Annotated in this window: 101 protein-coding genes, 2 tRNA genes and 1 pseudogene (2 of these 104 only partly in view); 59 read left to right on the top strand and 45 right to left on the bottom strand. The window is 31.8% G+C overall.

Annotation, left to right across the window (positions count from 1 at the left end):
• From AC3VJB_RS11415 to AC3VJB_RS11375, 9 genes are all read right to left on the bottom strand, one after another.
• Nucleotides 1-1528 carry the 5' portion of a S46 family peptidase gene (locus tag AC3VJB_RS11415; RefSeq protein ID WP_497667161.1) on the bottom strand. 566 nt of this gene lie to the left of the window's left edge, so 1528 of the gene's 2094 nt are visible here — the first part of the coding sequence; its start codon is at nt 1526-1528; the stop codon falls past the left edge of the window.
• A 91-nt stretch (nt 1529-1619) separates the two neighbouring features.
• A complete protein-coding gene (locus AC3VJB_RS11410; protein ID WP_497667160.1) occupies nt 1620-2504 on the bottom strand; it encodes a sterol desaturase family protein in 885 nt (294 codons plus the stop codon).
• Between the two features lie 34 nt (nt 2505-2538).
• Nucleotides 2539-3375, bottom strand: coding sequence for a metallophosphoesterase family protein (locus AC3VJB_RS11405; RefSeq protein WP_497667159.1), 837 nt, complete (start codon nt 3373-3375; stop codon nt 2539-2541).
• Nucleotides 3351-4700 (bottom strand): sodium:solute symporter, encoded by a 1350-nt coding sequence (locus AC3VJB_RS11400; protein ID WP_497667158.1) that lies wholly within the window; start codon nt 4698-4700, stop codon nt 3351-3353. Before AC3VJB_RS11400 ends, AC3VJB_RS11405 begins: the two co-directional genes overlap by 25 nt.
• Nucleotides 4701-4738: 38 nt before the next feature.
• Nucleotides 4739-6163, bottom strand: coding sequence for a SusD/RagB family nutrient-binding outer membrane lipoprotein (locus AC3VJB_RS11395; RefSeq protein WP_437823484.1), 1425 nt, complete (start codon nt 6161-6163; stop codon nt 4739-4741).
• Between the two features lie 11 nt (nt 6164-6174).
• Nucleotides 6175-9390: a SusC/RagA family TonB-linked outer membrane protein gene (locus tag AC3VJB_RS11390; RefSeq protein WP_497667157.1), complete on the bottom strand. Its 3216-nt coding sequence runs from the start codon at nt 9388-9390 to the stop codon at nt 6175-6177.
• A gap of 100 nt (nt 9391-9490) precedes the next feature.
• Complete coding sequence (locus tag AC3VJB_RS11385; protein WP_437823482.1) at nt 9491-10192, bottom strand: TIGR04282 family arsenosugar biosynthesis glycosyltransferase; 702 nt, start codon at nt 10190-10192, stop codon at nt 9491-9493.
• 111 nt (nt 10193-10303) lie between these two features.
• A complete protein-coding gene (locus AC3VJB_RS11380; RefSeq protein WP_047787881.1) occupies nt 10304-11050 on the bottom strand; it encodes a uroporphyrinogen-III synthase in 747 nt (248 codons plus the stop codon).
• Between the two features lie 14 nt (nt 11051-11064).
• Nucleotides 11065-11703, bottom strand: coding sequence for a DUF4271 domain-containing protein (locus tag AC3VJB_RS11375; RefSeq protein WP_349264703.1), 639 nt, complete (start codon nt 11701-11703; stop codon nt 11065-11067).
• Nucleotides 11704-11748: 45 nt separating this feature from the next.
• Between AC3VJB_RS11375 and AC3VJB_RS11370 the strand changes: the two genes are divergently transcribed.
• The 4 genes from AC3VJB_RS11370 to AC3VJB_RS11355 are packed head-to-tail and all read left to right on the top strand — an operon-like array spanning nt 11749 to nt 14791.
• Nucleotides 11749-12504 (top strand): polyprenol monophosphomannose synthase, encoded by a 756-nt coding sequence (locus tag AC3VJB_RS11370; RefSeq protein ID WP_231128370.1) that lies wholly within the window; start codon nt 11749-11751, stop codon nt 12502-12504.
• A 4-nt stretch (nt 12505-12508) separates the two neighbouring features.
• On the top strand, nt 12509-12970 hold the full coding sequence (locus AC3VJB_RS11365) for a GNAT family N-acetyltransferase (RefSeq protein ID WP_437823481.1): 462 nt from the start codon (nt 12509-12511) through the stop codon (nt 12968-12970).
• 6 nt (nt 12971-12976) lie between these two features.
• Nucleotides 12977-14317, top strand: coding sequence for a dihydroorotase (locus AC3VJB_RS11360; protein ID WP_437823480.1), 1341 nt, complete (start codon nt 12977-12979; stop codon nt 14315-14317).
• The gene (locus AC3VJB_RS11355; RefSeq protein ID WP_173358939.1) at nt 14318-14791 is read left to right on the top strand and encodes a DUF4296 domain-containing protein; all 474 of its coding nucleotides are present in this window, start codon (nt 14318-14320) and stop codon (nt 14789-14791) included.
• Here AC3VJB_RS11355 and AC3VJB_RS11350 read toward each other — a convergent pair.
• The gene (locus AC3VJB_RS11350; protein WP_437823479.1) at nt 14774-15793 is read right to left on the bottom strand and encodes an SDR family oxidoreductase; all 1020 of its coding nucleotides are present in this window, start codon (nt 15791-15793) and stop codon (nt 14774-14776) included. The two genes, AC3VJB_RS11355 and AC3VJB_RS11350, sit on opposite strands and share 18 nt — an antisense overlap.
• Nucleotides 15794-15855: 62 nt before the next feature.
• On the opposite strand from AC3VJB_RS11350, the gene tyrS reads away from it, so the two are divergent.
• The 6 genes from tyrS (at nt 15856) to AC3VJB_RS11320 (ending at nt 21662) form a co-directional block, all read left to right on the top strand.
• The gene (gene tyrS, locus AC3VJB_RS11345) at nt 15856-17160 is read left to right on the top strand and encodes a tyrosine--tRNA ligase (RefSeq protein ID WP_437823478.1); all 1305 of its coding nucleotides are present in this window, start codon (nt 15856-15858) and stop codon (nt 17158-17160) included.
• 431 nt (nt 17161-17591) lie between these two features.
• Nucleotides 17592-17960: a hypothetical protein gene (locus AC3VJB_RS11340; protein WP_239178205.1), complete on the top strand. Its 369-nt coding sequence runs from the start codon at nt 17592-17594 to the stop codon at nt 17958-17960.
• Between the two features lie 163 nt (nt 17961-18123).
• Complete coding sequence (locus tag AC3VJB_RS11335; protein WP_073182234.1) at nt 18124-18918, top strand: MbnP family protein; 795 nt, start codon at nt 18124-18126, stop codon at nt 18916-18918.
• A 98-nt stretch (nt 18919-19016) separates the two neighbouring features.
• Entirely contained in the window at nt 19017-20048 is a 1032-nt protein-coding gene (locus AC3VJB_RS11330) for a cytochrome-c peroxidase (RefSeq protein WP_167712799.1), read from the top strand.
• Nucleotides 20011-20997: a transporter family protein gene (locus AC3VJB_RS11325; protein WP_083574777.1), complete on the top strand. Its 987-nt coding sequence runs from the start codon at nt 20011-20013 to the stop codon at nt 20995-20997. Before AC3VJB_RS11330 ends, AC3VJB_RS11325 begins: the two co-directional genes overlap by 38 nt.
• A 122-nt stretch (nt 20998-21119) precedes the next feature.
• Nucleotides 21120-21662, top strand: a complete 543-nt coding sequence (locus tag AC3VJB_RS11320) for a DUF2911 domain-containing protein (RefSeq protein ID WP_159488601.1) — start codon at nt 21120-21122, stop codon at nt 21660-21662.
• 77 nt (nt 21663-21739) lie between these two features.
• Here the strand turns inward: AC3VJB_RS11320 and AC3VJB_RS11315 are convergent, their stop codons facing one another.
• Nucleotides 21740-22738 carry an SAM-dependent methyltransferase gene (locus AC3VJB_RS11315; protein ID WP_159488599.1) on the bottom strand — a complete coding sequence of 333 codons (999 nt, stop codon included), beginning with the start codon at nt 22736-22738 and terminating at the stop codon, nt 21740-21742.
• 205 nt (nt 22739-22943) lie between these two features.
• Here AC3VJB_RS11315 and AC3VJB_RS11310 point away from each other — a divergent pair, with 205 nt between their 5' ends.
• The 7 genes from AC3VJB_RS11310 (at nt 22944) to AC3VJB_RS11280 (ending at nt 30904) form a co-directional block, all read left to right on the top strand.
• Entirely contained in the window at nt 22944-23594 is a 651-nt protein-coding gene (locus AC3VJB_RS11310) for a hypothetical protein (RefSeq protein ID WP_159488597.1), read from the top strand.
• Nucleotides 23595-23757: 163 nt separating this feature from the next.
• A complete protein-coding gene (gene leuS, locus AC3VJB_RS11305) occupies nt 23758-26577 on the top strand; it encodes a leucine--tRNA ligase (protein WP_497667156.1) in 2820 nt (939 codons plus the stop codon).
• A gap of 107 nt (nt 26578-26684) precedes the next feature.
• Complete coding sequence (locus AC3VJB_RS11300; RefSeq protein WP_125064420.1) at nt 26685-27137, top strand: hypothetical protein; 453 nt, start codon at nt 26685-26687, stop codon at nt 27135-27137.
• An 82-nt stretch (nt 27138-27219) separates the two neighbouring features.
• Nucleotides 27220-27687, top strand: coding sequence for a hypothetical protein (locus AC3VJB_RS11295; RefSeq protein WP_047787864.1), 468 nt, complete (start codon nt 27220-27222; stop codon nt 27685-27687).
• A 106-nt stretch (nt 27688-27793) separates the two neighbouring features.
• Nucleotides 27794-28750 carry a hypothetical protein gene (locus tag AC3VJB_RS11290; protein WP_159488589.1) on the top strand — a complete coding sequence of 319 codons (957 nt, stop codon included), beginning with the start codon at nt 27794-27796 and terminating at the stop codon, nt 28748-28750.
• A gap of 284 nt (nt 28751-29034) precedes the next feature.
• The gene (locus tag AC3VJB_RS11285) at nt 29035-30003 is read left to right on the top strand and encodes a GNAT family N-acetyltransferase (protein ID WP_497667155.1); all 969 of its coding nucleotides are present in this window, start codon (nt 29035-29037) and stop codon (nt 30001-30003) included.
• A gap of 28 nt (nt 30004-30031) precedes the next feature.
• Nucleotides 30032-30904: an acyl-CoA thioesterase gene (locus AC3VJB_RS11280; protein WP_159610976.1), complete on the top strand. Its 873-nt coding sequence runs from the start codon at nt 30032-30034 to the stop codon at nt 30902-30904.
• 60 nt (nt 30905-30964) lie between these two features.
• On the opposite strand, the gene AC3VJB_RS11275 is transcribed toward AC3VJB_RS11280, so the two are convergent.
• From AC3VJB_RS11275 to AC3VJB_RS11265, 3 genes are all read right to left on the bottom strand, one after another.
• Entirely contained in the window at nt 30965-33226 is a 2262-nt protein-coding gene (locus AC3VJB_RS11275; protein WP_047787860.1) for an inorganic phosphate transporter, read from the bottom strand.
• Between the two features lie 72 nt (nt 33227-33298).
• The gene (locus AC3VJB_RS11270; protein WP_497667154.1) at nt 33299-34501 is read right to left on the bottom strand and encodes a porin; all 1203 of its coding nucleotides are present in this window, start codon (nt 34499-34501) and stop codon (nt 33299-33301) included.
• 268 nt (nt 34502-34769) lie between these two features.
• Entirely contained in the window at nt 34770-35654 is an 885-nt protein-coding gene (locus AC3VJB_RS11265; protein ID WP_253679421.1) for a metallophosphoesterase, read from the bottom strand.
• 194 nt (nt 35655-35848) lie between these two features.
• Here AC3VJB_RS11265 and AC3VJB_RS11260 point away from each other — a divergent pair, with 194 nt between their 5' ends.
• Nucleotides 35849-37930, top strand: coding sequence for a M20/M25/M40 family metallo-hydrolase (locus AC3VJB_RS11260; RefSeq protein WP_497667153.1), 2082 nt, complete (start codon nt 35849-35851; stop codon nt 37928-37930).
• A gap of 62 nt (nt 37931-37992) precedes the next feature.
• On the opposite strand, the gene AC3VJB_RS11255 is transcribed toward AC3VJB_RS11260, so the two are convergent.
• The gene (locus AC3VJB_RS11255; RefSeq protein WP_497667152.1) at nt 37993-39960 is read right to left on the bottom strand and encodes a DUF5689 domain-containing protein; all 1968 of its coding nucleotides are present in this window, start codon (nt 39958-39960) and stop codon (nt 37993-37995) included.
• A 12-nt stretch (nt 39961-39972) separates the two neighbouring features.
• A complete protein-coding gene (locus AC3VJB_RS11250) occupies nt 39973-42732 on the bottom strand; it encodes a carboxypeptidase-like regulatory domain-containing protein (protein WP_253679424.1) in 2760 nt (919 codons plus the stop codon).
• A 188-nt stretch (nt 42733-42920) separates the two neighbouring features.
• Between AC3VJB_RS11250 and AC3VJB_RS11245 the strand changes: the two genes are divergently transcribed.
• Nucleotides 42921-43973: an endonuclease/exonuclease/phosphatase family protein gene (locus AC3VJB_RS11245; RefSeq protein WP_437823469.1), complete on the top strand. Its 1053-nt coding sequence runs from the start codon at nt 42921-42923 to the stop codon at nt 43971-43973.
• 32 nt (nt 43974-44005) lie between these two features.
• Here the strand turns inward: AC3VJB_RS11245 and AC3VJB_RS11240 are convergent, their stop codons facing one another.
• The 3 genes from AC3VJB_RS11240 to AC3VJB_RS11230 all read right to left on the bottom strand — a co-directional run bounded on the left by AC3VJB_RS11240 (nt 44006) and on the right by AC3VJB_RS11230 (nt 46549).
• Nucleotides 44006-44350, bottom strand: coding sequence for a hypothetical protein (locus tag AC3VJB_RS11240; RefSeq protein ID WP_047790766.1), 345 nt, complete (start codon nt 44348-44350; stop codon nt 44006-44008).
• Nucleotides 44351-44416: 66 nt separating this feature from the next.
• The gene (gene recJ / locus AC3VJB_RS11235; protein ID WP_437823468.1) at nt 44417-46102 is read right to left on the bottom strand and encodes a single-stranded-DNA-specific exonuclease RecJ; all 1686 of its coding nucleotides are present in this window, start codon (nt 46100-46102) and stop codon (nt 44417-44419) included.
• Nucleotides 46103-46123: 21 nt separating this feature from the next.
• A complete protein-coding gene (locus tag AC3VJB_RS11230; protein ID WP_073182218.1) occupies nt 46124-46549 on the bottom strand; it encodes an OsmC family protein in 426 nt (141 codons plus the stop codon).
• A gap of 118 nt (nt 46550-46667) precedes the next feature.
• On the opposite strand from AC3VJB_RS11230, the gene AC3VJB_RS11225 reads away from it, so the two are divergent.
• The gene (locus AC3VJB_RS11225) at nt 46668-47258 is read left to right on the top strand and encodes a carboxymuconolactone decarboxylase family protein (protein WP_437823467.1); all 591 of its coding nucleotides are present in this window, start codon (nt 46668-46670) and stop codon (nt 47256-47258) included.
• Between the two features lie 69 nt (nt 47259-47327).
• Here the strand turns inward: AC3VJB_RS11225 and mscL are convergent, their stop codons facing one another.
• From mscL to AC3VJB_RS11210, 3 genes are read right to left on the bottom strand one after another with little or no spacing between them, the layout of a single operon-like run.
• On the bottom strand, nt 47328-47729 hold the full coding sequence (mscL, locus tag AC3VJB_RS11220; protein WP_196781614.1) for a large-conductance mechanosensitive channel protein MscL: 402 nt from the start codon (nt 47727-47729) through the stop codon (nt 47328-47330).
• Nucleotides 47730-47780: 51 nt separating this feature from the next.
• Nucleotides 47781-48884 carry an alanine racemase gene (gene alr, locus AC3VJB_RS11215; protein ID WP_437823466.1) on the bottom strand — a complete coding sequence of 368 codons (1104 nt, stop codon included), beginning with the start codon at nt 48882-48884 and terminating at the stop codon, nt 47781-47783.
• Nucleotides 48877-49491, bottom strand: coding sequence for a thymidine kinase (locus AC3VJB_RS11210; RefSeq protein ID WP_437823465.1), 615 nt, complete (start codon nt 49489-49491; stop codon nt 48877-48879). The genes alr and AC3VJB_RS11210 overlap by 8 nt, the downstream gene beginning before the upstream one ends.
• A gap of 101 nt (nt 49492-49592) precedes the next feature.
• Here AC3VJB_RS11210 and AC3VJB_RS11205 point away from each other — a divergent pair, with 101 nt between their 5' ends.
• Both AC3VJB_RS11205 and AC3VJB_RS11200 read left to right on the top strand, forming a co-directional pair.
• Complete coding sequence (locus tag AC3VJB_RS11205) at nt 49593-50531, top strand: DUF8457 domain-containing protein (protein WP_497667151.1); 939 nt, start codon at nt 49593-49595, stop codon at nt 50529-50531.
• Nucleotides 50532-50558: 27 nt separating this feature from the next.
• Nucleotides 50559-51287, top strand: a complete 729-nt coding sequence (locus tag AC3VJB_RS11200) for a glycosyltransferase family protein (protein WP_167712824.1) — start codon at nt 50559-50561, stop codon at nt 51285-51287.
• A 30-nt stretch (nt 51288-51317) separates the two neighbouring features.
• Here AC3VJB_RS11200 and AC3VJB_RS11195 read toward each other — a convergent pair whose 3' ends face one another.
• Complete coding sequence (locus tag AC3VJB_RS11195) at nt 51318-52145, bottom strand: universal stress protein (RefSeq protein WP_073182213.1); 828 nt, start codon at nt 52143-52145, stop codon at nt 51318-51320.
• 164 nt (nt 52146-52309) lie between these two features.
• Between AC3VJB_RS11195 and rimP the strand changes: the two genes are divergently transcribed.
• From rimP to AC3VJB_RS11175, 4 genes are all read left to right on the top strand, one after another.
• On the top strand, nt 52310-52771 hold the full coding sequence (gene rimP / locus AC3VJB_RS11190) for a ribosome assembly cofactor RimP (RefSeq protein WP_047790702.1): 462 nt from the start codon (nt 52310-52312) through the stop codon (nt 52769-52771).
• A 12-nt stretch (nt 52772-52783) separates the two neighbouring features.
• Nucleotides 52784-54040, top strand: coding sequence for a transcription termination factor NusA (nusA, locus tag AC3VJB_RS11185; RefSeq protein WP_047790701.1), 1257 nt, complete (start codon nt 52784-52786; stop codon nt 54038-54040).
• Between the two features lie 137 nt (nt 54041-54177).
• A complete protein-coding gene (gene infB, locus AC3VJB_RS11180) occupies nt 54178-57033 on the top strand; it encodes a translation initiation factor IF-2 (RefSeq protein ID WP_437823460.1) in 2856 nt (951 codons plus the stop codon).
• A 365-nt stretch (nt 57034-57398) separates the two neighbouring features.
• On the top strand, nt 57399-57824 hold the full coding sequence (locus AC3VJB_RS11175) for a hypothetical protein (protein WP_497667150.1): 426 nt from the start codon (nt 57399-57401) through the stop codon (nt 57822-57824).
• Nucleotides 57825-57858: 34 nt separating this feature from the next.
• Here the strand turns inward: AC3VJB_RS11175 and AC3VJB_RS11170 are convergent, their stop codons facing one another.
• From AC3VJB_RS11170 to panB, 5 genes are read right to left on the bottom strand one after another with little or no spacing between them, the layout of a single operon-like run.
• Nucleotides 57859-58140: a TM2 domain-containing protein gene (locus AC3VJB_RS11170; protein WP_159488561.1), complete on the bottom strand. Its 282-nt coding sequence runs from the start codon at nt 58138-58140 to the stop codon at nt 57859-57861.
• A gap of 35 nt (nt 58141-58175) precedes the next feature.
• Complete coding sequence (locus AC3VJB_RS11165) at nt 58176-58568, bottom strand: VOC family protein (RefSeq protein ID WP_073182209.1); 393 nt, start codon at nt 58566-58568, stop codon at nt 58176-58178.
• Nucleotide 58569: 1 nt separating this feature from the next.
• Nucleotides 58570-59028 (bottom strand): DUF1801 domain-containing protein, encoded by a 459-nt coding sequence (locus tag AC3VJB_RS11160; protein ID WP_159488559.1) that lies wholly within the window; start codon nt 59026-59028, stop codon nt 58570-58572.
• A 24-nt stretch (nt 59029-59052) separates the two neighbouring features.
• Nucleotides 59053-59991, bottom strand: coding sequence for a 2-hydroxyacid dehydrogenase (locus tag AC3VJB_RS11155; protein ID WP_497667149.1), 939 nt, complete (start codon nt 59989-59991; stop codon nt 59053-59055).
• 52 nt (nt 59992-60043) lie between these two features.
• On the bottom strand, nt 60044-60862 hold the full coding sequence (gene panB, locus AC3VJB_RS11150; RefSeq protein ID WP_159488605.1) for a 3-methyl-2-oxobutanoate hydroxymethyltransferase: 819 nt from the start codon (nt 60860-60862) through the stop codon (nt 60044-60046).
• 168 nt (nt 60863-61030) lie between these two features.
• Here panB and AC3VJB_RS11145 point away from each other — a divergent pair, with 168 nt between their 5' ends.
• The 5 genes from AC3VJB_RS11145 (at nt 61031) to AC3VJB_RS11125 (ending at nt 64035) form a co-directional block, all read left to right on the top strand.
• Nucleotides 61031-61504: a nuclear transport factor 2 family protein gene (locus AC3VJB_RS11145; protein WP_497667148.1), complete on the top strand. Its 474-nt coding sequence runs from the start codon at nt 61031-61033 to the stop codon at nt 61502-61504.
• Between the two features lie 4 nt (nt 61505-61508).
• Nucleotides 61509-62429 carry a TolB family protein gene (locus AC3VJB_RS11140; RefSeq protein WP_394420506.1) on the top strand — a complete coding sequence of 307 codons (921 nt, stop codon included), beginning with the start codon at nt 61509-61511 and terminating at the stop codon, nt 62427-62429.
• Between the two features lie 15 nt (nt 62430-62444).
• Entirely contained in the window at nt 62445-63017 is a 573-nt protein-coding gene (locus AC3VJB_RS11135; RefSeq protein ID WP_047790691.1) for a sigma-70 family RNA polymerase sigma factor, read from the top strand.
• A 4-nt stretch (nt 63018-63021) separates the two neighbouring features.
• A complete protein-coding gene (locus tag AC3VJB_RS11130; protein ID WP_047790690.1) occupies nt 63022-63282 on the top strand; it encodes a hypothetical protein in 261 nt (86 codons plus the stop codon).
• A 111-nt stretch (nt 63283-63393) separates the two neighbouring features.
• Nucleotides 63394-64035, top strand: a complete 642-nt coding sequence (locus AC3VJB_RS11125; RefSeq protein WP_497667147.1) for an O-methyltransferase — start codon at nt 63394-63396, stop codon at nt 64033-64035.
• 160 nt (nt 64036-64195) lie between these two features.
• Here the strand turns inward: AC3VJB_RS11125 and AC3VJB_RS11120 are convergent, their stop codons facing one another.
• The 4 genes from AC3VJB_RS11120 to AC3VJB_RS11105 form a co-directional block, all read right to left on the bottom strand.
• Nucleotides 64196-65311: a thrombospondin type 3 repeat-containing protein gene (locus AC3VJB_RS11120; protein WP_497667146.1), complete on the bottom strand. Its 1116-nt coding sequence runs from the start codon at nt 65309-65311 to the stop codon at nt 64196-64198.
• Nucleotides 65312-65460: 149 nt separating this feature from the next.
• Nucleotides 65461-67413: a beta-helix domain-containing protein gene (locus tag AC3VJB_RS11115; RefSeq protein ID WP_497667145.1), complete on the bottom strand. Its 1953-nt coding sequence runs from the start codon at nt 67411-67413 to the stop codon at nt 65461-65463.
• A gap of 121 nt (nt 67414-67534) precedes the next feature.
• Complete coding sequence (locus AC3VJB_RS11110) at nt 67535-70282, bottom strand: TonB-dependent receptor (protein ID WP_167712838.1); 2748 nt, start codon at nt 70280-70282, stop codon at nt 67535-67537.
• A 135-nt stretch (nt 70283-70417) separates the two neighbouring features.
• A complete protein-coding gene (locus AC3VJB_RS11105) occupies nt 70418-72748 on the bottom strand; it encodes a TonB-dependent receptor (RefSeq protein ID WP_167712840.1) in 2331 nt (776 codons plus the stop codon).
• Between the two features lie 133 nt (nt 72749-72881).
• Between AC3VJB_RS11105 and AC3VJB_RS11100 the strand changes: the two genes are divergently transcribed.
• The 8 genes from AC3VJB_RS11100 to AC3VJB_RS11065 all read left to right on the top strand — a co-directional run bounded on the left by AC3VJB_RS11100 (nt 72882) and on the right by AC3VJB_RS11065 (nt 82740).
• Nucleotides 72882-73541, top strand: coding sequence for a metal-dependent transcriptional regulator (locus AC3VJB_RS11100; protein ID WP_047790684.1), 660 nt, complete (start codon nt 72882-72884; stop codon nt 73539-73541).
• A 26-nt stretch (nt 73542-73567) separates the two neighbouring features.
• Entirely contained in the window at nt 73568-74404 is an 837-nt protein-coding gene (locus AC3VJB_RS11095; protein ID WP_073182202.1) for a ZIP family metal transporter, read from the top strand.
• Between the two features lie 89 nt (nt 74405-74493).
• A complete protein-coding gene (locus tag AC3VJB_RS11090) occupies nt 74494-77622 on the top strand; it encodes a UvrD-helicase domain-containing protein (RefSeq protein WP_497667144.1) in 3129 nt (1042 codons plus the stop codon).
• A gap of 46 nt (nt 77623-77668) precedes the next feature.
• Entirely contained in the window at nt 77669-78862 is a 1194-nt protein-coding gene (kbl, locus tag AC3VJB_RS11085; protein ID WP_047790681.1) for a glycine C-acetyltransferase, read from the top strand.
• Nucleotides 78863-78981: 119 nt separating this feature from the next.
• Nucleotides 78982-80337 (top strand): OmpA family protein, encoded by a 1356-nt coding sequence (locus tag AC3VJB_RS11080; protein WP_159488540.1) that lies wholly within the window; start codon nt 78982-78984, stop codon nt 80335-80337.
• A gap of 170 nt (nt 80338-80507) precedes the next feature.
• The gene (gene atpD / locus AC3VJB_RS11075; RefSeq protein WP_047790679.1) at nt 80508-82019 is read left to right on the top strand and encodes a F0F1 ATP synthase subunit beta; all 1512 of its coding nucleotides are present in this window, start codon (nt 80508-80510) and stop codon (nt 82017-82019) included.
• A 43-nt stretch (nt 82020-82062) separates the two neighbouring features.
• Nucleotides 82063-82356: a F0F1 ATP synthase subunit delta/epsilon gene (locus AC3VJB_RS11070; protein ID WP_047790678.1), complete on the top strand. Its 294-nt coding sequence runs from the start codon at nt 82063-82065 to the stop codon at nt 82354-82356.
• A gap of 102 nt (nt 82357-82458) precedes the next feature.
• Nucleotides 82459-82740 carry a Sec-independent protein translocase subunit TatA/TatB gene (locus AC3VJB_RS11065; RefSeq protein WP_047790677.1) on the top strand — a complete coding sequence of 94 codons (282 nt, stop codon included), beginning with the start codon at nt 82459-82461 and terminating at the stop codon, nt 82738-82740.
• 502 nt (nt 82741-83242) lie between these two features.
• Here the strand turns inward: AC3VJB_RS11065 and AC3VJB_RS11060 are convergent.
• From AC3VJB_RS11060 to AC3VJB_RS11045, 4 genes are all read right to left on the bottom strand, one after another.
• The gene (locus AC3VJB_RS11060) at nt 83243-84112 is read right to left on the bottom strand and encodes a cupin-like domain-containing protein (protein ID WP_073182200.1); all 870 of its coding nucleotides are present in this window, start codon (nt 84110-84112) and stop codon (nt 83243-83245) included.
• 96 nt (nt 84113-84208) lie between these two features.
• Nucleotides 84209-86737 (bottom strand): TonB-dependent receptor, encoded by a 2529-nt coding sequence (locus AC3VJB_RS11055; RefSeq protein ID WP_437823441.1) that lies wholly within the window; start codon nt 86735-86737, stop codon nt 84209-84211.
• Nucleotides 86727-87638 carry a FecR family protein gene (locus AC3VJB_RS11050; RefSeq protein WP_437823439.1) on the bottom strand — a complete coding sequence of 304 codons (912 nt, stop codon included), beginning with the start codon at nt 87636-87638 and terminating at the stop codon, nt 86727-86729. The genes AC3VJB_RS11055 and AC3VJB_RS11050 overlap by 11 nt, the downstream gene beginning before the upstream one ends.
• A gap of 49 nt (nt 87639-87687) precedes the next feature.
• Complete coding sequence (locus tag AC3VJB_RS11045) at nt 87688-88197, bottom strand: RNA polymerase sigma factor (protein WP_167712850.1); 510 nt, start codon at nt 88195-88197, stop codon at nt 87688-87690.
• Between the two features lie 128 nt (nt 88198-88325).
• Between AC3VJB_RS11045 and AC3VJB_RS11040 the strand changes: the two genes are divergently transcribed.
• The 4 genes from AC3VJB_RS11040 (at nt 88326) to AC3VJB_RS11025 (ending at nt 91573) form a co-directional block, all read left to right on the top strand.
• Nucleotides 88326-89378: a hypothetical protein gene (locus tag AC3VJB_RS11040; RefSeq protein WP_159610950.1), complete on the top strand. Its 1053-nt coding sequence runs from the start codon at nt 88326-88328 to the stop codon at nt 89376-89378.
• 115 nt (nt 89379-89493) lie between these two features.
• Nucleotides 89494-90267, top strand: coding sequence for a membrane metalloprotease (locus tag AC3VJB_RS11035; protein ID WP_073182197.1), 774 nt, complete (start codon nt 89494-89496; stop codon nt 90265-90267).
• A 24-nt stretch (nt 90268-90291) separates the two neighbouring features.
• Nucleotides 90292-90879 (top strand): porin family protein, encoded by a 588-nt coding sequence (locus AC3VJB_RS11030; RefSeq protein WP_497667143.1) that lies wholly within the window; start codon nt 90292-90294, stop codon nt 90877-90879.
• Between the two features lie 112 nt (nt 90880-90991).
• Nucleotides 90992-91573 carry a class I SAM-dependent methyltransferase gene (locus tag AC3VJB_RS11025; protein WP_125064421.1) on the top strand — a complete coding sequence of 194 codons (582 nt, stop codon included), beginning with the start codon at nt 90992-90994 and terminating at the stop codon, nt 91571-91573.
• Between the two features lie 38 nt (nt 91574-91611).
• Here AC3VJB_RS11025 and bioB read toward each other — a convergent pair whose 3' ends face one another.
• Together bioB and AC3VJB_RS11015 are read right to left on the bottom strand one after the other, a co-directional pair.
• Nucleotides 91612-92709 carry a biotin synthase BioB gene (gene bioB / locus AC3VJB_RS11020; RefSeq protein ID WP_497667142.1) on the bottom strand — a complete coding sequence of 366 codons (1098 nt, stop codon included), beginning with the start codon at nt 92707-92709 and terminating at the stop codon, nt 91612-91614.
• A gap of 106 nt (nt 92710-92815) precedes the next feature.
• A complete protein-coding gene (locus tag AC3VJB_RS11015; protein ID WP_073182194.1) occupies nt 92816-93979 on the bottom strand; it encodes a beta-ketoacyl synthase N-terminal-like domain-containing protein in 1164 nt (387 codons plus the stop codon).
• 88 nt (nt 93980-94067) lie between these two features.
• Here AC3VJB_RS11015 and AC3VJB_RS11010 point away from each other — a divergent pair, with 88 nt between their 5' ends.
• Entirely contained in the window at nt 94068-94505 is a 438-nt protein-coding gene (locus tag AC3VJB_RS11010) for a cytochrome c oxidase assembly factor Coa1 family protein (RefSeq protein WP_497667141.1), read from the top strand.
• Here AC3VJB_RS11010 and bioA read toward each other — a convergent pair.
• From bioA to AC3VJB_RS10985, 5 genes are read right to left on the bottom strand one after another with little or no spacing between them, the layout of a single operon-like run.
• Nucleotides 94491-95756, bottom strand: coding sequence for an adenosylmethionine--8-amino-7-oxononanoate transaminase (gene bioA, locus AC3VJB_RS11005; protein WP_497667140.1), 1266 nt, complete (start codon nt 95754-95756; stop codon nt 94491-94493). The genes AC3VJB_RS11010 and bioA overlap by 15 nt on opposite strands.
• Nucleotides 95734-96882, bottom strand: a complete 1149-nt coding sequence (locus tag AC3VJB_RS11000; protein ID WP_437823424.1) for a hypothetical protein — start codon at nt 96880-96882, stop codon at nt 95734-95736. The genes bioA and AC3VJB_RS11000 overlap by 23 nt, the downstream gene beginning before the upstream one ends.
• Nucleotides 96883-97491 carry a dethiobiotin synthase gene (gene bioD / locus AC3VJB_RS10995; RefSeq protein WP_437823422.1) on the bottom strand — a complete coding sequence of 203 codons (609 nt, stop codon included), beginning with the start codon at nt 97489-97491 and terminating at the stop codon, nt 96883-96885.
• A complete protein-coding gene (locus AC3VJB_RS10990) occupies nt 97488-97868 on the bottom strand; it encodes a putative signal transducing protein (RefSeq protein WP_047790664.1) in 381 nt (126 codons plus the stop codon). Before AC3VJB_RS10990 ends, bioD begins: the two co-directional genes overlap by 4 nt.
• Nucleotides 97869-97876: 8 nt before the next feature.
• Nucleotides 97877-99004 (bottom strand): aminotransferase class I/II-fold pyridoxal phosphate-dependent enzyme, encoded by a 1128-nt coding sequence (locus tag AC3VJB_RS10985; protein WP_173358904.1) that lies wholly within the window; start codon nt 99002-99004, stop codon nt 97877-97879.
• A gap of 280 nt (nt 99005-99284) precedes the next feature.
• Here AC3VJB_RS10985 and tssD point away from each other — a divergent pair, with 280 nt between their 5' ends.
• From tssD to AC3VJB_RS10915, 14 genes and pseudogenes are all read left to right on the top strand, one after another.
• Nucleotides 99285-99683, top strand: coding sequence for a type VI secretion system tube protein TssD (gene tssD / locus AC3VJB_RS10980; protein ID WP_073182189.1), 399 nt, complete (start codon nt 99285-99287; stop codon nt 99681-99683).
• 58 nt (nt 99684-99741) lie between these two features.
• Nucleotides 99742-100239, top strand: a complete 498-nt coding sequence (locus tag AC3VJB_RS10975; protein ID WP_047790808.1) for a hypothetical protein — start codon at nt 99742-99744, stop codon at nt 100237-100239.
• Nucleotides 100240-100242: 3 nt separating this feature from the next.
• A complete protein-coding gene (locus AC3VJB_RS10970; RefSeq protein ID WP_125064422.1) occupies nt 100243-100845 on the top strand; it encodes a hypothetical protein in 603 nt (200 codons plus the stop codon).
• A gap of 12 nt (nt 100846-100857) precedes the next feature.
• Nucleotides 100858-102618, top strand: coding sequence for a type VI secretion system Vgr family protein (locus tag AC3VJB_RS10965; RefSeq protein WP_053056793.1), 1761 nt, complete (start codon nt 100858-100860; stop codon nt 102616-102618).
• 11 nt (nt 102619-102629) lie between these two features.
• On the top strand, nt 102630-103958 hold the full coding sequence (locus tag AC3VJB_RS10960; RefSeq protein ID WP_497667139.1) for a tetratricopeptide repeat protein: 1329 nt from the start codon (nt 102630-102632) through the stop codon (nt 103956-103958).
• Nucleotides 103959-103964: 6 nt separating this feature from the next.
• A complete protein-coding gene (locus AC3VJB_RS10955; RefSeq protein WP_047790812.1) occupies nt 103965-104552 on the top strand; it encodes a hypothetical protein in 588 nt (195 codons plus the stop codon).
• 21 nt (nt 104553-104573) lie between these two features.
• Nucleotides 104574-107903, top strand: coding sequence for an RHS repeat-associated core domain-containing protein (locus tag AC3VJB_RS10950; RefSeq protein WP_497667138.1), 3330 nt, complete (start codon nt 104574-104576; stop codon nt 107901-107903).
• Nucleotides 107904-107910: 7 nt separating this feature from the next.
• Nucleotides 107911-108855, top strand: coding sequence for a hypothetical protein (locus AC3VJB_RS10945; RefSeq protein WP_464848498.1), 945 nt, complete (start codon nt 107911-107913; stop codon nt 108853-108855).
• A 319-nt stretch (nt 108856-109174) separates the two neighbouring features.
• Nucleotides 109175-109312 (top strand): annotated as a pseudogene (locus AC3VJB_RS10940) (RHS repeat-associated core domain-containing protein); the annotation flags it as partial.
• A gap of 156 nt (nt 109313-109468) precedes the next feature.
• Nucleotides 109469-109717, top strand: coding sequence for an HNH/ENDO VII family nuclease (locus tag AC3VJB_RS10935; protein ID WP_462099337.1), 249 nt, complete (start codon nt 109469-109471; stop codon nt 109715-109717).
• A gap of 14 nt (nt 109718-109731) precedes the next feature.
• Nucleotides 109732-110187, top strand: coding sequence for an SMI1/KNR4 family protein (locus tag AC3VJB_RS10930; RefSeq protein ID WP_047790867.1), 456 nt, complete (start codon nt 109732-109734; stop codon nt 110185-110187).
• 8 nt (nt 110188-110195) lie between these two features.
• Nucleotides 110196-110750: an imm11 family protein gene (locus AC3VJB_RS10925; protein ID WP_497651646.1), complete on the top strand. Its 555-nt coding sequence runs from the start codon at nt 110196-110198 to the stop codon at nt 110748-110750.
• Between the two features lie 409 nt (nt 110751-111159).
• On the top strand, nt 111160-111795 hold the full coding sequence (locus AC3VJB_RS10920; protein ID WP_497667137.1) for an RHS repeat-associated core domain-containing protein: 636 nt from the start codon (nt 111160-111162) through the stop codon (nt 111793-111795).
• A gap of 85 nt (nt 111796-111880) precedes the next feature.
• A complete protein-coding gene (locus AC3VJB_RS10915) occupies nt 111881-112309 on the top strand; it encodes an SMI1/KNR4 family protein (protein WP_281980053.1) in 429 nt (142 codons plus the stop codon).
• A gap of 703 nt (nt 112310-113012) precedes the next feature.
• On the opposite strand, the gene AC3VJB_RS10910 is transcribed toward AC3VJB_RS10915, so the two are convergent.
• Nucleotides 113013-113086 (bottom strand) — tRNA-Asn (locus AC3VJB_RS10910).
• Between the two features lie 60 nt (nt 113087-113146).
• Nucleotides 113147-113220: transfer RNA gene (locus AC3VJB_RS10905), tRNA-Asn, on the bottom strand.
• A 272-nt stretch (nt 113221-113492) separates the two neighbouring features.
• Here AC3VJB_RS10905 and AC3VJB_RS10900 point away from each other — a divergent pair.
• Nucleotides 113493-115343: the 5' portion of a 2-oxoglutarate dehydrogenase E1 component gene (locus AC3VJB_RS10900; protein WP_047789900.1), read on the top strand. It continues 876 nt past the right edge of the window; only the first 1851 of its 2727 coding nucleotides appear in the window; its start codon is at nt 113493-113495; its stop codon lies off the right edge, out of view.

The raw sequence follows: 115343 nt of genomic DNA, 5'->3' as shown, positions 1-115343 counted from the left end.
TTGTGTAAAACTCTTCAATCATAGGCTTAGCATATTGGTAAGCAGCATCTTTGTTTAAGTTTTTTACCACCTTTTTAGCGTCTCCTTCTAATAATTGTAAAGCTTTATTTAAATCAGTAAAATTTGTTTTGTCATAAATAGAAGCATCTACATTAGTAGGATTGTATAAAGGCATTACATTTTTAAACACTCCTTTATCAACATTTACATCAAAGTTTTTATGAATTCCTTTAATTCGATTTACCAAAGAAGTTCTAGCTTCTTCAAACTTTTCAGGTTTATTTAAAGCTACTTGTTCTAACTGATACGCTCTAAAAGTCATTTGCATCAACTCGTTGGTAACTAAGAAAACTTCAATAAAGTTTCTTCTTTTAATATTAATATCAGCAAAGTCTGCATATAATTTTTCAAACTCAGGAAGAATATTTCCGTAGATTTTTTCTAATCTTTTTTCTTTTAATGCTTTTTTGAAGGTAGCTTCAAAAGCTTGACGCTCTGCGATAGCATTACTCTTTTTAATTCCTAGATTTTCACCAATCCATTTTTTCCAAGCATTTGCAATACGTGCTTGTTTTGAAGCATATTTAATACGAACAGCATCACTAGCTTTCATTTGTGCATCAATTTCTTTTAATGCAGCTTCTCTAATAGCAATGTTACTCGGGTTAAACTCTTGTGTAATGTGTTTTATGGCAACTGCAGGTAAGTATTCGTTTGTACGACCAGGGAATCCAAAAACCATAGTAAAATCACCTTCTTCAATTCCATCTAAAGAAACTGGTAAAAAGTGCTTTGGTTTGTAAGGAACGTTGTTTTTGCTGTATTTAGCAGGACGATTGTTTTTATCAGCATAAATTCTGAATAATGAAAAATCTCCCGTATGACGTGGGAAAACCCAGTTATCGGTATCACTACCAAATTTACCAATACTACTTGGTGGTGCACCTACTAAACGAACGTCTTCAAATTTTTCTGTAACAAATAAGAAATATTGATTGCCTTTGTAAAATGGCTTTACTTTAACACCTTGCCATGTTTCTTTTTGTACTGTTTTTTGAATTTCGTTGATGTTTTTATCAATAGTCGATTGTTTTTCACGTTCAGTCATAGTATCAGTAACCCCATTCAATGCTTTGGTAGTTACATCATCAATACGAACAATAAATTCAACATATAGCCCTTTATTAGGTAATTCTTCTTTTTTATTCATCGCCCAAAAACCATCTTTTAGGTAATCATTTTCTAAAGATGAGTGAGATTGAATTTGTCCAAAACCACAGTGGTGATTGGTTAAAATTAATCCTTCAGGAGAAATCACTTCGCTAGTACAACCTCCGTTAAAATGCCCAATAGCATCTTTTAAACTTGAGTTATTTACATCATAAATGTCTTTAGCGGTAAGTTTACTTCCTAAAGAGGTCATTTCTTGTTCATTCATTCCTTCTAAAAGAGAAGGAATCCACATACCTCCTTGCTGTGCAGTAACTTGAACGACAATAAATAAGAATAGAATTTTTATATACTTCATCTGTGTTATTTTTAAAAAGCTAAAGATACAAATTGGCAGCAAAACAGCTAATTGAAAGTATTAAGTAATAGGTTAAAAAAGACTTAAAATGTTATTTTTTTCCTATTGGATATATTTCTTGGTGAATAAAGTCTTTAGGGAATTTTTCATCCCCGTCAAAACCTAATTCAATATCACGCCCATTGTAAGGAATGTAGTCAGTTTTAAAAATGTAATCCCATATGCTTAGCGTAATTCCAAAGTTTACTCCCATTTTTCTGCCTTCAGGAAGCTCTTTTGCATGATGCCAAATATGCATTCTTGGATTGTTCAGAATATATTTTAACCAACCGTAATCCCAGTTAATATTGGCATGATTAAGATGACCAATAGTAATGTTGAAAAAATGAACAATAGCAACGTCTTGTGCTGTAAATCCGCCCATAATAGCAAGCGGAATATACTTCATAGAGTTATATACTACGGGTTCCATCCAATGGTAACGTAAGTGGGCAGCAAACCCCATTTGTTTTACGGAATGGTGCACTTTATGAAAGTTCCATAAAAATTCATATCGATGTAATAATGTATGAGTGAACCACTGTACAAAATCAATACTAATAAAAAATACTAAGAGTCTCGCCCAATAAGGAAATGTGTTGATGTCTAATAATTGAAAATTAGCAACCGATAATCCAACCAAACCTAAAATATCATTAAAAAACTGCTCTGCTGTATTTGATAAGGCAATAAGAACGATGAGGTTTAGTAAAAAGAAATTGAAAAACATGTAAAAAGTATCCAGCCAAAAATCTTTACGAAATAAAGGTTGGTTTTTGCGCCAAGGAAAGATAATTTCTAATCCCCAAACAATAAGAGAAATTATAATTAAACCATAAAAATAATTTTCCCATTGAATTTCAAACAAAACAGATTGTTTTAAGTAGTTCCAATAACCAGTGTAGGAGTTTTTTACGATTTCTAGGTATCTTTCCATAGGAGCTATAAATTTCAGCAATAAAAATAATGAATTAATGATTTATAATTTTAAATAAATCTCGTCCTTTCCATAGTCGTTCTTCTTGGGGCAAAATTTCCATATTGTCCCAAAAACCTGTAAGTAATGTTTGTGCATAAGCAGGAGGTAGCTGTTGTTCAGTCATTAATGTATTTGCTTTTTTATAATTATAAGAAAGAGTATGAAAAGAGTATGAAAAACCATTAGTGTCATTTAAAATGGCATACCAAACATGTGGTTTTGCATTGTTAGCAGGCATGCCAATAACTCCCGGGTTTAACCAAAGAAGCGAGTCTTTTTCATCTGTAAAAGGAAGTCCGGAATGTCCAGCAACAATTACATCGCAATTAGTTTCATTGAATGATGAAATTTTATTTTTCCATGGAGTAGATTTAAAAATAAATTCAGAAATATAATGGTATGAACCATGTACCATGAAAATCTTTTTATTTGCATAAGTAAAAGAGATATAATTGGGTAGGGTTTGCATCCAATTAATTGAAGCTTCCGAAAGTTGGTTTTGAGCAAAAGGATACCACGCTTTTGAAAAAACATCACAACGAGAACCTTCTGTAAAATCACAACCACAATTAACCTCTCTATTTCGTAACTGTTGTTCTACATTTCCAATAATACTATGTGCTCCCCAGTTTATAAAGGTTTGTACTGTTTCTTCTGGTTGTGCACAATAGCCAACAATATCACCTGTGCAAAAACAGTTTTCAGGTGCTATATTTTCCTTTTCAACGACTTTAATTAAAGCTTCTAAAGCTTGTAGATTACTGTAAACACCCCCAAACAAAAGTACTTTTCCTTTAACGGTATTTATGTATGTTGTTTTTGTATCCATAACGGAATTAAATAAAGAGTAAAACAAAGAATACTTCCCCAAACATTGCTCCAGAGTAAATTGGCATACTTGCCAGAAGTAAAAATAAACAAAGAAGGAAAGGCATCAAAAACTAATAAAAATCCAATGATAATACCAGTGCCTACAGATAAGTAGTAACTAATTTTAGGAGGTTTTAACTTCCATAATATAAAAACTGGAGCTAGTCCAATAACCATAGTACCGCTAATAGTGGTTGCTGATAAAATTGAAGCGTTTAAGAACACAGGAAGAGTTCCTATAATAGCAATGAGTAGCATTATTATTCTACCAAATGAAACAGAGGGGTTAATGTTTAAATCAATAGCAAAAAGCTTAGCTGTTGATGAAAATGTAGAATCTAAGGTAGATGCAGCTGAGGTAATCATAATAAAATTAACAACTAATAACATTCCAACACCTAAGGTTTTACTAAAAGCAACAGCTGCTTGACCGTTAAGGCCATTGATTTTTCCAAAGATACCTACAAAACTAAATAAAAGAATACATAAAAACCCAATAACAGTAGCCCAAAGAAAGCTTTTTAGGGTTGTTTTCGGATTACTTATAAAACCACGATCGGTTAACACTGGGTCGTGAAAAGGATAGCTAAACGATTGTAAAAAAGCAGCGATAGCTAAGTTTCCTCCTAAAGCCATCGTCCACTCACCAGAATTTGAAACGGTTTCGTAATTTATACCTTTAGTAGAATAAATATTCCAAAGAATAATAGCCAAAAGTACAGAGAAAAATAACATTTGAATTGCATCAGTAAAAATACTACTACTCAAACCTCCTTTTAAAGCGTAAGTCAAGGTTAAAAGTGTAAAAACCACAATAGAAGAGTAGTATGAAGAGCTACCTACAGCTCCAAAATAATAACCAATAACCATGGTGTTTGACCAAACTTCGTTAAATAGTCTAATGAGAATTAAAATTGAAAATACAAGAATAGCGGTATTACCAAATCGAATACCTAAAAAGTCATGAATGCTTTTAAAACCTCCTTTGGTACGTAGTTGATATATAATTATTCCAGCAACGGCAAACGAAAGGTAATACAGTGCATAAGCAACCCCTCCTACAAGTCCAAATTGTAAGCCTAAATTAGCGGCATTGGTAATACTTTTAGCAAAAATCCAAGAGATGACTAAGCTACCTGTGAGTAATAATGTATTAGGTGCTTTTTTATTGTGTGTAGCTTTAAAGAAAGTTTGATTGGTTTGGGCAAAAGGTGCTAATATTAAAAAAGCTAAGCTGGTACTAAGTAGCAAACCCCATTGCCAAATGTATATTATTTCTTTCATTGGTTGTACATGTTCTGAGAAAATTTTAATTTCTTACTTTAGTTATTCCACCAAACACCAAAATTAATACTATTACCATTAGTAGCTTGAGCAGCTAATTCGTAATTTATCTTATTTAAAGAGGCTTCTTCTGCAGGATAGGGCATTCTTACAGGAATTAAATTGTTATTTAAACTTGCTGAAATAGGGTTCAGATTAGGAAACCCAGTTCTACGATATTCTATCCACCCTTCATAGCCGTTAATAATATTAGCAATCCATTTTTGTGTAATAATTTGCTCAAGGGCTTTTGTGTCGTCAAAACTAGCAGTTGTTGTAAGGTAATCATTAGGTATGTTGGTGTTCCAATAACTAAAGGCTTGTTTGGTAGCTAATTCGTATAGTGATTTGGCATCGTGGGTAATAAGACCTTTATGAGCTGCTTCTGCTAATAAAAAATTAGTTTCCCAAGCGGTTATATAATTGGCTTGCAAATTTCCGGAATGTTCTCTAAAAATAAAACCAGCTAATGAATAATCTCCCAATGAAATAGTGGTTTTTGAAGCGTCTATTCCGTTAATTAACCCGTTATAATTACTGGGAATATTACTAGAAGGCCTAAAAAAAGTTTGAATTCTAGGGTCATTTAGCTCTTTTAAAATTTCTTCAATAGTTTTAGACATTACAAAGTTGTTAAAATCTCCTACTCGTAAACGCGCCATTCTAAAGTTATTGGGCTCTCCGTCTGTAAAATTAAAAACAGCATTTTGAGCATTGTTGGCAATGTAGTTGCCATCGGTTACAATTTCTTGAAGTTCTTTTCTTGTATCTTGTTTTGATGAAATACGGATGAGTGCTTTTATTCGTAATGAGTTGGCAAATAAAATCCAGCTATCTAGATTTCCGTTGTATAAAACATCGCCCGTTAGCGGTAAACTACCCGTGTAATTTTCAATTGCTATTATTCCCTTTTTTAAATTATCTAAAATACCTCCATCTGCTAAGTAAATAGCTTCTTGTGTGTCGTATTTGGGAGTAACAGTTTTGTTATCTCCATTAAAAGCATCACTATAGGGAACATCTCCAAAAAGATCTGTCAAAGCCATAGCCATATATGCCTTAAAAATTAAAGCAGGGCCTTCATACACTTTAAGTGTTGGATTATTTTTGGCTTTGTTTAGGATAATTTCATTGTCCCTTAAATTAGTGTAAAATACAGGCCATGGATTCCCTCCTAATTGTGGTGATTTTAAAGCATGACGATCAAATAAATTAAAATCTAAAGCAGTAAGTTGCTGACTTAATAAATTACCAGAAACAAAACCTTCATACGACATTGCCTCTCCATAATTGTAAATAACTTTACGAAATAATAAACTGGGTTCTACATCAACAGGAAAGTTAGGGTTTGTATTTATTTTTTCAAAATCACTAGTACAACTTGTTATAAGTGCTAATAGGAAGAGAGATATGTAATTTTTCATGATATTGTTTTTTAGAAGTTTACACCTAGTTTAAATCCGAAGCTTTTGGTGGTAGCATACGACATATCTTCGACACCACTAACAATTCTATTTCCTTGCACTGCTAGTTGCTCTGGATCAAAATGAGGAATGTTACTAATTGCAAATACATTTTTACCTATAAAAGAAAGAGTTACATCAGCTCCATTTTTAACGAAACCAAAGGCATTGTTTTTTAAATTGAAGGTATAACTGAAGGCAAATTGTCGTAACTTTAAATAAGAGGCGTCATAGACATTGTTTTCTTCATGATTTCTGTCGTAGAATTGTCTGTAATAACTTTCGGGAGTTATTGCAGTTGTATTTGGGGTGTATATTGGGTTTTCTGGAGTACCAGTATTTACAACCCCTTGTGCAATAATACCCGATGTTGGTCGGTAAGTTGTTTCTTTTAACTGACCAGCAACTCCTGCTAAAGCTAAGGTTCTTGAAACTAATTCTCCCCCTAGTCGCCAATCAAAAAGGAAGTTTAAATTCCAGTTTTTGTACGAAAAACTATTGTTGAGTCCCATTGTAAAGTCAGGATTGTAATTTCCTAGTTTTTTAAGTGTAGGGTCTGCAATAAAATTTCCTTCTGATGTTAAGACAAAATCACTTTTTTCATTTTTTAAGTAACCAGTTCCGTAAAAATCACCGATGCGTCCGCCTTCTTCTACTTGAAACCAAACTGTTTGATCTGGATTGTTGTATACTCTTGAATACGCCAATGTAATTCGTCCACTGTTTTGAGGTAACGATTCAATGGTGGCAACATTTTTACTAAAGTTCACAGTAGTATTCCATTTGAAGTTATTGGTTTTAAAAGGAGTGGCATTTATAACAAGCTCTACCCCTTCAGAACGTACTTTTCCGCCATTAACTACTTGTTGTTTAAAACCTGATGAAATAGGAATTGGAAGTGATAAAATTTGATCTTTGGTAAGTGCGTTGTAATAAGTAATATCAAAAGTTAAGCGATCATTAAAAAAACGAAGATCAGCCCCTATTTCAAAAGAAGTTGTTTTTTCTGGGCGTAAGTTAGGATTGGCAATAAAATCTTGACTTGTAAATGCGGGTTGTGCATGTACATTTGTTGTGGGGATAAAGGTTCTTGAGGTTTGATATGGATTGGTGTCGTTACCAACCTGAGCAATGCTTGCACGAACTTTTGCAAATGAAACCGTTGTAGGAAGGGGAAATAATTTGCTTAAAATGACGCTGGTAGAAACCGAAGGATAAAAGAAAGAAGTATTAGTGGTGGTAATTGGAGTAGCAAGCGCGCTAGACCAATCATTTCTACCTGTAATGTCTAAAAAGAAAATATTTTTATACCCTAATTTTATTAAGCCATATAAACTGTTGATTCTTTTTTCTGATAAAAAATTAAAAGTTTCAATGGGAGAAGCAGCGTTGTTAAAGCTAAAAATACCGGGTTGTGCTAATTGTGTAGTTTGTGTTTGTTGTGTACTAGCTTTTTGATCAAGACGATTTCCTCCTAAGGAAATATCAAGAGTAATATTATTAACTTTAGGGGTATAATTAATTAAAAAATCGGTGTTAATTTCTCTATAGGTTACTTTGTGTTCAGCATATGCGCCATTCCTAAACCGATTGGAACTAAAGTTTCTTAAAAAACGCCTGTTTTCACTAGAGTAATCCATTCCTGTTCTTAGTGTTAGGTTTAGGTTGTTGGTAATTTGTTGTTTTGCTGAAATATTACCAAAAACACGGTCTCTGTTAAATTCATTTCTATTTTCGTGTAATATGAAATATGGGTTGTCAAAAAAAGTATAGTTGAACGAATATTGTTGTTTACCCTCCAATCCTGGTTGCCAATAATTTTTTAAACTGTTAATGTTTAACGATCGAGGCCCCCAAGCTACTAATGAATAATTCACGTTTTCAGATCCGTATCCATTAGAAGGTCTGTTATCACTATTGCTATTTACATAATTAACATGCGAAGTAATGGTAGTGTTTTTTGAAGGGATGAATTGCAAATTAGTAGCAATTGTTTTACGATGTAAATTAACACCTGGTATAATTGATTCACTGTTAACATCGGTCAATGACAAACGATAATTCCCTTTGTTAAATCCCGATGCTATGGCAATATTATTAATCGTTGTAATACCTGTTTTATAAAAATTTATTAAGTTGTTAGGGTGTGCTATAAATGGAGTGGGGGTGATAGGAAGTCCATTGTACAAAGCAGTATCACCTCCTCTAACGGTAGTGCCATCGGGTAGAGATACTGGACTGTCAAATTGAGGAATTAAAGTACCTTGGTTTAATCTTGGTCCCCAACTGTAGGAAATATTGTCGTTAGTTCCTCCACCTAACCCATTAACAAATTCAAAACGTCCAGAATTTCCTTGTCCGTATTCGTTTTGAAACTGAGGAAGTTGGAAAGCTGTGTCAATAAATAAAGAAGAATTAACACTCATTTGAAAAGCATTGCTTCCTTTTTTTGTGTTGATGATAATAACTCCATTAGAAGCTCTAGTACCATATAAAGCAGCAGCACTAGCTCCTTTTAATACAGAAACAGAGGCAATATCATCGGTGTTCACTTCCATAGCACCGTTACCAAAATCAGCTTCTTGAAAACCTGCAGCTGCCTCATTAGTATTATTAAAAATAGTATTATTGTTTATGGGGGTACCGTCTACAATAAAAAGTGGATTGTTATTGGTGAAAGATTGTTCGCCTCGTATAACGATTTTTGAAGATGAGCCAACGCCAGTAGCCCCACCACTGGTAATATTAACACCCGCTAATTTTCCTGATAAATTATCTAAAAAATTTACCGATTTAACTTCTGAAATATCTTTATGTTGGATGCTTTGAATAGCATATCCTAGCTCTTTAGACTCTCTTTTTTTATTTAAAGCAGTAATAATTATTTCGTCTAACCCTGTATTTTCTTCTTGCAAATAAATAGATATACTCTTTTGATTCCCAACTTTAATTTCTGCTGTTTTATAGCCTATAGAAGAAAAAATTAGTATATCGTTTTTGCTCTTTATTTTTAAAGAGTAATTGCCACTATTATCTGTAACCGTTCCTTTCGTGGTGTTTTTGATAGTTACGTTAACAAAAGGAATGGGAGTTCCATTGTTTTTTGAGGTTACTTTTCCTCTAATTGTATATTGAGCATTCGCAAAGGTGGTTAGGCATAATAACAACCCCAGTAAGATTTGTTTCATGTATTTTATAAATTTTGTTTCATATTGAGAATCATCAAAGAGTAAATAAAAAGCGAAGCATTTTACTACTAAATGAATGATTGTTATGATATTGTTGTACTTAAGAAAAAATGGAAGTTCTTTGTGAAGTTGTAGGAGAACCTTTGTTGTAAAGTACTGAGGTGTATTGATATCTGTATGTGTATGAGGTATTGTAAAAACTTTTTCTCAATAAGAGAAGTATCTTATTAATTAGATATTTTAGGAAACTGTTCGTTGAATAACGATTTAAAAAATAGATTAAATCGTTTTTTGAATCAATATCTTTTAAGTATGCGAGTTGTGATACAGAATGTTCGTTTTTTTTAAGTATTTTTTTTAGCGTACTAAATAAATCGGGAGTTTTCCAAGGAAGTGTTGCAAAACTTTTCTTGTTAAAATGTTTTTGATTAATGGCGAGTAAATAAATACCTCCATCTATTGAAGGACCTAAAACAGGAAAGTCGTTTTGAAGATGGTCAATAGCCTTTTGTAGGTGGGAAGCGTTTAAATTTGGACTGTCATTTCCTACAACAATTATGTTATGAAACCCTTTGGCAAAAGTGTTTTCTATAGCGTTTGTAAAACGCTGACCAAAAGTAGCTCCTATTTGGTGAGTTTCATTACAAATACATATTTGAGCGTTTGTTTTTGAAGCTTCAAAAACAATCTTTTTATTTAAATAGTCAAATAACTGTTCCCCTTTTTCTAAAAACTTATTTTCAGCCTCTCTTTTAGAAGAGTTTGCAAAAATAAGAATAGCTATACTGGGTTGTTTTGACATTTATGGACTTTCCATTAATTAGAATAAAATGGAAAAGTCGAAAGAAATATATTTGCATTACAAAAAAAAGCCGCTAATTTAATTAGCGGCTTTTTAAAGCAAGTAGGCTATTTATTTTTTATTAGCTTCTTTAATATATTTTTCTAAAGCCATAGTCATTGAAGGTGTTTCTGGTGTCGGAGCAGCAATATCTACACGTAAACCTCTATCTTCAACAGCTTTAATAGTAGTGTTTCCAAAAACAGCTATTCGAGTATTGTTTTGTTTGAAATCAGGAAAGTTTTCAAATAAACTATCAATCCCTGATGGACTAAAGAATACCAAAATATCATAAAAAACATTTTCTAAATCAGATAAGTCACTGACTACAGTTCTATATAAATCCGCACGTTTCCAGTTAACTCCCAATTTATCTAATTCTTCAGGAATTAAAGATTTTAATTTATCAGAAGAAGGAAGTAAAAACTTCTCGTCTTTATGTTTCTTGATTAATTTAGTTAACTCAGGAAATGTTCTATTACCAACATAAATTTTACGTTTACGGTACACAACGTATTTCTGTAAATAATAGGCTACAGCTTCAGATTGACAGAAGTACTTCATATCATCAGGGACAGTAAAACGCATTTCTTCAGCGATTCTAAAAAAATGATCAACAGCATTTCTACTGGTAAGTATAATGGCTGTGTAATTGTTTAAATCAACTTTTTGAGCTCTTACTTCCTTTACAGGTATTCCCTCGACATGAATAAACGATCGAAAGTCAACCTTAACCTTTTGCTTTTCTGCCAAGTCAAAATATGGCGATGTTTCTGTTTTTGGTTTTGGTTGAGAGACTAAAATAGTTTTAACTTTCATAAACTTTCTCTTTATTACGTAGTTGTTGTTTTATAAAGAATTAATAGCGGTGCTATTTCAAGGGTGCAAAAGTACAAAATAAAATAAAACAACTTACTAATTACAAGTTTTTTATTATTTGTTAAAATTAAAAAGACCCTAAAAACAAGCAAGATACAGAAAGAATAAATTAAGAAAAGTTTATTTGTAAAAGTGTATTGATACAGTATGATAATGGGAAATAACCAAATGCTAAGAACATATAAATAACCCGATTTTGTATATAAAAAATAGCTTACGGTTTTAGATAAACCAAGAATATTTGCCAATGCATAATCTAAAAAAAAACGAACAGAAAAATATACAGAAACAAACAAGAAGAGTCCTAAAAAAGCTAGAAAACTATGAGAATATATTTCTGATACTAAAGTGAAAAATAAAAATAAAGAAATAACAATTATAGAAAAAGAAAACAGTAACAATTTAAAAGGTGTGAAAAAAGAAACACCTTCTTCCATTCTTTTATGAAAAAAACCAGGAGTTACAAAAGCAATAGTATATCCATATAACTTAGTAGGTTTTAGTAGCTTCATCATAGCCAATAATACAATAGCTAGTATGATAACTAAAGTAATCCAATTATCATTATATACAACTCTTTCTATTGCTTTCAATTGTTTTTATACTTTTTTAATTAACACAAAATTAGTAATAAATAAATGTATCTTTGCCCAGATTTATATGAAAATTACATGAAGTCAGACGCTTTAATCATAATTCCTACGTATAATGAAAAAGAAAACATTGAAGCTATTATTCGAGCAGCCTTTAGTCAAGAAAAGGTGTTTCATGTGTTGGTTGTAGATGATAGTTCCCCTGATGGAACTGCAATAATTGTAGAAAAGTTACAAAAAGAATTTCCTAATCAGCTTTTTATTGAAAAAAGAAAAGGGAAAAGTGGATTGGGAACTGCGTATATTCATGGTTTTAAATGGGCAATTTCTAAAAAATACAATTATATTATAGAAATGGATGCTGATTTTTCACATAATCCAAAAGATCTTATCAAATTATACAATGAATGTGTTAATAATGGAGCAGATGTAGCTATTGGTTCAAGATATTCAGTAGGGGTAAATGTTGTTAATTGGCCAATGAGCAGAGTGTTATTGTCTTATTTTGCATCAAAATACGTACGGTTAATAACCAGAATGCCTATTCATGATACGACAGCTGGTTTTGTATGCTATAAAAGAAAAGTTTTAGAGACAATTAAGTTAGATAAAGTTAAATTTGTAGGATATGCTTTTCAAATTGAAATGAAATACAAGGCGTGGAAGCACAAATTCAATATCAAAGAAGTCTCAGTTATTTTTACTGATAGAGTCTTAGGAAAGTCTAAATTAAGTAAAGGCATAATCAAAGAAGCTGTTTTTGGAGTGATAAAAATGAGAATTAACGGATTACCGAAATAGGAGAATGACCACAATTACGACAAGAGAAGCAAAAAAAGAAGATTTAGAAATCTTGTTAGGGTTTGAACAGGGTGTAATAGAAGCTGAAAGACCTTTTGATTCATCACTGAAGGAAGGAAAAATTAGTTACTATAATCTGAAAGAAATGATTTTTGCTGACAATGTACATTTAATTGTGGCAGTATTTGGAGATGAAATTGTGGGGTCAGGTTATCTCAGAATAGAAAAATCTAGAAGTTATCGTAAAAATGAACATAATGGATATATTGGTTTTATATATGTAAAACCTAATTTTAGAGGTAAAAAAATAAGTGCTTTAATTTTGAATTCGTTAAAAAATTGGGCAAAAACCAAAGAAATACGAGAGTTAAGACTTGATGTTTACAACGACAATTTATCAGCAATAAAGGCGTACGAACGCTTTGGTTTTAACAAAAGTTTGATTAACATGAAAATGGAAATTTAGTAGAAAATGAAACAATCATATTTAATTAAAAACGCACAAATCGTTAACGAAAACAAGGTTTTTAAAGGCGATGTTTTAATAGAAGGAGAATTTATTAAGGAAATAGGAGAAAATATAATTCCTATAGATGATGTATTAATGGTTGATGCAGAAGGAAAGTTTTTAATTCCTGGTATGATTGATGACCAAGTGCATTTTCGTGAGCCAGGTTTAACACACAAAGCAAATATAGCTACAGAAAGTAAGGCTGCAATTGCAGGAGGAATTACTTCTTTTATTGAAATGCCAAATACAGTACCTCAAGCAACAACTCAAGAATTATTAGCAGACAAGTTTGATATTGCAAGTAAAACATCGTATGCTAACTATTCTTTTATGTTTGGAGGAACTAATGACAATTTAGAAGAGTTGTTAAAAACGAATCCAAAAGACGTTGCGGGAATCAAACTATTCTTAGGTTCTTCAACAGGAAATATGTTAGTTGATAATGAAGAAGTATTAGAGAAAATATTTTCGTCAACTAAAATGTTAATCTCTGTGCATTGTGAAGATGAAGCTACCATTAGAAAAAATACAGAAGAATACAAAGCAAAATACGGTGATGATATTCCTGTAAAATACCATCCGTTAATTCGTAGTGAAGAAGCTTGTTATTTATCATCTTCAAAAGCAATTGAATTAGCAAAAAAAACAGGAGCACGTTTACATATTTTCCACTTATCTACAGAAAAAGAAACGCACTTATTCCGAAATGATATTCCGCTAGAGGAAAAACAAATTACGGCAGAGGTTTGTGTACATCACTTATGGTTTACCGATGCTGATTATGATAAAAAAGGAACACATATTAAGTGGAATCCTGCAGTAAAAACTCAAAAAGACAAAGATGGTTTATGGAAAGCTTTGTTAGATGATAGGATTGATATTATTGCAACCGACCATGCACCGCATACCTTAGAAGAAAAGGATAATGTTTATACAAAGGCACCTAGTGGAGGTCCATTAGTACAGCATGCAGTTCCAGCTATTTTAGAAAAGGTGAAAGAAGGAGTGTTGCCAATAGAAAAAGCAGTAGAAAAGATGAGCCACAATCCAGCGAAAATCTTCAAAGTTGAAAAAAGAGGATTTATAAAAGAAGGTTTTTATGCTGACTTGGTTTTAGTTGATGCAGATAAGAAATGGACGGTTGATAAAGAAAACGTATTGTATAAATGCGGATGGTCTCCGTTTGAAGGAGTTGAGTTTTCAAATCAAATAACACATACTTTTGTAAACGGAAACTTAATGTATAACGAGGGAATTTTTAACGAAGAAATTAAAGGGAAACGATTATTATTTAACAGATAAATGAAGTCTTTTTTTTACATATGTATTGGTTTGTTTTTGGTGTCGTGTACCAGTAATACGATATACAAAAAGCCTGACAACTTAATTCCGAAAGATTCTATGATTTCGTTATTAACCGATATGTATATTGCTTCTTCTGCCAAAAATCAAAAAAATAAGTTTTTAAAGAGAGAAAAAAACTATATGTTTTTGGTATACGAAAAGTATAGAATTGACAGTACTCGCTTTGATGCTAGTAATACATATTACACTTCTATGGTTGATGAGTATACTGAAATTTTAAATAAAGTAAAAAAGAACATTGATACACTAGACAGTTTATATAGAAAAAAGCAGGAAGTTCAAGACTCTATAAAGGGTATCAAAAAGGATACAATTTTAGATAAGGGACTATTATTAGACGATTCCCGTAAAGAATTAATAAAAAGAGAAGATAGAGAGTTTGAAAAAAAGGACTTAAAGAAGATTAAGTAACTTACTTTTAAACTCTTTAGAAACTCTAGTAATTACATTATTAATAGACTCAAATTCAAAATCAAGTTGTTCTATAATTTTTTTAGAAGTATAGAACGATTTGTTGTGAGCAGATTTTGCAGAGTTCTTAGTTAGTAAAGGCTCCTTACCAGTAAGCTTTGTTAAAAACCAGTCGATTTTCCAAAATATTGAGGTAACAAACTGTCCTACTTTTTTTGAAGGTCTTTTTTTATTTAGATTATCAGCAATACTAAATAAAACATCTTTAAACGATTTGTTTTCTGAAACAAGAATAAAACGTTCATTTTTTATGTTAGAATTCATTAGATCTATCATAGCCTTCACCACATCATTTACTCCAACAAAGCCAGTAACACCTTCAGTGTAAAAGTTAAATCCATTACTTATTTGAGTAAACATTTTACCAGAGCCTTCATTCCAAAAACCTCCTCCTAAAATTACACCAGGATTCACAATTACTACACTTAAATCTTCTTGGCTACCTCTCCAAACTTCCATTTCAGCACCATACTTGGTAATTGCATATCCATGATTTTCATCACTATCAAGCCATTCGTTTTCTTCGTTAATCGGTTTTCCATTAATAGCGTTACCAACCGCAGCGATGGAACTTACAAAACAGAATTTATCTACGTTAGCATCAATAGCAAAGTTGATTAAGTTGGCAGTTCCTTCAATGTTTACCTGACGCATTTTTCTATAATCTTTTGGGTTAAAAGAAACCAATGCAGCACAATGATAAACCTGTGTGATGTTATCAAATACAGGTTCTAGGGAAGGAATATCAGTAATGTCAGCTTGTATCCACTCAATTTTAGAAAAATACTGTTGCACATTATCTGTATAAAAAGAAAAGATTTTCTTAACATATTCACGCTTTTCTTCAGTTCTAAAAATAGCTCGAATCTTGTCGTTTTTTTGGCTTAAATGATATAATAAATGTGAGCCTACTAAACCTGTTCCTCCTGTAACTAAAATCATAAAGCGAATTTAGTTTATTTTGGTTGATAAACTTATCTTTGCCTCTTTAAAAATAGAATAAAATGACCAAGAATTTAGTAGAAGAATTACAATGGCGTGGAATGATTCACGACATTATGCCAGGAACCGAAGAACAACTTCAAAAAGAAATGACTTCGGTTTATATTGGCTTTGATCCAACTGCAGATTCGTTACACATTGGTAGTTTAGTTCCAATTATTTTACTAGTTCACATTGAAAAAGCAGGGCATCAGCCAGTAGCTTTAGTAGGAGGTGCAACAGGTATGATCGGTGATCCAACAGGAAAATCAGATGAGCGTAATTTGTTAAATGAAGAAGCTTTAGCTAAAAACGTAGCAGGTTTAAAAAGAACATTGGGGCGCTTTTTAGACTTTGATAACGGAGCTAAAAATTCTCCTTTATTAGTAAACAATTACGATTGGATGAAGGACTTTTCATTTATCGAATTTGTACGTGATGTTGGTAAGAGAATCACTGTAAACTACATGATGGCAAAAGATTCTGTAAAAAAACGTATTACAGGAGAAGCGGGTAACGGGATGAGTTTTACAGAGTTTACGTATCAATTAATTCAAGGGTATGATTTCTATCACTTATATAAAACCTTAAACTGTAAATTACAAATGGGAGGTTCTGACCAATGGGGTAATATTACCACAGGTACCGAACTAGTTCGTAGAATGACACCAGGTGAAGATGCAAAAGCATTTGCAGCTACTTGCCCATTAATTACAAAAGCTGACGGTTCTAAATTTGGAAAGTCTGAAGGAGGAAATGTTTGGTTAGATGCAGATAAAACGTCAGTTTACAAGTTTTACCAATTTTGGCTAAATACTTCGGATGAAGATGCTGAAAAGTATATTAAAATATTTACGTTTTTAGATAAAGAAACTATTGATGCTTTAATTGCTGAACATAAAGAAGCACCACACCAAAGAGCATTACAAAAGAAGTTAGCTGAAGAAGTAACAATTTTTGTACACTCTAAAGAAGAGTTAGATAAAGCGATTGCTGCTTCAAATATTTTATTTGGAAAGTCAACAGCTGACGGCTTAAAGAATTTAGATGAACAAACCTTTTTAGATGTGTTTGATGGTGTAACGCAAGCTGAGGTAACATCGGAAGACATAGCTGAAGGCTTAGATATGATTGCAGCCTTAGCCGCTAAAACTGGATTCTTAAAATCAAACGGTGATGCAAGAAGAGCTTTAAAAGAGAATTCAATATCAGTAAATAAAGAAAAAGTAAGTGAAGACTTTGTTATCACTTCAAAAGACCTTATTGCTGATAAATACGTGTTATTACAAAGAGGTAAGAAAAATTACTTTTTATTAAAGGTAGTATAAAGAAAATCGTAGGCAAAAACTAAAAAAGCCCTTAAAAGAAATTTCTTTTAAGGGCTTTTGTTTATAATATATAAACAAACGTGAGAAAATAGTTGTTAATTACGAAACTGCTTTTAAATCAAATGTTAAAGGGCACCTTTTACAATTAACACCTTTCTTTTGATATTTGTTACAGCATTTACTTTTAGGCTTAATACAATTACTTGTACATGCGGAGCTGCAAAAAGTAACTTTTTCTAGTCTCTTAATAGAAGCTTTAGAGGTAACTTTCTTGGTTTCAGTATAAAAAACAATCATTATTCTTCAATAAAATCTTCGCAAAGATAAGTTTTTTATTTAGAACAAATTAAAATAAAACAAAAAACATGTATTTTTATTATTGATTATAAGTAGGGATAATCGTATCTTTGCGTGAGAAAAAAGTCCTTTTTTTGATAAAAAAACTAAGCATATATTTTTTTGTTGCACTCTACATGATAGCCATGTTGCGCCCAATAGCTCCTTTTGTTGAGTATGCAATAAATTATGATTATATATCAAAAGTTTTATGTATTAATAAAGATAAGCCAGAATTAAACTGTAACGGTAAGTGTCAGTTAATGATGGAGCTTGAAAAACAACAAGACGACGACTTTAAATCGCTACGAATCTCGATGGAAGAATATCCTATTGGGTTTGTTTCTATTCTTAATATAAATTTAGAAGAAAAACAGTTTGTAAAAGAGAAAGGAACATTTTCTTATAAAAAAAACTATCACTACTTATTTAATAAAGAAGTATTTCATCCTCCTATTATTTAATCTTCATAATTGGCTAAAATTACTACTAATTGGTTACAAATAACGTAATCAAAAGAGTAGACTATTGTAAAATAAAAACAAGATTAAAACACAATTTACAGGTAAAAAGTTTAATGATGCTCAGCATTGTTAAAGAAGTACTGTAGTATATAAAAATTAAAAGATGAAAAAAATATTAGCTATCATAGCTTTTGCTATGGTGTTCACTTCATGTAGTGACGATGAAATAATTAATGATAAATTAGAAGGAAAAAACGAAGTAGTAATAGAATTCGATAACGGTTTTGCTGAAGACAAGCTTTTATTAGGGACTTCAACATACACGAATGGAAATGGAGAAGTATTAACTGTAAATTCTTTCGATTATATCGTAAGTAACTTTGTGCTTGTAACAGAAGAAGGAGAAGAATTTGTATACCCTAAAGAAGAAAGTTACTTTATAATTAGTGAAGGAGGAGGAGACAAACCTAAGAAAATTCAAATATCACTTAAAGACGTACCAGCAGGAAAGTATACAAAAGTTAAATTCGGAATTGGTGTAGATCAAGAACGATTTAAAGAAGGACAAGCTGTTCAGCAAGACTTTTGGACTTTAGCAGAAAAATACAATTTAACTTGGAGTTGGCAAGCGGGTTATAAGTTTGTGGTTTTAGAAGGAAATTACAAAGAAAACACTACTAGTGATGAAAAACAATATATGCTTCATATTGCAAGTAGAGGAACAACAGTAGATTTATATAAGGAAGTAGAATTACCTATGGATGCTGCTATTGTGAGTAAAGAACAATCACCACAGTTGCATATTAAAGTAGATGCCAATACAATGTTAGATGGTAAATCTAAAATTAAACTTTCAGAAGGTGCAACTATTATGGGGGGAGATAAAGCAGCTACCATAGCAGAAAACTATACTGAGATGTTCATGGTTCACCATGTACATCATACAAACCATCATTAATTAACACATCTAATCAAAAAGAATAGGGTGAAAGTTCACTCTATTCTTTTAAGTGTAATAGGCTAATTGAAAAAAATTAGCTATTAATACCGTATGTAATGAAAAAAATAATGATTGTCTTGCTAGTATGTTCTTTTTTTAGTTGTAAGCAGGAAGATGTGTATACTAATGTTGAATTAGCTTTTGAACAACCGAGCAACTTTCCTGAACCTCATTATAATTTAAGCTCAAACCCAATTACAGAAAAGGGATTTGAGTTAGGGAAAAAGCTTTTTTATGAAGGAAAACTATCATCAGACGGAGTAGTTTCTTGTGCTTTTTGTCATCAGCAAAAGTTTGCGTTTACACACCATGGACATCAATTAAGTCACGGTGTAGAAGATAGAGTAGGGACTAGAAATACGCCTCCAATTCAAAATATGGCTTTCCAAAAACAGTTTTCATGGGATGGAGCTGCTTTTCACTTAGATATATTTCCAATAATACCAATTACCAATCCCGTTGAAATGGACGAAACAGTAACCAATATTTTGGAAAAACTACAACAAGATACAGCTTACCGAAAGTTGTTTAGTCAAGCTTTTGAAGATGGAGAAATCAATGCTGACAACACGTTTAAGGCGATGTCTCAATTTATGTTAATGATGGTTTCAGCCAATTCAAAGTACGATAAATATGTTCGAGTGGAAAAAGGAGGAGAGTTTTCTGAGCAAGAAAAAAAAGGATTAGAGCTTTTTAAATCAAAATGTGCTTCTTGTCATACATCTGACTTGTTTACAGATGATGCTTTTAGAAATAATGGTTTACCAATAAACCCAGAAATTAACGATTTAGGAAGAATGACGGTTACCTTATTAGAAGAAGATAAATACAAGTTTAAAGTGCCTAGTCTAAGAAATATTGAACTTACTGCTCCGTATATGCATGACGGTCGATTTGGGTCTTTAAAATCAGTATTGAATTTTTATGCAACAGGAGTTCAAGAAACCCAAAACCTAGATCCAATTCTTAAAAATGAGAATGGAACAATCGGAATAGCATTAAACGAGCAAGAAAAAGAAAACATTATAGCCTTTTTAAAAACATTAACAGATGAAGAATTTATCACAGATAAAAGATTTGCCGAATAAAGTACTACTCATATTAGTATTATTAATTTCAGGACAAATACAAGCGGACACATTCCCTAAGCGATATGAGCTATTTTTAGACTGCGATGCTTGTGGTTGTAGTAACAGCGGAGGTAGTTTAGGAATGGGAGGAATAATAGATAATAATTTTGTTGGTGTACGTTATTTACACCAAAAATACCAATCAAAAGATGGGATTTTTAACAACTCTCCAATTATAAATGAGTATTTTAATACAGTACAAGTTTGGTCTCGAATTCCAATTATTAAAGAGTATTTAGAAGCCCAAATTTTTGTTCCTTTTCATTTTCATTCAAGAGACTATGTTGATAAAACAACAGCTATTGAAGGTTTAGGAGATATATCTTTTTTAATTAATTATACCGTTTTAAATAAAAATACAGGAAGTTATAAAGAAGAAAAAGATAAGGTTATATCTTCTAATCATTTATTAAAAGTTGGTGGAGGGTTAAAGTTACCAACAGGAACTTACAACGAAGCAATTAATAATTCAATAAACCCTAGTTTTCAATTAGGAACAGGAAGTGTTGATGTAATAACGAACCTTCAGTACGTATTTAAGAGAAATAATTTTGGAGTTACAAATTATCTTAATTATTACATAAAAACTACAAATAAAGAAGAATATCGATTTGGAAATCAATTTAATTTCAATAGTACTTTCTTTTATGCTTTTAAAGATAGTAAGCAAAATAGTTTTGTGCCTTCAATAGGAGTTTCAGGAGAATTCTATGAAAGTAATAAAATGATTGGATTAAAAGTTAAAAATACTGAAGGTCATGCATTGTTTTCTAGCTTAGGTGCCGAGTATAATGCAAAAAAATTAACAGTAGGAGCCTTAGCAATGTATCCAATACAGCAAAATTTAGCACAAGGAACTATAGAAGTAGAATATAGAACATCTATTTACTTGAATTACAATTTTTAAGAAAATTATTCTTTGCTTGTTTAGAGTCAAAAAATAGGATTGTTTTAAAAAAAGAGTGAATTTTACGTAAGGATTCTTAAATTTGATGACAAAACCCTCAATTAATAATTAAAAATAAGAACATGAAAAAATCAATTTTATCAATTATCGTGCTCGCTGTAGCTCTAGTTTTTTCAAACGAAGTAACAGCTCAAAAATTTGCGAATTTAGATAAAAGTCCAATGGATGCAGCTGCTTTTCCTAGTAGTTATAGAATTTCAGATAAAAAAGTAAAAGTTGTTTATAGCCGTCCACAATTAAAAGGAAGATCGTTAGCAAAACTAGCTCCTATGGGAAAAGTATGGAGAACAGGAGCGAATGAAGCAGCTGAAATTACATTTTATAAAGATATAACTTTTGGAGGTAAAAAAGTAAAAGCAGGAACCTATACCTTATTTACAATTCCAGGGGAAAAAGAATGGACTCTTATTTTAAATACAGCTAAAAATGTTTGGGGGTCTTACTTTTATAACGAAAGTGAAGATGTAGCTAGAGTTACTGCTCCTACTTCTAAGTCGGACGAAACAATTGAAGCTTTTTCAATTGTTTTTGAAGGAGAAGATGATACATTTAACATGTACATTGGTTGGGACAACGTTATTGTTACTGTTCCTATAAAAGGATAAGCAAAAGAAATTTCAGAAATAAGAAAAGCATAACTAATTTGGTTATGCTTTTTTTGTTTAAAATAATCTAAGAAATATTATTGCTCTAGTTTGTATTTTAGCTCAATATCTGGATGCATTTGGTAAGTGTAAACAATTGAATTAAATAGGAAAGGATGTTCAATTCCCATTTCAAGAGGAATTGTTAAAGAAGACTCGTTTCTTGTTAGCCAGATATTATCATAAATATGCACCAATGTGTCTAATAGTAAGTAATTGTACTGTTCTATATTTAATGATTTTACAGCTACTTTTTTATCGGGTAGTTGAGTAGAAATAATATCAGATTTGTTTAATGAAATAACCTCTCTAACATTTATAATGGTGTCAATTTCTTCAGTTATATGTTTAGAATCTGTAATTGAATTAACCGATAAGCTCATTTTTATCAAAACATTTTCTGGAATTACAGCAATATCTTCTGATAGTTGAGGTAGTAGATTAAATAAAATAGGAACATAACACTCTCTGTACAACAAAGCATCCAATGTTTCACTAAAGAGTATATGAAACTTTTCAGGTTCAGGTATTTTAAAAGTAACAGCGTCTGCAGTATAATAGTTCGTTACATAATTGGTAAGTTTTAATTTTTGAATAAGGATTTTCGCATATTTTAAAGACTTATCATTAATTTCTAGTAAAGAAAACTGTATTTCTTCAGGACTAAAAAGCGGAGCAATTAGAGTAACAAACGGAGCATAAGGTCCACAACCAGCATAAAAAATATGAATTGTTTCATTAGGATGGTCTTGTTGCTTTTTTTTAATTGCCATTACCATAGCCTTTAAAAACTTCACAGTTCGTTTATAATCTAACAAACACTGTGCAGCATGGTTTAATCCTAAAGCTTTTCCTTTTGAAGTTGTTATGGCTGCTAAGTGCTCTATATGATTTTCAAATCCAGTGAGCTGAGTTAATTCTTTAAAGTAAGTATGTATTTCGTTTATTAAATTTTCAATTTCAGATTGTTCAATAGAGTCTTTAAGTAAAGTAGATACTTTTTCTTTAATATCTAAAGCCGTTATATTTTCGTTCATAGTAGGTTAGTTGTTAAGTTTCCTAAATTATAAAAATATAGCCAAGTAAGGCTAGCTACACCAAGCTTTTTTGAAACTTAAATTAAATCGCTCATTACTCAAAAACAATCAGTAAAGACATTTTAAAACGTTTATAAACATACAATTAATATCTTCCAGAAAGTATTTTACCAATACGTTTACAATTAACTTTAAACTTTAAAAAATGTCTACAAATTACACAACGCTATCCGTTACAAATCAAACCTCAAAACCAGTAGAGGTTTACGTAACTTTTGCAGCATCAAATGCTGCTAATAAATGCTGTCCATCTCCTGTTGGAGTGTCAGATTTTAGTTTTTTAACCAAAGTGAATAAACTCATGGGAAAATTTGAATTAGGAGCTAAGGATACTAAAGAGTTTGATCCGAAAGGAGAATGTTTTAGTGGAAATATTTGTTTTTATATAGAACCACAGTGTCCTGTAAAAGGAGCAGACTTTAACCACGGAGCACAAGGAACGAGTATTGCAGAGTTTACATTAAACCCAAATACCTCATGTGCTGAAGCTTTTGATATAAGCTGTGTTAATGGAATAAATAGCTTTATTGCCATGGAGGTAGACAAGGATGGGGGGTGGAATTACGGACCAAATAAAACACCTATTAGTAGAATTTATAATAAAAAGTTACGGAAAAACTCAGGTAATCCAGGAGTGTTTCCTGTAAACTGCACCGATTGTATTCAATTAAAAGGCGATAAACCATGCCCTACATTACCTTATGGACCACCTCAAAAAGAAAGGATATGTAACATTCAGCGATCGGAACGTGGGGGAACATTAAAAGTAATTTTAACAGATACATCATTAGGATAATATAATAAACTCTCTCTTATTTCAATTTTAAACCTTGCAAAGCTTATAAGGCTTGTGAGGTTTTTTGTATTTATTTAAGTTTTCATGCTGTATTAAAAGAACTAAACTTTTTACTTATCAACAATAACTGTAAATTTGCATCCTTTAAAACAAGCGATTACAAATGCAATACAATCACCAAGAGATAGAAAAAAAGTGGCAAAAGTACTGGGCAAATCAAGGTACATTTAAAGCTGAAAATAATTCTGATAAACCAAAATATTATGTGTTAGATATGTTTCCTTATCCATCAGGAGCAGGATTACACGTTGGGCATCCGTTAGGATATATCGCATCTGATATTTATGCACGTTACAAGCGTCATAAAGGGTTTAATGTATTGCATCCACAAGGATATGACTCTTTCGGGTTGCCAGCTGAACAATATGCGATTCAAACAGGACAACATCCAGCAATTACTACCGAAACGAATATTAAAACTTACCGTCGTCAGTTAGATAACATTGGGTTTTCATTTGATTGGTCTCGCGAAGTTCGTACTTCAAATCCTAAGTACTACAAATGGACACAGTGGATTTTTATTCAACTATTTAACTCTTGGTATAATAAAGACACTGATAAAGCAGAAGATATTGCAACCTTAGTAGCTAAGTTTGAAGCAGAAGGAAACGCGAATGTAAATGCCGTTTCTGATGAGGATGTACAGCAATTTTCTGCGGAAGAGTGGAAAAGCTTCTCAGATACAAAACAACAAGAAATACTATTACAATACCGTTTAACATTCTTATCTGATACCGAAGTAAACTGGTGTCCAGCTTTAGGAACAGTACTAGCTAATGATGAAATCGTAAACGGAGTTTCAGAACGTGGTGGACATCCAGTAGTTCGTAAAAAAATGACCCAGTGGTCTATGCGAATTTCTGCCTATGCACAACGTTTGTTAGACGGATTACAAAATATTGATTGGCCACAACCATTAAAAGATTCTCAAACCAACTGGATTGGTCGTTCGCAAGGAGCGATGGTTTCTTTCGATGTGGATGGTCACGATGCTAAAATAGATGTATTTACAACACGTCCTGATACTATTTTCGGAGTGTCTTTTATGACCTTAGCTCCAGAGCACGATTTAGTAGCGAAAATTACCACTGCAGAACAAAAAGAGGCTGTAGAAGCTTACGTAGAAGCTACAGCAAAACGTTCAGAGCGTGATCGTATGGCAGATGTAAAAACTATTTCAGGAGTGTTTACTGGGGCGTATGCGTTACACCCATTTACAGGAAAACAAGTACCGATTTGGATTGGTGATTATGTATTAGCAAGTTACGGAACAGGAGCAGTTATGGCGGTACCATGCGGTGATCAACGTGATTACGATTTTGCAAAACATTTCGGATTAGAGATTCCAAATATTTTTGCAGATGTTGATATTTCTGAAAAAGCAAACGATGTTAAAGATGGAGTCAAATTAACCAATTCTGATTTTTTAGACGGTTTAAACTATAAGAAAGGAATGAAAACTGTAATCTACGAATTAGAAAAACGTGGATTTGGTTACGGAAAAATAAACTATCGTTTACGCGATGCAGTATTCAGTCGTCAACGTTATTGGGGAGAACCATTCCCAGTATATTACAAAGACGGAATGCCGCAAATGATTGAAGCGAAGCATTTACCAATCGTATTACCGGAAGTAGAGAAATATTTACCTACTGAAGACGGAAAACCACCGTTAGGAAATGCTGAGGTTTGGGCGTGGAATAGTATTGAGAATAGAGTAGTGAGTAATGAGTTGATAGACAACGAAACTGTTTTCCCATTAGAGTTAAACACAATGCCAGGGTGGGCAGGAAGTTCTTGGTATTTTAACCGTTATATGGACTCGAATAATGAAGGAGAATTTGTTAGTAAAGAAGCGGTTGACTATTGGAAGCAAATAGATTTATATATTGGAGGTTCTGAACATGCTACAGGGCATTTATTATATGCACGTTTTTGGCAAAAATTCTTATTTGATAGAGGATTGTTACCTGTGGATGAGTTTGCTAAAAAACTGATTAACCAAGGTATGATTTTAGGAACTTCTGCTTTTGTATATAGAGTAGAAGGAACAAATACATTTGTTTCTAAAGGGTTAATAGGAGATAAAAAAGTACAACCTATTCATGCTGATGTTTCATTGGTAAATTCTTCTGATGAGTTAGATGTTGAAGCATTTAAGAAACATCCATTAAATGTTGATTTTAAAGATGCTGAATTCATTTTAGAAGAAGGTAAATATATTGTAGGTCGTGAGGTAGAAAAAATGTCGAAATCGAAATACAATGTGGTAAATCCAGATTTGATTTGTGAAGAATACGGTGCGGATAGTTTACGTTTATTTGAAATGTTCTTAGGGCCGTTAGAGCAAACCAAACCCTGGAAAACATCTGGTATTTCAGGAGTGTATTCTTTCCTAAAGAAATTATGGAAATTATTTACTGATGAAAACGGTATCAACGTTTCTGATGCAGAACCAACTAAAGACGAGTTAAAAACCTTACATAAAACCATTAAAAAAGTAGAAGAAGATATTGAGAACTTCTCGTTCAATACGTCAGTTTCTACCTTTATGATTGCGGTAAACGAGTTGACTGCTCAAAAGTGTAATAAGAGACAAATTTTAGAACCTTTATTAGTGCTAATTTCTCCGTATGCTCCGCATATTGCAGAAGAATTATGGAGTCAGTTAGGGCACAATGAGTCTATTGCAACTGTAGTTTTTCCGAAATTTGAAGAAAAACATTTAGTTGAAAGCTCAAAGAACTATCCAGTTTCTTTCAATGGAAAAATGCGTTTTACTTTAGAATTACCGTTAGACATGAGCAAAGATGAAATTGAGAAAACAGTCATGGCACATGAAAAAACACAACAACAATTACAAGGAAGAGAGCCTAAAAAAGTAATTATTGTTCCAGGAAAAATTATAAACATTGTAGGGTAAGTTAACCTTAAATAAATATAGAAAGCCCACAAGCAATTAATTTGTTTGTGGGTTTTTATTTTTAAGCTAAATTCGCAACCTATAAAAACAAATTAAAATTTAAACAAATGAAAAAGATTTTTAAAATTAGCTATGCGGTTTTGATGTGTCTTACTTTAGTAATGAGTAGTTGTTCTGATAGCGATAATGATCCAGAAGGAATCGCAAACACAAAATTATCAGGAAAAGTATTAGGAACAAGTTTTACGGCCAAAGGAGGTAAAGCATTTATGTCTGGAAATAATGAACTTTCAGTAAATGTAACCAATATTCAAGCAGATTGCACTTCTGATGTTCTCAACTACGAATTAAAAATTACAACTTATGTGAAAGCAGAGTTAGGAACTTATAATAATGTGAATGTAGTTTTTAATAAGAAAGGAGCGAATCCTTTAAATTACCTTCAAGGAGCTGTTGAGGTTGTAAGGTTAACAAGTAATGAAGTTACCTTAAAAATAAAAGCAAATTCAAGTTCAGATAATTCAATAGAAGGCTTTTTTACGGTTCCTTTTTGTGAGTAACAATAACAATAAACTATTTATTTAGTGCTTTTTTATTTTAGGTTATATTAGCGCTTATTAAAAAATAATAAATATTCAATAAATGAAAAATTTTTTCAAAATTAGTTATGTAACTTTAGTATGTTTAACATTGGTAATGACTGGTTGTTCAGATGATGATAATACGGACAACATAGGTACTCCAATACCCAGTACTATTTTAAAAGGAAAGGTATATGGAAAAGATTTTACTGCTAAAGGAGGGAAGTCATTTGCATCAGGAAAAGATGGAGAAGTTTCAATTAATATTACAAACGAAGAGGTAGGTTGTGATTCAGATATTTTTGATTATAAGTTAGAAGTTTCTTTATTAGTAGAAGGTAAAGTTGGAACGTATAATGATGTAAATGTTGTTTTCAAAGATGGAGAAGGAAACTTAGTTAATGTTTTGGGATCAAATGTTGAAGTTGTAAGTATTTCAGATTCTAAAATTAATTTAAAAATAGAAGCTAAATCAATCGATAAACAAAATAAAGTATCTGGTTCATTTGAAGTAGAATACTGCAAATAGAGTTTTTAAAATATAATTTAGAAAGACTTTTACATTTATGTAAAGGTCTTTTTTTATACGACAAAACCAAAAACTTTTCTCAAATTTGCTTTCCAAAAAATAAAACATGAAAAAAGTATCTCTCACCAGCTCTTGGGTTTTTGCAATAATTCCAATCGGAATTTTCTTTTTTGTAGTATTTCCTCAGTTACAAAACATGTATGAATCATTTCATAAGAGAGAAATTGAAGTACAACAAAGTGCACGAAAACTGGACTCATTACAACAACTTACTAAACCTACAAGAGAAGATTTAAACAATATAAAACGTCTAGAAATTACAGTTCCAATTCATCAGTTGAGTATAGATAAACAACGGTACACCTATTATAAAACAGGCGGAATGCTGGCAGTATTAGCTTTTATGTTTATTGGTATGTTTGGTTCTAGTTACTGGGCAAAAAGAAAGAAAAACTCGTCAAATAATAAACAAATAGAATTTTCTTTTGAAGATTTTACAACAGATGCTATAGGGCAATACATTTCTTGGGATCCAGTTAAAGGGTCAGGGAGTAATTTTTTAAGCGAACGTTTACGAAAAACGAGTTCTGGATATAAAATTACTTCGAGCACTTATATGAAATTTATGGCTTGGAGTTTCTTTTTGATGGGATTAAATTATGTGGCTTGGTCTTATATAGAGTTTTTTGAGTTTTCAAAAGAGCCATTAACCTTTATGCAAGGAGGAAAAATGTTTTTCATCTCAGGAGGTCCCTTTGTATTAATAGGAGTTTTTTTATTGTTTTCATTTGGAGCTAAAGCTTTTTTAAACTCACAAAAAAGAAAGGTATTAGTAGATGGTGAAATTATATCTTTTCAGCAAGTATATGCTTTACAAGTTTTATCAAAATTTATTCAAGGAAACAAGTCTGGAGGTTACCATTGTTACGAGGTGAATTTAGTTACTCAAAGTGGAGAACGTTATAACTTGTTAAATCATGGAGATAAAGAATACTTGTTGAGCGATATGGTAAAAATAAGTAGATTTTTAAAAGTGCCTGTTTGGAATAATGGTGTCATTTAAAATAATTTATAGAGTAATTAACAAACTTTTACTAATTTACACGAATACAAATCGCAAAAAACACTATTATTTTATCCTGTAAAAAAAAATCATCCAATATACGCTACTTTTCTTCAGTAAGGGAGATACCTGAAAATGTTTGGAAAGAGCTTGACTGTGTAGATAATTTATATTTTCAACCAGCGTATTTAGAAGCTTTAGAAAAGAACAATCAACAAATACAGTTTTCTTATATTTTATTATTTGATGAAAACAAAGAAGCAATAGCCTTTGCTACTATTCAATTGGTAGATTTTTATTTAGAAAGTGTTCAAAATAATTTACAATCGGTTGTAGAATGGATACGATGTATAGGGAGGAAACTACATTTGTTGTCTCCTCAAAAACCATTTAAAATACTTACATGCGGTAATACTTTTGTAAGTGGAGAGCACGGAATATTTATTAAACCAAATAAAGATAAAAAGCGAATTGTAAAACAGCTAGCTAAAGCTATTGTAGCCTTTGAAAAAGACATTTCAAAAGAAACAATTGATGCTTTTATGTTGAAAGATTTTGTAAACGAATCGCTTTTTATTACCGATGCATTACATAGTGTAGGATATAATTCGTTTAATGTAGATCCAAATATGATGTTAACGTTAGATGATAATTGGAATACTTTTGATGATTATTTAGCAGCATTAAAAACAAAGTATAGAGTAAAAGCAAAAAAAGCGTTACAGAAGAGTAAAGACTTACGAACGGAAGAAGTAAGTATTGATGTTTTGAAACAATTATTGCCAAGTGTGACGTCATTGTATAAAAATGTATCAAACAAGGCAAGCTTTAATTTAGGGTATTTTAATATAGAAACGTATATATCTTTAAAAGAAAATTTAAAAGATAACTATGTTATTAAAGTATATTGGTTAGGAACCAAGTTAGTTGGGTTTTTGTCAGGAATAAAAAATAAAAACTCATTAGATGCCCATTTTGTAGGAATTGATTATACCGTAAATAAAACCTATGCTATTTACCAACGAATGCTATATGATTATATATTATTGGGTATAGGCTATAATATAAAAACGATAAATTTTGGAAGAACAGCTAGCGAAATAAAAAGTTCAGTAGGAGCAACACCACAGGACTTAACAATTTATTTACGACATAGAAAAAGCATTCCAAATCGTATTTTAAGCTTATTTTTGAACAGAATTCAACCAACAGAATTTAGGTTAATAAAGCCTTTTAAAACAAAACAAGTATAAAGAATTAACCCTTTTACTGTATTAACAAATGAAAAACACACAAGAATTATTAAATATACTTACCCTTGACGATTTAGGTGAAGGGAATTTTAATGGAGTAAGTAGAGATATAGGAAGTCCAAATGTTTTTGGAGGCCAAGTATTAGCACAAGCACTAAATGCAGCGTATAGAACGACACCTAAAGAACGTATATTACATTCGCTACACTCGTATTTTTTAGAGGCAGGAAATTTAGAGTTGCCTATAACTTACAACGTGCAAACTATTCGTGATGGAGGTAGTTTCTCTACACGTAGAGTTACAGCACATCAAAAAGATAAAACGATTTTTATACTGTCTTGTTCTTTTCATAAAGAAGAAGAAGGATATGAGCATCAAATGCCTATAAAAAAAGACTTAAAACAACCTGAAGAGTTGTTGAGTTGGACAGATATGTTAGATCAATTTGGAGCTTTTTTACCAAAGAAAATGAAAGATTTTTTAAGTATTGAGCGACCTATTGATTTTAAACCAGTGCAGATCGTAAATCCGTTAGACCGAAAAGATTTACCTCCAGTAGTAGATGTTTGGTTTAAATTAAAAGGAGAAGCTTCTGATTTATCGTTAGGAATTAAACAACAAATATTAACGTATATATCAGACTATAATATTTTAACGGCTTGCTTAAACCCAAATGCAAGTGTAGCTAATTTCGGAAACACACAAATGGCAAGTTTAGATCATTCGATGTGGTTTTACCGCGATTTTGATTTTAACGATTGGATGTTGTTCTCGGTAGAAAGCCCAAACACTAATGGTGCAAGAGGTTTTGCTTGTGGAAATATTTATACAAGGGAAGGTAAACTGATTGCTTCGGTAGCACAAGAAGGTTTAATGCGCCCCATGAAGAAGAAGGAATAATTATAGTTTATAAAAATAGAGAAATAAAAAAGCCGAGGTAATCCCTCGGCTTTTGTTTGATTAAGCTTCTATTTCTGCTGATTTTGTACTAATATGAAACTCTTCGTAGGTTTCTAGTAAACTCATTAATCCAGAAACTAAATCTTGTGTCTCTATTAAAATACTAAAGTATAATGTAGTATTTTTTGGACTTGTTTCGTCTGTTCTAATACGATCTACTTGTTTTTCAATAGATTTAGATACATCCTTTAATAATTCTTTCTTTTCATTAATAATATGCTCTAAATTATCAAAGCTTCTATTTTCAAAAGTATCTCCAATATCAGTTAATAACTTAGAAAGTGTATTATCAATACTCTTAAGATCTTTAATTTGCCCTTTTTTAAGGTGTTTGTGATTGTTGTTAACGTGCTTATAAGTAGCTCTAGATATATAACTAATAGACTGAGCAACGTCTTGCAAATACCCTAAAATTAAAATATAAAACCTACTTGCTTGTACTGAAGTATCGTCTAACGACTTAATAAAATAGAAAACTCCGTCTTTTAAGTTATCGATTTCATCGTTTAACTTAGTAACGTGCTTATCAGTTTTACGTAATTTTATTAAATCGTGAGTAGCAAGATCTTTTACAACGCTTGAGTATAATTTGTTAATACGATGAGCAACACCAGCAATATGATCTGAGCTTTCTTCAATCACTCCGTTAATAGTGATTAATTCTGCTCTTTCCATATGTACTTGTTTCTTTTCTTCTTTAGATTTTTTTCTGTGTTGTAATGTGTTTCTTGCAATTAAAAGAGCAACCACCAATAACAATACAGGAATCATTACCATATCCCAGCTAATTAAATAAGCTACTAAAGCTGCAGTTAAGAAAGCTGTAATGGCTGTTAAGAACCATCCTCCAATAACATTAATTACCCCAGCAACTCTATAAACAGCACTTTCACGCCCCCAAGCTCTATCAGCTAAAGAAGTACCCATTGCTACCATAAACGTAACATAAGTAGTTGATAAAGGTAACTTCATAGAGGTTGCAATAGAAATTAAAATACCAGCAACAATTAAGTTTACAGATGCTCTTACTAAATCGAAAGCAGGCATTTCATAGGTTTTGTCTTTAGGTAATTCAATTACAGGTTTTTGAAATTTTGAGTCTATAAAGTTTAAAGTTTTTTTAGGTACAATAAAACTAACAACTGCATTAATCCCCATAGCACTTCGTACTACAATTCTTGATAATGGATTTGGTTGAAACTTTTCATGCCCATCTCCTTGACGAGATAAATCGATACCAGTTTTAATAACATTTCTCGCTTTACTAGAAGTCCACAAAGTAACCACCATAATAGCTCCAGCTAACAATAATAACCATACGTTAGAAGGTACTTTTTTAGCTAAAATCCCCATAGAAAAAGCATCAGGAGCAACACCAGATACTTCCCAAGCTTGGTATGAGTTCCAAGCAGCAATTGGTACGCCAATAAAGTTTACTAAATCGTTACCAGAGAAAGCCATAGCTAAAGAGAAAGTACCAATACCAATAATTAATTTTAAAATATTAACTTTTAAAAACTGTATTAATATATGAGATACTACACTCCAAAAAATAAAGCTTCCAGTAATAATGAGCAATGTATTTCCTTCAATTAAATGTTTAACATCACTATAAAAAGGTGTTCCTTTCATCCCTTTTATAATTATGAAATAAGTAATTGCAGTAATAGCAAAACCACCAAATAAAGAGTTGATATAGGTAGGTCTTTTCTCAAAGTTAAATGAATAAATTAAACGAGAAAAAAACTGTACTATAGCACCAACAGAAAATGCTACTACAACAGAGAGTAGTATACCATTTATAATTTGAACTGCTTTTTTATGATTTATATAATTCCATATATCAGAAATTGAGTGTGAATCATTAGCAGATATTTTAATTAACGAAATGCAAACTGCGGCTCCTAATAATTCAAATACAATAGAAACAGTAGTTGATGTAGGCATACCTAATGAATTAAAGATATCTAATAGTAAAATATCAGTAATCATAACTGCCATAAAAATAAACATGATGTCTTGAAACATAAACATGTTAGGATTAAATATCCCCTTACGCGCAACTTCCATCATTCCGCTTGAAGTAACTGCTCCAAAAAATACTCCAACACTCGCAATTATCATAATATTTCTTACTTTAATTGCTTTAGAACCGATTGCTGAATTTAAAAAGTTTACAGCATCGTTACTAACTCCAACAACCAAGTCTACAATAGCTAAAACAGCCAAAGCGACTAGCATCAAAATATATGGATCTCCCATTTTTTAGTTTTTAATTAAGTTTTGCAAATTTAGTTACACAAGAATGCTCTCATGTTATGTTTATGTTATCATTTAAAGGTGTATGTCTACCTGTAATCTATACATTAATTGATTAGTAGCTGTCGCTATATCTAAGTAACTAATGTCGGTTTGTACTTTTAATTTATGACCAACAATATACTTTGATAATCCTATTGTATATTGATTTTCAGTTCCTTTTCCTGTGATTTTTTTATCTAAAGAAATATTAGTAAAACGACCAGATATTTCCCAGTTTTTAGAAAACAAATATCCTGATTGAAGGTTTAAACCACTTCCTACTTGTACAATTTCTCCAGTAAGTGTGCCGTCTGAGTTTTTTGCGAAAGGATCTTCGGCGTCTCGGTATGAATATTCTCCCATAAAAGAGAATCCTTTATACTTGAACATAGCATCCATAAAAAAGGTTGATATGTTTGTTTGATAGTATCCTTCATCATTAACCATATAAGTACCTTGGTTACTTCTAGTTTTTACGGCATTGTTATTAAAGTCGTAACTCATACCAATAGCAAGTTTAGGTGTTTGTTCTCTTTTTAAGTCACCACCTACATAATCTCCTTTACCTTCAAACTTTCCAAAAGGTAAAAGTTCTAGATGAGCGGTATATTGATGTCCACCTAAGTTTCCTACAGTAACATTTCTTCCTTCACCTTGAGAAAAGGCTAGTGCTTCTTTTACAATAAACTTGTCAGATAAATTAAAATGGTGTTTTAATTGTACTCCCATATCTCTATCAATATTAAAACGGCTGTTTAATAGAGAGCGATCTACTAATTGCATATCACCTGAAGAAATAATACGCTCGCGGTTGCCAGGTAGTTTGGTTTGCCCAAACCATAATTCAAAATTTTGAAAGAAATTCCACTTTATAACAGCATCTAATATATATCTTGGTGCATTTCCTGTGTGTTTAGAAGCGCCACTAATATCTCTATTAGATAACCCAAGCTCCATTTTATATTTTAATTTAGGGGAAAAAGCAAATCCTTTAAATTTTAAACGAGCTCTTCTTACTAACATTGAAGATGTTGGGTTATATAAACCATCTTTGTTAGAATCCCATTCGGCAGTTGCTAAGAATTGCATTCTGGCACTCATTTTCATAGACCAAGTACTATCTTTCCCTATGATATTAAATAAGCCATTACCAAATTTTGAGTCTTTTCCTTGTTGTGCATATATATGCGTCAACATAAATATACTTACAGCTGTAAGTATTTTTTTGTAATACATTAAGGATAATTTATTAGTTTTTGTCGAGACAAATTACTAACCCTAATGTTAACTTAAGGTTAAGCAAATATTAAAAAACTGCCTTGTTTTCAAGGCAGTATATGGTAAGTCAAATAAATAGTCGACAAAAACTAATAAATTTATATTGACCATACACCTCAAGTTAGAGGTAATTCAAAAGTATTTCTCTTTTTTAATGTAAATATTAAGTGTAATTTAATAAATTGTTATATGATGTAACACCTGAAGTTAAGAAAGAGTTAAGGTTTTAAATGTAGTTAGTTATTTTTTTAGGTCCTTCAAGAACTGTTCTTGTTATCTGCATGGTACCATCTTTATTAGTAATTACATGCCATTTAATAAGAGTTATTTCATTGTTTTCAATTTCTAAACCAGTAATGCATCTTGGGTGTACACAACTACCATCGTTAAAATGTGGAAGCTCGTTTTCTGATGGAAATCGAGGACGGTGTGTGTGTCCTGTAACAATCATTTGGTTATTATTGTTTTTAATCCATTTTTCCAAACGTTTCTCTACCTTTATGAGCTCTTTAAAGTTTTGAGCGGGACTTGTAGGGTCTTTAATTCCATGTATTTGTAGTGGTCGCCATAGTAAACGAACTAAAAACCTACTTAATTTCCAAAAAGTATAGTTAAACCAATCTGCTTGATGACCGTGAAGTAAAAAAATAGATTTCCCATTTTCTTGTATCAATTTAATTGCTTCTGAAAAGGAAGCATTGGGCATTAATTCTTTCTTTTTTCCGTCAATGGTATCGTAATAAGAGTTAAAGTTTTTAGCAACGTTTTTAGGTTTTCTGTAATTCATATCATGATTTCCCCAAATAAAATGTAGCCTGTCTTGTTGATGAAACTTTTGAAGTAATAAGTAGATGTTTTTATTTGCATTGAAAATATTTGCAAATTTATTTTCCCAAAGCTCATCACCATCTCCTAATTCTATATAAGTAAATTCTTTTTGTAAATATTGAGATAATGCATAGTGATATATTTTTCGATTGTGAGCAAAATCATCAGCAAAACTGTTATCACCTCTATGGCAATCAGAAAATAAAATGTATTTAGAATCCTTGTTTAAAGGTAGTTCTTTTGCTTTCTTAAAAGCTTTGGTTATCCTATGTTTTGAAAACATTTGTAGCAAAAATTTGTGTGTATATAAAGATGCAAAAAAAGGAATATACTGCAAAACTGGTTGAGCGATAGAATGAATAAATTTTAGAATTAAGTTTATAACTAAAAGATAATTAAAAAAACAATTATTATTCTATAATGTTAATTTTTAATAACTTACGTAAAATTTTAAATTAATATTAATACCCTTCAAAAATGAAAAAAAAGTATTTTCTACTTTCGCTACTATTGCTGTGCCTTAGTTTTTCTACTATTTACAGCCAAAAAAAGATGTTTTATGGTACCATTGAAACTAAAGACGCCTTAAAACTGCAAGAAGTTGCTCCTTCTGATATTAAAATTATTTCCTCTGCTAATGGCTTCAGTGCTGTTAAGTTAAGTGATTATGCGGCAGAAAAGTTACACCATATGATTTTAACTCATGGTCCTGGGTTTATTTATGAGTCTTCTGAAAAAGATGCTTTACAAACAATTCAGAAGCTACAAAGTAAAAAATCGCATTATAAAAGAGCTTCTTACACTATTAGTGAAGACCAACTTGTAAATCAAAGTTTGGGTTTGGTGAATAATACAAATATTGCGAATCAAATAGTAGAGCTTGAAAACTATGGTACTAGATATCATACTACACAAAAGGCAAAAGATGCTGTTCTGGATTTAAAACAGAAATGGGAAACCATGGCTAGTGGCAGGTCTGATGTTAGTGTGAGAATAGTTAATCACAATAGTACCACAATGCCTTCGGTTGTTATGACTATTCAAGGAGGTGATCTTCCAAATGAATACGTAATAATAGGTGGTCATATTGATTCTGTTAGTCCAGAAAGAGAAACGAATGCTCCTGGTGCTGATGATAATGCTTCTGGTATTGCTACGATTACTGAAATGGCAAGAGTACTTTTTGAAATGAATTTTGAACCAAAAAGAACTATAGAGTTTATGGCATTTGCTGCTGAAGAAGTTGGCTTAAGAGGTTCAAAAGAAATTGCTCAGGATTATAAAAATAGAAATGTTAATGTGTTGTCGTATGTGCAGTTTGATATGACGAATTACAAAGGGTCACCAAAGGATGTTTATATTTCTGATGATAGTTATAATAGCAGTACCCTTAATGCTTTTTTAGCTAGCCTTATGGATCATTACAATGCTTCAGGAAGTCATCAATTTACTTACGATTATACACGATGTAATTATGGTTGTTCAGATCATTATAGTTGGGCACAACAAGGGTATGATGCAGCTTTTCCTTTTGAAGCTTCATTTAATGGTTCGAGTCCATATATTCATACAGTGAACGATACGTCTGACCGATTTCCAACTGCAAATGCTACGCATGCGGCAAAATTTGCGAAACTTGGTTTAGAGTACTTAATTGAAGTAGCTAAAAGTAAAGGAAGCGTTAGTGTACCAACGTATTGTGAATCAAAAGGAAATAATGTAAATGATGAATATATTCAGAATGTAACACTTGGGTCAATTAATAATAATTCAGGAGCTACAAATGGATATCAAGATTTTACTAGTATTTCTACTGATTTAGAACGAGGTAGCTCTAATACAATTACTATTACTCCTAAATGGACAGGTACAGTTTATAAAGAAGGATATACTGTTTGGATTGATTATAATCAGGATTCTGATTTTGAAGATAACGGAGAGCAAGTGTGGGTTAAAAGTGCTTCTACTGATAATTCAGTTAATGGAAGCTTTACTGTACCTACTACTGCAAAATTAGGTGTCACAAGAATGAGAGTGTCAATGCGATACAATAATACTCCTGCTTCTTGTGGTTCATTTGATTATGGTGAGGTTGAAGATTATACTATAAATATTGTAGAAGGAGATGGAGGAACAAGTACAAATATTTGTGATGGTGTGCCTCAATATGATTCTTCCCAAAACTATCAGGTTGGTGATAAGGTTGTTTATTTTAATGTTTTGTATGAGAGAACTTCAAATGGATGGAATAATATAGGAAATTGTGGTAGTGCTAAAACCGATAATTTAAATGTAAGGCAAGTTTTAGTAAATGATAAAGATGTAATTGTCTTTTCACCTAACCCTATCGAAGGAAATTCTATAGTTTTACAAGTAAATAATGAGTTGTGGAAAAATAGAGAAGTTGCTATTTATAATGCTAACGGAAGGTTGCTTACAAAAGTAAAAATGAGTTCTAGAAATAGTAATATAGATGTTTCAAAACTATCAGCAGGAATTTATTTTGTGTCTTTAAATGATACAGGGAAAAGGTATACTAGACAATTGGTTAAAAAGTAGGTGTTATAAGGAATGAAAAAACCCAAGGCTTAAACCTTGGGTTTTTTATATCAAAAAAGAGATTATCTCACTCCAGGTGTAAAAGCACCAGGGGCATCTTGAGGTGCATTTGTAGTACCTGCATCTCCTGTGTCATTCCAAATATCCCATTCTGCAAATGTATATGTTGGGTTTCCTTGTGTTACTGAAGCTTTGCGGTAAGCTCTACCATCTTCAAATTCGTGATTTGTACCAGATCCATCTTCCCCAATAACTCCAAAGATATCGATTACAGTTCCGCTTGGATCTACTAGCTCTAATTGGTCGTCTCCGTTAGAATCTGCTGCTGCAGAAGTTGACTCCATATCAGCAGTAACACCATATATACTTGAGAGTTCTGCAGCATTTTTGGCAATTACAAAAGTACTAGTTCCAGCTATGGTTTTACCAGATAAGTCAATTGAAGATGTTGATGAAGTAGCATCATTTGTATATCTTCTAATTGTCCAACCTGTTAAGTCTATTGGATCTGTTCCAGAATTATATAACTCTATAAATCTAGCATTAGCATTATTGTTAGGGTCTGCTAATTCTGAAAAGAAAATAGCATTAGTAGTAGTACCTCCACATGTAACATAGTCTTCTGTAAAATTAAGATCAGTTTCGTTTCTTAAATAGATTTGAGGAGTACCTTCAAAAACAGTCATAATACCTGTTATAGCCCCTTTTTTATCATTTACATTATTGTTAGCAAAAGTTGCCTCTTTTCTAACATAAGTGGTTAAAGGAGTACCATCACATTCAGTGATTAACTCGTTATTTCCATTATAAATTTTGGTATTGTCTTTAAACTGTACTCCATTAATTTGTACTAATTTACTTTCGTAATCACCAGTTAAAGCCTGAGCGAAAGTGATAGTTTCAGGGGTTGGTAAAGTGCCTGCTGTAGATTTAATAATACTAGAAGGAGTAATGTTTAATTGTAATAAATCGTTATATTCACTTAGTTTAGTTCCTCCAACAGCGATTTCTACTTCGTCTCCTAAGTTTAAGTTATGATCTCCACTAAAACGTAAAGCAATACCAGCAGTAGCATCTTGAGCAAATGCACTTAAGGGGTGTAAGTTACCAGCAGCTAAATCAGAAGTAATAACTACTTTTATTTTTAAGTTTTTTGTAATTGTTGCTTCTCCACTACCTTTATAAAAGGCTTTAACTTCATTTAAAGTAGCGTCAATAGGAGGTGCGTTACAACCATATTCATCAGTAAAGTTAATATCATTAGTGTTTCTAAGAATTAATTGATAGTTACCAGCAAATTCATCTAAAATAGCAGTAATGCTACCTTTGTTATCAGGGATATAGTATTCTTTGAAGCTAACAAATTTACTTGTTGAAATATCAATTTTTTCAAAAGTTTCACAAGAAGTCATGGTTCTTGTAATATAACTATTGTCTTCAGGGTAAGCATATTGTAATCCTTTTGTTTCAGATTGAAGGTTTTCAATTTTAACTAAGGTATTGATTTGATTTTCAGTTAACTCACCAATTGTTAAAGTAGTTGGTATAATATCAACGATTTCAGAAGATCTATCTATTTTACTTATATAATCGTTAGCACTTATTCTATCAGTACGATTACCAGTACCTTTGATACCTATTTCAAAAGCTGAATATGGTTTGCTTAAGGCTAAACCTTTTAGTTTTACATATATTTTTCTTCCTATATTATATCTAGCACCTAAGTTAGCATCATCAATTTTAATTACAACTCCTACTGTGGGATTTTCAGGCTTGTCTTGAATAACTAATTCTTTATAGAAATTTCCTTCTCTGTCGTCAGAAACAACATAACCAAAGATAGTGGTGTCGTCATTAAATTCAACTATATTACCGTTATATTGTGCTATGACTTCGTCTAAAGACTTTAAGTTCTCGTATTGTTTATCTGGTCCAATAGTTGGTAATTCAAAATCATTATTGTCAACACATGAAGCAGAAATTGCAATAAAAAGTATTGCAAAAATCTTGTATAAATTTATTTTTTTCATTTTGAGTGTTTTTTAGAATCTATAATTTAAGTTTAAGAAATAAGTAGTACCCCTACCGTACCAGTATTTATTTCCAAAGGTTGGTGTCCCGTTAGCGTTATCGTCGCGTAATTGGTGATAATTTGCATTTCTTCCTTGCTCGAAACCACCTGTTTTATATTCTTCGTTGAATAAGTTACTAACACTAGCAAATAAACCAATGTATTTACCATCGCCTACTTTCCATGATTTTCCCCCGATGGCATTTACAACTATATAATCATCAAATTGCTCTTGAGTTAATAATTGTCTAGCTAACACTGGGTCGTAATCTGCAAAAGCAGCTCCGTCTGCATCACTTATAAAATTAGCAGTTCTTCTAATAGGAGAAACATCTACATAAGCTTCATCCATATAGTTTGCTGTAACACTAACAAACCAATAATCTGGGTCTCTATATTCAAAACCAAAAGAGTAAGCCTTATGAGGTCCAGCAGCAAGTTTATAATCTTTAAGAGAAGCAAGCCCCATATCTCTTTTACCATCAATGAAACCTTCTGTATTAGCGTTTTCGGTAGTAATTACAAGATTTGGGTTATTATTATAGGTGTACTGACCAATGTTTGCAGCCCCTTTTAATTTAATTGTAGGAGTAACTTGCGCTTCAATCCCAAACTCAACACCAAAATGTCTTTTATCTATACCAGTTAAGATTTCTTGAATAAATGCCGAAGTATCTCCTCCAATACCATCAGCAAAGAAGAATGAAATTTCAGTAGCATCTTTAATATCTGTATAGTAACCTGTAACTCTTGAAGTAATTAAAGGGCTTCTAAAAACATAGCTAACATCTCCAGATAATATTTTTTCACTATTTAATTCAGCAACATCAGCAACTGTAACATTGTTAGCTCTTGAGTTGGCAAAAGAGTTACGCAGAGAAGGTGCTTTTGTAATATAACCTCCGTTTACATCAATTAAGTGACGACCAGAAATTTTATAGGTTAATCCTCCTTTAGCACCGTAGTTAAAGAAATCTAACTTATCTGATTTTCCGTAAGAGTTAGTTGGAAAGTATCCGTTTTGGAATAAACCTTCTCTTTGATGTGTAGTATTGTTCGCTTGTCCTGCTACATAAAAATCAACTTTGTTGTATTTGAATTGTAATTGAGCAAAACCACCATATACTTCAGAATTGAAGATATAGTTGTATTTAAAGCGGTCTCCTAATCTAATTGTTCTATTAGGAGTTAAAAGGTTACTTTGTTGTTGGTCAAAATTATCACCAAAAGTATTCACATCCAAATAACCTGTAGCTCCAAGCATATCTATTGGAGAAGCAAAGTTTTCAGACTTTAACTTTCTATACTCGCCACTTGCTGTTAGTGTAATATTTTCATTTAACTCTGAAGATAAAATCATATTAGCTGTTAATTGCTGATCATCATTTCTATCTTCATATAAAATTACACGAGCATTTTCTGGGCTTCCTTCGTTTCCAATATATAAGTCATCCCAATCAATTTGTCCATCATTTTGGAAACCAGTTAATGATTTGTATGCGTTTTCATAATCTGGTCCATTAGGATCTGATAAATACCAGCTTGGTAACTTTCTGTAATACGTAGGGTCAGGATTGTTAGCACCGTTATAATCTAAACGACTGTTACCTATTTCTCCAAACTGAAAACCAATATTAGTGTTTAATGTAGTGTTTTCAGAAAGGTTCCAATAGTGGTTCAACATAACAATTGGTTCGTATAATCTCTTAACTCTTGAGTTTCTGTTTTTGTCTCCTTGTTTTCCCCAATATGAGTTATAACGAATTCCTTTAATATCAAAAACCTCTTGAGTATTTGGTGAAGATTTTCCTCTTTCGTTCTCTGCAGCAATCACAGTTAAGTTTAAGCTATGAGCATCGTTAATTTGCTTTTCAAGTGACAAAAAGATGGAGTTGGCATCGTAAAAAGTACCATCAACATACCCTTCGTTACCAGCTCTTCTACTACCAGAAACAGTTATTGCCCATCCATTAGCTAATAAACCTGAAGAATATGTTGCCATTAGACGGTGGTTGTAACTTCTATTAGAAGAAGCATAAGAAATACGTCCACCTTCACTATATTCAGAAGCTCTTGTGTTAATATTTGTAGAACCTAAAACACCACCAAAAGCATAGTTTGAAGGAGTTAGTCCATTACTAAACTCTTGGTTACGCAATACATCGTTTAAACCTCCCCAGTTACTCCATTGAGGTCTTCCGTTGTATAGTTTGTTCATTTCAATTCCATTAATCAAAACTTTACCATTTTCAGAATCTAAACCACGTACTCTGTAAAAAGAGCCACTCCATTCAAAAGCGGCAGTACGTAAATATACATCTCTAGAGGCTTGTAGTAAACCAGAAATGTTATCAGCAGCACTAGTATCATCATTTAACTCATCATCTGTAATAGTGATGGTGCTTAAATCTTGATCTTCAGATAAATCTTCATACATAAAGATTGTGCCTAAATCTACTGTTTTTCCAGATAGTTCAACTGGAAAGTTTTGGGTTTCATACCCATTTACTGATACCGTTACAATTTGTCTTCCGTTTGGTAACCCATTTAGTGTAAAAGCCCCGCTGGCGTCTGTAGTACTTGAGACGCTTACTTCTTTTATACTTACAGAAACACCTTGCATAGGATTTTCAGAATCGCCGTTTATTACAATTCCCTTTACAATGTTCTGTGCATTCAAGCCAAATAAACCTGAGAAAAGCAATAACATTGTTATCGTAAAATTTTTCATAAATGATTGTTTGTAAAATATTTAAATACATTTGTTTCCCATAGCTAAAAAATAAAGCGAAAGGGAGGCAAAACTACGAAAATTCTAATTGTGTTAATATTAAGTTAAAGTTACTAAAAATGGTTTTATGTAAATTATAGATTTTGGCTTGAAAATTGTTTTTACTTTTGTTGCGTAAAATTTATTAAATGAGAAATATAGCTTTATTTTTAGTCTTAACTCTTGTTGTTTTTTCTTCATATGCGCAACAAGGAGCAAAAAAATATAAAATAAGAACTGTTGGTTTTTATAATTTAGAAAACCTTTTTGATACCGAAAATGATCCTGAAAAGAATGATGAAGCAAGTCCCATCATGGAAATAAAAGGAGATAAAGAAGAGGTATATATAGATAAAATAGATAAACTTGGAGAAGTTATCTCACAGTTAGGAGCTGAAAAGACAAAAACGAGTCCAGTAATTTTAGGCGTTGCTGAGGTTGAAAACAAGAAAGTTTTAGAAGATTTAGTAGCATCGGAAAGGTTAAAAAAGAAGCGTTATAGTATTATTCATTTTGACTCTCCTGATAAAAGAGGGATTGATGTTGGGTTGTTGTATCAACCACGTTATTTTAAGCCAATTCATTTTGAGGTTTTTAATCCTAATATTTACAGTCAAAACAGAAAGGTATATACACGCGATATTTTATTAGTATCGGGTTATTTAGATGACGAGTTAATACATGTTATTGTAAATCACTGGCCATCTCGAAGAGGAGGGGAAGCGAAGAGTAGACCATTGCGTGAAAAAGCCGCTTATAAAGTGAAGCAAATTATAGAAAAAATTAAGCTGAACGACCCAAATCCAAAAGTGTTAATTATGGGTGATTTTAACGATGATCCTATTAACTCTAGCTTTAAATCTGTTTTGCAAACTAAAAGTAAGAAGAAAAACGTTAAAGAGGGAGATATTTATAATCCTTATGAAGATATGTTCCGTCGTGGATTTAATACATTAGGGTATAGAGATAATATTAATTTATTTGATCAAATTATGTTTACTTCTCCACTATTAGATAAGGGAGAAAAAGATTTTTTAACCTATAAAATGTTTAAATCAGGAATCTTTAATAAACGTTTTTTAACACAAAAAAGTGGTCGTTATAAAGGGTATCCTTTCAGAAGTTTCTCTTATGGAAAGTATACAGGAGGATATAGTGATCACTATCCGGTATATATGTACTTAATTAAAGAAGATAAATAATTATAGAAGGCTTGCTAATTTTGCAAGCCTTCTTAATTTCTACATAGCTCATTTAGATAATTATTCATTCTTAGTTGAAATAGTGTGCCTTTTAAAAGGTCGTCTATCTGCCACAGTTCGACTGAAGAAACTGCCATGCTAACTTTATTAGAAGGTGTTTGTAGTAGAATGGATCTACAGTCTTTACCTTTACTACAAGTAGCGCAGTTTTTTTGAAGTTTTGAATCAGTAACTTTTTCTAAAAATAATTCAATTTCTTCTTCAGTTAAATGAAACCCTGTATCTCTAAATATTAATTGAACTAGCTTAGAGTTGTTATCTTTCCAGTGAAATGAAATACCTATGTTGTTGTCGTATATTTTAGTAATTCCGTCCATAACTATATTTTATTACCGTAACAAATATATAAGATTATTTGGAATTATTCTAAATAAAAGTAATAGCTATTTTAAGTCTTTTAAAATCAATTGTATAGTTGTGTGTCCGTTCCATGTGTTTTCATCTAAAGTATATACAATGTCAAAATCGTTTTGAGCGATGGCTATTTTATTTCCTAGACCAAAACCTATGGCATTATATGTTTTTTGGTCTGAACCATAAATAAGGTTTAGTTTTAAATGACTTTTGTCTGCGCCAACTTGTTTACCATACCCATTATCTCTTACTGCTGAAGTAGTAAAAATTGGTTTCATGTTTAGCGGACCAAAAGGTGCCATTTGTTGGACTATACGGAAAAACTTAGGTGTGATTTCTGATAGGTCAAGCTCAGCATCAATAGTGATTTCTGGAGTTAACAAGTCTTTATCAATAGTGGCTTTCACTACTTCTTCAAACTTATTTTTAAAATTTTGATATTGCTCGGGTAATAAAGTTAAACCCGCTGCATATTTATGTCCACCAAACTGTTCAATAAATTCTGAGCATTCTTCTAAAGCATTATATACATCAAATCCTTTTACTGAACGAGCTGAGGCAGCCAATTTTTCACCACTTTTAGTAAAAACCAAGGTAGGTCTGTAGTAAGTTTCTGTTAAACGAGAAGCTACAATACCAATGACTCCTTTGTGCCAATTTTCATCAAAAACAACTGTGGTGTAATTTTCTTGTTCGTTGTTATTTTTAATTTGAAGTAAGGCTTCTTGTGTAATTGCTTTGTCCAGCTCCTTTCTATCAGAATTGAACTTTTCAATTGCAGCAGCAAACTCAACTGCTGAATCAAAATCCATTTCGGTTAACAGTTCAACAGCATAGTTTCCGTGTTTCATTCTCCCAGCAGCATTTATTCGAGGAGCAATGATAAAAACTACGTCTGTAATGGTAAGTTCTTTTTTTTGCAACTGATGAATGATAGCTTTAATACCATTTCTAGGTTGTGAATTAATGACTTTTAATCCATGATAAGCTAGAACTCTATTTTCCCCAGTCATCGGAACAATATCAGCTGCAATTGCAGTAGCTACTAAATCTAAATATGGAATTAAATCGTCAATTGTTTGATTTCTTTTTGAAGCTAATGCTTGAATTAATTTAAAACCAACACCACAGCCACACAGTTCATCATATGGATAGTTACAATCTATTTGCTTAGGATTTAAAACAGCAACTGCTTTAGGAATTTCATTTCCAGGTTTGTGGTGGTCACAAATAATAAAATCAATATTTTTTTCAGTAGCATAGGCAACTTTATCAATAGCTTTAATTCCGCAGTCTAAAGCTACGATAAGTGAAAAACCATTATCTTCAGCGAAATCAATTCCTTGAAAAGAAATACCATATCCTTCTTCATATCGATCAGGAATATAGGTTGCAATATTAGGATGAATTGTTTTTAGGTAAGAAGATAGTAAAGAAACAGCGGTAGTTCCGTCAACATCGTAATCGCCAAAAACTAAAATATTTTCGTTATTAGTAATAGCAGTTTCTATGCGTTGTACTGCAAGCTCCATATCCTTCATTAAAAAAGGATCATGTAAATCACTCAACGAAGGGCGAAAGAAATGTTTAGCTTCATCAAAGGTTTCTATTCCACGTTGTACTAAGATTTTAGCCAAGGTTGTATCGATAGATAATTCTTTGGCTAACTGTTTTACTTTAAAGGTGTCTGGTTGCGGTTTTAATGTCCAGCGCATAGCAATTTTATCGAAAATAGATTAGTTATTATGTAAGTGAATAGCAGTAGTTACATCAGCAAATTTTCTAAACATTTCCATAACACCACAGTATTTTTCTATCGATAAATCTACTGCTTTGTTAATTTTTTTTTCGTCTAAATCACTACCGTAAAAATGATAATCCACTAAAACTTTATGGTAATATTTTGGGTGCTCTTCAGTTAATTCACCAGTAACAACAATTTTAAAATCATCAATTTTTACACGCATTTTTTCTAGCATAGGTACGATATCTAAACCAGAACAGCCTGCTAACGATGAAAGCATCATAGCTTTAGGTCGTAATCCAGAATTATTGCCACCATGCTCTTCAGAAGTATCAATAACTATTGAGTGTCCACTAGGGTTGTCACTTTCAAATTGCATGTTTTCTTTCCAAACGGTTGTAACTGTGTTTGTTGCCATATCTTGATAATTTTTTGTTTATTGCGTAAGTAAGTCAATTTGTGTTTCGACTTAAGCGTTTAAATAGTAACACAAACTTACAGCAAAAAGTTAGTATTAAAAACTTAAAAATAAAACTATGCCTTTAGTAACTCCTTTAGATCCGAATCATGATGCGGAAACGAAACAATTATCTGATTTTTATAATGAAACCTTAGGTTTTTGTCCGAATTCAGTGTTAACCATGCAACGACGACCAGAAATTTCCAAAGCATTTATCAATTTAAACAAAGCAGTAATGGCTAATCACGGTCGTGTAACTTCTGCTTTAAAACGGATGATTGCTTGGGTAAGTAGCAATGCTACAGGTTGTCGTTATTGTCAAGCACATGCAATTCGTGCTGCTGAGCGTTATGGTGCAGAACAAGAACAATTAGATAATATATGGGAATATAAAACACACTCTGCCTTTTCTGATGCTGAACGTGCTGCGTTAGATTTTTCATTGGCAGCTTCAATGATTCCAAATATGGTGGATGAAAAGATAAAAGAAGAATTGTATAAATATTGGGATGAAGGTGAAATAGTTGAAATGTTAGGTGTGATTTCTCTTTTCGGGTATTTAAATCGTTGGAATGATTCTATGGGAACAAGTATTGAAGATGGTGCGGTTGAAAGTGGTGAACAGTATTTAGGAAAACATGGTTGGGAGAAAGGAAAGCATGTGTAAATTAGATAGAACTATTAGAAAATAGAAAAGCTCGCAATTGCGAGCTTTTCTATTTAATATTTAATCGGATTACTTTTTTAGTAAATCTCTAATTTCTGCTAATAGTTCTTCTTGACTAGGTCCCTTTGGAGCTTCTGGAGCAGGTTCTTCTTTTTTCTTCATAGCATTTACTGCTTTTACCACCATAAACATAACAAAAGCTACAATAATAAAATCAATAACATTTGTTAAAAACTCACCATACATTATAGCAACTTCGCCTGTTACTTTACCAGCTTCATCAGTTACTCCTTCTTTAATTACATACTTTATGTCCTTAAAATCAGCTTTAAAAATAAGTCCAATTAAAGGAGAAACAATTCCTCCAGTGAAAGAAGTTACCACTTGCTTGAAAGCAGCACCCATTACAAAACCTACTGCAATGTCCACTAAATTTCCTTTCATTGCAAAGTCTTTAAACTCTTTGAGCATTCCCATATTTTTGATTTTTAATAGTTAATTGAACTGAAAAATATAAAAAAATTAGCTTTTAACCAATCTTTTTATACGTTGAGATAAGGCAGTAAGTATTTCATACGAAATAGTTTCACACTTATGAGCCATATATTCTACGTGTTGTTGATGGTTGAAAATAATGACCTCGTCACCTTCATTACAATCAATTTTAGTAACATCAACCATTATCATATCCATACAAACATTTCCAATGATAGGAGCTGGTTGATTATTAATGAACACAAATCCATTTTTATTTCCTAGTTTTCTTGATATACCATCTGCATGTCCTATAGGAATGGTAGCGCTTCTTGTAGGTTGACTAGCAACAAAAGCTCTATTGTATCCAACAGTTTCACCTGGTTGAACTATATTAATTTGAGAAATTATAGATTTAAGCGTATGTGTGTTTTTAAGTTGAGCTGTTTCTTGTTCATCATTTCCGAAACCATATAAGCCTATGCCTAGGCGAACCATGTCAAATTGAGCTTGTGGATAATTGATAATACCAGATGTATTTAAGATATGTATCATAGGTTGGTATCCTAAGTGCTCATAAACTTGTTTTACTATGTAAGCAAAGTTATTTATTTGACCTATGGTGAATTCTTGTTCGTTTAAATCTTCACTAGCTGCTAAATGAGAAAATATAGATTCAACTTTTACATTGTTTGATTTTTTTAGCTCTGCTACAATAGTTGGAACGTCAGTATGCCAAAAGCCTACTCTATTTAATCCTGTGTTAAATTTTAAATGAATAGGGTAATTCATTAAAGGCTCTTCATCCGCAAGTTTTAAAAAAGCATCGAAGATTTTAAAATTATATAGATTAGGCTCTAAGCGATATTTAACAATATCTTTTAAGTTTTGAATTTGAGGGTTTAAAACCAAGATAGGCTTTGTAATTCCAGCCTCACGTAATGCCATTCCCTCATTAGAATAAGCAACAGCAAAATAATCAACATGGTCTTGTACAATTTTAGCAATTTCAGTAGACTCACTTCCGTAACCAAAAGCCTTGACAACAACTAAAATTTTTGTAGTAGGTTGTAGCTTCTGTTTAAAATAAGCTAAATTGTGTAGTACAGCTTTAGTATTAATTTCTAATACGGTAACATGATTGTTATTCATTAGTGCTTTCTTTTTTATTTTGTGTTTCGTGTTCCTTCATGGCTTTGTAATAAGCAGCTCTGCTTAGTGGTTCATACTCTTGAGTTTCGCCCAAAAAAACTAGATCTTCACTTTGTGCTTTTCTATAACTATAATGGGCTAAGTTTCCTGTACGAGTGCATACGGCATGTACTTTAGTAACATATTCTGCAGTAGCCATTAACGCAGGCATTGGTCCAAAAGGTTTACCCTTAAAATCCATGTCCAAACCTGCAACGATAACACGAACTCCTCTATTTGCTAAGTCGTTACAAACAGCTACAATTTCATCGTCAAAAAACTGTGCTTCATCTATTCCAATAACATCAACATCATTAGCTAATAATCTAATATTAGAAGATGCAGGAACAGGTGTAGAACGAATTCTATTTTCATTGTGTGATACAACTTCCTCGTCATCGTATCTTGTATCAACTGCAGGTTTGAAAATTTCAACACGTTGTTTGGCAAATTGTGCGCGTTTAAGTCTACGAATTAATTCTTCGGTTTTTCCCGAAAACATTGAGCCACAAATTACCTCAATCCAACCAAATTGTTCTGTATGATTTACTGTATTTTCAAGAAACATTTTGTAATTTTAAGCTCTAATTATTGATTTTTGTATTACTTTCGAATGAGGAACAAATTTATTAAAATTTAACAGCAAAAATTAATATCAAACAACAACTTATGCACAAAAAACTAGCATCAGATTTAACCAGTTTAGCACACAGTATTTTACAGATAAAAAATAGAGAAGATGTGTTTGAGTTAAAGCAAAAGGCATATGAGGTTTACGAAAAACTTTCGGTTTTAGCGTATGTAGAAGAATACATAAATAATACTCCTAATCCTACAAAAACTAAAGAGAAACTGTTAAAAGATGTTTTACTTGCCGAAGAAAAAAAGCAAGCTGAAGCTGTTGAAGAAATTTTACCTAAGATAGAAGAGGTAAGTGTAGAGACAAAGAAAGAAGTTGTAGATGATTTGGATGCTAAGGTTGAAAAAAAGAAAGAACCAATTCAAGAAGAGGTAAAAGTAGAGAAGTCTACAGAAGAAAAGATACAAAAGGAGGAACAAGAGTCTATAGAAAGTAGGGAAGTACATCACTTAGAAGAAGACTTAAAAGAAGGTTTTGAGCAAGAAGCAGATGAAATAGCTGAAAAAGTAATAGAAGGAATTAATGAAGAAATAATTACTAATGAAATTATTGAACAACCTTTTGATGAATTAGAAGAACTGCTACATGGTGATGGAGAAGATTTGAAAAATGATGTGAAAGATGTTGGAGATAGGAAAACTCCTACTTTAGAAGATGAGTTGCAAGATACTATATCAGTTGATGTAATTACAGATTTATTTACTAAGGCAGCACCTAAGAAAACAATTAATGATCACTTTCTAAATACAATTCAAATTGATTTAAATGATAGAATTGCTTTTGTAAAACACCTTTTTGAAGGAAATCAAAATGATTTTAATAGGGTTATTTCTCAATTAAATACTTTTAAAACAGAAAAAGAAGCAAAAAAATTTATTAATAAAATGATTAAACCAGATTATGATTGGTCTGATAAAGAAGAATATGAAAATAGATTATTTCAAATCATAGAAAGAAGATTTGCTTAAAACATAATTAAGATTAATAACAGAAATATGGAGCAGAAGTATATTTTTTGCATGAAGTGGGGTACACTGTATGGAGCAGAATATGTAAACCGATTATACTCGATGGTGAAACGAAATTTAAGCTATGATTTTAAAATGGTTTGTTTTACTGATGATAAAAAAGGAATTGTTGGAGAGATTGAATGTTATGAAATACCTGAAATGAATATTCGTACGGATATTCCAGAAAGAATGTGGAAGAAACTAACAACTTTAAAAGAAGATCTTTATGGTTTAAAAGGAACGGCTCTTTTTTTAGATTTAGATATAGTTATTGTTGATAATATCGATTGTTTTTTTGAAGTAGATGGAACTTTTAGAATAATTAAAGATCATAGTTGGAGAAGTTGGAGAATTACAGGAAATTCATCGGTATATAGATTTCAAATTGGGAAACATGGGTATGTATTTAATGATTTTTTGGAGAAGTTTGAAGAAATAAGAAAAATACATAGGAATGAGCAAGAATATTTAACTCATAGTATTAATGATAGAGGGTATTTAGAATATTGGCCAAAAGAATGGTGCCCCAGTTTTAAATATGATTGTGTATCTAGATTTCCTTTAGCTTTTTGGAAAACACCAGCTATACCTAAGGGAGCAAAAATTATTATTTTTCATGGGGAAATTAACCCACATAAAGCAATAAAAGGTGGTAGAGGAAAATGGTATAGATATGTAAAAGCTGCTCCTTGGGTTGAGAAATATTGGAAATAAAAAGAAAAGTGCACTTAATAGTGCACTTTTTTATACTTTAAATGTTAGCATTGGTCGCATAGCACTTTTAGAGAGGCTTTTAGTAATGCTGCCATTAAAAATATGAGATAAGCCACTTCTTCCATGCGTAGCTAAAGCAATTATATCTGCGTTAATTTTATTAGCAAAATGAAGAATTCCTTTCTCAACAGAAGAGTCATTGTAAATATTAATAGTGTAATTTTCTAAACCATATGTGTCTGTAATTTTTTTAATTCTTTCGTTAGTGTCTTGAGAGTTTTCAAATTTCTGGGGAGTGTTTATTTTTAGTAAATGTATTGTACAATCAAAATTATTACTAAAATCAAGAAATCGTTCAAAAGCCTTATTTTTTTTAGGTTTAAAGCTAGATGCAAAGACGATATCTTTTGGTGTAAAACTGTCGTTATTCTTTTTTGTAACAATGACAGGTATTTCAGAGTTTCGTACAACTTTTTCAGTGTTAGACCCAATTAAGATTTCTTCAAGGTTTGTATGCCCTTTAGATCCCATAATGATTAAATCTGTACTGTTTTTTTTAGAATAATCTCTAATACCTTCAAATGGACTTTGAAATCTGATAGCATGTTTAACATTTTTAATTTTAGGAAAAAAATCCTTTTTGTAATCCAGGAGTCTGTCACGAACCTTTCTAATATATAACATGCTTTCTGGAATACTAAAGTTAGTTCCAGCCCCCATGTCAACGATTCCTGTAGGAAGTTCAACCATATGAAGTAAGTGTACTTCACTGTTGGCTTTGCTAGCTATTTTAGAAGCTAGTTTCGAAGCATATTCAGAAGACTTCGAAAAATCAGTAGGTACTAATATTTTTTTCATAATAAGAAAGTTTTAAGAGAGATAGTTTCTTAAAGATACAAAAAACAATGTTATAAAGAAAGAGGGTTGATATTTGTGTGTTAATGAATAACTTACTATATTTGCACCAAATTTATTAATCAGATAGATGAAGGGGACGTTAGTCCCCTCTTTTTATACCTAAGATGAATCAAGAACGAGTTAGAGAATTATTACAAGAAGCCTTAGAAGAAAACAAATCTTTATATTTAATAGATTTACAATTCTTGTCGGATAACAAAATAAAGGTAATAGTAGATGGAGATTCAGGTGTGCCACTAAGTGAATGTATTCGTATTAGTAGGAATATAGAGCATAATTTAGATAGAGAAGAAGAAGATTTTTCGTTAGAAGTGACAACACCAGATATTGCACATCCAATAGCTGTAAAACGTCAGTATAAAAAGAATATCAACCGAATTCTAAAAGTTAAAACAGCAACAGAAGAATTTGAAGGAACGTTAACTGAGGTAACAGAAGATACCATTACCCTATTTTGGAAAGCAAGAGAGCCTAAGCCAATAGGTAAAGGAAAGCATACGGTAGAAAAAACAAAAATACTAGCGTATCAGGATATTAAAGAAGCAAAAGTGAAGATCATATTTTAATTAGAGAATGAAATGGAAAATATTGCGTTAATAGAATCATTTTCGGAGTTTAAAGATAATAAAAGTATAGACAGAGTAACATTAATGTCTATCTTAGAAGAAGTATTTCGTGCAGCCTTAAAGCGTAGGTTTGGGTCAGATGAGAATTTTGATATCATTATAAACCCTGATAAAGGAGATTTAGAGATTTGGAGAAATCGAGTGGTGGTGGCAGATGGAATGTCTGAAGATGATAATGAGGAAATAGAACTTGCAGAAGCAAGGAAAATTGAACCAGATTTTGAAATTGGAGAAGATGTTTCTGAAGAAGTAAAGCTAGTAGATTTAGGTAGACGTGCTATTTTAGCATTACGCCAAAACTTAATTTCTAAAATTCACGAGCACGATAGTACAAACGTTTTTAAACAATTTAAAGATTTAGAAGGAGAAATTTATAGTGCAGAAGTACACCATATTCGTCATAATGCTGTAATTTTGTTGGATGATGAAGGAAATGAGATTGTTTTACCAAAGAGTGAACAAATTCGTTCAGACTTCTTTAGAAAAGGAGATGCAGTTAGAGGAGTGATAAAATCTGTAGAGTTACGAGGTAATAAACCCGCTATTATTTTATCAAGAACTTCACCAGCGTTCTTAGTGAAATTATTTGAACAAGAAATCCCTGAAGTTTTCGATGGTTTAATTACTATTGAAGGCGTAGCAAGGATTCCTGGAGATAAAGCAAAAATAGCAGTAGATTCTTACGATGATAGAATAGACCCTGTTGGAGCTTGTGTTGGTGTAAAAGGATCTCGTATTCACGGTATTGTTCGTGAATTAGGAAACGAAAATATTGATGTAATTAACTATACAAAGAACGAACAGTTATTTGTAGCAAGAGCCTTAAGTCCTGCAAAAGTAACTTCAGTAGACATTGAAATGTTTGATGAAGAAAAGAATGGTAAGAAAGGACGTGTTAATGTTTTGCTGAAACCAGAAGAAGTATCAAAAGCAATTGGTAGAGCTGGGGTAAATATTCGTTTAGCAAGTGAGTTGACAGGTTACGAAATTGACGTTCAAAGAGAAGGTATTGAAGAAGAAGATGTTGAATTAACAGAATTCTCTGATGAAATTGAAGCTTGGGTAATTGAAGAATTCAAGAAAATAGGTTTAGATACAGCAAAGAGTGTCTTGGAAAAAGATGTATCAATGTTAGTACAAAGAACAGATTTAGAGGAAGAAACAATTTTAGATGTTCAACGAATTTTAAGAGAAGAATTCGAAGATTAAATATAACACAAAAAAGGAAGCTAGTGTCCTAATATAGGAAACTGTATAAAATCTAGCAAAAAGAAGAAAAAGAGCATAACTATACGTACTAGAGACGTGTAAAGTGTGTTTTTTCAATAAAAAGTATAAAATAATATATGGCTGAAGGCAAAAAATTAAGACTAAATAAGGTTTTAAGAGAACTAAACATTTCTTTAGATAGAGCTGTTGAACACCTAGCTAAAAATGGCTATGAGATTGAAGCTCGCCCTACTACCAAAATATCAGATGCAGAATATCAAATTTTATTTGATGGTTTCCAAACTGATAAATCTAAAAAGGTGGCCTCTAAGGAAGTGAGCGAAGAAAAGAAAAAAGAGAAAGAGGCAATTCGTCAGCAATTAGAACAAGAGCAAGAAAGAAAGAGATTAGAAGAGGAAGCTAAAAAACAAGAAGTTTTAAAAGCCAAAGCTGAAAAGTTAGAACTTAAAACAGTAGGTAAAATAGATGTTGAAACTGGTAAGGCTATTGAAGAAGTAGCTGAAGAGGTAAAACCGGAGCCTACTAAAAAAAAGGAGAAAATAGAGGAACCAAAGAAAGAAGAGCCTATTAAACCAGTTCAAGAAACTAAAAAAGTTGAAGAACCAGTTAAGGTCGAAGAGAAAAAGCCAGAGCCTCCTAAAACTGAAAAAACAAAGGAACAAACAGTTAATACTCCTAAAAAGGAAGTGAAGAAAGAACAGCCTAAAGAAGTTAAAAAGACTGTTGAAAATAAGGTTAAAGAGGTGAAGCAACCAGTAAAGGAGGTAGAAATAACTCCAGAAAATGCTGAGAAAATTAAAACTCAGTACAAAAAATTAGAAGGTCCTAATTTTACAGGTCAAAAAATTGACTTAAAACAATTTGAAAGACCAAAAAAGAAGAAACCTGAAGCTAATAAGGCTGATGGAGATAAAAAGAAGCGTAAAAGAATTAGCAAACCAGGAAGTCCTGGAACAGGCGCTAAACCTCAAGGAAATAACCGAGGAGGTCAAAACCGAGGAGGCCAGAGAGGTGGTAACCGAGGAGGTCAAAGAGGTAGAAGACCAGCAGCTGCTCCAAAAGAAGAACTAACAGAAGCACAAATCCAAAAACAAGTTAGAGAAACTTTAGAAAAACTTCAGGGTAAATCTAAAAAAGGAAAAGGAGCAAAATACCGTAGAGATAAAAGAGATGCCCACCGCCAGCAAAGTGAAGCTGAATTACAGGCAGCACAAGCAGAGAGTAAGGTGTTGAAAGTAACAGAATTTGTTACGGTTAGTGAAGTAGCAACTATGATGGATGTTCCCGTTACCCAAATTATTTCTACATGTATGATGTTAGGAATGATGGTAACGATGAATCAACGATTAGATGCTGAAACATTACAAATTGTAGCAGAAGAATTTAACTATACTGTAGAGTTTGTTGGAGCTGAAGTTGAGGAATCTATAGAAGAAGTTGAAGACAAGCCAGAAGATTTAATAACTCGTGCACCTATTATCACAGTGATGGGACACGTAGATCACGGTAAAACATCGTTGTTAGATTACATCCGTAACGCGAATGTTATTGAAGGTGAATCAGGAGGTATCACACAACACATTGGTGCTTACGCAGTGAAGGTAGGAGAACATAAAATAGCTTTCTTAGATACTCCAGGTCACGAAGCCTTTACAGCAATGCGTGCTCGTGGTGCTCAAGTAACGGATTTAGTTATTATTGTAGTAGCTGCAGATGATGATGTAATGCCACAAACAAAAGAGGCGATTTCTCACGCACAAGCAGCAGGAGTGCCAATTATCTTCGCAATAAACAAGATAGATAAGCCTAACGCGAATCCAGATAATATTAAAACACAACTTTCTTCTATGAATTTATTAGTAGAAGATTGGGGAGGTAACATTCAGTCGCAAGAAATTTCTGCTAAAACAGGACAAGGGGTTGATGAGTTATTAGAAAAAGTATTATTAGAAGCGGAAGTATTAGAGTTAAAAGCAAACCCTAATAAAAACGCAAACGGAGCTGTAGTAGAAGCTTTATTAGATAAAGGTAGAGGATATGTATCTACAATATTGGTACAAGCAGGTACATTAAAAATTGGAGATTATATCTTAGCCGGAAAGCATAGTGGTAAAGTAAGAGCTATGTTTGATGATAAAGGAAGGAAAGTAAAAGAGGCAGGACCTTCTACGCCAGTATCAATTTTAGGTTTAGATGGTGCACCACAAGCAGGTGATAAGTTCAATGTATTTGAAGATGAGCGTGAAGCTAAGCAAATAGCAGCAAAACGTTCTCAATTACAACGTGAACAATCTGTTAGAACACAAAAAACATTAACACTTGCAGAAATTGGTCGTCGTATTGCATTAGGAGACTTCAAAGAGTTAAATATCATCTTAAAAGGAGATGTTGATGGTTCGGTTGAAGCGTTAACAGATTCGTTCCAAAAGCTATCTACAGAAGAAATCCAAGTGAATATTATTCACAAAGGAGTTGGAGCAATTACAGAATCTGACGTATTATTAGCAACAGCTTCAGATGCAATTATCGTTGGATTTAACGTACGTCCGCAAGGAAATGCGCGTTCGGTAGCAGATAGAGAAGAAGTTGATATCAGAACTTATTCAATCATCTATGACGCTATCAACGACCTGAAAGATGCAATGGAAGGAATGTTGTCTCCTGAAATGAAAGAAGAAGTTCTTGGTAATGTTGAAATTAGAGAAGTTTATAAAATTTCTAAGATTGGTAACATTGCAGGATGTATGGTGATGACAGGGAAAATTACAAGAGACTCTAAAGTTCGTGTAATTAGAGATGGAATTGTAGTTCATGATGGTGTGTTAGCTTCATTAAAACGTTTTAAGGACGATGTTAAGGAAGTAACTAAAGGATACGATTGTGGTCTTCAAATTAAAGGATATAACGATATTAAAGAAGGAGATACATTAGAAGCATATACTGAAGTAGCAGTTAAGAAAAAGCTTAAATAGCTATTTAATATAATATAGTATAAAAAGACACCTAATTTAGGTGTCTTTTTTATATTTGGTATTTAAGCAGATATTTTACTTGTTTATCACTAGTTGTTTTTAAAGTGTTAATTATTATTCATAATTAATGTTTTTAAAATGTTTGCAAAGGTTATAAACCCTTTGTGGATTATTATTTTAATGATACTTGTATATACATGTTTACAGAAGATCAAAAAACTAGAATAGGTGTGTAGTATTTGTTACAGTAGAATTTAGAGTCTACTATAGCAGACTAATTTATTTTAATACGAAATTCATATATTAAGACGTTCTTTATTTAAAAGAGCGTCTTTTTATTATGATTAACTAGAAAGTAAGAATAGATGAAATACCTAAAAATAATAACTCCTGTAGTATTTTTATTAATGATGAACTGTGCTGCAGCACAAAATAAAATAAAAGAGTTTGATAAAATAGCTTATGAAGCTCAAACAAGAGGAAGTATAGTGCAGTTAACTATCGAAGGAAATAACTTATCGTACAAAATAAATCAAAAAGAAGGGAGTAAAAAAGTAACTAAAGAACAATTAGAAGAATTAAACACTATAGTAAATGAGTTGAATTTAGAACAAATAAGCGATTTACAAGCACCAAGTGAAAAAAGAATAACAGACGTAGCTTTGCATGCGAAGTTTACTATTAAAATAGCTAATAAGGAATATAGGTCAAGTACATTTGATGCAGGTAACCCACCAAAAGAATTAAAAAAGCTGGAAGGTTTTTTATACAACCTTTCTGAATTGAAATAAAAAAAGCGCCTCAAGGCGCTTTTTTATATGATGATTAGAACCATCCTTTCTTATTTACTTGATAGGTTTCAACAAATTCTTCATCTGATTTTGTTAGATAAATAATTCCTTCAATTAAACCAATAATACTACTTACAAAGCCACCAAAACCACAAGTTAACACAGTTACCAATAGCATTATTATTCCTTCTTTTGTATATCCTAACACAAATTTGTGAATTCCAAATACCCCTATGATTATTCCTAAAATACCAGCTAATACACGTTTACTTTCTTGATTAGGAACAGTATTCCCGTTTTCATCAATTACATCCATTTTTTTATTTTTTTATTTATTAGACGGTGCTAAATTTATAAAAAAGCTTCGTCTTTTGGCTCCCATAATTCAATTTTATTTCCATCTAAATCTACAACCCATCCAAACTTACCATAATCATATTCCTCTATTTTATCCATCACTGTAATTCCTTTTTCTTTTAACTCTTCTAACAACTCCACTAAGTTTTCTACTCGGTAATTGAACATAAAATCTTTTTTAGACGGTTCAAAATAGTTTGTATCATTCGCAAACGGACTCCATTGTGTTGATGCCTTCTTACCTTCGTTATCCTTCCACCAAAACGTACAACCCCAGTCATCTGTGTTAAAACCTAAGTTGTTTTTATACCAATCTTTCGTTGCTTTCGGGTCTTCTGTTTTAAAAAAAACTCCTCCTATTCCTATTACTTTACCTTTTTTCTTCATTTTATTTCTTTTTTACAACTGATTCGTAGATAGAAATCCATTCATCTACAGTCATTTTTGTACATAATTTAGTAATTAATTTATACGGAATATCATCCAGCTTTTTAAAACGAATACAACTTTTTCCCATATCTAATTTCCTTTTTGAATACTTAGGATATTCTGTCACAAACCAATCGTATAACTCTTTTTTAGCATAAATTCCACTATGATATAGGTTTATTGAGTTTTTTTGTGAAGCTAAATTCATAAAAGGAAGTGGTAATTTTGGATTACAATGATAACCATCGGGATATTTTGAATGTGGAACATAATACCCAATCATATTATAATTGATTCCTTCTTCAAATCCTTTAGGTAGGTTTTCCTTAATAAGCTTACGAAGCTTTTGTAAAACTTCTTGTCGTTCTTCTGGGACTTGAGAAATATATTCTTCTACTGTAGCTGCTTCATATTTCATGTTACATGATTTTGAAGCATCAAGTTAACAAAATTTTTCTTTAATTTTATCTACAATAGTCTGCGCTAACTTTTCTTTACTTTCTATGGTCCAACCAGCAACATGAGGAGAAAGCAACACATTTTCTGCTTTTATTAAATACTGAAATGCCTCGGGCATTTCTTGGTTTGTAAATAGGTTTTCAAACGATTTTTTTTCATACTCTAATACATCCAATCCTGCTCCTAAAACTTTTCCTGATTGTAAAGCCACTACTAAATCTTTTGTTACTACTGATTTTCCTCTAGCTGTATTTAATAACCAAAATGGTTTTGAAAAACCATTAATAAAGTCTGAATTAACCATATTCATCGTTAATTCTGTTTGTGGAGTATGTAAACTTAAAACATCAGTTCTTTTTTGAAGTTCTTCTAAAGAAACTTGTTTACAATTATTATCACCAACATTCGGTTTAATATCACAACATATTACTTCCACATCGAAACCACGGAGTTTTTTAGCAAAGGCTTTCCCCATATTACCATAACCGATGATTCCAACAGTTTTTCCATCCAATTCTACACCTCTATTTTCTTCTCGTAACCATTTACCTTCTCGTACCTCTTTATCTGCTTTATTAAGCTTGTTAAACAAAGAAAGTAACATTCCTAACGTATGCTCTCCTACTGCATTTCGATTTCCTTCTGGTGCTGATATTAAGTGTACTCCTTTCTTTTCAGCATAATCACAATCAATGTTTTCTAATCCAGCTCCTACTCGTCCTATAAATTTAAGGTTTGATGCTTTATCTAAAAATTGTTTATCAATGGTAAATCGACTACGAATAATAACTCCATCATACAAATGAATTTTAGCTTCAATTTCTGATTTTGAAGAGATATAATCTTCATAGTTTTCAAAACCTAAATTCTTTAGTTTATTTATTAACAGAGAGTGATTAGTGTCTAAATGAAGTATTTTCATTTTAAAAATATAATCTTAAACAAAAAAGTCTCCCAAAAGGAAGACTTTTACATTAATACTGTTCTTCTTCGTTTGGAAAGTCTTGACTTTTAACATCTGTAATGTACTGTTCAAATGCATTTGTCATTCCTGTATATAAATCTAAGTACCTACGTAAGAAACGAGGATTAAACTCATGTGTCATTCCTAACATATCGTGAGTTACTAATACTTGTCCATCTACACCTGCACCTGCTCCAATTCCTATAACTGGAATTGTTAAAGCTTCAGCAACTTTTTGTGCTAACTTAGCAGGAACTTTTTCTAATACAATAGCAAAACAACCTAATCTTTCCAACATTAAAGCATCTGTCATTAACTTTTCTGCCTCAGCTTCTTCTTTTGCTCTTACTGTATAAGTTCCGAACTTATAAATAGATTGAGGTGTTAACCCTAAATGCCCCATTACAGGAATACCTGCGTTTAAAATTCGTTTGATAGAGTCTTTTATTTCTTTTCCTCCTTCTAATTTTATTGAGTGCGCTCCACTTTCTTTCATAATTCGAATAGCGGAACGTAATGCTTCTTTTGGATCTGATTGATAACTACCAAAAGGCAAGTCAACCACTACTAAACAACGATCAATTCCTCTTACTACAGAACTTGCATGATATATCATTTGATCTAATGTAATAGGTAATGTAGTTTCATGGCCAGCCATTACATTTGATGCTGAATCTCCCACTAGAATTACGTCTATTCCTGCACCATCAACAATTTTTGCCATGGTATAATCATAGGCTGTAAGCATTGAGATTTTCTCTCCATTTGCTTTCATTTCAACAAGAGATTTAGTGGTAATTCTTTTATATTGTTTTTTTGCTACAGACATTTCTTTTTTTTTATGGATTGTAAAAATACATAATTATTATTCATTGGTTTTATTTATTATATTTTCATAATCTCTTTAATTTACTTTTTTTAATGCCGTTAATCTTCTGTTAATTAAATTTTAGCCTTTTATTTTTTTAATAGCTTTACCTAACTAAATCAAACTAAAATGCAAAAGATATTCGCTTTACTTATTGTTTTTGTAATTTCTACTGTTGTAAATGCTCAAGAAAATCTTCAAGAAAAAGCTATAAAAAATACGATTGAAACCTTTTTTGAAGGGCTTCATAAAGGGGATAGTACATTGGTAAGTTCAACTCTTAATTCCACGACTAACATTCAAACTACCTTTACAGATAAAGAAGGCAAAAAAGTTTTGGTTACAGAAAGTAAAGCCAAATTACTTACTAATATTGCTAATAAAAAACCAGAACATACTTATTTAGAAAAATTAGTGTCATGGGATATTAAAGTGGATGGTAATTTAGCTTCTGTATGGACTCTGTACGAATTTTACCTCAATGATAAGTTTAGTCATTGTGGAGCAAATTCTTTCCAACTTTTTAATAATAATGGAAAATGGGAGATTATATACTTAGTTGATATGAGACGTAGAAACAATTGTAAAGCCCTTAAACAATAGTTTTATGAAAAAAATTGGATTTCTTTTTTTATTTGTTTCTTGCTTTAGTTTTGCTCAAGAACCTAAATTATTTTATCCAGAGTTATTTAGTGATTTACCAAACGTCAGAGATTTTTCAATAAGCAAAAATCAAGATGAATTTTATTTCACTGTTGAAAGCTACTTGAAAGAATATTCGTTTATAGCTTTTTCCAAAAAAGTAAATGGAAAATGGCAGAAACCTGGAGTTGTTAACTTTTCAGGTAGGCATAAAGACTTAGAGCCCTTTTTGTCTCCTGACGGATTGAAGCTTTTCTTTGCTTCTAACAGAAAGAATAATACCTCTGGTGAGGTAAAGAAAGACATGGATATTTGGTATGTAACACGTGAGTCTTTTTCTCATGATTGGTCTAAGCCTATAAATATTGGGTCGCCAGTTAATACTCCTGCGGATGAATTTTATCCGTCAGTGACAAAAAAAGGAGACTTATTTTTTACTGCAGAATATGAAAACTCTAAAGGTAAAGAAGATATTTATGTAAGTAGACTTATTAATGGTGTTTACTCCAAACCTGTTTCTCTTGGTCCTGGAGTAAATTCTGAAAAATACGAGTTTAATGCCTTTGTTGCTCCAGATGAAAGTTTTATCATTTTCACTTCGTATGGAAGAAAAGATGATTTAGGTAGAGGTGACCTATACATAAGTAAAAAAGGAAGAAATAACGAATGGTTAGCTTCTAGGCATTTAACAAATATTAACTCTAACAAATTAGATTATTGCCCTTTTGTAGACCTTTCAAGTAATAAAATTTATTATACAACAAATAAAAGTAAAATTTCAAATAAGTTAAGTAAAAAGAAAAGTTTAGATGAAATAATTAATTTTATTAAAAATACTCCTAATGGACTAAGTAGAATTTATGTTACTTATTTCCACAAAAAATAACTTATCTTTGATTTAATGAATCTAACAAATCCTTCAAATACTTTATCTCCTGATAAATGGGTAGACAATTATGCAGATTATTTATTCAATTATGCTGTTGTTCGTGTAAATAATTCAAACATAGCTAAAGATTTAGTGCAAGAAACTTTTTTTGCAGGATTAAAATCTGCTAAAAACTTTGAAGGAAAGTCTACAGAACGAACATGGCTAGTTTCAATCTTAAAGAGAAAAATAATCGATTATTATCGAAAAATAAATTCTAAAAAAGGACAAGCTGAAGTTAGAATGAGTTTTTATGATAGCGGAGAAAATGAAGGAAACTGGATTGAGGAGCGAGTACCACAAACATGGGATAATGATGCTGATAGGAATATTGAAAATGAAGAGTTAAAAAATCAATTAGATAAATGTATTGATGGCCTTCCTGAAAAATATGCCATGGTTTTTAAAATGAAAACAATTCAACAATTTGAAACTGAAGATATTTGTAAGGAGTTAGATATTTCTCCGTCCAATTTATGGGTTATAATACATAGAGCAAGAACACAGTTAAGAAGCTGTATGGAAAAGAACTGGTTTAATAAGTAAAAAAATGTTTAAATTTTTAAAAATTACATGTGATGAAGCTACTACCATTTGTGACAAAAGTCAATATGGAGAAGCTTCTATATATGAAAGAATGCAACTTACTTGGCATTTATTAACTTGTAAGATTTGTGCCTTGTATACAAAACAAAATAGAAAAATGTCTGATATCTTCAAGTTAAAATCAGAAGATTGTAAAAAACATACCGCTTGTTTATCAAGTAAAGACAAAGAAAAATTAAAAGAACAGTTAAGTAAATTTAATTAGACAATTTTGGTTTTTTAAAGAACCATTTTTTGATTTTTTGTTAGATTGAAACGGAATTTATTATAGTGATAAATTCCGTTTTTTTAATTTTGCCCATTAAAAACAACCTACATGAACTTTTTACCTGAAGAATTAGATAATTATGTTGTTAAACATTCTCAAGCAGAACCAAAAATACTACAAGAACTAAGTAGAGAAACTTGGCAAAAGGTTTTAAATCCTCGCATGTTAAGTGGGGCTTTTCAAGGAAGAGTTTTATCTATGATTTCAAAATTAATTCAACCTAAATCAATTTTAGAGATTGGTACATACACAGGGTATTCTGCTTTATGCTTGGCTGAAGGACTTTCAAAAGATGGAATGATTCATACGATTGATAAAAATGAAGAGTTAGAGGAGCTCCAACATAAATACTTTCAGCAATCTGACCATAAAAACCAAATAACTCAATATGTTGGTAATGCTTTAGATATAATTCCAACTATAGATTCCAAATTTGATTTAGTATTTATCGATGCAGATAAATCTAACTATGTAAACTATTTTCACTTGATTATTGAAAAAATGAATAAAGGAGGTGTTATTTTATCTGATAATGTACTTTGGAGCGGAAAAGTAGTTGAGAAGTTAAATCCTAAAGATATAGACACTAAAGTTCTTTTAGAGTATAATAGACTTTTAAATGAAGATAGTCGTTTAGAAACTGTATTACTGCCTATAAGAGATGGGTTAACTATTAGTAGAATTGTTTAAAACATAGTTGATAAGGAATATAGCTCAAGTACATTTGATGTAATAACCCCACCAAAAGAATTAAAAAGCTAGAAGGTTTTTATATAAACTTTCCGATGTAAAAGAATAAACAAAAAAAACCGAGCAATTTGCTCGGTTTTTTTTATTTAAAGAAAGGATATTAATTCTTTTTATAAATTTTACTTTTTTTACCGTCTTTATCAATAAAATAGAAACCTTCGGATAGGCTTTTAATAACATCAGTTTCTTCTGTTTTATTGTTGATAGTAGTTTCTTTAACCTTATTCCCGTTTACATCATGGATAGTCAACTGAGTAGATGTTTTAGAAGAAGAGGAGTTAACGCTAGCGTAAGCCTGATTGTTACTCTCATCAGATTCAGACGTATTTCCATGATAATCTGCTATAGCATGTAAATAATTAAAGTTTGAAAGGTTATATCCTAAGTAATTATCCCATATATATATTTCTGAGCACATCTCTTTAGTTTGGTTTGGAGCTATGTTTAACGAAGAGCTAGGATAAGGAAGGTTAGCTACAATACTTGAACTATTCAAGCTCGAGCTGTTTGTTAGAATTAAAGCTGTATTATTAATTGTACCGGTTGCAGCTCCTATGTTTTTAATATTAACACAGAATTTATGGTTTTGGTTGGTTCTTAGAGTTAATGCTCCAGATGTGTCTGTACTCGTATAGGTTCCTCCTGCATTGATAGACATACTAGCGACAACAAAATCAGGGTCACCAACAGGACATCCATTGTTAGAAGAAGGACCTGCTTGGTTAGGGCAGTTGTCTTGCCAGTTTTGTACCCCATCACCATCTGAGTCTCTATTGTCTTGTGAGTCACATGCATCACCAATTCCATCATTATCCATATCATTTTGATTTGCATTTGAAGTGTTAGGACAGTTGTCTTCAGTATCATTTATTCCATCTCCATCGGTGTCCGTATTACAAGTAATATCTATTATATCACTAACATTGCTCTCATTTATGAACTCATCAGCATCTTGATCTGAACTATCCTCAGCCTGTATTATTTTTCCATAAAAATTTTGACCATCTACATCTTGAAAATAGTAAACTTCATTTATTTCTAATTTAGAAACTAAATATATATTTAGTTTATGGTGTTTCGAACCTAGATCATTACAAAATGATTCAGTTGCAACAGAAATTGAGTTTCCTAAATCTTTAACTCTGTGGTATTTGTATGATTGACCAAAACAGAATAAAGGAATAGTGAATAAAAATAATAAGGTAATTTTTTTCATAGTTTTTATATTTTATAATTAATCATTATAAAAATCAAGTTTTTTTCTTATTCATAAGTTAACCTGGGATTATCAAAAAGTAAATAAATAGAAATAAAAAAACCGAGCATATTGCTCGGTTTTTAATAAATGATTTATTAGGTAAGCTATTATAATCCAGCTTCTTTCCATGACCAAGTTGAAATATCAACTTTAGTTCCTGTTTTGTAATCAGCTGTAGTAGAAGCAGCTTCTCCATCAATTACAACGTTTGCTAAAGGTCCTCCATCTTTCATGTCAATATTTTTGTCATACCCTTCTAACCAGATATTAGTAATGGTAGCTCCAGATGTCTTTTTAAACTGTAAAGCGGTACCACCAACAGTTGAAATAGCTGTTAAGTTTTCAAACTGAGGATTGTTGTTTACTTTATCTCCTTCAAAAGCAGTTGAGAAACCAGCAATAGTGTGAGAAATGTAAGTATTCGTTACTTTTCCGTTCCATCCTTCTGTCCAATCTACAGAATCATCTTCGTTATTTTCTAAGTATAGGTTAGTTGCAGAAACAGTTCCTCCAAAAAATTCAACTCCATCATCAGCACCGTTAATTACAGCGATATTTTCAACAACAGTTCCAGACCCTACTGAGTAGAAAGAAACTCCGTTATATTGAGATTCAGTGTTAATTTGAGCACCAGTACCTTTAATTACTAAGTTTTTAATAACTCCAGAGTTATCGTCATCTTGAGTACCACCGTAGATAAATCCTCCAACTTCAGCTGTAACATCTGTACCAGCAGAAGTTGTTGCTTTACCACAAATAGTTAAACCACCCCAATCTCCTGGTTTTCCAGCAGCAGAAGCCATTACTACAGGAGCATCAACAGTTCCATTAATGTTGATTTTTCCACCTTGTAAAACAGCTATATATACATCAGTTCCTTTTGGATCAACAATAATTTTTGTACCCGCTTCAATATTTAACGTAGCTCCGTCTTTTACGATATAAGATCCAGTTAAGTTATAAGTCTTATTAGAAGTTAATGTTACGTTTCCTGTAACTTCACCTACTAAAGGAGTAATTTCAACGATTTCACCATTGATAAATGACCAGCCAGAGATATCAACTTTAGTTCCTGCTTTGTATTCAGTATCTAATTTTGCAGCTTCTCCTTCGATAATAACGTTTGCTAAAGGACCACCGTCTTTCATATCGATATTGTCATCATATCCTTCTAAGAATAAGTTTGTAATAGTAGCACCAGATTGCTTTTTAAATTGTAAAGCAGTACCACCAACAATTGATTTGGCTGTTAAGTTAACTAACTTAGGGTTTTTGTTGTCTTTGTCAGCTTCTACAACAGTTGAGAAACCAGCTTTTGTATTTACTACATAAGAGTTTTCAACAGTACCATTCCATCCTTCAGTCCAGTCAATAGCATCATCTTCTAAGTTTTCTAAATATATATTTTTAGCAGAAACAGTTCCTCCAAAGAATTCAACTCCATCATCAGCTCCATCAAATACAGCAATGTTTTCAACTGTAGTTCCAGAACCTACTGAATAGAAAGAAACTCCATTGTATTGAGATTCAGTGTTAATTTGAGCACCAGTACCTTTAATTACCAAGTTTTTGATAACTCCAGAGTTATCATCATCTTGAGTACCACCATAAATAAATCCACCAACTTCAGCAGTAACATTTGTACCTGCAGTAGTAGTAGCTTTACCACAAATAGTTAAACCACCCCAGTCACCTGGTTTACCATCACTAGAACTCATAACTACTGGGTTGCTGTTAGTTCCGTTAATGTTAATTTTTCCACCTTGTAAAACAGCAATATAAACATCTGTACCTTTAGCATCTGCAACAATACTAGTTCCTGCAGGAATAGTTAATGTAGCACCGTCTTTAATAACGAAAGAGCTAGTTAAAGAATAAGAGGCGTTTGATAATGTATAATCTTCTGAAAGTTCACCACTCATGATTCCGTTTTGTAATTTTTCTACAACATCAGAAACATCTGGAGGTAAAATAGCTGGGTCGTCACTACCACAACTTGTAAAAGTTAAAGTTGCAGCAGAAAGAGCTGCTATACTTAATAATTTGAATGATCTTTTCATTTTGACTTCTTTAGTTTAATTTTATTCTGCAAATTAAGAGCCTGTATTTTTTGTTTCTTTTAACTGAATATTAATTGATTGTTATATAAAGCAATGAATATTAATTTAAGGTTAATGAAGCTTAAAATGTGTAATTTAAGCTCAGAGAAACTTGTCTTCCCTTTTTGTAAGACAGCACAGTTTCATTAGTTTCAATTAAAGTGTTTAAATCACGAACTAATTGAGTTTGTTCAATTTTTGGATCTAATAAGTTTTTACCAACTAACTTTGCAGTAAATCCTTTAAAAATTTGCTTGCTTAATACAAGGTCTAGAGTTACAAAACCTTTTTCAATAATCTCATCATTATATAGAGTAGCGCTATTGTCAAAATCTTCAGGAGCACCCAATGCATAAATCTTATCAGAAGCGTAGTTACCTGTTAAAGTAGCGATAAATTCATTTTCTTTGTTGTTAGAATAACTTAAAGAACCATTAACAATAAAGTCTGAAGCTCCTTGTAATTCAGATTCAGATTTTCCTTTAAATTGGTATCTAGGAGATAAATCTTGATTAAACCACATCTTAGTTAAGTTAGCCGTAGCATTTAATACGGTTTCTTCGTCTTCATTCTTTAAAAGATCTAATCTACCTTCAATTTCGAAACCTATAATATCAGCTTGCTCACCTGTATTGAAGAATTTAAAGTAACCTGATGAACCTTGATCTTGTGTTAAGTTTATAGGGTTGTTGATTTGTTTGTAAAAAGCGGTAGCTGAAACTAATTGGCTTCTGCTAGGGAAAAACTCCCATTTTAAATCAACATTATATACGTCAGATTTTTCTAAATCTTCGTTACCCCCAATAACACGACCAGTTGGAGAAACGTATTCGAAAGGAGACAATTCTTTAAATTCAGGTAACGTTTGAGTTACACTTGATGCAAAACGGATAAAGTTTCTGTCGTTTAATTCATATTTTAAGTTTACACTTGGGTATAAGCTTTCGTAAACTCTATTAGTTGATCCAAATCTACCAGGACGGTTAGCTACATTCCAAGCCATGTCAATTTCATCTCTCTCAAAACGCAAGCCGATATTACCAGATAATTTGTTGTCAAATTTGAAGTCAAAGTTGGTATAAGCAGCTAAAACCAACAACTCACCTTGGTATAAATCTGGTTGTTGTTCTCTTAAAATTAAACCAGCGTTCGTTCCTTGTTGTAATGTTTCTGAAATTTGATCAACAGAAGGAGCTGTAAAATCTTTTGCTCTAAATCCAATAAATAAAGAGTTAAAAGATCTTTCTTTTTTACGGAAGTTTAATCCGTAGTTTAACTTATAAGGCTTTTCTTCGTATTCATCAGCAACATTACCTAAAGACCAGTGATTTTCAATAAAAGCATTATATTCAGTATCTTCAATTTTTTGAGAAGACTTTCTTTGTTGGTAATCTCCAACGTGAGCGAATTGAATTAATGGACTAGAGTTAACATCTAAAATGTTTACTTCATTTCTAATACGGTTTGGCTCTTCTGCCAAAACAAAATTATAACCTGCAGCCCAATTTAATTCATTGTTTTTATTCCACTTGTGTTCCCCCATTAATTGGTTAACAAACATAGTTGTTTGTTTAAAGTTTTGGTCTCTTACAAAAGCCCCATTTTCTTGTGGGTCTTGATCAAACACATATCCTTCTCCATTTCTACCTTGTTCATATAATCCATCTTCTCCTTTATTAACAAATAAAGTGTTGTATTTTAATTTATTATTATCGTTTAACTTTAAATCAACTCTTATGTAACCAGTCGAGTTTGTTTTAGCAATGAAGTTTTCAACGTCAGTAAACGAGTTGTTTAATACATTAGATCTATAAGCTCTAAATAAACCATTTCTGTATTCAGATGATTTAGAATGTGAAGCAGAAGCTAATATTTTCCATTCTTTATTAAATAAGTTGAATCTTTTGGCTCCTGATAATGAGATTCCATAATTAATTGGAGTTTCTCCTTTTTTAGTATCCCATCCTTGTAGGGTCATTTGGTTTTGAAGAGCAAATTTCTTTTGGTGAAATCCAAAAGTTACATCATCATTAATAATAGTACTTCTGAAGTTATCAACATCTATAGCATTTGTGTTAACGCCTCCACTGATACCTATAGAAAACATATCTTTTGTGTATTCTTTAGAAGCAATATCTACATTTCCTGATGCTTGGTCAGCATAACCTCCAGTTGAGTATGTTTTGCTAATACCTACGTTTTGTATAACATTAGTGTTGAATAAACTTAAATTAACATTTTTATTACTTACGTCGTCTGAAGGAATTGGTAATCCATTCATAGTAGTAGATAAATATCTGTCACCTAAACCACGAATGTATATATCACCTGAGCCTTCACTTTTATTAACACCTGAAATTTTTGTAGTCGCAGCAGCAGCATCAGAAACTCCTTTTTTAGATAGTTCTTGGGCTCCAATACTTTCTTTAATTACTGTAGCTTTTCTTTGTTCTAATAGTAAAGCAGTTTCTTTTTCTCTACTAACAGTTGCGTTAATTTTAACCTCGTCTAATGCTACCCCTTCATTAGCGCCTAATTCTTGGTTTACTGTAAGTGTTTCGTTTTCTTTTATTACTATTTGTTTTTCAATAGTTTGATAACCAACGAAACTAAACACAATGGTTTGGTTTCCAGCAGGCACACTAAGTGTGTACTTACCGTCCATATCGGTTGTCCCCCCGATAGAAGTTCCTTTAATAAAGACATTCGCAAAAGGTAACGCCTCTCCACTCATTTCTTTGTCAGTAACTGTACCAGTAACAGTACCTTTGCTTTGAGAAAATGCTAGATTACATAAGCTTAAAAAAGCTATAAATAATATTTTTTTCATTCTAATCTTTGAATTCTGTTTATTTATCCCGCAAAATTCAAGTTAAATAGTAAAGCTAATGTTAGGTGTAAATTACGTTTGTATTATTAGAATGTTTAGTTAATGTTAACTGGCTTTTGATATGTTATCAAAGTATTAATTGTTTGTAAACTTTATACCAAAAACAAAAGTTCTTGGTGTAGCAGGACCGTAAATGAAATTGCTGTCACGCTCTTTACCTATATCAAATTTTGACTGGTATTCATCAAAAATATTTTTGATTCCAGTAGTAAGTTCTAGGTTCGTGTTAAGTTTTTCTAAATTAAAAGTATAGCTAGCGTTAATCCCTAAATTAAAAAAAGAAGGAGAGTTAAAGTACTCGTCTTTTATAAGGTTTTGTGGAGAAGCCAAATGTAGTACTTCCATACTTCCAGTATATACTAAATTCAAAGCTGTTTTAAATTTTTGATTGGGAGTATAAGTTGCAGTAGCATATCCATAGGTATTAGGTGTTCGTAAAAACTCTCTTTTTAAAGGTAGTTCGTCTGAATTATTAATGGCTGAATTATATTGGCTTGACTGATAGGTAAAGCCTGCATCCAGTTGTAAAATTCCATCGTAGTTTAAACGTGTTTCTAAAGTGATTCCTTTTACTACGGCACCATCACCATTTCTTTTTTCAAATACTTCACCAAATTCATCTTCTCCAATAGATTCTAAATAAAAAGCATCTTTTAAGTTAGTGTAAAAACTCTCAAAAGTAAATCCGTAAATATAATGCTCAGTAGGCTTGTCGTAGTTGAATGAAAGTGTGTAGCTGTTAGAGCGTTCTCTTTTTAAATCATCTGCTAATAATACTCGAGAAATTCCACCACCAGCAAAAGCTATGTGTAAATCGGTGTCAAAAGCTTGTGGAGCTCTAAAACCAGTTCCCCAAGTTCCTCTGATTTGTGTGTTTTTAAAAGGCTTGAATAATAGGGACACTCGTGGACTAGCTACGTTGTTTACAATAGTTTTTTCAGTTCCGTCTTGCTTTAAAGCGTTTAATTTATGGTTGTCGTAGCGAATACCTGTTAGTAAATTTAATTGCTTGTTGATTTCCCAATCGCTTTGGAAAAAGAATCCGAAGTTTTGAGTTAATTGATCTACTTTGTACTCGTATGCTTCTATAACATCAAAAACATCATCTTGTACAAACTCACCACCTAAAGTCAGTACATTATTTCCACCTAAAAATTTCTCTAATTTATGATTGAATTGTAAACCTCCTTGAAAAGTCGTTGTCGTAGAGTTACCATATGGTGGTTTAGCTAAATGTTCTGTGTCTTCAGGAGTGTTTATGTCAGGGCGAATTCCTGTGTAGTGTTCTCTATCGGTATATTGTGTAGCTAAATAGGAAATTATAGAGCTTTTATCATCATTAAAATTAATTTGATAATCAATATTTCCTACATAAACATCATGCACACGTTCTTCTGATTGTAGCGCAAAATGAGGAGCTTTATCTACCATTTCACCACCATAACGATATTCATTCATTTTACTAAAGTTAACCTCTATTTTTTGATTATCTGTTGGAAGGAAGAATAAATTAGTTCCAAAGGAATTATTTTTCAATTCAGGTAATTCAGAAAAATTATCACCATTAGCATCATACAGGTCTCTTTTTCTATTATTGATAAAAAACGAAGCACCGGCATTTCTGTCTTCATTTACTATTGTAGCATTTCCAGCAATTATGTGATCTGAAACTCCTTTAATATTTTGATAAGTATAACCAATGCTGTAATTATTTTTCTTCGGAATTTTTGTAATTACATTTACAGTTCCTCCTATGGCACTTGAACCATATAAGGCAGAGCCACCACCGCGGACTACTTCTATACGTTCAATCATATTAGTAGGTACTTGCTCTAGACCATATAACCCAGTTAACGGACTAAAAATAGGACGACCATTAATTAAAATTTGTGAATACCCGCCAGCTAAACCATTCATACGAAGTTGGGTATAGTTACAAGTTTGGCAATCTGTTTCTACACGTAAACCAGTTTGGAATTTTAACCCTTCAGATAAGTTACAAGCTTGTACATCTGATAAGGTTTGGCTATTGATAACATTAACTATAACTGGGCTGTTAGTTCTGCGTTTATCAGTACGTGTTCCAGTAACAGTAACTTGATCTAGAATTTCTGCAGTTTCAGTCAGTATGAAATTTACAGTTTTTTCTTCGTTAGCGTTTATTGTAATAGTCTTTCTTTCTGATAAAAAACCAATAGATGAAGCAACTAAAACAAATTTGTTTTTAGCTGTTTTTAATGTGTAGTTTCCAGATTCATCTGTAGTTGTTCCGTTTTCTGTTCCCTTTATAAATACATTAGCGAAAGGTATAGTTTCTCCTGAAGATGAAGTGACTTTCCCTTTAATTGTTTGTCCGCTTACAATAGTTGATAATAATATAATTACTAAGGTAATATGATTTTTCATGTTGAAAATAGTTTACTGTTAAACAGTTTTTAAAATTAAATATTTTTGCAAATATAAATTAATTTTTAGTCTTGACTAAAAATATGTTTAATTAAATCAAAAACTATATATTTGCATACCTAAAAAAAATATAATGTTTAGTCAATCTGAAGAAAACTATATAAAAACAATGTATCATTTAGCTGCTGATTACAAAAAAGGAATTAGCACGAATGCGATTGCAAAGAAGTTAGATACAAAAGCATCTTCAGTAACTGATATGGTTAAAAAATTATCAGAAAAAAACGTAGTTAGCTATAAAAAATACCAAGGAGTAACATTAACTGATTTTGGAAAGAAAATAGCAGCAAATATTGTTCGTAAACATAGGTTATGGGAAGTTTTCTTGGTAGATAAGCTTAATTTTTCTTGGGATGAAGTGCATGAAGTAGCAGAACAGTTAGAGCATATTAAATCTCCAAAATTAATTAACGAATTAGATGCTTTTTTAGATTATCCAAAAAGAGACCCGCATGGAGACCCTATTCCAGACAAAGAAGGAAACTTGCAAATAATAGAAAAAAGTTTGTTGTCTACTTTAAAGAAAAATGAAATAGGTGTTTGCGTTGGTGTTGATGATAGTTCTTCAGAGTTTTTACGATTTTTAGATAAGCAAGAAATAGCATTAGGGAAACAAATAAAAGTGGTAGAAAAAGAGCCTTTTGATGGTTCTTTAGTCATAGAAATGGACGGGAAAACTCTTACAGTATCTAATAAAATAGCAAGCAATCTATATATTCAAAAACCACGTTAAGCAAATAATAAGAAATAATTTTATAAATGGATTTATTTAATCAACTAGTAAGTTTTGGTAAAGAACACCCAATTCAAGCAGCATTGTATGCCTCGTTATTTACTTGGGGCTTAACTGCTTTAGGAGCAAGTTTAGTATTCTTTTTTAAAAAAATGAATAGAGCTGTTTTAGATGGAATGCTTGGTTTTACAGGAGGAGTAATGGTGGCAGCAAGTTTTTGGAGTTTGCTATCACCTGCAATTGATAACAGTCCGGGTGAAGGATTTGTAAAAGTACTTCCTTCGGCAATAGGGTTTGCTCTGGGGGCTTTGGCGCTTTTTGGAATGGATAAATGGTTGCCACATTTGCATATTAATTTTAAAGAAGACGAAGTTGAAGGAGTTAAAACAAATTGGCATAAAACAACTTTGTTGGTTTTGGCAATTACCTTACACAATATTCCAGAAGGTTTGGCAGTAGGAGTGTTGTTTGGAGCAGCTTCAACCATGGTTGGGGTAGAGCAAACCGAAATGATAATTGCTGCTATTTCGCTAGCTATTGGTATTGGAATTCAAAATTTCCCAGAAGGATTTGCAGTTGCAATGCCATTAAGAAGACAAGGCGTAAGTCGTTTTAAAAGTTTTTGGTACGGACAATTATCAGCTATCGTTGAGCCTATGGCAGCAGTTCTAGGTGCAGTAGCGGTATCTTTTTTTACGCCAATTTTACCTTATGCATTAGCATTTGCTGCAGGAGCGATGATTTTTGTAGTAGTTGAAGAAGTAATTCCTGAAACCCAACGAGATAAATATACTGATATTGCTACCTTAGGTTTTATTGGTGGGTTTATAGTAATGATGTCGTTAGATGTTGGTTTAGGATAGAAAAAACCTCGTATGAAACATAAAAGTACAATTCCCGCAAAAGCGGGAATCTTTTTTTGGTTAAATTGCTTACCTAATTATATTTTACTTTGTTAGAAAACCCGTCAACTTTTCAAGTATACAATGCCTCTGCTGGTAGTGGTAAAACTTTTACATTAGTTAAAGAGTATCTAAAGGTTTTGTTGCAATCTGAAGATATTTTTCGCTTTCAAAAAATATTGGCAATTACGTTTACCAACAAGGCGGCTGGTGAAATGAAAGAGCGTGTATTAGATAACTTACAAGCTTTTGCAGAAGGAGAAGCAAATGATTTACTTGAGATTATTTTAGAAGAAACATTACTTGATAGAAGTGTTGTAAAAGACCGAAGTAAAAAAATATTAAATGAAATTCTTCGAAATTATTCTGCTTTTTCAATTACTACGATTGATAGTTTTACACATAAAATTATTAAGAGTTTTGCTTATGATTTAGGGCTACCACTTAATTTTGAAGTGGAAATGGATGCTGTTTCTTTGCTAAATGAAGCAGTAGATGTACTGATTTCAAAAATAGGAAGTGATGAAACGTTGACTAAATTACTTATTGATTTTTCTCTAGATAAAGCAGATGATGATAAATCATGGGATATCTCTCGTGAATTAAATGAGTTTGCTAAAATTTTGTTGAATGAAGATGATACCAAGCATTTTAAAAACCTAGCTGATAACGAACTTGCCGATTTTACTAATCTAAAAACAAAGTTGTCAAAACATCAAACGCAAATAAAAAAACGTTGGAAAGAAATTGGAGAAGAAGCTTTGCAAGCTATTCAATCAGTACAGCTAGATCATAAAGATTTTTACCGATCAATGTTGCCAAATCATTTTGTAGCACTGTCTAAAAATCCTGAAAAAGCAAAGTTTTTTGATCAAAGTAAATTAAGGGAACGAATTGAGGAGGGTAACTTTTATTCAAAATCAAAATCAGAGGATATAAAATCTGCTATTGAAGGAGTTTTGCCAAAGTTATTGAGTTTATACACTGAATCGGAAAAGTTATATCAACAGTTTTCAATGAATAAGCTAGCGTTGAAAAGTATTATTCCATTAGCAGTTTTAAACAATATCAATCAAGAATTAACACACTTAAAAGATGAAAATAATTTAAGATTGAATGCAGAGTTCAATCATTTAATTTCTGAAAACATCAAAGACCAACCTGCTCCGTTTATTTACGAGCGAATCGGGCAACGATTTATGCATTATTTTATTGATGAAATGCAAGATACATCAACCTTACAATGGCAAAATTTAATACCGCTAATAGATAATGCGCTAGCACAAGAAAATAGTAATTTGTTGTTGGTAGGTGATGGAAAACAAGCAATTTATCGTTGGCGTGGAGGTAAATCAGAACAATTTATAGGATTGGGTTCAGAAAAAGATAATCCGTTTCAAATTTCTAAAGAAGTAAAAACTTTAGAAACTAATTTTAGAAGTTATGCTGAGGTGATTAATTTTAATAATCAGTTCTTTCAACATACAGCAAATTTTCTTCAAAACGAATCATATAAACAATTATTTATTGAAGGAAATAAACAATTAACAACTGCTAAAAAAGGGGGATATGTCTCGCTTTCTTTTTTAAGGAAAGAAGAAAATAAAGAAGAGGAAGGAATTAAGTATCCAAAGAAAGTTTTAGAGCTTGTTAAAAATTTAGAAGCTGACTTTACGCTGAATGAGATTTGTATTTTAGTTCGTAAAAAGAAAGATGGAATTGCAGTAGCAAATTACTTATCTGAAAACGGAATTGATATAGTTTCCTCGGAAACATTACTGTTAGAAAATAGTTCTAAAGTCAATTTTATAGTAAATGTTTTGCAAGTAATTCAGCATCCAAATGATAAGGAAACCTGTCTGGAAATGCTGTATTTTTTGCAAGAACATTTAAAAGTAGCTAAAGATAAGCACTTGTTTATCGATAGTTTAATACGTCAATCAAATGAAAAACTCTTTTTAGAGTTAAAAGAATATGGAACATCTTTTGATTTATCTACATTTCATCAGCTACCATTTTACGAGAAAATAGAGGAAATTATTAGAAGTTTTCAGCTAATAGCTTCATCAGATGCCTATGTGCAATTCTTTTTAGATGTGGTTTTAGAACAACAACGAAAAGGAACAAGTATTCAAGAATTTTTAGATTATTGGTCGGAAAAAAAAGATAAGCTGAGCATTGTAGCTCCTGAGAGTGGAAATGCGGTACAGGTTATGACAATTCATAAATCAAAAGGTTTAGAATTTCCAGTAGTTATTTTTCCATACGATTTGGACATTTACCGACAAGTAAATCCTAAGGTTTGGTTAAATGAATTACCAGAGAATTACGACAAGTTTAAAGAATTACTCGTTCCTTTTAATAAAGAGTTGAATTATGTGAATGATAGAGGTTTTGAGATTTATGAACAACAAAGAGAAGAGCTGGAATTAGATAATTTCAATTTATTATATGTAGCACTCACTAGGGCTGTTGAGCAATTATATATTGTAACAGAAAATAAAATTTCATCCAAAGGAGAAGAAAATACGAATTTTTACTCGGGAGTATTTATTAACTACCTAAAAAAGGTAGGTGAATGGAATGATGAAGTTTTGGAGTATTCCTTTGGAAATAAAGAAAGGGTAAGTATTTTAAAAGAGAAAGCATCAGGAGTTCAAATACAAGAGTGCTTTATATCTACACCTTGGAAAGAACATAATATATATATGCTGGCAAGTGCATCAAAATTATGGGATACAGAACAAGGAAAAGCTATTGAGTTTGGTAATTTGGTTCATGAAATGATGGCAGAAATAAAGACGAAAGAAGATGTTGAGAAAGTGGTTTATCGTTATGAACAGCAAGGAGTATTGCCACAAGAAAAATCATCTGAAGTAATAAAAAATATACAACAAATAGCAAATCACTCTGAGCTAAAAGAATATTTTTCTGGGGAGCTTGTGGTGTTTAATGAAAGAGAAATTGTGGATATTGATGGGCAAATAGTAATTCCAGATAGGTTAGTTTTTTATTCGAAAGACGAAGTCGTGATTATAGATTATAAAACAGGAAAACCCTCTAAAGCATATCATCAGCAGTTATTGCGATATGGAAGAGTATTACAAGCGTTGAATTTTAAGGTGTTGAAAAAACTACTTGTATATATTGACGAAGAAATTTTGGTTGAAGAAGTTTAACAACTAACTTTGACCCATTATAGCAAACAACTTTCAAACATAAATTATGTACGGAAAAATAAAAGAACAATTACAACAAGAAATTCAGGATATAAAAGATGCTGGATTATATAAGTCAGAACGAATTATTACTTCATCACAAGACGCAGTGATAAAAATATCTACAGGAGAAGAAGTGATTAACTTTTGTGCTAATAACTACTTAGGGTTATCAAATCATCCAGAAGTAATTCAAGCAGCAAAAGACACAATGGATACGCATGGTTTTGGAATGTCATCCGTACGTTTTATTTGTGGAACGCAAGATATTCACAAGCGACTAGAAAAAAAGATTGCTGATTTTTATACTACTGAGGACACTATTTTATATGCAGCAGCTTTTGATGCCAATGGAGGTGTTTTCGAGCCATTATTAACCAAAGAAGATGCTATTATTTCTGATAGTTTAAACCATGCATCTATTATTGATGGAGTGCGTTTGTGTAAGGCAGCACGTTATCGTTATGATAATAACGATATGGCATCATTAGAAGAGCAATTAATTGAGGCAAATAAGCAAGGACATCGTTTTAAAATTATTGTAACTGATGGAGTTTTTTCTATGGACGGAATCGTAGCGAAGTTAGATGAAATTTGTGATTTAGCAGATAAGTACGATGCTATGGTAATGGTAGATGAATGTCATGCAGCTGGGTTTATTGGAAAAACAGGTAGAGGAACTGTAGAGTTAAAAAATGTAATGGATCGTGTTGATATTGTTACAGGAACCTTAGGGAAAGCACTTGGTGGAGCTATGGGAGGATATACCACAGGAAAGAAAGAAATTATAGAAATTTTACGCCAACGTTCACGTCCATATTTATTTTCAAACTCATTAGCACCTGCTATTGTAGGAGCATCTTTAAAAGTATTTGATTTATTAGCTAATGATACTACATTGCGTGATAAACTAGAGTGGAATACTAACTATTTCCGTACTGAAATGGAAAAAGCAGGGTTTGATTTAGTAGGAGCTGATGCTGCAATTGTTCCAGTTATGTTGTACGATGCTAAATTATCACAAGTAATGGCAAATAGGTTGTTAGAAGAAGGCATTTATGTCATTGGCTTCTTTTATCCAGTAGTTCCAAAAGAACAAGCAAGAATTAGAGTACAGTTGTCTGCAGCTCATGATAAAGACCATCTAGACAAGGCTATAAAAGCATTTGTAAAGGTTGGGAAAGAGCTGAAAGTGATATAAATTAGTCCTTCAAAAACTTGTATTTATTGTAAGTTTTTGTAGATTTGTTTTTGTAAATAAGTTTGAACAACTTACATTTGCGTAATATATAAACGAACTTTTAATTTAAATTTTTAATAATGAAACAATTAAAATTAGCTGTGATGGCTTTATTTGCGTTTGCTGCTGTAAACGTTAGCGCACAGGATTCAGACAACCCTTGGGCGGTTGGTTTCGGAGTTAACGCAGTAGACGTTAGGATTCCTACGAAATTTGGAGATTATGCTAAAGATTACATCGGTACTAGTGACTGGAATATCTTACCATCAATTTCAAGAGTAACTGTTGATAGATACTTAAACGATGGGTTTACATTACAATTAGCAGGATCATTAAATAAAATTGAAACTTTCCGTGAGGAGGATGATATGGATGAGCTTTACTGGGCTATCGATGCTAACGTAAAGTATGACTTAAACAACTTATTCGGTGAAACAGGATGGTTCGATCCTTATGTATATGTTGGTGGAGGTTATACTTCTTTAGCTGACGAAGGAGAAGGAATGTTAAATGCTGGTTTAGGATTTAATACTTGGTTTAACGATAACTTAGGGTTAAACTTCCAATCTGGAGGGAAAAAAGAATTTGCTGATAAGGTGCAAGATCACTTCCAACACTCTATTGGTTTAGTATTTAAATTCGGAGGAAAAGATACTGACGGAGATGGTGTATATGACAAGGAAGATGCATGTCCAGAAGTTGCTGGATTAAAAGAATTCAACGGGTGTCCTGATACTGACGGAGACGGAATTAAAGATTCTGACGATGCATGTCCAGAAGTTGCTGGTTTAGCTGCTTTAAATGGTTGTCCTGATGCTGATGGAGATGGTATCGCTGATAAAGATGATGCTTGTCCAACTGAAAAAGGAACTAAAGCTAACAACGGATGTCCAGATGCTGATGGAGACGGTGTTGTAGACGGAAAAGATAAGTGTCCAAATACTGCTGGTCCAGCTGCAAACAATGGTTGTCCTTGGCCAGATACTGATGGAGACGGAGTATTAGACAAAGACGATAAATGTCCAAATGAAGCAGGTGTAGCATCTAACAACGGATGTCCTGAAGTAGTAATTAAGGAAGAAGCTGTTAAGAAATTAAACGAGTTTGCAAGAGCTATCTATTTTAATTCAGGAAAAACTTCTTTTAGAACTGGTACTACTGGTAAATTAGATTTAATCGCAGGAATTATGAAGGAGTACCCAAAAGCTAACTTTAGCATTCAAGGTCACACTGATAGTTCAGGGTCAAACAAGTTAAACCAAAGATTATCAGAAAAAAGAGCTAAGGCTGTTTTAGATTACTTAATCACTAAAGGTGGAATTGATTCAAAAAGATTAACTTCTGCAGGTTTTGGTGAAGATTATCCAATCGCTGATAACAAAACAAGAGCTGGTAGAGCTGAAAACAGACGTGTTGAGATTAAATTAGTAAAGTAATTTAATTGCAATCACAATATCAATAAAAGCCTCACATTTGTGAGGCTTTTTTTTATGTAAAAATACTTACGAAAGGTTTTTTAAATTCCACTAAAAAAATTACCTTTGCACCTTGAAAAAATGAGTTAAAACTCATATAGTAAATAAAATAACTTTAATTACATATAGTAATGTCTACAATAACAGGTAAAGTTTCTCAAATTATTGGTCCAGTAATCGATGTTGAGTTTAATACAGAAAATGCTGAATTACCAAAGATCTATGACTCGTTAGAAATTAAAAAAGCAGACGGTTCAACTTTAGTTTTAGAAGTTCAACAACACATTGGTGAAGATACAGTTCGTACCATTTCTATGGATGCAACTGATGGTTTACAAAGGGGGCAAGAAGTAATTGCTACAGGTAACCCAATTCAAATGCCAATAGGTAATGATATCTACGGTCGTTTATTTAATGTAACAGGAGATGCAATTGATGGATTAGGAGATTTACCTAAAGAAGGTGAAGCTGGTTTACCGATTCACCGTCAAGCACCAAAATTTGAAGAATTATCAACTTCTACCGAAGTACTATTTACAGGGATTAAAGTAATTGATTTAATTGAACCTTATGCAAAAGGAGGTAAAATTGGATTGTTTGGAGGAGCAGGAGTAGGAAAAACAGTTTTAATTCAGGAGTTAATTAACAATATTGCAAAAGGACACGGAGGTTTATCTGTATTTGCAGGTGTAGGTGAAAGAACTCGTGAAGGTAATGATTTATTACGTGAAATGTTAGAGTCTGGAATTATCAAATATGGTGATGATTTTATGCACTCTATGGAAGATGGAGGATGGGATTTATCTAAAGTTGATAAACCAGGAATGAGAGATTCTAAAGCAACTTTCGTATTCGGTCAGATGAATGAGCCACCAGGAGCACGTGCTCGTGTAGCTTTATCTGGATTAACAATTGCTGAGTATTTCCGTGACGGAGCTGGTGAAGCACAAGGGAAAGATGTATTATTTTTCGTAGATAATATCTTCCGTTTTACACAAGCAGGTTCAGAGGTGTCGGCTTTATTAGGACGTATGCCATCAGCGGTAGGATATCAACCAACATTAGCAACAGAGATGGGAGCAATGCAAGAGCGTATTACTTCTACTAAGAAAGGATCTATTACATCTGTACAAGCGGTTTATGTACCTGCGGATGATTTAACGGATCCAGCACCAGCAACAACGTTTGCTCACTTAGATGCTACTACAGTATTATCTCGTAAAATTGCTGAGTTAGGTATTTATCCAGCGGTAGACCCATTAGATTCTACATCAAGAATTTTAACTGCTGATGTTTTAGGAGATGAGCACTATAACTGTGCACAAAGAGTAAAAGAAATACTACAACGTTATAAAGAATTACAAGATATTATTGCAATCTTAGGTATGGAAGAATTATCTGAAGAAGATAAGTTGGTAGTTCATAGAGCACGTCGTGTACAACGTTTCTTATCTCAACCATTCCACGTAGCTGAGCAATTCACAGGAATTCCAGGTGTATTAGTAGATATTAAAGACACTATTAAGGGATTCAACATGATTATGGATGGTGAATTAGATAAATATCCTGAAGCAGCATTCAACTTAAAAGGATCAATTCAAGAAGCAATTGATGCTGGAGAAAAAATGTTAGCAGAAGCATAATTAATTGCTTTAAGCAAAAGCTTAAAGCCTAAAGCATTAAAATATGTATTTAGAAATTGTAACACCAGAAGCTATCTTATTTTCATCAGAAGTTGATTCTGTAGCAGTTCCGGGTATAAATGGAGAGTTCCAAATATTAGATAACCACGCACCAGTAGTATCTATTTTAAGTCAAGGTAAAATTAAAGTGCACGTCCATACTCAAGAGCACCTAGTTTTTGATGATTTACATGGAAGTATAGAAAGACTACCAGAAGATGATAAGATTTTAATTATGAAAATAAAATCTGGTACTATTGAAATGAAAGATAATAAAGTAATTATTTTAGCAGACTAAAAAATTACTTTTATCATTATACAATTAAAAGCAACCAAGTTTTGGTTGCTTTTTTTTAATTCAAAAAAATATAAGAAGCTTAAATTAATTATCTTTGCAGTAATGAATGGAATATTTTTATTTATTGGTGGACCTGAGATTTTTGTAATCTTATTAATAGTGGTTATGTTATTTGGTGCAGATAAAATTCCTGAAATAGCCAGAGGGTTAGGAAAGGGTATGCGTCAAATTAAAGACGCTACGAATGATATAAAAAGAGAGATTAATGACAGTGCCAAAAAACAAGGTATAGATACAGACTTTGTTAAAGATATAAATAGAGAAGTAAACGAAGTAAAAGATAATATTGACGATTTTACAGGGCCAATAAAAAGAAGTCGTTAAAATTGCTTTATAGCCCTTTTAAAGGGTTGTTTAAATAGGCATAATGGTTAGTTAACTTACTTAGTTTAGTTCCACAGCGTATAATACGTTAAACATTGTTTTTAGTGTTTTATTAACAGCTTAGATTTTCTTATTACTACATCATTTGTGAAAAATGAGAGATTATTCCTTTAAGGCTCTCTTTAAGTTTTTTTAATTAAGTTTTGGGATGACAAAATATCAAGGTGTGTTTAACCAAATAACATCCAATACAATAAAAAACACAATAACATTCAATTTGGAACTATTTAAATACGAGTAAGTATAAAAAGATGTAGTGAAGCTATTAAGGCCTCTTGATGTCTATGTTTCTATTTTTTTAAGTAAGTTTTATGATTTTTACTAAAAATATCATTTTTAGAGTATTTAAGCTGTAGAAATAACTCTTCAATAAATTTTTTGTAAAACTAAATTGATATATATAGATAAACGCTTGTAAAAGTTTACATAGTTTATAAGAGATTTATACAATCTTATTAGCTTTATTTGTTCTAATTATAGCTTGCTCATTTTTCCAATCAATCCATTTTTGTCCTTTAATACGGCGCATAATATTATCTATAGTACGCATAACAAAAACATTATAAATAGCTTTTCCTAAGTTTTTAGGATTACGAGCAATAGCACGTAAACTCATTGAAAAACCAGGTGTTACATAACGCATATAATGCCAATATCCTTCAGGCATATACAAAACGTTCCCGTGCTCAAGTTCTGCAACATGTCCTTTGGCATTTTTAAGCGCAGGCCATTTTTCAAAATCTGGTTCGTTAAAATCAATATCTTCACGGGTTATTAATGAGTGAGGAATCTTATACAGGAATTTATTTTGCTTTTGATCAAACAAAATACATTTCTTTTTCCCTTCAAAATGAAAGTGAAAGATATTGGCTAAATCAATATCATAATGCATGAATGTATACGAATCACGCCCACCAAAAAACAGCATTGGTAAGCCTTTCATTAAACGTAAACCAAAATCAGGAAAGGTAAAATCTTTTTGTAACTGAGGTACTTCCTTTAAAATATTCCATAAGAAAATTCTAAACTTAGTAGGTTCGCGTTTTAGTAAATCTACATATTCACTCATTTTCATTGTTGCGTGAGGTTCATTAAAACCATCTTTATAATCTACAGGCCTGTCATCATATAACGGAACAGTCTTATCTCCTGCTATCTGCTTCATATAATCTAAAGACCATTTATTATAAGCTGGCCAATCTTCAATAAAACGCTCAATAACCACAGGTTTTTGAGGCTTGAAGTAATTTTTAATAAAGTCTTCTTTAGTAATGGTTTCTACTCTGTCTATTTGTTGCAACTGTAATCCCATACATTCAATTTTTAGAGGAGCAAAGTTAAGAAAATGTTACGATGTTTTTTGAAGTGAATAATGTTAAAAATTAAATGAAGTTTATAATTAATAATCTTAGAAGTTAATTCTAAAGCTAAGGTTGGGGGTGAATGGTAAAGAATACGTATTTATTTCTTTTACATTATCTGTATTATTTTCATCAACAATATAATAGGTGTTTATTATATTTTTTCTGTTGCTAATATTAGTGAAACCAACTCTTATAGTTGATTTTAGATTTTTTGTGAAATTAAAGTTATAGCTTCCAGAAGCATTAATTCTGAAGAAATTAGAATGCCTTTCTTTATTTGGAGTATCATAATTTACAATAACTCTATTACCGTCTTGAATGGTTTCATTGTCTTTTACAGGTTTTGTGTATGGGGTTCCCGAACGTAGAATAGCACCTAAAGAGAGCTTAAAATTATTGGTATTGTTATAGTTAATGGCACTACTAAAAGAGTGTGTGATATCTAAACTACTAGGAAAAGTATCAGGAGTAAAAGTTTCAAATGTATAATTATTTTCCGTAAAGGAGTAGCTTAACCAACTACTAAGTTTTTTAGTTCTTTTATTAATTAAAAATTCAATACCTTTTACCTTATAGTTTCCTATAGAATTTAGTGTTTGAACATTGTTATAAAAACCTTGATTGGCAACAGTTATACCATCAACAAATTTATAAAAACCAGTAAGATCTATTTGTAAGTTATTTTTTGAATACTCTGCTCCAAAAGATACTTGTTTACTTTTAATAATAGGCGTTTTATCATTGTCAGCCAAAATCCATCTTCTTTTTTCTATACCTAAAAAGTTGTCTTGAAAATCTATCTTCTGTGCAGTTGTTTGATTTTTAAACTCTCCTTCTAATTTTAAAAATAGACTATTATAAAGTTGTTGTCTTAAGTTAATTCTTGGTTCTATGATAAGTTTATTAAAATCATGAAAATAATTAGCACGAAAACCTACTCTAGCATAAGTGTTATTCTTACGATAAACTACCTCAGAAAAAAGAGCAGATTTAAGTAAAACTTCTTTTACAGATTTAGAAAATGTAGGAGCATTAACTGTTGTTTTGTTAGAAACACCTATTTCATTAAAAACAGCACCGTTTGTAAGTTGAAAAACATCTGAAAAATGATGATTAGTAATAAGCCTAATTTCAGACTCTAAAACCTTGTTAAATTGAGTTTGAAATTGATCAGTTTCTCTGTTAAAGTCTGATGAATTTATTGTATAATCAGAAATAAAAGTAGAGAGTTCTGTAGAAAATTTGGGTGACCAATTGGCATTCCAACTAATATTAGCTCCAAGATTCTCTTGTTTTAAATTACTGTTTTCTTCTACTGTTGAACCATTGTTTGTATATTCTTCTGTGTATTCTAAGTTGTTTTTTATACTTATTAAATTAGCTCTTAATGAATGATTTTTATTGATGTCATATAACACTTTAAAAGAGTAATCATAGAAGTAGAAATCAGTAGAGGCTTCACTTTCTTTATTGGAAGCTATAGAGTTTTCTTGAAAGCTTCTACTAAAATATTTGTCGTAGGTTGGGGTATCAAAAAAATCGGTATAAGACCTCCTTGCTGAAGCATGAATTTCGAGTTTTTTAGTTATAGGAGCCTGTAAAAAAGCGTCTGCACTTAGCAAATTAAAACCAGCACCTCCAGAGAATGTGTTAGTAATTTTGTTGTTGGTTTGCATGTTGACGGTACTGGAAACACCATCGCTAAACTTTGTACTAGTACCATTTTTGGTCACTGTAGCTTTTTCTGTTAAATATGGATTATATGCAGAAATTAAACCAAAAAAATGACTCGTGTGGTACATCTTAATTCCATCCCAAAGCATTAAGTTTTGATCGTTTGTTCCACCTCGTACATTAATGTTCGATACACTTTCATTCACACTTTCTACACCAGGAAGTACTTTAATCGTTTTTAAAATGTCTGGTTCTATTAACCCTGGAAGAATTCCGAAATTTTTAGTTTTTAAAACGGTACCTCCATCGATGTTCTTTTGGAGGCCAGTAGTTAAAAAGTTAGGAATAATTACTTCTGATAACTCTTCTGACAAACTTTCTAGATATATTTCTTTACACAAGTTTTGAGAGAATAAATCTTTGGCTGGTAGTATAATAGGTTTGTATCCAATGTAAGAAATAGTAATGTTTGCATTTGCAGGAACTGAGTTGATGTTGAATTCACCGTTAGTATTAGATGTAGTTCCATTACTAGTATTATTAACTAAGATGGTAGCTAAAACCAATGGTTCAAGTGTATTACTGTTTACTATTGTTCCACAAATAGGAATTTTCTTTTTTAAGTACGATACAGTAATAAACCGATTATCTAAAATTTTAAAATTAAAGATAGTAACAGATTCTAAGTAGTTTATAGTTTCAGATAATGATAAGCTATCATCAGGTTTGTCAATGTATACACTTTCTAAATCCTTATCGGAATACGTAAAAGTTACCTGATGTTTTTTTTCAATTTCAACCAAGACATCTTTCAGTAAATTTTTGGTAATAATGTCCTGTGCTTTGATAGCAAAGGAAAATAGGAAGAGAAATAAAAAAGTAGTTTTTTTATTGACCATTCTTGTAAATAGTAATGCTTTTTTCTTCTATTTTATATGATAATTGTAAAGGAATTGTAACTGCTTGCAAAGCTACATTTATGTCTTTATGGGTAAAACCACCAGTATAAAGCTGTTCTAAATTAACATCCTTAGTTTTTATAACATAACCATATTGGTTTTGTAAGTCGTCTAATACAAATTGTAAAGGAGTACTTTTAAAATTAGACTCATCTTGTAACCAAGATTTATTATTAATATTAAAAGTATTTAAAGTGTCAATTTCACCATTTACAACTTTAAATATTTTTCCCTTAGCTAATTTAATTAATGAGTTGTTATAGTCTACACTAACTAAACCTTCGTAAGTTTTTACTTCAAAATAATTCTTTCTTCCTTTAACGTTAAATTGGGTTCCTAAAACAGTAACTTTTCCAATAGAAGTATTTACGGTAAAAGATTTTCCTTTTTTGACTTTAAAAAAAGCTTCTCCCTTAAGTTGTATATCTCTACTATTTTTCCAATCCTTTTTGTTGAAAGATACCGTGGAATTTGCATTTAAAATCACTTCAGATTCATCTGGTAAGTTAAAGGTTTTTGTTTCTGCATATTGCGTACTAAAGTTTACTGAATTATTGAAAAGTAAGAAATAAGAAGAAACTAGTAAAACAATAACTGCGGCAGCATATTTATAAAAGTTCTTGTAGTTTAATGGAACAACCTTACTTTTTTTAGTAGTAGCTTTTTTCAATTCAAATTCTTTAAAAGCCTTTTCAATATCCACTTTAGGAGTTTCTATGTGAGAAGAATAATGCGCTATTTTTTCAAGATTTTTAAAGTTTTTATCTTGTTTTAATAGAAACAGTTCTTCATCGGAGATTTCTCCGTTTAACCATTTTAATATGTATTGTTCATCTTTCATTTTGTGCTTAACTAACTTTTAGACAATAAAGAAGTAAATTTCCCTACCCTTACAATAATTCTATTTTTGATCTCAATTTTTTTAATGCTGAAGACATCCTTTTTTCAACAGCTTTTTGCGAGATATTTAGTAACTCAGCAATTTCTCGATATTTTTTACCGTCTATTCTATTCATTAAAAAAACCTCTCGTTCAGCCTCTGTTAAATTTTCAATAGCATTTTTTAGTTTGTTTTTAAACTCTTCTTCTTCTAATAAATATTCCGGACTTTGATTATTTATATCCAAATACGGAGCGCTTTTAGCATAGTTTAAAACAACTTTTTCATGCTTTAATTTGTTTAAAAAAAGGTTGTTTACACTAGTAAATAAGTACGATTTTGCCTTTTCATATGATATTTCTGAACATTTTTCCCACATTTTTAAAAAAGCTTCTTGTATTAAATCTAGGGCAGTATCTTTATCGTTAGATTTATAAGATGAGAAGTTGGTAACGAATTGAATATTAGTCTTATAAAACTCGTTAAAGTCTTCCTCATTACACAGTGATTTTTTAGTCATATGAATGCTTTTATAAAGTTAAAATAGAAAAAAAATCGAAAACAAAGGTAGGGTAAAACGATTTATAGTTTTCTAAAGGACAGAAAGAGCTCAAAAAACAAATGTTTAAAAAATTAAAATTTATTAAGATGAAAACGATAAAATTAATAACCATACTTGCATTAGCTACTTTGACAATTTTTACCTCATGTCAATCAGAAGAAAATGAACAAGTAGGTACAAATCCAAATGCAAATACCCCAACTTCTGAAACGGCAAAGAAGTATAAAAGAACAGGTATGAACGATGGATCAGAAGATGATTTTTTGGATGGAAATTCATGTGCTGAGTTATTGTTTCCAATAACAGCAACTATAAACGGTAAAGAAGTGACTATTATAAATGAATTAGACTATAGTTTAGTTCTTGAAATAATGGATGAGTTTAATGATGATGATGATACCGTAGTTTTTAATTTTCCAATAACAGTAAAGTTAAATAACTATACAGAAGTAACTATAACTTCGCAAACAGAATTGGAAGAATTAAATAGAAAATGTGATGAAGCATCAGATGAAATGGAGGATGCTATCTCTTGTGCAAAAATAGAATATCCAATATCAATGCTCACTTATGATGTTAATTTAGAACAAACAGGTACTGTTGTAATCGAATCGGAAAAACAGTTGTACAACTTTGTAGATAGCTTAGATTCAAGCGAATTATTCTCTGTTAAGTATCCAATAACTATAACTTTAAATAACGGCAGTTCTGTGAAAGTTAATAGTGATTCTGAATTTGAAGACGCTATTGAAGAGTGTACCTCTTATGAAGAAGAAGAGGAAGCAGCAGAAGTAGCAGCCGACGAGTTAGAAACCATTATCAGTAAAGCTAAATTTAAGGTAGAAAGCTTTATTCAGGCAGGAGTGGAAAAAGCTGACGAATATGCTGCATATACTATAGAATTTACAAATGAAGGGAAATTAATAGCAAGAAATATAGTAAACACAACTTTAGAAAATATCGAAGGAGAATATGATGTAGAATCAGATACAAGAGTCCTTTTAGAAGTTGAGTTTGAAGCTGGAACTGTTGTAAGCGCTTTAGGTAATGAATGGGTTGTAACTACTTATACAAGCACTTTACTTACATTACAAAGTACAACAGATACTTCAATAACATTAACATTTAAAAAGATATAAAGAAAAAATCTTTTAAGCTAGTTGATTTTGGAACTTTATGGCTACGCTAGTAGTAGCCTAAAGTTTTAAAAAACCAATGATATTCAAATTACGTAAGTAAGATAAAGAAAGAATAATGAGAAAAAAGTTTTTTACAGTTTTACTATTCAGTGTTTTGATTTGGGGATGTTCCAAAGAAAGTGAACCAATAATTAATGATGGTGTTGAGGTTGCAAAAGAGAATAGAAAACCTACGGGAGCATCAGCAAATGAGTTATTATCAGACAATGTTTATAAAAAAATGATTGTAGAGTTAGCTTATGTTGAAGGATTTGAACCAACTGAAGAGGCAAAGAATAACTTTAAAAACTTTATTAAAGAAAGAACTTTCAAACCAAACGGTGTAGAATTATATACGAAATCAATACCTACTATAGGAAAAGAAGTATATACAATCAATGATATTGTAACGATTGAAAACGAGCATAGAACTTATTATAACACACAAAATACCATAACGGTTTGGGCATTGTTTATAAATGGTAAATCTTCAAAAGATTCCGATTCTTCTTTTGTTTTAGGCACTGCATATTATAATACATCGTTTGTAATTTTTGAAGAAACTATTAGAGAACTAAGTAATGGAACATTTGAGCCAGAAAGAAGCTTATTAGAGTCTAGTGTAATCCATCATGAATTCGGACATATTTTAGGACTTACAAATTTAGGAACCCCTTTACAAACAGACCATGAAGATGCAGATCATCCAAAACATTGTAACGAAGAAAGTTGTTTAATGTATTGGGCAGCAGAAACTAGTCATGGTATTGGAAACGTATTCTCATCAAATAAAATTCCAACATTAGATAGCCAATGTATAGCAGATTTACAAGCTAATGGTGGAAAGTAGATCGTAAAATTAAATCAATAAAAGATGAAAAAAATTCAGTTAGTAATAGTATTTATAACAATGATTAGTGCATCTATAGTTGCACAAGATAGTAGTAAAAAGTCCAAAGCTGGTATTAAAGGAGGATATAACTTGTCTGCAGTGAGTTTTAATGGAGATTCGGAAACAGAGCAGCTACATGGATTTCATATAGGTTTTTATGGAGAGTCATTTATAGGAAATAGTGTTTCACTTCAATTGGAACTATTATACTCACAACAAGGGTATAAAATTATAGATGGAGGAGGTACTTATAAGCAAGAGCTAGATTATATAAATCTTCCTTTAATGGTAAAACTGTATCCTTCTGAAAACTTTTTTTTAGAGGCAGGACCTCAAATAGGACTTTCAATAGCACATAAAGAAACCTTTGATAGTGGCTTTATTCTGTATGATACCTCAAAAGAGTTTGATCCTAGAAATTTTGATTGGGGATTAAATTTTGGTGGAGGTTTTAAAACAAATAGTGGAGTAAGTTTAGGAGTAAGGTACCATCTAGGATTGAATGATATTTATGAAGAAGACAAACCCAAAAATAGAGTCTGGCAATTTTATATAGGGTTTGACTTCTAGTAAAAAAAGCGATGTTTAAGCATCGCTTTTTTTGATATTAAGTTATCCTCTTAACAGTAGTTAAATTAAAGAAGCTTTATTTTTAAATTTGTAAAAATAAAAGTAAGAAGAAATGATAGAGTTGTCAGAAACATTTTGGAATAATAAGTACTTACATAATAAAACAGGATGGGATTTAGGAAAGATATCCAACCCGTTAAAAGAATATGTTGATCAATTAGAAGATAAAAGTATTCAGGTTTTAATACCTGGAGGAGGAAACTCATACGAGGCGGAGTGTTTATTTAATAAAGGATTTAAAAATGTTTTTGTAGTAGATATTGCTTCAACACCGTTAAAAAGAATTCAAAAAAGAGTTCCTAACTTCCCAAAGGAAAATTTAATTCATGCTGATTTTTTTGAATTAAAAGGCACTTTTGATTTGATTATAGAACAGACTTTTTTCTGCGCTATCAATCCAGGGTTAAGACTAAAGTATGCACAAAAAGCACATGAATTACTAACTAATAAAGGTAAACTAGTTGGTTTGCTGTTTGATGCAGTACTAAATGAAGACCATCCACCTTTTGGAGGGAATAAAAATGAATATGAAAAATACTTCGCACCCTATTTTACAGGAAGTATGGAACCTTGTTACAATTCATCAGGAGGAAGAAAAGGTATGGAGCTGTTTGTGAAAATGATAAAAAAATAACCGTTAAATTTAATTCAACGGTTATTTCTTATTTGATGTTAGGCTCTTATTTCTTTAGCCTCTTGCTTCTTTTGTTCGTTACGCTCAATTTTATGGTCTGGTCTTGTCCATTTTGGTTTTTCACCTAACGATTGGTATTGTGAGTTTTCTGCTTCAACAGATTCTCTTTGTTCATGCTTAAAGAAAGGCTTTTGTGTATTTAAACCTAAATCTTCAAACATTTTCATGTCTTCATTAATATCAGGATTTGGAGTAGTTAATAATTTGTCTCCTGCAAAAATTGAGTTTGCACCAGCAAAGAAACACATTGCTTGACCTTCTCTACTCATTTGAGTTCTACCTGCTGATAAACGTACTTGTGAATCTGGTAATACAATACGAGCAGTAGCTACCATACGAACCATTTCAAAAATGTTTACAGGAGGTTGCTCTTCTAACGGAGTTCCCTCAACTGCAACTAATGCATTGATAGGTACAGATTCTGGGTGTGGAGAGAAGCGAGTTAAAGTTTCAAGCATTCCAGCTCTGTCTTCTAAAGATTCTCCCATACCAATAATACCTCCTGAGCAAACAGTTATATTTGTTTTACGTACATTTTCAATAGTGTCTACTCTATCTTTAAAAGCACGTGTAGAAATTACATCATCGTAATAATCTTCTGAAGTATCAATATTGTGGTTATAAGCATACAAACCAGCTTCCGCTAAACGTTTTGCTTGATTTTCGGTAACCATACCTAAGGTACAGCAAACCTCCATGTCTAGTTTGTTAATAGTACGTACCATTTCTAACACTTGGTCAAATTCTGGTCCGTCTTTTACGTTTCTCCAAGCTGCACCCATACAAACTCTTGATGATCCACCTTCTTTGGCACGTAAAGCTTGTGCCTTAACTTGGTTTACAGTCATCAAATCATTTCCCTCAACATTGGTATGATAACGTGCTGCCTGCGGACAATACCCACAGTCCTCAGAACACCCACCAGTTTTTATAGAAATTAAGGTACTTACCTGTACTGTATTTGGGTCGTGATATTTTCTATGCATAGTTGAAGCCTCGTACAAAAGCTCCATTAAAGGCTTATTGTATACTTCTAGAATTTCCTCTTTCGTCCAATCGTGTCTAATTTCAGTCATAAATTCGAGTTGTTTGTGGTGGTAAAAATAAAAAATTCCGCTTCGAAAGCGGAATTTTATGACTCTTATTTTTCTTTGTCAAGAGAATCTCTCTTATCGATTGTTTTTAAGTGTTCTTCGTTGTGATTAAAATAGAAACCGCATTTCCTCCAAAACCAACAGCGTTTACCAGTATTTTATTGAGTTTTTTTGGAGTGTGTTGAGGTTCAGCAAAGGGAACTTCAATAACTTGTTGGTGTTGTAGCATTAGTACGGCTAATTCTAAACTTAACAAGCCAGAAGCACCAAACGTATGACCGATTTTCCATTTATTGGTAGTTAAAAAAGGTACTTTGTTAGAAAATACTTTTTGAATCGCATTAATTTCCGATTGATCTCCTTTAATAGTTCCAGGAGCATGCATTACAATAGCGTCAATTTCATCTGGAGAAATTGTTCCTAAAGCCATTTTCATTGATTTTTGAAAACATTCTGCATCTGTTGTTACAGAAGTATTGTGTTTCAAAACTTCAGTAGCATATCCAACCCCTTCAATAAAAGCGATAGCATTTTCTTTACTTCCACTCTCTAAACAAAATACAGAAGCACCTTCTCCCAATACCATGGTGTTTTTGGTTTTGTTGAGGTCAAAAGCCTTACATGGATATTCATCATTTTCTTTAGAATATACTTTTAATGCCTGCATTTGAGCGATGGTAAAATCAGTTAGTGAAGCTTCGCTAGCGCCAATCATAAATTTCTCTGACATTCCCGATTGTAACCAAGCTACACCATTAAGTAACGAATGCAAGCCAGTAGAACAAGTAATAGAATGTGAGATTTCTGGTCCGTTACTCTGTAAATCATGCGCAATCCAAGAAGAAATATTCCCTAAAGTGGTAGTTGGAGAACTTAAGGTAGATGATTTTCCTGTAGCTAAAAACTCTTTGTGATATTTTTCAAACAAAGAAGTAGCACCGCGAGAAGAACCAATGTTAATTCCAAAGTTATCCGAAGATTTCCAGTCTGTTTGTTCCATTGCTTTTCTAGCAACAAACAACGTGTATAAAACAGATGGATCTAAATTTTTATATTTATTATCTGAATTTTGAACCTCCTCAATAGCATGTTTATCCTCATCAGTCAATTGTGCTACCCATGCTTTAGAATCTTCAAACTCTTTAGAGCTTAAAAAATGTTGCTTATTTAGGTAGTTTTTCCAAATTTTTTCAGTAGTGCTTCCCAAGGCTGAAACAGATGCAAATGATGTTATGGAGATAAGTTCTTTCAAAACGATAAAATTTCAGCAAAAATAAAAGTAAAATCAAGTATTCTAAAGAAAATAAAAATATTTATCTTGGGATAAAATTATTGAAGTTATGAGTGAGCAACGTCAAAAAAGTTGGTTTGGAAGAAATTGGTTGTGGTTTATACCATTAACAGGATGTTTAGGGTTTATTTTATTAATTGTTTTAGGTGTAGGTGCAGCATTTTTTGGAGTGTCGAAAATAATGACAAGTTCTACTCCTGTTGAATATGCTATTGAGCAGGCATCTAAAAACGAGTTGGTTATTGAAAACTTGGGACAACCTATTGAAAAATATGGAATTCCATCAGGAAATATTTCTCTTACCAATGACGATGGAAATGTAGATTTTTCTATTCCGATAAGAGGAGATAAAGGAGAAGGAACTCTTATTGTTAGAGGAATTAAGATAGATGGAGAATGGATTTACGAAGATTTATACGTTCATATTAAAGAAACTCAAGAAGAGATTAATTTATTAGAAAAGGAAAAAGTTCTAGAGTCTATCTAGAACTTTTTCAATAGTTGTATATATTTTTTCAAGTTGCTCTTTCGTAATTACGTAAGGTGGTTGAATGTAAATAGTGTTTCCTAACGGACGTAAGAAAACACCTTCATCCATAAAAGACTTTAAAAGTTGGTCTCGAAGCGTTCCATAACGACCAGAATTGGTGTTTAAATCAATCGCTAAAATGACACCTTTACATCTTGTGGTGTTTACTTTTGGGTGATTTTCTATCTTTTCGGAAAAAGAGATATTAGAGTTTTCAATAAATTGGATGTTGTCCTGAATCTCTTTGGTTTGTAATAACTCAATACTAGCCAATGCAGCACTACAAGCTATTGGATTTGCAGAATAGGTATGGCAGTGGAAAAAACCTTTGGCAATATCATTATCTAAAAAAGCTGTGTAAATTTCTTCAGTACATGAAGTAATTGACATAGGAACCAATCCAGCGGTCAATGCTTTACTTAAGCATATAATGTCTGGTTTGGTAGCAATTTCATCAGAAGCAAAATGGTTTCCTGTTTTTCCGAAACCAGTCATTACTTCATCAGCAATAGTTAACACGTCATTTTCTTTACAAATAGCTAAGATACTATTCAAATCTTCGGCTTTGTGAATTTTCATTCCAGCCGCACCTTGTACTAATGGTTCGTATATGAATCCGGCAACATTATGTTCTGAAATAATCTGTTGTAATTTTTGTGCGATAGTTTCATTATTTTCACCGTTTGGCACAGGAATACGTTGAATGTCCATTAAAAAATCTTCAAATGGGCCATTGTATACTGATAATCCAGAAACAGACATCGCTCCGAAGGTATCTCCATGAAAACCATCTTCAAAAGCAATAAAAGTGTTACGTTTTTCCCCTTTGTTAAAATAGTATTGTAAAGCCATTTTAATTCCCGCTTCTACAGCAGTAGATCCATTATCATTAAAAAAGATTCTATTTTGATTTTCAGGAAGAATTTTAATCAATTCTTCTGATAATTTTACGGCGGGTTCGTGGGTGAAATCACTAAACATTATTTGATCTAATGTTTGCATTTGTTCATATACGCGACTTGTAATGTAATCATTACAATGCCCAAACATACAGGTATACCAAGATGAAATAGCATCAATATATTCGTTACCGTGTTCGTCGGTTAGCATGCATCCTTTGGCTTTTACAATACCCAAACTGTTTGGGTGTGTTTGATGTTGTTTTAGCGGATGCCATAAATGTTTTTTATCGCGTTCTTGTAAGTTCATAGGTTTCGTTCTTTTGAAAAAGAGCTGTCAAATGTACAATAGAAATACATAAAACCACTCCGAAATAGGCAATAAACAATAGCCACATAATTGAGGTTGAAAACAATTCAGAAAAAAATGTAGGAAAAACTAAAAAAGCTTCTGAAGTGAGTAAGAAAAAGGTGTAAACAATCCAGGTGCTTGTATGGGGTTTTGTTTCCAATTCCATCCAAATAAAAGGCAGGTACATTCCTAAAAATAGTAAATGTAACCAAGCTATGAGCATAAACCTATTCGTTATAACTAAGTTAGAAAAGTAAGGAATACTGCCAAAGCAATTCATAATTCCGATAAATAGTAGTATCCCAAAAAACAATTGGTATGTAAGCTTTTGCTTTGAAAATGATTTCTTTAGTTTTAGGAAAAATAGTGTCAAAATTATTGAGCCAATACCTCCTATAATTTGAATAGCCAGATGATTAAAACTATATTTTAATGAGTGTGTATATAATAGTACAAGAGCACTAATAATTAAGATGATTTGTTTTTTTGATAGCTCAACAGTTGTTCTTTGAAAAAGAATGGCAAGCATCCAAAGAAAAAAGGAACCGAAATACTGAAAGTGTAAGTAGAAAAAAATAGCTTGTTGATACCAAGGGGAACTTTGCATTTTCATTGCCATTAAAGGTCCAAGTGCATACGGACCAATGGAAGAAATAAAATGAAAGATAATTCCTACTTTTATTAATGTTAAAGTTGATTTTTTACCAATTAATCGTTCCCATAGTCTAATTACCAACCAGTAACTAATCCACAAGTGTAAGGTAGAGAATGTAATAGTAACCAATGCATACCCTTGGATAATAAACCCTACTAACAAAATGGCAACACAAACCTGTAAAGCAAGATATAATCGATAAGAAGTGTTATCAATTCCATTCGTAAACCTTGTAAAAAGGAGTAGAATTAAAGCATTGAAAACAAAACCCAATAACATAATGTGAGAATGGGAGTGCAATACAAACTTAAAGGGAAAGTTAGCAATGCTTCCTGTAAAAGCATAACGCAAAACCAGACCTATAACTCCTCCTAAAAAACCAAAAATTAAAGGAAAAGACCAAAGATGTTTTGCGGTAACAGGTTTCATTTATAAATTACTTTTAAATAATTCAGCGTATTCTTTAATCACATTCTTATCGAAATAAGGTTCTTCTTCAATTCGTCCAATTACAGGAACATCTGTCATTTTTTTGATAATGTCTTCCGTTGTTTTATGTTCGTTTCCTGAAAAAATCAATGATACTTCAAATCCTTTTTCTTTTAATAAGTTAACTGTTAATAGGGTGTGATTGATACTTCCCAAATAATGACGAGACACAACAACAACTTTATAATCAGGTTTGATAATGTCTAACAAGGTGTTTTTATCATTAAGAGGGACTAACAATCCACCAGCCCCTTCAATAACTAAATTATTTTTAGTCGAAGGTTCTTTTATGTTGTCAATTTCAATAGTCACTCCATCAATTTCTGCGGATGCGTGTGGACTCATTGGTGTTTGTAGCGCATATGCGTTTGGATGAAAAACAGTGATTGAGTTAGAAATTAGTTTTTCTACCTTATGAGTATCAGAATGTTCTAGGTCACCTGACTGAATAGGTTTCCAATAATCTGCTTGCAAAGCTTCTGTGACAATAGCAGCAGCAACGGTTTTTCCTACTTCTGTAGAGATTCCTGTGATAAAATATTTTTTCATTTAAAAATTGTTTTACAATCGTTGCAGATGAATTTCTTACTTTCAAAAAAAGGAAAGAGCATAAAAAAGATGTTTTTACGTTGTAAATCGGCAACTAATATTTTTGTAGAATTACATTTTGGACAATGAATGTCGTTTCCTTCTTCATCCTTTACGTAAGTTCTTATTTCGTTATAAACAGTAGCAGCTTTTTCTAAATCATTATTGTGTACCAATAGCTTAACTCCACCAATGGCTTGACTAATTAAAGGATCAGAATCAATTGTTTTTTCATCCATTAACATGGTTCTAATATCTTCTGAATCTAATTTAGCCTTTACAACTTGTGCTTCAGTAGAGTATTCAAACACAGCTAAAATGGTATAATTATCTTGCATTGTATTTTTTAAACAAAAGTAGCAAGGTTCTCTAAAACATTTGTAATTTCTTCTTTAGAATTATAAGCGTGTAAACAAAAACGTAATCGTTCTTGGTTTGTAGGGACGGTAGGGGATAGAATAGGCTTTACTTCAAAACCATGTTGTTGTAATTGCAAAGCCATATTTTTTACATGTTCATTGCCAGAGATAATACAGCAATGAATGGCAGAAGTACTTTGAATGAAGTTTAATCGCAACCTATTGGATTCTGAAATAAAATGTTGAATGTTTTGTTGAAGTTGTGCTTTAGAATCGCTAATAATTAATTCGTCGTAAGCAATTTTTATTGTAGCTAGGGCATGTGGCGGTAAACCAGTAGTGTAAATAAAACTACGAGAAAAATTAATAAGATACTGTTGTAGTTGCTTGCTTCCCAAAATGGCTGCTCCATGACAGCCTAAACCTTTTCCGAAGGTAATAATTCGGGCAAAAACCACATCTTCTAAATGTAATTTTTGAATGAGCCCAAAATCAAATACCCCCAAAGCATGTGCTTCATCTACAACAAAATGTACATTTGTATATTTTTTGATAATTTGTGACATTGCTGTCAAGTCAGGAGAGTCTCCATCCATAGAAAAAATAGATTCGGTAATCACATAAATTTCTGAATCGTTATTCTGAGTAAACCGAAGTATTTTTTCTTCTAAATCTTTTGTGTCATTATGTTTGAACTTAAAAGATTTAGCATTAGATAATTGAATTCCATCTCTTATAGAAGCATGAATAAGTTCATCAAATAAAATAATATCACCACGTTGAGGTACCGAAGCAAAAAAACCGATGTTAGCATCGTAACCAGAGTTGAAAACTAAAGCAGTTTCAGAATTATGAAGTTTAGCTAGCTGTTTTTCAACTATTGTATATAGTTTGTGATTTCCAGAAAGTAAGCGAGATCCTGTAGCTCCGTTAACCTTATGATTGTTATCAACTAAAAACCGATGTGTTTTATCAAAGATCATCTCTGATTTAGCAAATCCTAAATAATCATTGGAAGAAAAATCGACAAAAGAATTCTCTTTACCGAGGTTTCTTAAAGCGTTATTTATTTTTCGTTGATTGAGTTTTTTATTAAGTTTATTAGGGAGCTGCATAGTGCAAAAATAGAGGAAAATAATATGTCTTTAAAACTAGTTTTTATATTAAAATTACTAAAAAACAATTATTTTTTTAAATGAAACGTTTGGAAGTTAGTTATTTAGTTTTATATTTGTTACGACACAAGGCAATATTTGTTATCTTCTTTCTTCTTATAGAATGGCGCCAAAAAATAAAAAAAGAGAAGGTTTTATATTGTTTAAAGCTTTCTCTTTTTTTATTGAGAAAGCTCTAAAAGTGTTTTAAATTAATTATTCAACCCAAAAAAAAGAAACTATGGGATCATTTAGAGCAAGTTTCGAATTCGCAGGAAAAGAATTCGACGTATTACAAGCTGAGTACAGCTTAAACAGAAACACAGACACAAAAGGTAAACCATCTTCAAGTGTAAACGGAGGAAGAGTTACTTTAACTATTGAATCTACATCAGATACTTCTGTTATCGAGGCAATGGTGAATAGCCAATTTAAGTCTGTAGATGGAAAAATTGTTTTCAAGAAAACAGAAGAAGATTCAAAAATGAAAGAAGTGGAGTTTAAAAACGCTTACATCGTTTATTTCAAAGAAGATTTAGATGTAAACAACGAAATTCCAATGAAATTAACAGTTACTTTCTCAGCTGAAGAATTATTAATTGGTAACGCTAACTTAGACAATCGTTGGCCAGTAGCTTAATATAAAACAATGCCTAAGTTTTAAACTTAGGCATTGCCTTTTTTAATACCTAAGCTATATGAAAAAGGTAGAGATAGTTGTTACAAATGAAAAAGAAGGATTAGCTAGAATCACTAGTTATCCTTATCGTCCTGATAAAAAAAGATATGAGGTTCCTTTATATAAAGTGTATGTAAAAAATCTTGAAACTCAAAAAACACATGAATTTAAAGCTATTAGGTTTGGTGTAAAACGTACAAAACTTAAAGCAGCGCATGTTGTAGGTCTTCAAGATAATCAAGAATATACACTGCAGTGGAGTTATATAACTACAATGCGAGAAATGGCTTGGAGAGTTTATTCAGGCTTTTTTATACATAGAGGTCCTGCTAACCCTTTAGCGGGTTTTGGTTCAATAGGTTGTGTTGAAATATGTGGAGTTGGAGAGTGGGAAAGATTCAATACTTTAATTAAGCAAATTACAAAGTGTAGTAGTGAAGAAGAAGTTAGTTTGAATAAATTGGCAAAAGTTATTTATAAAAAAGCTACTAGACCGATACTAAAACTAATACCTTAATAAATGATTTTTCAAAAATCATATAGTTACATATATATCTTATTGTTTTTCTTGTTTGCATGTAAAAGTACATCATCGTTAGGTCAAAAGAAAGACAACAAGTATTATACAGTGTTTTCTGAATTGAAAGAAGACAATAGCTATCTTAATGAATTGTTTAAGGAGCTAAAAGATGATTTTAATCTTTGTGAGGTTACTGAATCTCAAAAAAAGATTTATAAAAAATATCCTAAAGTTTTTTTAGAAGAATTAGCACGAAGTTTTGAAAACACGTCTTTTTTAAAAGTTAAAAGTTTAAAAACGCTTTCTGTTTTATCGTTAAAAGAAAAACAAGAATACAATGATTTGTGTATAAGTATTGAAGAATGGGATTTTGATAAAATTAGCGATGCACACACAGTTTTTAATAATCTAAAAAAGTACAGAGAAAAAGAAATAAAATTCAATACAATAAATTGGATATGGGTAACTTATGATAATCGTATTTATAGGATTAGTTCAGATAATCATAGTGTTACTAATGAGGAGATGGTTAGAGTAAAAAAAAGTTTAACGTCTTTATTAAAAAAGAAAGGTAATGTTAAAGATTTTGCCTTTTACGAATAAAAAAAATAAATTATGAAAAAATTTGATACTAAAATTAGTATAGACGGGCAGTTTATTGATTATTATGAATCAATAAGCTTGGCGCAACAAATATATAATCATCACTTTTTCTGTGTTGAATTAGATTATCAAGTTATTGAAAAGTTAGGAACACATACAATAGATGCTTCTAAAAAATGGCTAGGAAAAGATATGATGATTGTTTTTGAAGATTATAGCTTTTCAGGAGTAATAACTAATATAGAGTTAGTACATAACAATGGGTTTGAGAGTAGGTTGCATGTATCAGGCTATTCAAAAACCATTTTGTTAGAGGCAGGTAAACACTTGCAGTCTTGGTTAAAAAAAGAGTTATCTACCATAATAAAAGATGTAACAGAGCAAGCTAGTGTTAAAGCTGAGGTAACCCCAGTTTTTAAAGAAGAGATAGAATATGAATGTCAGTATAACGAAAGTCATTATACACTAATTAAACGTTTAGCAAAACAATATAATGAATGGTTATATTACGATGGTCAAAAACTATTATTTGGCAAGCCTTCTTCTCAAAAAGCAGCTATAGAGCTTATTTATGGAAAAGATTTACCTTCTTTACATATAGGTATTGAAACAAAACCAAATAATTTTAGTGCATTTTCCTATAACAGTTTATTAGATGAAAAACATTCAGAAAAAGTAAAAGGAAATGTAAAAGGTCTTAACGAATTAGGGGCTCATTCATTTAAAGCGTCTAAAGACGTGTTTAAGTTAGCATCTAATCAACATTTAAATGGTGTTTTTAACGACAAATCTAAAATAGAAAAAGCGATAGAAGCTTTACGATCTTCAAAAATGGCAAATAGTCATGTAATTAAAGGAAAATCAAACAAACAAAGTTTAACTGTAGGATCTATAATTAAAGTTTTAGCAACAGGGTTTAAAGATGGAGAGGGAGCAAAAGAGCAGAAGCCTTATGGAGAGTATATTATAACTGAAATAGAGCATGAAGCCTTTAAAGATGGATATGAAAATAGCTTTACCGCAATAGCTTCTAGTGTAGAAGTTTTACCTACCAATTTTGAAGTTAATTTTCCAATTGCTGAACCACAGCTAGCTACAGTCGTATCCAACAAAGATCCAGAAAATAAAGGAAGAGTTCAAGTAAAATTCCAGTGGCAAGTAGATAATATGAAATCTAGTTGGATACCAGTACTAACTCCCGATGGTGGTAAAAGTGATCAAGTGAATGTTAATAGAGGGTTTGTTTTTGTACCAGAAGAAGGAGATCAAGTAATGATAGGGTTTAGGTATAATACTCCTAATCGTCCATTTGTAATGGGAAGTTTTTTTAATGGAAAAACAGGAGCAGGAGGAAGTGATAACAATAAAATAAAAAGCATTACAACTCGTAGTGGAAGTACCATAACGTTTGATGATGATGAAGGAAAAGGAAAAATAACAGTTAGTGATCCAAGTGGAAGCACGGTTACATTGAATGGAGATGAAACCATTAGCATTAGTGCACCTAAAAGTATAACGCTAAGTTCAGAAGAAATTAAAATAGAAGCTAGTAAATCTGTAACTATAGATGGTAAAGACGAAGTTTCTGTAAACTCTAAGAAAATAGTACAAGAGGGAAGTGATTTAGTAGAAATAAAAACAAAATCGAACCTTAAAATAGAATCTAAAACACAAGAAACTAAGTCGAGTAAATATAGTGTAGAAGGGAAAAGTGTAGATATTCAAGGAATGAATACTAGTGTAAAAGGAAATGTTAAGCTAAGCTTAAACTAAATTAATTAGCTATGCAGGAGAATAATGCTATAACACATAGAATTACACAACTACAAACAAAATGGTTTAGAAAAGTAAAAGAAGATACAAAACTGGTAAGATGGCTTATTGAAGAAAATGAGTATAGAATGTTAGAAGCTTTTGTGTTGTTAGAATCGGGAGAACATGGAGTTTTGTCAGAATTCTTTTTCCCGTTTACAATACCTTTTTTCGATAACAAAGAGGAATCTTTTGCTTTAAACCTAAAAAATGCTTGGATTGACACATGGAATAATAAACAGTATAGAGATGAAGTTCCTAAAAAACTTTTACCACAATGGCAAAGTCAGCCTTATGAGAATACAGCTGTAAAGAATAGAGAACAAGAGTTCTTGGAGTGTATGAGTTCTTTTGCACAAGCTATTTCTAATAATGCTAGGTTGGTGCTAGTTTTATTACCTCAAAATTTAAAACAATTAGGAAAACAATGGGGAAATTGGGTGTTGTCTTTAACTGAAAAGCTTCCAGATAATTTACAAATAATGGTTGTAGATTATAAAGATAGTAAAGCTTTTAGGTATATACCAAACGAGGTAAAAGAAGTAAGTATAGAAGCCAATTTAAAGATGTTTCAGGCTATGAAAGAAATAGTAGCTTCTTCTGGAGATGCTCATGAACCAGGAATAGCTATAAATACCTGTCTTTTAAACATATTTGAAGAGCTTCAAAAAGAAAACATACGTGGAGTTGAATTGTGGGGAAATAAAGGTATTGAAGTAGCTAAAGAAGCAGCCAGTAAAAGTTTAGAGGCAACGGTGCTTATTACTTATGGTAGTGCATACTTTCAGCTTAAAAAGTACGATAAAGCATTGGTTAAATTTAAAAACGCTTTAACAGTTTGCTATGATGGAATTACTCAAGACGATACAGTTTGTGAGAGTTTATTAATTCAGGGATACAATTTTACAGCAGCCACTTACCATGTAAAAAGAAATAAAAGTGAAGCTATTGAATACTATTTAAAAACAGCAGAAACAGCTAAAAGCTATCAAGTATATCCAACTTATATAGAATCAATCAGGTTAGCTTCCGAATTATCAGTAAAACAATTTAACAGTAAAGAAGCCTACAAGTTACTTAACAACTGTTTTGAAACGGTAAAAGAGTTGGATAAAACAATGTTACGTTACACAACTTTTTTTTTAGTGTGCGAAAAACTGTATGATAAATACCATGCAAACAATGAGAAAGATGCAGCAATAACAGTTGAAAATTTGGCAAAGAGTATTTGGGGAGAACATTGGAAAAAACCTAAGCCAGAAGAAATGATACAACCAGTTAGTATGATAACAAATACCTAAAAAAATATGCAGCCAGCATCAAAACATACAAATATAGCAATGGGTATAGATATTCATTTTGTAACTATACCACCATCACCAGCACCAATTCCTATACCACACCCTTTTATAGGAATGATTTTCGACCCAATGGATTATATTCCTGTTATAGGAACCAATGTGTATGTAAACAATCAAAAACGAGCAAATGCAGGTACTATGGCTACTTTAGGAACCATAAAACACTTTCCTTTAGGAGCCGGATTTTATCCTGCTACTATGCCGTTAATAGACCATGAAGGATTGCACTTTTTTGGTAGTAAAACAGTAGAAGTAGATAGCTCTTATTTTAGTGTTGCAAGTTATAATATGATGACTTGTAGTTGTATAGGGATTCCTTTAGGATCGCCAAATATGTACACACCTACCACTACTACAATACCTATTCCAGCAGGACCTCCTGTTATTGTAGGTGGACCTCAAGTACCCGATTTAATGGGAGTTGTTATGAAACTCGCTATGCTAGGAGGCCTAAAGTTTTTAATGAAATTTGGAGGTAAAACCTTTAAAAAACTTGCTAAAAAATTAAAGAAAGGTTGTAATTGCCCATCATAAAACCTAAAAAAGAAAAAAGCTATGTTACACATCCCAACCGGACAGTTAAACATCCAAAATACCGATTTTGAATTGCCAGGAATTATTCCGTTTGAATGGAAACGAAATAACCAATCTTGGGTAACCTACAATAAAAGTGATTTAGGTACTATTTGGACACATAATTTTGACCAATATTTAGAGTTAGTTGTTCACGAACAATATATTAACTGGAAAAAAAACAATGGAAGCATTGTATCCATACCTTATGTAGAAGACGGAGAAGAAAACGTATTTAAAGACGAAAAAATTAGTTATCAACGTAAAGGAAATCAAATTATTCTAGAAAATTACGAAGAAGACTTATGGTATGTATTTACCAAAGATAATTTTTTAGGAAACAACCATTATAAGCTAACGAATGTTCAAAAATATCAATTTAGTATTGATTTGAATTATACAAACGGAATGTTAGCGCTTATTACCGATACCGCCAATCGTGAAATTACCTTTTTACGTAACGAAAATAATCTTATAGTACAGGTACAAGTACTGGCAGAAGGAAAAATGCATACGTTGGTGAGCTATGAATACGATGAAGAAAATAGATTAACTTCGGTAACAAATAGTGAAGGTATTACAGAGCAATACGAATACAATAACAACTTTTTAACGAAAAAAATAGATGGTAATGGAAGCGTATTTTATTGGCAATATGAAAATAAAACAGACGAACCAAAATGTATCAAACGAGGATTCACCGATGGTACAAGTGTAGAGAAGTTTACATACGAAAAGGGCATTACTAAAATAACAGATGGAAAAGGAAACACGACTACGTATTATATTAATGACGAAAAAATAGTAGAAGTACAAAACCCCTTAGGGCACAGCGAATATTGGGAGTATGATTTAAACGATAACCTAATTTGTTATACAGATGCTCTTGGGCAAAACACCTATTACGGTTACGATGTATACGGAAACCAAACTCATATTCGGTTGCCAAACGGAGCAGAACTGTTATATACTTATGAAAACAATAAATTAACAAGTGTAACCAATGCTATGGGAGCTGTTATGTTGTTGGAATATAATGAAATTGGACAACTTGTAACACAAATAGGATATACTAACGATATTACACGTTACGAATACGAAAACAATTTACTAACCACGGTTATTAACCCCAATGGTTTACGAACCTATATCTCATATACTAAAAACTATCAATTAAATACCATAACCGATCATAATAAAGTAGTAACCCAGTGGAAATATGATGAGTTAGGTAGAGTACTAACGATAAAAAACAGCGAAAATATAGCAGAAAATTATCGATACGATAGTTTAGGGCGCGTAACAAGCATTGTTACTATGGAAGCCAACCGTATTAACTTAAAATATGATGCCCTAGGTAATTTAATACAATTAAAAGACGCTCAACATAATATAAATTTTAAATACAATTCTGCAGGCAAACTCTTAAGTCGCAAACAAAATAATACAGAAATACTTTTTAAATACGATAGAGCTGATAACTTAAAAGCCATAGTTAACGAAGAAAAAAACGTATATAGCTTTAAGCGCAATGCAGCAGGACACATTGTTAAAGAAATAGGGTTTGATGGAAAAACTCAACGTTATTTAACAAATCCAGTAGGAAATGTAGTTGAAAAAATAGACCCTTTAGGAGTAAGTACCAAAATAACATACGATCGTTTAGGAAAAGTAAGCGAAGTAGTTTACCCAAGTGGAGATAAAGAAACTTATCAATACGATAAAAACGGACTTTTAGTTCAGGCTATAAATAAAAACGCTACTGTTGTTTTTAAACGAGATGAAACAGGAAATATAATAACCGAAATCCAAAACGGTATTGAGGTAAAAAGCATCTATAATGCCATGGGTTATCGTACCCATTTAGAAAGTAGTTTAGGAGCCAACATAGCTATTACTCGTAATAAAGACAACTCAATAGCCAATACGTTAGCGAAAACAGAAGAAGCGAGTTGGCAAGCACAATATACCTATGATGCTTTAGGTTTAGAAATAGAACGTAACTTACCAGGAGGAGTAACCAATACTTGGCAAAGAAGACCCGATGGAAAACCTGAAGTACATGCGGTTTCAGTAAATGAAAAACAAACCACACATAGGCGCTATAGTTGGGATATTAACGATAAGCTTACCCGAATTTTTGACAATATAGCAAACAAAGGAGTTGCTTTTAGTTATGACGCTTTTAATAACTTAGCCAAGGCAGGGTATTCAGATGGTAGTTTTGACTATAAACTACCCGATGCGGTAGGTAATTTATACCAAACCGAAGCACAAAATGAACGAACCTATGGTAAAGCAGGTCAGTTACTATCGTGCCCAGATTTTGAGTATAACTATGATGCTAATGGTAATTTAGTAGAAAAAAGAGCTAAAAAAAGTGTTGAGGTTTGGCGTTATACATGGGAAGAAAACGGAATGCTCTCTCAGGTAATACAACCTAATAAAGATGTTATTTCATTTACGTACGATGCTTTAGGCAGGCGTATAAGTAAACAATACAACGACCAAAAAATAACCTATTGGGTGTACGATAAAAATGTGCCTTTACACGAATGGAGTCTGTCAGATAAGGAAGATTTAGTTACTTGGATTTTTGAAGAAGACAGCTTTGTGCCACAAGCAAAAATAGAAAACAATGAAACTTATTCTATTATTACCGATCATTTAGGTACACCTATACAAGCATATCATAGTAGCGGTAAAAAAGTATGGGAATGTGAGTTGGATATATACGGAAAAGCTCGTAGTTTTACGGGAGAAAAAACGTTCATTCCTTTTAGATATCAGGGGCAGTATGAGGATGAAGAAACGGGCTTGTATTACAATAGGTTTAGGTATTACTCACCAGAGTCAGGGACTTATATTTCCCAAGATCCGATAAGACTAGCTTCAAGAGAACCTAATTTTTACAGCTATGTAAATAATTCTAATATATGGGTAGATCCTTTTGGACTCTCTACAGTTTACTTAAGAAACAAAGAAGTATACGTGGGAAAGGCAAAGTATAATGCTGCCAAAAGATATGGGAATAAAAATATAGCTACAGATATTTTTGATGGTATTCCTAATACTGATACAGCTCAAGGGGTTGAACAAATTACTTATGAAAGAATGAAAAAAATGGAAGCAGCAGGAGAGATTGACCCTATGACTAATGCACAAAGACCAGTAAATATGGATAATAAGAAAAAAACCTATAGAAGAGATTTAGGAGAAAAATGGTTGATTGATACTTTTGGGGATGACTACGATGAAATAATAGATAAAAGAGTTAAAGATCATTATAAACCTAAAGGAATGTGTAAATAATTAAAATATGAATTTAGACAAGAAAGACCTATCTTATTTGAGAAATAATATTTCTTTTTTGAAAGAGAATAATACCATAACTATAGAAAAAGGAGTTAGCGCAGATGTTTTGAATAAACTGAATGAAATTCTTAATGATATTTCAAGTATTAAATTAATTCTGTTTTGTGATCCTAACAAAACAAATCGAGATAATTTATTTAGAAATTTGGATGTATTACAATTTTTAAATAATTTGAAACATATTAGTATTATTGTTGGTTCTTCAACCCCTCTTGAAAGTATAGATAAGATTGATTACATAAAAGATTTACAGTCATTTTCTCTAGGTGGGTTTTATAACAAAAAAATAAACTTAAATGTTCTGAAAAAACATAATAATCTTAAAGAATTAAGTTTTGAACATTCAATAAACAAAAAAGATTATAGCATAATCAAAGATTCTTTAGTGAAGATTAAACTAAAAGATATTAATTTAGAATATGTTTCGAAGAATACTAATTTAAAAGAACTCGTCATTCTTGATAATGTACAAAATGAACATCTGCTGACACAAAAATATCCCAGTTTAAAAACTATAAAACTTAGTTTTTGTAAGAAAATTGCTGATTTTTCATTTTTAAACGAATTGTTAGATTTAGAAAATATCTCATTCAATAGAGTAAATACGATTACAGAAGTTCCTTCTTTGAAGTCTAAAATAATTAAAAGACTAGAATTTTTAAATTGTAAAAATTTGCAGAATATCCATAATATAGTCTCATATAAAAAATTGGAAAAATTAGCAATAACAGATGCTAATATAGAATTTGGAGAGATTAAAAAGATTGCAAAGAATATGTTATTGGATACTTTTTACTTTAGAAGTAAGGATAATTCTGAAACTAATGAGTTTGAGTCTTTGGCTTTGAAATATCAATTTCAAAATTCTCATGCAGGGTTTTGGAAGTGAAAAACTGACTTCACTGACTTTTATTATGTTAATATTCTAAATTAGAAAACAATGCAAAATAGAAATAGGCATATTTAGATGTAGTTGTTTTTATTGTTATACTTATACTTATTTGAGTTTTAGAGTCTCTAAGTAAGGCACTAGCTGGCATAAATACCTTGCTTGTGAGAATGTAGTAGAACTAGAAAACACAATTTTATATAAAAATAAAGAAGATAAAGCATGGGAAGCAGAATATGATATTTACGGTAAAATTCGTAATATTATTGGTAAACGTTCTTTTATACCATTTCGTTACCAAGGGTAGTATGAAGATGAAGAAACGGGATTGTATTACAACCGTTTTCGTTATTATTCATCTGAAAGTGGTACGTACATAAGTCAAGACCCGATTGGGTTAGCAGGAGGAATGCCGAATATGTATGCCTATGTAAGCGATAGTAATAGTTGGGTTGACCCTCTAGGACTTACAAAGTTTAATCCTATCGAAGTTTTAGGAAGAAAGGTATATCAAAACGGAACAGATTTTGTCACAGGAACTCCTGATATTGTTGATTCAAGTGTTAATAAACACATTAGAAAGAGAATTGCCAATGGGGCTACCAATTTAGATTTGATGAAAACAGGGAATGCTCCTATAGGAATAGATGGAAAACAAATAAATCTACATCATGTTATAGGGCAAGAACCTGGGCCAATGGTAGAGCTTACTTCTTCATTCCATAAAAAACATCATAAAGCACTACATGGTTTAATAGAAAATAAACGAAGTTTTAGAAACAATAAAGCATTGCATAATGCTTATGAAAGTTTTAGAAAAAAATATTGGAAAGAAAGAGCTAAAGGATTAAGTTGTTGTTAATAATTTTATAGAACATGAGTTATATTGATGTTATAAAAAACATAGAAGATGATACTTTTTATAGTGATGGAAATGTATCAGGTGGAATAATAAATGAATGTGAAAAGATTCTTGGTCTAAAATTACCTAAAGAGTACAAAAAATATATTTCAGAATGTGGATATATAGGTTTTGGTGATAGTATATTACTTGGTTTAGATTCAGATGGAGAAAATGAAGAAAGAGGTACAGTTTTAGGGGATACTTTATTTGCAAGAGATGAATTTTCTCTTGGAGGTGAGTTTGTGGTTATTGAATATCAAGATTATGAAAATTTGTATGCGTTAAAGTGTTCTTTAGATGAAGAACTAGAGGATTCACCAATTTTTAGTTTTGATATAAAATATGATAATAAATTGGCTGAACCTGTTAAAGTTTCTGATAGCTTTAAAGAGCATTTCAAAACATTTGTTGATAATTTATCAGACTAATTATATTAATGAATTATCAATTTTCAGATTTCTACAAAAGAGATGTTAGTTTTGTTTTCGATGATGAAAACGATATAGACTTTTCTACTTTAAATGAGGGAAAAAAAATACAATTTGCATTCCCCTTTTTATATACAGTTGATAAAATAGATAGCTATATAAACTCTTATGATTTATTACCAACTATTGGTTTACCATTAGTAAGTGAAAAATTTAGAGATACTTTTCTTGATTTAACTAAAAGCCAAATAGAGTTTATTCCTGTTATAATTAGAGATGATAAGCAAAATAAAAATACTAACTTTTTCGCTTTGAATATTCTAAATGTAATTTCTTGTATGGATGAAGAAAAATCAATTACAGAAAAAACCAGATATGGTACTTTAAAAATTAAAAAACTTCATTTTATTAAAGGTGCTTTGAAAAATATGGATATAGTAAGAACGGAAGAACATAAATCTTATATTATAGTTACAGAAGTTTTTAAAAATAAGTGTGAAAAAGCTAACTTAAAAGGAATTAACTTTATAGAAGAAGGACATTCTATTTATACAGATGTTTAATTAGTTGTGTAATCAAAGCCACCTTAAATAATATTTAAAAATAGAAAAGCCACAGTTTAGAGTTGTGGTTTTTTTATTGCGCAAATGCTTGTTTTGTTTTAAAGTTTTGTATGTAGGTATCAATAAGGTTAAATAAGATACTTTTAGTGCTATTATCTAATTTTTCTATATCGTTAATGCGTTGCAAAACAGCTTTGTTATAGTTAGATATCTCCCCTCGCTAGCGCGAGCGTCACGCTCGTACCGTGTATGAGTAAGCGGCAAAGAGTCAGGAAAATATAAAGAACAGCAGCGATGCTGTGGTTTTTTCGCATCATGTTATCCACATCGCTTATAAAATTTGAAAAAAACTTATAGGTACACCTATACAAACATATCATAGTAGTGGTAAAAAGTATGGGAATGTGAGTTGGATATATACGGAAAAGCTCGTAGTTTTACGGGAGAAAAAACGTTCATTCCTTTTAGATATCAGGGGCAGTATGAAGATGCTGAAACGGGATTGTATTACAATAGGTTTAGGTATTATTCTCCAGAGTCAGGAACTTACATAAGTAAAGACCCTATTGGGTTACTTTCTGGAGAGCCTAATTTTTATGCTTATGTTCACGATAGCAATACGTGGATAGACTCACTCGGGTTGGCAGGGAATTTGTATGATATAGTTAATTATGGAAATAAAAGTCCAGGACTTTTTAATCATCATAATATTATGGATGCTTGGGCTAAACATAATATTCCAGGCTATGTAAGTAGACAATCTTCTCAACCTACAATTCAATTAACAAAGGATTTACATGATGCTGCACATAGGGCTGAAAGACAATGGATGAAGGATAACTTTGGAAAAGTAAGAGGTAATTGGAAAAATATTTCAGCTAAACAAATGCAAGAACTTTCAGAAACTATGTTTGATGCAGCCAAAGTACCAAAATCAGTAAGAAGAGAATTCTATAAAGAATTTCATAAGTATATTTATACAAATAAAAATATTATTGAAGCTGTAAAAGACAATTTAGCTAAAGCAATTAAGAGTTGTACATAATCAAACTATTATGAGTATAGTCAATATTTTAGAATTGATTGAGAGAGATTCAAACTGTGAATTGATTCGCGTTAATCGAAAAGAATTGGATAAGGAGATTCTACTGCCTGAAGACTTAAAGTATTTTTATCAAAATTACGATGGGATAGACTTCTATAAGAATGAATCATTTGGAATAAAAATAGTGTCTTATCAGGAATTTAAAGTTACAAACACTGTGTTATTTCCAGAAGATGATATAATTTGGGAAGAATTGGAAGGTGATATAAGTAATAATTGGTATCTAATAGCATCGTCAGAAGGATTAGGGCAGTATATTAGTATTGATTTGTCTCAGGGTGAAAAAAAAGGTTATTGTTATGATAGTTTTATTGAAACTCATTCGCATCCTGAAGACAGTATGATTATAGCTAAAAGTTTTACAGAGTTATTAGAAAGAATATATGAGTCAAAAGGAAAAGAATGGTATTGGACTCTACAAAGTTTTTCTAATTATGGTGATGCTTATGATTAGAATCGGTAGTGTCCTAAATTGGCACTTTTCATTTTTTAATAAAAAACATTCAAAAAATCAAAACCACAGTTTTAAGCTGTGGTTTTTTATTGCGCAAATGCTTGTTTAGTTTTAAAGTTTTGTATGTGGGTATCAATAAGGTTAAATAAGATACTTTTAGTGCTATTATCTAATTTTTCTATATCGTTAATGCGTTGCAAAACAGCTTTGTTATAGTTAGATATCTCCCCCCGCTAGCGCGAGCGTTACGCTCGTGTCGTGTATGAGTCAGCGGTAAAGAGTCAAGAAAATATAAAGCACAGCAGCGATGCTGTAGTTTTTTCGCATCATGCTATCCACTTCGCTTATAAAATTTCAAAAAAACTTATAGGTACACCTATACAAGCATATCATAGTAGTGGTAAAAAAAGTATGGGAATGTGAGTTGGATATATACGGAAAAGCCCGTAGTTTTTTACGGGAGAAAAAGCGTTTATTCCTTTTAGGTATTAAGGGCAATATGAAGATGTAGAAACAGGATTGTATTATAATTAAGGTGTTATTTATCTGATACTATAATATTCTTAGATTGGATTATAGTGTTGTGTATTCTGAGGTGAAAAAGACATTTATAGAGAAGAAAGATGTAATAAATAGAGTGGTTTTGATAGAAAATCATTAAAACAAAAAAATCAATCTAAAAAAGATTGATTTTTTTGTTTTGCTCCCCCTCTTGGGCTCGAACCAAGGACCCTCTGATTAACAGTCAGATGCTCTAACCAACTGAGCTAAGGAGGAATGTTCATGTAGAACAATATATATGTATTGTAGAAATTATCGGCTTCTACGTTGCCTTTGCTCCCCCTCTTGGGCTCGAACCAAGGACCCTCTGATTAACAGTCAGATGCTCTAACCAACTGAGCTAAGGAGGAATTTAAAACATACTTGTCTTAAAATGCGAGTGCAAATTTAAGGGGATTTTTTATATCTGCAAATTATTTTTAAAAAAAAGTAAGATTAAAATTACTTATCTCTGGATTTCAGTTGTTTATTTTTTAAGGGAATTATGTTTTTAACTGAAATTTAACAAAAAGCTAATACTCGTTAAAGAGTTTAAAATTAGACTAAAAAGGAATGGTATTTTTCGTAAAAGTTGTACTTTTGTCTCCATTATTCTTATTGATAGAAAAGTATAACAAAATATATGGACAAGTTTTCGTTCTTAAACGCAGCACATGCAGGTTTTATAGGTGATTTGTATGAACAATATCAAAAAAATCCTGATGCGATAGAACCAAGTTGGAGAAGTTTTTTTCAAGGATATGATTTGGCTAACGAGAAATACTCATTAACAGATGAAGAAGTTTCGGTAGAAGTCCCTGAAGAAGTACGTAAAGAGTTTTTAGTAATCGATTTAATTAACGGTTACCGTACCCGTGGCCATTTGTTTACCAAAACAAACCCAGTACGAAATAGAAGAACATATACTCCAACATTAGATATTGAAAACTTTGGATTAAATCAATCAGATTTATCCACTGTTTTCAATGCAGGAGAGATTTTAGGAATAGGACCTAAAAGTTTAGCAGAAATTATAAACTATTTAAAGTCTGTTTTCTGCGAAAGCATTGGAGTTGAGTATATGTATGTACGCAACCCTGAAGAGTTAAAGTGGTGGAATGAGCGTTTGAATAAGAATGCTAACCATCCAAGTTATGATGTAGAGTCTAAGAAGTATATTCTTACGAAGCTAAATCAAGCATCAACTTTCGAAAGCTTTTTGCAAACAAAGTATGTAGGTCAAAAACGATTCTCTGTTGAAGGAGGAGAAACATTAATTCCAGGGGTAAGTGTAGCGCTTAGAGACGCGGCTGAATTGTATGGAGTGGAAGAATGCGTGTTAGGAATGGCACATCGTGGACGCTTAAACACTTTGGTAAATATCTTTAAAAAACCTATTCGCGATTTATTTAGTGAGTTTGAAGGAAAAGATTTTGAAGATCAAGATATAGATGGAGATGTTAAGTATCATTTAGGTTTAACCTTAAGCAAAGCGTATCAAGGTGGACAAAAAATGAAGATGAATTTAGTTCCAAATCCATCTCACTTAGAAACTGTTGATGCAGTTGCTGAAGGAATAGTTAGAGCTAAAATTGATAAAGACTACGAAGGAAACGAAAATAAGATACTCCCAATTCTAGTACATGGTGATGCGGCCGTTGCGGCTCAGGGTATTGTGTATGAAGTTGTGCAAATGGCACAATTAAATGGATACAAAACAGGAGGTACTATTCATGTGGTAGTAAATAATCAAGTAGGTTTTACAACCAATTATTTAGATGCTCGTTCAAGTACGTATTGTACTGATGTAGCTAAAGTAACGTTATCTCCAGTATTACACGTAAACGCTGATGATGCTGAGGCTGTTTGTCACGCTATGGAAATGGCTGTTGAATATCGTATGAAATTCAACAAAGACATTTTTATTGACTTATTAGGATACCGTAAATACGGTCATAACGAAGGAGATGAACCACGTTTTACTCAGCCAAAATTATATAAGGCAATTTCTAAGCATAAAAATGCAAGAGAAATTTATGCTAATAAATTAATAGAAGAAGGAAGTATAACAACGGATTACTTACAGAAAATAACAGATGAATTTAAGGCGCATTTAGAGGCTGAATTTACAGAATCTAAAAAGAAAGAAACGTCTAAAATTCAAGAGTTCATGCCTGATGTATGGGATGGGTTTGTACGTAAGCAATTACAAGATATGTTACAGCCTGTAGATACAACCTATTCAGTAGATGGTTTAAAAGGCATTGCAAGAGTTATTTCAAAAACACCAGAAGGACACAAGTTTGTTCGTAAAGCAGAACGTATCTTAAAAGGCCGTGAAAAAATGGTTTTTGAAGATAATTTGTTAGATTGGGGTACAGCTGAAAACTTAGCATACGGTACGTTGTTAGAAGAAGGATACGATGTTCGTATTTCAGGAGAAGATGTAGAAAGAGGAACGTTCTCTCACCGTCATGCAATTATGCGTGATGAA

The organism is Tenacibaculum sp. TB-53 (genome assembly GCF_059716285.2).
This window is presented reverse-complemented; position numbering and strand designations above follow the sequence as displayed.

Coding starts and splice junctions, on each gene's coding strand:
- AC3VJB_RS11315 (WP_159488599.1), bottom strand. CDS start 22,738: ATGAACGAAAATATAACGGCTTTAGATATTAAAGAAAAAGTATCTACT.
- AC3VJB_RS10945 (WP_464848498.1), top strand. CDS start 107,911: ATGAATTTAGACAAGAAAGACCTATCTTATTTGAGAAATAATATTTCT.
- AC3VJB_RS11095 (WP_073182202.1), top strand. CDS start 73,568: ATGGATTTATTTAATCAACTAGTAAGTTTTGGTAAAGAACACCCAATT.
- bioD (WP_437823422.1), bottom strand. CDS start 97,491: ATGAAAAAATATTTTATCACAGGAATCTCTACAGAAGTAGGAAAAACC.
- AC3VJB_RS11250 (WP_253679424.1), bottom strand. CDS start 42,732: ATGAAAAATTTTACGATAACAATGTTATTGCTTTTCTCAGGTTTATTT.
- AC3VJB_RS10960 (WP_497667139.1), top strand. CDS start 102,630: ATGCAGGAGAATAATGCTATAACACATAGAATTACACAACTACAAACA.
- AC3VJB_RS11255 (WP_497667152.1), bottom strand. CDS start 39,960: ATGAAAAAAATAAATTTATACAAGATTTTTGCAATACTTTTTATTGCA.
- AC3VJB_RS10925 (WP_497651646.1), top strand. CDS start 110,196: ATGAATTATCAATTTTCAGATTTCTACAAAAGAGATGTTAGTTTTGTT.
- AC3VJB_RS11275 (WP_047787860.1), bottom strand. CDS start 33,226: ATGGGAGATCCATATATTTTGATGCTAGTCGCTTTGGCTGTTTTAGCT.
- AC3VJB_RS11000 (WP_437823424.1), bottom strand. CDS start 96,882: ATGAAACCTGTTACCGCAAAACATCTTTGGTCTTTTCCTTTAATTTTT.
- AC3VJB_RS11120 (WP_497667146.1), bottom strand. CDS start 65,311: ATGAAAAAAATTACCTTATTATTTTTATTCACTATTCCTTTATTCTGT.
- AC3VJB_RS11045 (WP_167712850.1), bottom strand. CDS start 88,197: ATGACTAAAAAATCACTGTGTAATGAGGAAGACTTTAACGAGTTTTAT.
- AC3VJB_RS11380 (WP_047787881.1), bottom strand. CDS start 11,050: ATGAAAGTTAAAACTATTTTAGTCTCTCAACCAAAACCAAAAACAGAA.
- AC3VJB_RS10930 (WP_047790867.1), top strand. CDS start 109,732: ATGAGTTATATTGATGTTATAAAAAACATAGAAGATGATACTTTTTAT.
- AC3VJB_RS11365 (WP_437823481.1), top strand. CDS start 12,509: ATGACCACAATTACGACAAGAGAAGCAAAAAAAGAAGATTTAGAAATC.
- AC3VJB_RS11300 (WP_125064420.1), top strand. CDS start 26,685: ATGAAAAAGATTTTTAAAATTAGCTATGCGGTTTTGATGTGTCTTACT.
- AC3VJB_RS11270 (WP_497667154.1), bottom strand. CDS start 34,501: ATGTATTACAAAAAAATACTTACAGCTGTAAGTATATTTATGTTGACG.
- AC3VJB_RS11165 (WP_073182209.1), bottom strand. CDS start 58,568: ATGAAGAAAAAAGGTAAAGTAATAGGAATAGGAGGAGTTTTTTTTAAA.
- AC3VJB_RS11055 (WP_437823441.1), bottom strand. CDS start 86,737: ATGGTCAATAAAAAAACTACTTTTTTATTTCTCTTCCTATTTTCCTTT.
- bioB (WP_497667142.1), bottom strand. CDS start 92,709: ATGACTGAAATTAGACACGATTGGACGAAAGAGGAAATTCTAGAAGTA.
- AC3VJB_RS10950 (WP_497667138.1), top strand. CDS start 104,574: ATGTTACACATCCCAACCGGACAGTTAAACATCCAAAATACCGATTTT.
- AC3VJB_RS11350 (WP_437823479.1), bottom strand. CDS start 15,793: ATGATTTTAGTTACAGGAGGAACAGGTTTAGTAGGCTCACATTTATTA.
- nusA (WP_047790701.1), top strand. CDS start 52,784: ATGGAAAATATTGCGTTAATAGAATCATTTTCGGAGTTTAAAGATAAT.
- AC3VJB_RS11040 (WP_159610950.1), top strand. CDS start 88,326: ATGAAAACGATAAAATTAATAACCATACTTGCATTAGCTACTTTGACA.
- AC3VJB_RS11400 (WP_497667158.1), bottom strand. CDS start 4,700: ATGAAAGAAATAATATACATTTGGCAATGGGGTTTGCTACTTAGTACC.
- AC3VJB_RS11195 (WP_073182213.1), bottom strand. CDS start 52,145: ATGAAAAAAATATTAGTACCTACTGATTTTTCGAAGTCTTCTGAATAT.
- AC3VJB_RS11280 (WP_159610976.1), top strand. CDS start 30,032: ATGAAAAACACACAAGAATTATTAAATATACTTACCCTTGACGATTTA.
- AC3VJB_RS11330 (WP_167712799.1), top strand. CDS start 19,017: ATGAAAAAAATAATGATTGTCTTGCTAGTATGTTCTTTTTTTAGTTGT.
- AC3VJB_RS11200 (WP_167712824.1), top strand. CDS start 50,559: ATGGAGCAGAAGTATATTTTTTGCATGAAGTGGGGTACACTGTATGGA.
- AC3VJB_RS11225 (WP_437823467.1), top strand. CDS start 46,668: ATGCCTTTAGTAACTCCTTTAGATCCGAATCATGATGCGGAAACGAAA.
- AC3VJB_RS11410 (WP_497667160.1), bottom strand. CDS start 2,504: ATGGAAAGATACCTAGAAATCGTAAAAAACTCCTACACTGGTTATTGG.
- AC3VJB_RS11390 (WP_497667157.1), bottom strand. CDS start 9,390: ATGAAACAAATCTTACTGGGGTTGTTATTATGCCTAACCACCTTTGCG.
- alr (WP_437823466.1), bottom strand. CDS start 48,884: ATGAATAACAATCATGTTACCGTATTAGAAATTAATACTAAAGCTGTA.
- AC3VJB_RS11405 (WP_497667159.1), bottom strand. CDS start 3,375: ATGGATACAAAAACAACATACATAAATACCGTTAAAGGAAAAGTACTT.
- AC3VJB_RS11070 (WP_047790678.1), top strand. CDS start 82,063: ATGTATTTAGAAATTGTAACACCAGAAGCTATCTTATTTTCATCAGAA.
- AC3VJB_RS11205 (WP_497667151.1), top strand. CDS start 49,593: ATGCACAAAAAACTAGCATCAGATTTAACCAGTTTAGCACACAGTATT.
- AC3VJB_RS11240 (WP_047790766.1), bottom strand. CDS start 44,350: ATGGACGGAATTACTAAAATATACGACAACAACATAGGTATTTCATTT.
- AC3VJB_RS11155 (WP_497667149.1), bottom strand. CDS start 59,991: ATGAAAATACTTCATTTAGACACTAATCACTCTCTGTTAATAAATAAA.
- AC3VJB_RS10985 (WP_173358904.1), bottom strand. CDS start 99,004: ATGCAGCTCCCTAATAAACTTAATAAAAAACTCAATCAACGAAAAATA.
- AC3VJB_RS11140 (WP_394420506.1), top strand. CDS start 61,509: ATGAAAAAAATTGGATTTCTTTTTTTATTTGTTTCTTGCTTTAGTTTT.
- kbl (WP_047790681.1), top strand. CDS start 77,669: ATGTACGGAAAAATAAAAGAACAATTACAACAAGAAATTCAGGATATA.
- AC3VJB_RS11100 (WP_047790684.1), top strand. CDS start 72,882: ATGTTTAGTCAATCTGAAGAAAACTATATAAAAACAATGTATCATTTA.
- AC3VJB_RS11060 (WP_073182200.1), bottom strand. CDS start 84,112: ATGGGATTACAGTTGCAACAAATAGACAGAGTAGAAACCATTACTAAA.
- AC3VJB_RS11265 (WP_253679421.1), bottom strand. CDS start 35,654: ATGTTTTCAAAACATAGGATAACCAAAGCTTTTAAGAAAGCAAAAGAA.
- AC3VJB_RS11325 (WP_083574777.1), top strand. CDS start 20,011: ATGAAGAATTTATCACAGATAAAAGATTTGCCGAATAAAGTACTACTC.
- AC3VJB_RS10955 (WP_047790812.1), top strand. CDS start 103,965: ATGCAGCCAGCATCAAAACATACAAATATAGCAATGGGTATAGATATT.
- AC3VJB_RS11080 (WP_159488540.1), top strand. CDS start 78,982: ATGAAACAATTAAAATTAGCTGTGATGGCTTTATTTGCGTTTGCTGCT.
- AC3VJB_RS11170 (WP_159488561.1), bottom strand. CDS start 58,140: ATGGATGTAATTGATGAAAACGGGAATACTGTTCCTAATCAAGAAAGT.
- AC3VJB_RS10990 (WP_047790664.1), bottom strand. CDS start 97,868: ATGCAAGATAATTATACCATTTTAGCTGTGTTTGAATACTCTACTGAA.
- AC3VJB_RS11025 (WP_125064421.1), top strand. CDS start 90,992: ATGATAGAGTTGTCAGAAACATTTTGGAATAATAAGTACTTACATAAT.
- AC3VJB_RS11385 (WP_437823482.1), bottom strand. CDS start 10,192: ATGTCAAAACAACCCAGTATAGCTATTCTTATTTTTGCAAACTCTTCT.
- AC3VJB_RS11360 (WP_437823480.1), top strand. CDS start 12,977: ATGAAACAATCATATTTAATTAAAAACGCACAAATCGTTAACGAAAAC.
- AC3VJB_RS11245 (WP_437823469.1), top strand. CDS start 42,921: ATGAGAAATATAGCTTTATTTTTAGTCTTAACTCTTGTTGTTTTTTCT.
- tssD (WP_073182189.1), top strand. CDS start 99,285: ATGGGATCATTTAGAGCAAGTTTCGAATTCGCAGGAAAAGAATTCGAC.
- AC3VJB_RS11110 (WP_167712838.1), bottom strand. CDS start 70,282: ATGAAAAAAATATTATTTATAGCTTTTTTAAGCTTATGTAATCTAGCA.
- AC3VJB_RS11290 (WP_159488589.1), top strand. CDS start 27,794: ATGAAAAAAGTATCTCTCACCAGCTCTTGGGTTTTTGCAATAATTCCA.
- AC3VJB_RS11160 (WP_159488559.1), bottom strand. CDS start 59,028: ATGAAATATGAAGCAGCTACAGTAGAAGAATATATTTCTCAAGTCCCA.
- AC3VJB_RS11295 (WP_047787864.1), top strand. CDS start 27,220: ATGAAAAATTTTTTCAAAATTAGTTATGTAACTTTAGTATGTTTAACA.
- recJ (WP_437823468.1), bottom strand. CDS start 46,102: ATGCGCTGGACATTAAAACCGCAACCAGACACCTTTAAAGTAAAACAG.
- AC3VJB_RS11260 (WP_497667153.1), top strand. CDS start 35,849: ATGAAAAAAAAGTATTTTCTACTTTCGCTACTATTGCTGTGCCTTAGT.
- AC3VJB_RS11010 (WP_497667141.1), top strand. CDS start 94,068: ATGAGTGAGCAACGTCAAAAAAGTTGGTTTGGAAGAAATTGGTTGTGG.
- infB (WP_437823460.1), top strand. CDS start 54,178: ATGGCTGAAGGCAAAAAATTAAGACTAAATAAGGTTTTAAGAGAACTA.
- AC3VJB_RS11355 (WP_173358939.1), top strand. CDS start 14,318: ATGAAGTCTTTTTTTTACATATGTATTGGTTTGTTTTTGGTGTCGTGT.
- AC3VJB_RS11370 (WP_231128370.1), top strand. CDS start 11,749: ATGTATCTTTGCCCAGATTTATATGAAAATTACATGAAGTCAGACGCT.
- AC3VJB_RS10975 (WP_047790808.1), top strand. CDS start 99,742: ATGAAAAAGGTAGAGATAGTTGTTACAAATGAAAAAGAAGGATTAGCT.
- AC3VJB_RS11125 (WP_497667147.1), top strand. CDS start 63,394: ATGAACTTTTTACCTGAAGAATTAGATAATTATGTTGTTAAACATTCT.
- AC3VJB_RS11030 (WP_497667143.1), top strand. CDS start 90,292: ATGAAAAAAATTCAGTTAGTAATAGTATTTATAACAATGATTAGTGCA.
- AC3VJB_RS11395 (WP_437823484.1), bottom strand. CDS start 6,163: ATGAAAAATTACATATCTCTCTTCCTATTAGCACTTATAACAAGTTGT.
- mscL (WP_196781614.1), bottom strand. CDS start 47,729: ATGCTCAAAGAGTTTAAAGACTTTGCAATGAAAGGAAATTTAGTGGAC.
- AC3VJB_RS11035 (WP_073182197.1), top strand. CDS start 89,494: ATGAGAAAAAAGTTTTTTACAGTTTTACTATTCAGTGTTTTGATTTGG.
- AC3VJB_RS11230 (WP_073182218.1), bottom strand. CDS start 46,549: ATGGCAACAAACACAGTTACAACCGTTTGGAAAGAAAACATGCAATTT.
- AC3VJB_RS11145 (WP_497667148.1), top strand. CDS start 61,031: ATGCAAAAGATATTCGCTTTACTTATTGTTTTTGTAATTTCTACTGTT.
- atpD (WP_047790679.1), top strand. CDS start 80,508: ATGTCTACAATAACAGGTAAAGTTTCTCAAATTATTGGTCCAGTAATC.
- tyrS (WP_437823478.1), top strand. CDS start 15,856: ATGACCAAGAATTTAGTAGAAGAATTACAATGGCGTGGAATGATTCAC.
- AC3VJB_RS11210 (WP_437823465.1), bottom strand. CDS start 49,491: ATGTTTCTTGAAAATACAGTAAATCATACAGAACAATTTGGTTGGATT.
- bioA (WP_497667140.1), bottom strand. CDS start 95,756: ATGAACTTACAAGAACGCGATAAAAAACATTTATGGCATCCGCTAAAA.
- leuS (WP_497667156.1), top strand. CDS start 23,758: ATGCAATACAATCACCAAGAGATAGAAAAAAAGTGGCAAAAGTACTGG.
- AC3VJB_RS11065 (WP_047790677.1), top strand. CDS start 82,459: ATGAATGGAATATTTTTATTTATTGGTGGACCTGAGATTTTTGTAATC.
- AC3VJB_RS11130 (WP_047790690.1), top strand. CDS start 63,022: ATGTTTAAATTTTTAAAAATTACATGTGATGAAGCTACTACCATTTGT.
- AC3VJB_RS11310 (WP_159488597.1), top strand. CDS start 22,944: ATGTCTACAAATTACACAACGCTATCCGTTACAAATCAAACCTCAAAA.
- AC3VJB_RS11335 (WP_073182234.1), top strand. CDS start 18,124: ATGAAAAAAATATTAGCTATCATAGCTTTTGCTATGGTGTTCACTTCA.
- panB (WP_159488605.1), bottom strand. CDS start 60,862: ATGTCTGTAGCAAAAAAACAATATAAAAGAATTACCACTAAATCTCTT.
- AC3VJB_RS11135 (WP_047790691.1), top strand. CDS start 62,445: ATGAATCTAACAAATCCTTCAAATACTTTATCTCCTGATAAATGGGTA.
- AC3VJB_RS10965 (WP_053056793.1), top strand. CDS start 100,858: ATGAAAAAATTTGATACTAAAATTAGTATAGACGGGCAGTTTATTGAT.
- AC3VJB_RS11320 (WP_159488601.1), top strand. CDS start 21,120: ATGAAAAAATCAATTTTATCAATTATCGTGCTCGCTGTAGCTCTAGTT.
- AC3VJB_RS11115 (WP_497667145.1), bottom strand. CDS start 67,413: ATGAAAAGATCATTCAAATTATTAAGTATAGCAGCTCTTTCTGCTGCA.
- AC3VJB_RS11050 (WP_437823439.1), bottom strand. CDS start 87,638: ATGAAAGATGAACAATACATATTAAAATGGTTAAACGGAGAAATCTCC.
- rimP (WP_047790702.1), top strand. CDS start 52,310: ATGAATCAAGAACGAGTTAGAGAATTATTACAAGAAGCCTTAGAAGAA.
- AC3VJB_RS11175 (WP_497667150.1), top strand. CDS start 57,399: ATGAAATACCTAAAAATAATAACTCCTGTAGTATTTTTATTAATGATG.
- AC3VJB_RS11105 (WP_167712840.1), bottom strand. CDS start 72,748: ATGAAAAATCATATTACCTTAGTAATTATATTATTATCAACTATTGTA.
- AC3VJB_RS10970 (WP_125064422.1), top strand. CDS start 100,243: ATGATTTTTCAAAAATCATATAGTTACATATATATCTTATTGTTTTTC.